We start from the raw sequence: 101,389 nt of genomic DNA, 5'->3' as shown, positions 1-101,389 counted from the left end.
TACATCGACTATTACAACCACCGCCGCATCAAATTGAAACTGAAAGGGCTGAGCCCTGTGCAATACAGGACCCAGCCCTTAAACCTACCCAGCTCAATGAACCGTCCAACTTTATGGGGTCAGTTCAGACGCCCGGGCCTTTCTCTTTTGAGTGTGTGACTTGCGCTCAGATATCCAGATTGGCCACTGACAGGGCGTTGTCCTGGATGAACTCGCGCCGCGGCTCTACCTCGTCGCCCATCAGCCGCGAGAACAGCGAGTCGGCGTCGGTCGCGTCGTTGACCTTGACCTGCAGCAGCGAGCGCACATTCGGGTCCAGCGTGGTTTCCCAAAGCTGCTCGGCATTCATCTCGCCAAGGCCCTTGTAGCGCTGCATGGTAAGGCCCTTGCGGCCGGAAGCGAACACCGCGTTGAGCAGCGCCAGTGGCCCCGAGAGCAGCTCCGAGGTCTCCTTCCGGCGCAGCGCCGGCTGCTCGCCATAGACTTCCGAAAGCCGCGGCGCGTAGCGGTCGAGCTGGCGCGCATCGGCCGAAGCGATCAGCCCGGCATCGAGCTGCACCACATCCTTCACGCCGCGCACCGTGCGTTCGAACACATAGCCGCCCGAACCGTCATTGGAGGTCGACAGCCGGCCGGTCCAGCCGCGCTCGGTCTCCTCGGCGATCATGTCCAGCCGCTGCGCGACGCGCTCGGCCATCGCGTTGGCGCGGCCGAGATCGGCGAGCACGTCGGCATTGAGCGCACCGGCGATCGCCGCCTGCTCGACGACGCTGCGGTTGTAGCGCGTGTGCAGCCCGTTGATCAGCTGGCGCACGGCCAGGGCGTCGTCGACGGAGGCGCGCAGGTCCTGCCCGGTGCGGACCTCGCCGGAGGCCAGCACCAGCGAGGCCTCGTCCAGCCCGGAGCCGATCAGATATTCCTCATAGGCGCTTTCGTCCTTGAGATATTGCGAGCTCTTGCCACGCGTCACTTTGTAGAGTGGCGGCTGGGCGATGTAGAGATGGCCGCGCTCGATAAGCTCCGGCATCTGCCGGAAGAAGAAGGTGAGCAAGAGCGTGCGGATGTGGGCGCCGTCGACGTCGGCGTCGGTCATCAGGATGATCTTGTGATAGCGCAGCTTGTCGGCGTTGAACTCGTCCTTGCCGATCGAGGTGCCGAGCGCGGTGATCAGCGTGCCGATCATCTCGGAGGAGAGCATGCGGTCGAAGCGGGCGCGCTCGACATTGAGGATCTTGCCGCGCAGCGGCAGGATCGCCTGGTTCTGGCGCGAACGGCCGCCCTTGGCCGAGCCGCCTGCCGAGTCACCCTCGACGATGAAGATTTCCGACTTCGCCGGATCGCGCTCCTGGCAGTCGGCGAGCTTTCCGGGCAGCGAGGTGACGCCGAGCGTGCTCTTGCGCGTGATGTCGCGTGCCTTGCGCGCGGCTTCGCGCGCGGCGGCCGCCTGGATCACCTTCTCGACCACCACCCTGCCTTCGCTCGGATGCTCTTCCAGCCAGGTGCCCAGCGCCTCGTTGACCAGGCTTTCCACCACCGGGCGCACCTCGGACGAGACCAGCTTGTCCTTGGTCTGCGAGGAGAATTTCGGGTCCGGCACCTTGACCGAGAGCACTGCCGTCAGACCTTCGCGGCAGTCGTCGCCGGTGAGCGAGACCTTTTCCTTCTTGGTCTGGCCGGAGGACTCGCCATAACCGGTGATCTGCCTGGTCAGCGCCGCGCGGAAGCCGGCCAGATGCGTGCCGCCGTCGCGCTGCGGGATGTTGTTGGTGAAGGCCAGCACATTCTCGTGGTAGCTGTCGTTCCACCACATCGCCACTTCGACGGTGATGCCGTCGCGCTCGGCGCGGATGGCGATCGGCGCCTCGATCAGCGGCTTCTTCACCCGGTCGAGATATTTGACGAACTCTTCCAGGCCGCCGTCATAGTGCAGCTCATGGCGCACGAGATCGGCATGGCGCGCGTCGGTGAGCACGATGCGCACGCCGGAATTGAGGAAGGCGAGCTCGCGCAGCCGGTGTTCCAGCGTGTTGTAGTCGAACTCGACCATGGTGAAGGTCTCGGCCGAGGGGAAGAAGGTGATCTCGCTGCCGCTGCGGCCTTCATAGGTGCCGGGCTGCTTGTCCTGCACGTAGCTGCCGGTCACCTTCAACGGCGCGTCGGCATTGCCATGCGTGAAGCTCATCTCGAAGATCTCGCCGTTGCGGCGGATCTTGAGCTTGAGCCAGGCGGAAAGCGCGTTGACCACCGAGACGCCGACGCCATGCAGACCGCCGGAAACCTTGTAGGAGTTCTGGTCGAATTTGCCGCCGGCATGCAGCTGCGTCATGATTACTTCGGCCGCCGAAACACCCTCCGAGGGGTGGATATCTGTAGGAATCCCGCGGCCATTGTCGACCACGGTGACGGAACCGTCGGGGTTGAGCGTCACCGAGACGAGGTCGGCGTGGCCGGCCAGCGCCTCGTCGATGGCGTTGTCCACCACCTCATAGACCATGTGATGCAGGCCAGAGCCGTCATCGGTGTCGCCGATATACATGCCCGGCCGCTTGCGCACGGCATCCAACCCCTTCAAAACCTTGATGGAATCGGCGCCGTACTCGGCTTCCGCGCCGTTGGCGCTTTCGGTCTGATCGCTCATGAAAACCTGTCTGATTGATGTCGCTGGTCCGGCGCGGAAAAATGGCCGCGAATCGCGCCGTTTTGATGTCCTAGATATAGGCGCAAATGGCGGATTTTCCAAGGTTTGCGGGCATTTTGCCGGCTTGGCGGAAAGGCGTTTCCACGCCTCGCGCTGATACGGTCCCGGGGTTGGGCTGGAAAGGGTCGATGAGACGCAAAAGGCCGCGCCTAAGCGCAGCCTGATATTTGCCTTGCTGGGAAGCTCTCGTGCCTATTCGGCCGCACGCAGCGTCTTCAGCGCCTCGCCCCAGCGGAACAGCTCGTCCAGCATCGCCTTAGCGCCGCCCAGCACCTGCTCGCTCGGATGGTAGGCGCGCTTCTCATCGAGCAGGCTCGCATAGGCGGGCAGCGCAACGCCTTCCGGGATCGGCATGACGCCGACCGAGGTGAGCAGCGGCTTCAGCGACTGCGCGGCGCGCAATCCGCCGGACACGCCGCCATAGCTGAAGATCGCCGCCGGCTTGTAGCGCCATTCATGAAGCAGGTAGTCGATGGCGTTCACGATCGCGGGCGCCACGAAGTAATTGTACTCCGGCGCCACGAACACGAAGGCATCGGCGGCGTCGATCGCCTCCGACCACGCCTTGGTATGGTCGTTCTCGTACTTGCGCAGGCGCGGATGGTGCGGTTCGTCGAGCATCGGCAGGCTGAACGCGGCGATGTCGGTCAGCGCCGGCTCGAACTTGCCGTGCTCGCGCGCGAATCCTTCCAGCCATTCGCCGAAGATCGGGCCGGCGCGTCCTGGCCGTGTGCTGCCGATGATGATGTTCAACCGATGCTTCACGGGAGGGCTCCTTGCTTGCCGGTATCCATTGGTGACTAACGCAGGTTGCCACCGGCAGCAAGCAGCTATCGGCTAATGCTGCTCACATTCCGGCGATGTGGCAGGTCGTGCGCTGCCGTCCGGTCACATGGACGCCGGCCTTGTCGGGCACTACATTCAACGCTGTCAGCGGAGCATGCTTCATGGACACCAAGCCCGCCCCCTTCGTGCCGCCGGCGCCCAAGCCGCGCACTGAGCCGCCCTCGACGCTGGAGATGATGCGCATCGTCTACCGCAACCCGCTCGAATTGTGGGGCGAGCACACCTACAACGAGCCCTGGGTTTCGGCGAATGGTGTCGGCGGACACCTGATCGTCGCCAACGATCCCGGCCTCATCCGCCACGTGCTGATCGACAACGCCAGGAACTACAAGATGGCGACCGTGCGCCAGCTGATCCTGCGGCCGATCCTGCGCGACGGGCTGCTGACCGCCGAGGGCGAGGTCTGGAAGCGTTCGCGCAAGGCGATGGCGCCGGTTTTCACACCGCGCCACATCTTCGGTTTCGCCCCGCCAATGCTGAAGCGCACGCTGGAATTCGTCACCCGCTATGAAGCGGGCGGCAAGACCGATGTCGCGCATGACATGACGCTGCTCACCTATGACATCCTGGCCGAGACGCTGTTTTCCGGCGAGATCGCCGGCGAGCCGGGCAGCTTCGCCAAGGAGATCGACCGCCTGTTCGAGACTATGGGCCGTGTCGACCCGCTTGACCTGTTGCGCGCGCCCGAATGGCTGCCGCGCCTGACCCGCATCCGCGGCCGCAAGACCATGGCCTATTTCCGCAACATCGTCGCCGGCACGGTGAGGATGCGCGAAGAACGGATGAAGCGCGATCCTGACGGCGTGCCGCAGGATTTCCTCACCCTTCTGCTGCGCGCCGAGGGGCCGGACGGGCTGACCCGCGCTGAGGTCGAGGACAACATCATCACCTTCATCGGCGCCGGCCACGAGACAACCGCGAGGGCGCTGGGCTGGACGATCTATTGCCTGGCCGAAGCGCCATGGGAGCGCGAGAAGGTCGAGCAGGAGATCGACGCGGTGCTGGCGCGCGAGCCCGATCCGACGAAATGGCTTGACGCCATGCCGTTCACCCGCGCCGCTTTCGAGGAGGCGCTCAGGCTCTATCCGCCGGCGCCTTCGATCAACCGCGAGCCGATCGAGCCGGAGACCTGGAACGGCCTCTACATTCCGAAATATGCCGCTGTGCTGGTCATGCCCTGGGTCGTGCATCGCCACCGCAAGCTGTGGGACAGGCCGGACGCCTTCATGCCCGAGCGCTTCCATCCGGAAAACCGCGACCGGATCGACCGCTTCCAATACCTGCCCTTCGGCGCCGGCCCGCGCGTCTGCATCGGCGCCAGCTTCGCCATGCAGGAGGCGATCATCGCGCTGGCGATCCTATTGTCGCGCTTCCGCTTCGACGCGACCTCCGACACCAAGCCATGGCCGGTGCAGAAGCTCACCACGCAGCCGCAGGGCGGCCTGCCGATGCAGGTCTCGCGCCGGGGCTGATCAGAGCAATTCCAGGAAAAGTGTGAAGCGGTTTTCCGTCCGGAATTGCGTAAAACAAAGAGACAGGATTACCGGTCGGCGATCGGCCGGCGCTGCTGGAACTGGCCGGCGGCGCGGAAGCGCCAGAGATAGCTGGGCAGGATGGTGGCGATCGCCTGCGGCTGGATGCCCAGGCCGGTCAGCGTCCTGGCGGCCTTGGCGGCTTCGTCCGAAACGACATTGTGCTCGCGCAGCTGCAGCACCTGGTCCTTGGTCAGGAGCGGATTGGGCAGCAGCTGCAGGATCGACGCCTGGATGTTCGCCACCCACCACGGCACCGGCACCAGCAGCCGCCGGCGCTCGATGACCGTCAGCAGCTCTTCCATGCATTCCTTGAAGGTCAGCACCTGCGGGCCGCCGAGCTCATAGATCTGACCGCCCTTGACATCGCCGTCGACCGAGCGCGCCACCGCTTCGGCGACGTCGCCGACATAGACCGGCTGCAGCTTGTTCTGTCCGCCGCCGATCAGCGGCAGCACCGGAGAGTAGCGCGCCATGTTGGCGAAGCGGTTGAAGAAAGAGTCCTCCGGCCCGAAATTGATCGACGGGCGGAAGATGACGGCGTCGGCGATCGTATCGAGCACCGCCTTTTCGCCCAGCGCCTTGGTGCGGGCATAGCTGGACGGCGAATTCAAATCGGCGCCGAGCGCCGAGATGTGTGTGAGGCCGGCGCCGACCGAGCGTGCGGCCTCGGCGACGGCGCGCGCGCCGAAATCGTGCACGGCGCCGAATTTCTGGCGGCCGGTCTCATGCAGGATGGCGACGAGGTTGACCACATGGTCGGCGCCTTGCACGGCGCGGTCGACCGACCAGCGCACGCGCACATTGGCCTGCACCGGCTGGATCTGGCCGACATTGCCGAGCGGCTGGACGTGGCCGGCAAGGTCGGGCCGCCGGCAGGCGACGCGGATGCGGTAGCCGCGCTTGGCAAGGGCGCGGACGACATGGCGACCGACGAAGCCCGAGCCGCCGAAGACGACGACGAGCTTGGGGGTCTGCAGAATTTCGGTCATGACGGGCTCCGCGCGAATGCTTGGCTGAAGCCGTTTCTTAATCCGTTTCTCGCCAAAGGCAAAGAGCGACCGGAAGTCGCCATTGTCCTGTTTTTGAACTTGCCCGGAATGCCGCTCCGCCGCGTTTGAAAGAAAACAGAAAACCCCGCCGAAGCGGGGTTTCCGGGCAGTTCCACGCCGAAACAGGGTCCAACGAGGCGGCCTGACCTGAGACGGTATCAAGGTGGCGTGAAGCAAGCACGCCCGCCCCCGCCCTGAACGCCCGGCGCGGCGCCGCCAACCGCGAGCCGGACGAGGCCAACCAAGGCGGCTCGCGGCGAGGGGTGCCGGATGTGGGTCGCGTCAGGTCGGGAAAAGGTTCAATAGCGTTGGAAAAATCAGGCCGAGTAACGCTCGGCGAATTCCGAAATGCGCTGCACAACCGCCCTGGACGTGGTGATGCCGCTCGCCTTTGCCTTCTCCGCGGCTTCGGCGCGCGAGCGTCCGGGAATATGCACGCCATAACGCCGCCGCAGCCGCTCGAGCTGGTCCTTCATGCGCTGCTCGAAATCCGGATCGAGCAGCTTGGGCTCGATGGCCAGTACGAACAGGCCGGTGCCGGGGCTGTCCGGTCCGCCGGTGAACCAGGGCGCATCAAGCGACCAGTTGGCGCCGGAAATGCCGGCGGCCAGCACCTCGACCATCAAGGCGATGTTGGCGCCGCGCTGGCCGCCGAAGGCGAGCATCGCGCCCTTCATCGCCGCCGCCGGATCGGTGGTCGGATTGCCGCTGGCATCGAGCGCCCAGCCTTCGGGGATTTTCTTGCCGTCCTCGGCCGCCTTGCGGATGTTGACGAAGGCTGTCGCGCTCGACGACTGGTCGATGACCAGCGGCGGCCCGTCGGCGGCGGGCGAGGCGAAGGACATCGGGTTGGTGCAATAGACCGGCTTGACCGAGCCTGAGCCGGCCAGCACCGCCGGCCCGTTCGTGGCGGCGAAGGACACCACCCCCTGTTCGGCCAGCCGCCCGGTGAAATAGCCGAGCGCGCCGCATGTATAGGCGTTCTTCTGCGAGAAGATCGACACGCCGAACAGTTTTGCCGCCTTGACCAGGTCGTCAATCGTGCGGTCGAAGCCGGTATGGGCAAGCCCGCCGCGCGCATCGGAGAGGTAGACGGCGAGCGCCGGCCTTGTGATCACCGGGTCGGCATTGCCGTCGATGCGGCCGGCTTCGAGCGCCTCCAGATAATCGATGAAATGCGACAGGCCGACGGTCGACAGGCCCTCGGCTTCGGCTGCGATGATCGAAGCGGTCAGCGACTGCGCCGCCTCCTCATTGGCGCCCGCGCCGAGCGCCGCCATCCGGCATAGGCCTGTTGCCTGGTCGAGAGTGAGTTGCATCGGAGTTGCCCTGTAGCGAGTAGCGAATAGGGAATAGCGAGTAGGGGGAGATAAAGAAACTACTCGCTATTCGCTACTCACTATTCGCTAACCGATCTTCACCGGAATCCGCGCCTCGATCCGACTGAACACGAAGACCAGGATGCCGGTGATCGTCATATAGATCAGCGCCAGGAGCAGCAAAGGCTCGTAGGTCAGGTAGGTGTCCTGCCGTACCTTGGAAGAGACGGCGAAGATGTCGATGACACTGATGGTCGCCACCAGCGGTGTCGACTTCAACTGCAGCACCGTTTCGCCGGTCAGGGTCGGCAGCGCCCGGTAGAAGGCCTGTGGCAGCCAGATGCGGCGGAAGATTTTCCAGCGGCTCATGCCGAAGGCGCGGGCGGCCTCCAGCTGTCCGCGCGGCACGCCGGCGAAGGCGCCGCGCATCACTTCGCCCTCATAGCCGGCGAAGGAGAAGGTCAGCGCCACCACGGCATAGGGCCAGGCCTGTCTGAGATACGGCCAGAGCCAGGATTCGCGGATCCACGGATATTGCGGAAAGATCGAGCCGAGGCCGTAATAGAGCAGCCAGAGCTGCAGGAGCAGCGGCGTTCCGCGGATGACGGTGCAGAAGATTTTCGCCGGCGCCGAGAACCAGATCGGTCCGCCGGCCTGGGCGAGCCCGAGCGGCACGGCGAGCGCAAAGCCCAGCGCGCAGGTGACGGCGAGGATCCAGAGCGCCCGCCAGATGCCCATCAGGCCCATTTCCCAATATTGCGGCAGCCAGTCCCAGCGCATGAAGAAGGCCGCGCAGAGCACCAGCGCCGAGGCGATCAGGATGAGCACGATGCGGTGCGGCTTGAGCCAGATCGAGGCCCACGCCGCCATGTTGATCGCGGTGGCTTCGGCCGACATCAGCGCCCCTCCTTGACGGAGGGCATGCCGCGCCGCGACCAGGCCTCGACGCGGCCGATGACCAGGTTGGAGAAGAGCGTCACCGCCAGATAAAGCACGCCGGCCGCGAGATAGAAGATCAGATAGGCTTTGGTGACACCGGCTGCCTGGCGCGTCGCCAGTGTCAGCTCGAAGAAGCCGACGACGGCGAGCAGCGCGGTGTCCTTGGTGGCGATCAGCCACAAATTGGCAAGGCCGGGTATGGCGAAAGGCAGCATCGCCGGGACCGTGATGCGTCGCAGCATCAGGCCTGGCGACATCCCGTAGGCGCGGGCGGCCTCGATCTGGCCCTGCGGGATGGCGAGGATGGCGCCGCGGATGACTTCGGTCGAATAGGCGCCCTGGACGAAACCCAGCACGAAAATGCCGGCCGCCAGCCCGCTGATGTCGACACGGCTGTAGCCCATCGCCGCCAGCACCTGGTTGATGAGGTCGGTGCCGGCATAATAGAGCAGCAGGATCAGCACCAGCTCCGGCACCGCGCGCACCACCGTGGTGTAGACGGCGAGCAGATCGCGCGTCACCGGCCCGCCATAGAGCTTGCCGAACGCGCCGGCAGTGCCGATCAGCAGGCCGAGGCAGGTGGCGCCGATGGCGATCTCCAGCGAATGCAGCAACCCGACCAGCAGCGTGGCGCCCCAGCCGGGCGCCACGGGTGACAGGAGTTCGAAAATGCCGGCCGCGGAGGCCGGAAGAAAGGCGTCGATCAGCTTCGCCCCCGGATTGCTGTCAAGAGTGGTTCGCCGTTTCACGGAAACGGCGAACCACTCTATTTCTTTGTTTCACGCAATTCCGGACGGAAAACCGCTCACACTTTTCCTGGAATTGCTCTAGCCGCTGGCGTCGAGGCCCGCGGCAGGCATGCGTGGCAAGGTCGGGCATGGCGCGTACGCCATGCCCTCACTCATTGGTTAGAGGCTCAGTTCGACTGCGGCGCGCCGCCATAGATGTCGAAGTCGAAATACTTCTTCGAGATCTCGTCATATTTGCCGTTGGAGCGGATCGCCTTGATGCCGGCATTGATCTTTTCCTTGAGCGCGGTGTCTTCCTTGCGCACGCCGGCGCCGACGCCCGGTCCAAGCACTTCGTCGTCCGGGGCAACCATGCCCTTCAGGTCGCAGCAGGCCTTGCCCTGGTCGGATTTCAGGAATTCGCCGAGCGCGATGGAATCGGCCTGCACCGCGTCGAGACGGCCGGCGGCCAGATCGTTGTTGGCCTCGTCCTGCGTCTGGTATTCCTTGATTTCCTGCGCGCCGGTGAAGTGCTTCTTGGCGTAGACCGCATGCACCGTGGACACCTGCACGCCGATCACCTTGCCCTTGAGATCGTCCGGCGTGGCGCCGAACTTCTGGTCCTTCGGTCCGATGATCGCGGTCGGGGTGTTGTAATACTTGTCCGAGAAGTCGATCGTCTTCTCGCGTTCGGCGGTGATCGACATCGAGGAGACGATAAGGTCGATCTTCTTGGTGGTCAGCGCCGGAATGATGCCGTCCCAGGCGACCGGGGTGATGACGCAGTCGAGCTTCTCTTCGGCGCAGACGGCGTCGATGAAGTCGATTTCCCAGCCAACCCATTTGCCGCTGGCGTCGGGCGAGGTGAAAGGCGGATAGGGCTCGGCGGCGACGCCGATCTTGACTTGCTCGGCCTTGGCCACGCCGCCCATCGCCGCGACGCCGAGAAGCAGCGCTGCCGCGAATGTTTTGAGAACAGTCTTCATGTCAGGACTCCCAGTTTGTTGTTGTTCCCGGTTTTCGCCCCGCTTGATGCCGGCCCCTAGCCGACATTGCGGAGGAATTGTTTGAGCCTTTCGGATTTGGGCGCGCCGAACAGCTGTTCCGGCGGACCTTCCTCCTCGACCAGCCCGTTGTAGAGGTAGACGACATGCGTCGCGACCTCGCGGGCGAACTTCATTTCATGCGTCACCAGCACCATGGTGCGCCCCTCGCGCGCCAGGTCGCCGATCACCTTCAGCACCTCGCCGACCAGCTCCGGATCGAGCGCGGACGTTGGCTCGTCGAACAGCATGACGCGCGGATTGATCGCCAACGCCCGGGCGATCGCGGCGCGTTGCTGCTGGCCGCCGGACAGGAAGGCCGGATAAACGTCGCGCTTCTCCGCCAGCCCGACGCGGGCGAGCAGCTTCTCGGCCTGGGCGATCGCTTCGTCGCGCTTGACCCCCAGCACATGCACCGGAACCTCAATGACGTTCTCGATCAGCGTCATATGGCTCCACAGGTTGAAATTCTGGAACACCATGCCGAGCCGCGAGCGGATCCGCTCGATCTGCCGGCGGTCGGCCGGAACGGTATGGCCGTGGCTGTCGGCCTTGAGCTTGATCTCCTCGCCATTGACGCGGATGATGCCGCTGGTCGGATTCTCAAGGCAGTTGATGCAGCGCAACAGCGTCGATTTGCCGGAGCCGGAGCCGCCGATGATGGCGACCACCTCGCCGTCGCGCGCCGACAGCGAAACGCCCTTCAGCACATGCAACTGGCCGAATTTCTTGTGCAGGTTCTCGACATGGATGGCTTCGGCGGCGGCGCTTTGCGCCTTGCCGGATTGGACTGGGGCAGCGTCTGCCACGCTCACCGGGCGACCTCTCTATGGTCGAAGGCAGGTCGTCGAACGTCCATCCGGCTAATCAACATACGCTGTACTGCCGCTCCAGATTTCAGCATGGACCCGACAGCGCGAGCCCGTCAATCCCGCTCATTACGGCACTTGCGGCGTTGTTGTGCAAGTGTATAAATAGCCTTTCATGAAATTTTTCCGCTTTTTTTCATCTTAGAAGGGCATCGATGAGCGCTTTCGGATCACAGTCCATGGCGGCGCCGTTGCGGCGCGTGCTGATGCGTTCGGCGGCCAACGCCATGCGCGGCGCCGACAGGGCCGCCTGGCACTATGGCCCGGGTTTCGACCCGGCGAAAGCAGCAATGCAGCATGCGCTCCTTGCCGAGCTGGTGTCGGCTTCCGGCGCCGAAATCGAATGGATCGAGGACAAGGCCGACGGTCTCGCGGATTCGGTGTTCACGCATGACCCGTCGCTGATGACCGACCGCGGCGCGCTGATCCTGTCCATGGGCAAGCCGTTGCGCGCCAAAGAGCCTTCGCTGCATGAGGAAACCTATAGAAGGCTGGGCATTCCGGTCCTTGGCCGCGTCGAGGCGCCCGGCCAGGTCGAGGGTGGCGACTGTGTATGGGTGGATGCCCGCACTCTGGCGATCGGGCGCGGCGTGCGCACCAACCAGCAAGGCATCCAGCAGGTCGCCAACCTGCTGACGCCGCTCGGTATTTCCGTCTACGGCTTCGACCTGCCGCTGTGGCAGGGCGAAGAGGCGTGCCTGCATCTGATGTCGGTGATCAGCCCGCTGGCCGACGACCTCGCGCTGGTCTATTCGCCGCTTCTGCCGGCCCCGTTCTACCAGATGCTGAAGGCGCGCGGCATCCGCCTGGTCGAAGGCGATGCGCAAGAGTTCGCCGCCTCCAACGGCCTCAGCCTGAATGTGCTGCCGACCAGTCCATTGAAGGTCATTGCCGTGGCCGGCTTTCCCAAGACCAAAGCCGCGATGGAAGCCGCCGGCTGCACGGTCGAAATCTTCGAGGCGGATGCGCTCTGCATCGCCTGCGAAGGCGGCCCGACATGCCTGACGCGGCCGATCCTGCGCCAATGAATGCGCGCCGCAAGTTCCGCCGCGAGGGCGAGGAGCGGCGGCGGCAGGACCTGATCGACGCGACCCTGGACAGCGTGGCGGAACATGGCCTCGAGGGCGCCACCGTTCGCACCATCGCCTTGCGCGCCGGCGTCACCGCCGGGCTGATCCGCCACTATTTCCCCGGCAAGGAAGATTTGCTGCAGGAGGCCTATGCGGCGTTGATGGGCCGCATGACAGAGCAGGCGAAAGCGGCATTGCTCATGGAAGACGCCTCGCCGCGCCAGCGACTTGCCGCCTTCGTCACCGCCAATCTCAACGCGCCGATCATCGACCAGCGGGTGTTTTCGCTCTGGGCGACCTTCATCGGCCGTGCCGGCGCCGATCCGACGCTCGCCCGCGCCCACCGCGAAGGCTATCTCGGCTTTCGCAACGAGGTGGAAGCCGTCGTGGCCGAAGTGCTCGCGGCCGAACGGCGCAAGCCGGACGCAAGCGAACTGCGCCACCATGCCATCTCGATCAACGCGATCATCGACGGGCTCTGGATCGAAGGCTGCCTGGCCGGCGAGATGTTCTCGCCTGGCGAATTGGCGGCGATCGGCATCAAAGCCATAGAGGCCGAGCTCGGCCTTGCGCCGGAAAAGGGAGGAGATTGATGACCACCATCGGCGAAGCGCTGATCACCTTGCTCGAAGCGCATGGCGTCGACACCGTCTTCGGCATTCCGGGCGTACATACGGTCGAGCTCTATCGCGGGCTGGCGCGTTCGAAGATCCGCCATGTCACGCCGCGCCACGAGCAGGGCGCCGGCTTCATGGCCGACGGCTATGCGCGCGCCGGCGGCCGGCCTGGCGTCGCCTTCGTCATCACCGGACCGGGGTTGACCAACACCATCACCGCCATGGGCCAGGCGCGCGCCGATTCGGTGCCGATGCTGGTCATCTCCGGCGTCAACGCCACCGATACGCTGGGCAAGGGTTTGGGCTTTCTGCATGAGCTGCCCGACCAGCGCGGCATGATGGAGAAGGTCGCGCTGTTCTCAGAGCGCGTCACCGAGGCTAATCAACTGCCGGGCGCGCTCGCCCGTGCCTTCGCGCTGTTTTCGTCGGCGCGGCCGGGGCCGGTGCATATCGAGATCCCCACCGACGTCATGGTCAAGCCCGCCGACGGCATCGCGGCGGCGCTGAGCAACGCCGCGCCGCCCGCTCCGGCCCCAGCGGCGATTGCGGAAGCGGCAAAGCTCATCAAGGCTGCACGCCGGCCGCTGATCCTTTCGGGCGGCGGCGCCAGGAAGGCCGACGCGGCGCTGCGACGCCTGGCCGAAACGCTCGGCGCTCCGGTTGTCGAGACTGCCAATGCGCGCGGCCTTTTGCATGGCCATCCGCTTTGCGTGCCGGCCAGCCCCAGCCTCAAGGCGGTGCGCGCGCTGATGGCGGACGCCGATCTGGTGGTCGCGGCCGGCACCGAGTTCGGCCCGACCGATTATGACGGCTATGGCGACGGCGGCTTCGTCTTGCCGAACAAGCTGATCCGCATCGACATCGGCGCCGACCAGATCGCGCGCCGGCCGGTCACGGTAGGCATCCAGGCTGATTGCGCCGAAGGGATCGAGGCTTTGCTCGCGGCAATCGGGCCGGGCCATCCCGCGGCCAAGGACGGCGAAGCCCGCGCGGCCGCCGCACGGAAAGCAGCGCTGGCCGAGCTGAGGCCCGAATACCTGGCGCAGGTTCGTGCCGTGGAGACGATCCGCGACGCGCTGCCGGGCGCCATTATCGTCGGCGATTCGACCCAGCCGATCTACGCCGCGAACCTCTATTACGACCACGACCGTCCCGGTGGCTGGTTCAACGCCGCGACCGGCTTCGGCGCGCTGGGCTACGGTCCGCCAGCGGCGATCGGCGCGGCACTCGCCGTTCCGCAAGCGCCCGTGGTGTGCCTCACCGGCGACGGCGGCTTCCAGTTCACCTTGCCGGAAATCGGCGCCGCGCTCGATGCCGAGACGCCGGTGATCTTCGTCGTCTGGAACAATCGCGGTTATCGCGAGATCGAGACCTCGATGCTCGATGTCGGTGTCGAGCCCGTCGGCGTGTCGCCGGCGCCGCCGGATTTCTGCAAGCTCGCCGAGGCCTATGGCATCGCGGCCGAGCGGTTGACCGGGACCGCTGACCTGGCCGGGGCGCTGAAGCGCGCGCGGGCGACCGGCAAGCCGCGCGTCATCGAGATTTCGGTGGATTGATCGTTATGGCACCATCGGGGGACGACGGCCCGGATAGCGCCTTTTTCACCGAACCGCCATTCGACGATCCGCTCAGGCGCCGTCACCTGGCGCCCTTGCGCTGGGCGGCGTCTTCGCCGGACTTGCCGTGGTGGGTGCGCAAGCGCGCCGCCAAAACCCACATGAACCTGGCCCGGCGCAGGGACCAGCGCGCCCGGAACGTCGCTGTCGATCATTCGCAATGGTGCTCGACCAGCATGCCGGAAGGCGGGTTGGGTCCGATCTGGCAATATTGGGCGCAAGGCCCCGACAACGCGCCGCCCTTGGTGAAGGCCTGCATGCGCTCGGTGCAGCGGTATAAGGGCGACCGCGATCTCATCGTCCTCGATGACACCACCGTGACAGACTATGTCGATCTGCCGGACCATATCTGGGACAAGCGCCGGCGTCAGCTGATGAAGAGCCAGCACTTCTCCAACTTCATCCGGCTTAGCCTGCTCCTGCGGCACGGCGGCACCTGGCTCGACGCCACCATTCTGCTCAGGCAGCCCGTGCCGCGACAGATCGAGCGCGAGGATTTCTATATCCTTCGCGAAACCAACCGCGTGCCTCGGCTGGTGGAGACCTGGTTCATCCACGCGCGCAAGGGACATCCTCTGGTCGAGACGGTGCTCCATGGCCTCGCCGACTACTGGCGCGAATATGATCGGCTTCTCCAGTATTTCATGTTCCCGCATCACATCGAGGCTTCTCTGCTGCTGCATGGGAAGCTGAGGCAGGACTTCCTGAAGATGCCGCAGGTTGGCGCGGACAGGCCGCACGAATTGCAATGGCAGCTCTTGAAGCCTTTCGACGAAGTGAGGCATCGCGCCATGTATGACGGCTTCTGGCTGCACAAGCTCAACTACAAGGTACGGCGTCCGCAGACGGACGAGCGTCTGCTTTGGGACGCCATACTGGATGGCTGGCCGCTGGTCTGACGAAAATTGTCCGGGGCGCTGGACACATGCAAAGACGCTGCGCCAGCCATGTCGATATTTCAATTGAGTGACAACGCGAAAGGCGCGACGTTCGAGCCTGGGGCGGCATAACCCGAGATATAATCATAAGAAAATGACAGGAGCGGTCAAAGTATGACGGAAACGCTTAACGGCAGGCATATCGTGATCACGGGCGGCACTGGGGCGCTCGGCGGCGCGGTTGTCGGCAGATTGCTGGAGCAGGGCGCGATCTGCCACGTGCCCAATGCCCACGCGGCGGCCCCGCCGCATTTTCCTTACGCAGCCCACGCCAGCGTGCATCTGGCGCATAATGTCGACCTTTCGGATTCGGCCAAGGTCGAAGCCTTCTACCATCAGGTCCCCGACCTCTGGGCCTCGATCCACCTCGCTGGCGGCTTCACCATGGCGCCGGTCGAAAAGATCGAGTCGGCTTCCTTCGCCGAAATGATGGACACCAACGCCCGCACGACCTTCCTGTGCAGCCGCGCCGCGGTGCGCTCGATGCTGGCGTCCAACACGGCTGGCCGCATCGTCAATGTCACCGCGCGCGCCGGCCTCGATCCGAGGCGCGGCTCCGGCATGGTCGCCTACACCGCGAGCAAGGCGGCGGTCGCGGCAATGACGGTCGCCATGGCCGAGGAGCTGAAGCACAAGGGCATCCTGGTCAATGCGGTGGCGCCCTCGACGCTCGACACGCAGGCCAATCGCGACAGTATGCCGGACGCCGATTTCAGCAAATGGGTCAGCCTCGAGGCCGCGGCCGAAGCGATCGCCTATCTCGCCTCGCCAGCTAACCAGGCCATGAGCGGCACGCTGGTTCCGCTCTACGGCCGGGCCTGAACTCTATCTCTTGTTTTACGCAATTCCGGACGGAAAACCGCTGACTCTTTTCCTGGAATTGCTCTGATATCCCGACAAAAGAAAAACCCCGCCGGATCGCTCCGGCGGGGTTTTTCTTTTGGTGTGGAAGCGAGCTTAGTTGCCCTGCTTCTTCAGCGCCGCGCCCAGGATGTCGCCAAGCGAGGCGCCGGAGTCGGTCGAGCCGTACTGGGCGACCGCTTCCTTCTCCTCGGCGATTTCCAGCGCCTTGATCGAGACCTGCAGCTTGCGGGTCTTCTTGTCGAAGGCGATGACGCGGGCATCGACCTTCTGGCCGACGGTGAAGCGCTCGGGGCGCTGCTCGTCGCGGTCGCGCGAAAGGTCGGAGCGCTTGATGAAGGTCTCGATGCCGCTGTCGACCAGCCGCACGTCCAGACCGCCATCCTTCACGCCGATGACCTCGCAGGTGACGACGGCGTTCTTGCGCAGCTCGCCGCTGCTGGCCGCTTCGCCGACCGTGTCACGGGCCAGCTGCTTGATGCCGAGCGAGATGCGCTCCTTCTCGATGTCGACGTCGAGCACCTGCGCCTTGACCATGTCGCCGCGATTGTACTCTTCGATGACCTGCTCGCCCGGACGGGTCCAGTCGAGGTCGGACAGGTGCACCATGCCGTCCACGTCGCCTTCCAGGCCGATGAACAGGCCGAACTCGGTCTTGTTCTTGACCTCGCCCTCGACCTGGCTGCCGACCGGATGGCTGCGCGCGAAGGCTTCCCATGGGTTCTCCAGCGTCTGCTTGAGACCGAGCGAGATGCGGCGCTTGGCCGGATCGACCTCGAGCACCACCACGTCGACTTCCTGTGTCGTCGACAGGATCTTGCCGGGGTGCACATTCTTCTTCGTCCACGACATTTCCGAAACGTGGATGAGGCCTTCGATGCCCGGCTCCAGCTCGACGAACGCGCCGTAGTCGGTGATGTTGGTGACGGTGCCCTTGATCTTCTTGCCGATCGGGAACTTGGTGCCGATATCCGACCACGGATCCGACTCGAGCTGCTTCATGCCGAGCGAGATGCGGTGGGTTTCCTGGTTGATGCGGATGATCTGCACCTTGACCGTCTGGCCGATGTTGAGGATCTCGGTCGGATGGTTGACGCGGCGCCATGCCATGTCGGTGACATGCAGGAGGCCGTCGATGCCGCCGAGGTCGACGAACGCACCGTAGTCGGTGATGTTCTTGACCACGCCTTCGACCACCTGGCCTTCCTCGAGGTTCTGCACGATTTCCGAACGCTGTTCGGCGCGGCTCTCCTCGAGCACTGTGCGGCGCGACACCACGATGTTGCCGCGGCGGCGATCCATCTTGAGGATCTCGAAGGGCTGCGGGTTGTGCATCAGCGGGGTGACGTCGCGGATCGGGCGGATATCAACCTGGCTGCGCGGCAGGAACGCCACGGCGCCGTCGAGGTCGACGGTGAAGCCGCCCTTGACCTGGTTGAAGATGACGCCTTCGACGCGCTCACCCTTGGTGAACTTCTCTTCGAGACGCACCCAGCTCTCCTCGCGGCGAGCCTTCTCGCGCGACAGCATGGCTTCGCCAAGCGCGTTCTCGATGCGCTCGACATAGACCTCGACGGTGTCGCCGACCTTGAGGGAAGAGTCCTTGCCCTTGGCGCCGAATTCCTTCAGCGGCACGCGGCCTTCGACCTTGAGGCCGACATCGATGATGGCCATGTCCTTTTCGATCGCGGTGATCGTGCCCCGGACAACCTGGCCCTCGCCGGAATGGCCGGCGGTGAATGATTCTTCGAGCATGCTCGCGAAATCGTCGCGAGACGGATTAGCTACTGACATTGTTTCTCCTGGAATGCTCCGCGCGATGGCGGAGCGGGCGCCGTGGGTTAGCGTTGCGTGAGCCTGCCGGCGTTCCGGGCTGAAGAGCCCTTGGCCGCTGTTCGAGCGGCAAGTCCGGCGCATGAAGAATGCTGGCAGGCTGGTTCGTGCCCGATATGGGTATTTTCGCCGCTCAAGGCAACCGAAAAAGCCCGATCAGGCCTTGTTTCTCTTGGCAAGGGCCTCGTCAACGATCGCCATTGCCGCCAGAAACGCGGCCTCTATAGCCATTTCGCTGGTATCAAGCAAGTGCGCGTCCGCCGCCGGCTTCAGCGGCGAGGAGGCTCTGCCCATGTCGCGCTCGTCGCGGCGCTCGATGTCGGCGAGGATGGTGGCGAAGTCGGCGCTGCCGCCCATGCTCTCGATCTCGGCCAGCCGGCGCCGGGCGCGCACCTCGGCGCTCGCCGTGACATAGAGCTTGATGTCGGCGTCGGGACACACCACCGTGCCGATGTCGCGGCCGTCGAGCACCGCGCCCGGCGGCGCCTTGGCGAAGGCCCGCTGCTTCTCGACCAGGATACGCCGCACCGTGGGGATGACTGCGACTTTCGATGCCGCTTCGCCCACCGCATGCGCCGAAAGCACTGTCCGGTCGAGGTTGGAGAGGTCCACCTGCCGCGCCGCGGTTTCGGCCGCCGAGACATTGTCGAGCGGCAGGCCGAGCTCGAGCAGCTTGTGCGCGACCGCGCGATAGGTGAGGCCGGTGTCGAGCAGGTTCAGCCGGTAGTGATCGGCGAGCCGGCGGGCGAGTGTGCCTTTGCCCGCGCCTGCGGGGCCGTCGATGGCGATGGTGAAACCAGCTTCTAGGTCAGCGGTCAGCATGCTAGTGCTTGAAGCCGAGGCGCGGCCTTAAATCAAGGATGAAATTGACCGCTTACGATCAGGCCTTGTCGGTAACTGCTGCACCTTTCCTGCGCTGGCGCTCCGCCGAAAACGCTCTAAACAAGACGTAGGAAAAAACGCCGAATGCCAACATGGCGACGGCATCGGTCCAACCGATGTTCTCGGACTTTAGGTACTTTGCCGGTGGCACCACGATGGAAGCGATGCACATGCAGCCCCAAAACCATTTGCCCACTAGCACATCGAGGTTACTGCTGGAGTTCAAGAGATCAACAAAGAACGCCGAAAGAGGGATGCGGGTAGGTAATGCTGCCTCGTGCGGAGCTGCGTTCAATATCTGCGCAATTCGATTTGTCATCGCGGTAACGACATAAACGCTAAGCGCGACCGCAACCGCACCGACCGTCACGGACGCGAGAAGCGGAAGGTCGTCCTTAGTGAGGATAAAAATGATGACGGCTCCGAGAGCCGGAAGCGCGATACGTATCGCGTTAAGGCGTTGGATCTCTTCGAGTTGCTCTTTGGTCACAATCGCGGCGGGCTTCGTCGGCCCGCGTGAATACGCAAATCGACCGTCGGTTAATTCCTTGACGGTGGTGATTTTCCCATCAGCCAAAAACAATTCGCAATATCCACGGCATACCCTGCCAGTGGGAATAATGCGGGCCGCAGATCAATACTTCCTTTACAGCGAATGATCCGAGCCCGGATCACTCGATCTCCGCGCCCAGCCCCTTCATCAGTCCCATGAACTCCGGAAAGCTCGTCGCGATCATGTTGGCGTCGTCGATGGTCACGGGCTTCTCCGTCGCCAGCCCCATCACCAGGAAACTCATGGCGATGCGGTGGTCGAGATGCGTCTTCACCACCGTATCCTGGCCGTTGGGGTGGGCGCCGAGCCCCTTGCCGCCCGGTCTGCCGCGCACCGCAAGCGAGGCCTCGCCCTCGGTGCAGTCGACGCCGTTGAGCTTGAGCCCGTTGGCGACCGCCGCCAGCCGGTCGGATTCCTTGACGCGCAATTCCTCCAGCCCCTGCATCAGCGTCTCGCCCTCGGCGAAGCTCGCCGCGATCGCCAGCACCGGATACTCGTCGATCATCGACGGCGCTCGCTCCGGCGGCACGACGACGCCCTTGAGGTCGGAGGAACGCACCCGCAAATCCGCGACGTCCTCGCCACCGGCATTGCGCGGGTTGAGGATGTCGATGCGGCCGCCCATTTCCTGCAGGGTCAACAGAAGTCCCGTGCGCGTCGGGTTCATCAGCACGTTCTCGATCACGATATCCGAGCCCGGCACGATGAGCGCGGCCACCAGCGGGAAGCCGGCGGAAGAGGGGTCGCCGGGCACGGCGATCGTCTGTCCGGTGAGCTTGCCCTGGCCCTCGATGAAGATGTGGCGCACGCCGCGTTCGTCGGTCTCGACCGTCAGATTGGCGCCAAAGCCTTTCAGCATCTTTTCGGTATGGTCGCGGGTCATCACCGGCTCGATCACCGTGGTGATGCCGGGCGTGTTCAGGCCGGCAAGCAGCACCGCCGACTTCACCTGGGCCGACGCCATCGGCACGCGATAGGTGATCGGCGCGGCGTGTTTCGGGCCGCGCAATGTGATCGGCATGCGGTCGCCCGGTGCCGCCTTCAGCACCTGCACGCCCATTTGGCGCAGCGGGTCGAGCACGCGGCCCATCGGCCGGCCGGACAGCGAGGCGTCGCCGATGAAGGTCGTCTCCATGTCATAGGTGCCGACAAGGCCCATGGTGAGCCGCGAGCCGGTGCCGGCATTGCCGAAATCGAGCGGCCCTTCCGGCTGCAGCAGCGCGCCGTTGCCGGTGCCGCGGATCACCCATTCGGCGCCGTTCTTCTCGATATGCGCGCCCATCGCCTTCATGGCCGCGCCCGTGCGCATCACGTCCTCTCCTTCGAGCAGGCCGGTGATGCGCGTCTCGCCGGAGGCAAGGCCGCCGAACATGAAGGAACGGTGCGAGATCGACTTGTCGCCCGGCACGCGCGCAGTGCCGGCAAGGGCAGGGGATTTGCGGGCCGTGGCTGGTTTAGCGGCGGCGGAATGAGACATTTTGTCTTCCAAATGAAAGGCCGGCTGGCCGGCCCGGTTCGTCATGATGCGGCGGTCTCGTATCACGGCGCGGGGCAATGGTCATCCCCTTGGCGCAAGCCTTTGAAAAGCGGGTTTCGGGCGCATGTCTTTTGGCTTTGACAGCGCGGAAAACTGCGGTTAAGGGGACCATTCTTTTTTTGACGAGGCCTGACGTGGCAAAAGCTGAACTTGGCACCAAGCGTGTCGACCCCGAAACGGGTCGGAAATTCTACGACCTGAACAAAGACCCGATCGTCTCGCCCTATACCGGCAAGAGCTATCCGCGCTCCTATTTCGAGGAAGGCAAGATCTCCGCCCTCGAGGAGGATGAGGAGGTCGCCGACAAGGAACTGGACGGCGACGAGGAGGAAGGCGCCGAAGTCGTCTCGCTCGAGGAAGCCGATGACGAGGCCAAGGGCGGCGGCGACGATCTTCCCGATCTCGGCGACGACGAGGACGATGTCGATCTCGGCGATGATGAAGACGACACCTTCCTTGCCGACGAAGAGGAAGAGGACGACGACGTCTCCGACATGATCGGCGTCGGCGACGACGAGGACGAGGTCTGATTCTGATCGTTTGCCGGCGATTTTCGCCTGTGACGAAAAAGCGGTCTTTCGAGGCTTGATCTTGACCGAAGGCGGCGCTAGAAGCCGCCAGCACTAAACGACGGCGCGGTTCCCAACCGCGCCGGATCTCTTCGCCGGAAACGGCGCCGGCTGACTGCCGGGAGTGGGGCCATAGCTCAGTTGGGAGAGCGCTTGAATGGCATTCAAGAGGTCGTCGGTTCGATTCCGATTGGCTCCACCAAACAGTCTTTCCTGAGCAGATTTCTTAGCGGCAGAAATCGTCACCGCTGCTCACGCGCGCGGCGCCCGAGCCCGTAGGAGCGGCCTGGACGCAAAGCCATTTTCCGGCTGGTATAGGCTCGACGCAGAATCCTGCCTACAGATCTGCTACCCATCCTGCGGCTAACCGCGCTCCGCGCGGGTTCTGGCTGCCTTGCGCGCCGCCGCTGATCGTCCGGCGGCGCCTTTGGTCTGCGCGGCTTTCCTGGCCGCCGCCGACCGCTCTGCGGCCGTGCGGCCGGATGCGGCGCTCTTGGCCTGCCGCGACAGGGCCTTGCGGGAGGCGGTGCTTTTCGGCTCGCCCTCGAGCACCTTCGACACCGCCTTCGCGACCTTCGGCCGTCGCTTCGGCTTCCGTTCGCCCTGGCCTGCCTCGTAAGCGTATTTGGCGCTCTTGCGCGTGCTCTCCTTCACGTCGCCTTTTTTGGGCGGCGGCAGGTCGACGCCCGCGCGGCGCGCCTCCGAAAGGCCGATGGCGATCGCCTGCTTGGTGGAGCGGGCGCCATGTTCGCCCTGCCGGACCTTGTCGATTTCCGCGTGAACGAACTCGCCGGCCTGTGTGCTTGCCGACTTGCCTTCGCGCTTGTCCTTGCGCGCCTTTTCGATGGTTTTCTTGTCCGGCATTGTCTTTCTCCTTGTTCGAACGGAGGGCATGATCGAACGCCGACAAGCCGCTTCGGATCGCGCGTCAGCGGCTTTCATATGTGCCGACAAGGTCGGCGGTGGCGATCATGTGCGGTCCCGCATGGGCCAGAAGGTCGGCGATTGCCGTTTCTCCGCCGGATTCCAGCGTCTCCACGTCGAGCGCTGAAAGGCGGAAGTGATAGTGGACGCCATGCCCTTTTGGCGGCTGGGGACCGTCATAATGGGCATTGCCGAAGTCGTTCACGCCTTGGCGGAAACTTTCCGGTCCGGCGGCGCCTTCCGGCAGGCTGTCCCGGCCGGCGGGGATGTCATAGACCGCCCAATGGCGAAACATGCCGCGCGGCGCATCGGGATCCTCGACGACAAGCAGGAAGCTTCTGGTCCCGGCCGGAGCGTTCTTCCATTGCAGGGGAGGAGACAAGTTGCCTCCGTTGCGCACATAGCGCTCGGGAATGGCCTGCCCGGTTTCAAAGGCTGGACTCTCAAGCGTGAAAGCCATGGCTGAAACTCCGTGCTCTTATTCTTCTCGAAGGAAATCGACGAACGATCTTTGCTCGAATCGGTGAAGCGCAGTCGCTGCTGGTTTCTTGGGAACGCGGGGCATCGGCGGGAGTTCCGGCATCACGCCACCGACAGCGCCCGATGGATGCGAGCAAGTGGAGCTGTCGTCCCTGGAAAAGCTGCCCGGACGGAAGCGACACAGGTCGTATCCGGCGAAAAGAGCTAGCAGGTCGGCATAAGAGCCGTCGACGCGGAACCGCAGGTCTCGAAGATTTTACCGGCCGCATTTTCGGCATATGAATCGGGAACATGCCGGCGCAACAGGTGACAACATCATGCGCGTTCTGGTCCGGATTGCGGTGATCGTCGCGATATTGTTGGCGTTGCTGTATCTGGGATTGTGGTATTCGACCGGCGAACAGGGCTTTCTGCTGATCCCCGGCGGCGCGCCGGCTCAATAGACGGAGTGTCCGTCTCGCTGGCGCCTTCGATCGCTTCGCGCCACGGCGTCTCGGCGACGATTTGCTAGCCAGGTGGTTCGTGCTGAGCGGAGAGGACCGCGCTCGAGGAAATCCCTATGCCGGCGGCGGCAACTAGGCTAAGGGGCTTCCTGTCAGAGGGATGCTTATGAGAATTCCGGTTTGGGGTGGGAAACTGGCGCAGGGACGGGTTCGATCCGGACTGCTTGCACGATCAAGCAGTCTCTTGCCGATGCTGGGCGTTGTGGCCATGCTTGCCGCCTGCCAGTCGACTCCAGACACGCAACCTGTTGCTGGTTCGCAACCTGTTGCTGGTGCGCAACCTGTTGCTGGTGCGCAACCTGTTGCTGGTGCGCAACCTATTGCTGACCCGCAACCCGCTCCGGCCGGCGCTCCCGCTCCGGCCTTGCCGAATTCGGCTGAACTCGATCAGACGGTCGCGGTCGTTCCGCCCGCCAAGGGCGTTCCGGCGAGATACGCCGCCTTCTCCGGTATATGGGCGGGGCAGCTCAACGGCATGTATGACGGCAAGCTGGCCGTGCTGACCGTGTCCTCGGCCGGACAGGTGACGGTCAGCTACGCATGGGGCGATCTCGCCGACAACAAGCCAGGCGTCGCCGATGGCTCCGGCCGGATCGTCGGGAATACATTGAAGCTCGGGCGCCTGCCAAACGGCGCCGACATTACCGCCACGATGGTGTCGCCGGGAACGCTCAACGTCACCTACGTGCTTGCCGGCCAGACCTATACCGGCTCGTTCGTGCGGGTCAGCCACTAAGCAACGCCAGCTTCCACACGGCAAGTGTCGCCTCGTCCAAGGCATAGACGCCGAGGCCGACGCCGCGCGCGCCTGTGGAAATAGGGCGCCTCGCGCTTGAGGCTGCCGACAGAGACAACACAGGCCCTTCTGTCGGTCTCCTCCGCTGCCGGCGGCTCCTCCGCCCGTACTGGCTTTCCAAAAATTTCGCCGATCGTCGCTTGCAAGGCAATCCCATATGTGAAAATATTATTTACAAAAGAAAACTGACGGGAGGAAAGCGATCATGCATCTCGCCATCCGGCATCGTGCCTGGAACCGCCTTGCAGACCGCGCCGGTAGCCCCCGGAGCGAGGCATGAGCGAATTCTCGCCGACCATCGGTGTTGCTTCGACGCATCCAGCGGATATGCCTGAGGCGCATGCCGACATCCCCGTCTGGAATTCGGAAAACTGGTTCTACGAGGACTGGCAGCCCGGCCACAAAATCCGCTCGCTCCGCCGCACCATCGCCGAGGGCGAAAGCCATATGTTCAATGCGCTGGTGCTGGATATCCACCCTTACGTGCAGGACCAGATGTTCGCCGGAAAGGAAGGCATTTTCGGCAAGCGGCTGGTGGCCGGCGCCTTCGTCTTTTCGGCCGGGCTCGGTCTCGTCGCCACCAACTGCGTCAACGCTTTCTCCTACGGCTACGACAAGCTCCGCTTCATCAAGCCGGTCTTCATCGGCGACACCATCTATTCGATCCGCACCAACCTCGACAAAAAACCGCGCTACCGGAACATGGGCCTGATCCGCGCCAGCTATGAAGTCTTCAAGGGTGAAGGAGAGCTGGTGCTCTACTGCGAGCATCTGCAGACGGTGAAATACAAGAACCCGGCCGATTTCGTCGGCAAGACCGAGAAGTGAATCGTGGCTGCTGACACCGAACTTCCGCTGACCGGCCTCATCGTCATCGACATGAGTCAGTTCCTGTCGGGGCCTTACTGTTCGCTTCGCCTGCTCGACCTTGGCGCGCGCGTCATCAAGATCGAGCGGCCGGACGGTGGCGACCTGTCGCGCCGGCTCTATCTCAGCGACACCGAGATCGGCGGCGACTCCACCATTTTCCACGCCATCAACCGCGGCAAGGAGAGCCTTGCCGTCGACCTCAAGAACGAGACCGACCTCGCCGCGCTGCGCGGCCTGATCGCCAAGGCCGACGTGCTCATCCAGAATTTCCGGCCGGGCGTCATCGAGCGGCTCGGCCTCGACTATGAGCATGTGAGGGCGATCAACCCGCGGCTCGTCTATGCTTCGATCAGCGGCTATGGCGAGGACGGCCCCTGGGTGAAACGCCCGGGGCAGGATTTGCTCGCCCAGGCGCGTTCCGGCGTGATGTGGCTGAACGGCGACGAGGAGCAGGGGCCGGTGCCGTTCGGCCTGGCGATCGCCGACATGCTGGCGGGCGCTGCCTGCGCCCAAGGCATCCTCGCCAAGCTGGTGCGGCGCGGCATCACCGGCGAGGGCGGCCATGTCGAGACCAGCCTGCTCGAGGCGCTGGTCGATTTCCAGTTCGAAGTGCTGACCACGCATCTCAATGACGGCCGCCGCCAGCCGAAGCGCTCGTCCTTCCGCAGCGCCCATGCCTATCTCTCGGCACCTTACGGCGTCTATCCGGCCAAGGACGGCTACCTGGCGATCGCCATGACGCCGATCCCGAAGATTGCCGATCTGCTCGAATTGCCCGAGCTCGACTCCTTCCGCGACAGGCCCGCGACCTGGTTCACCGCCCGCGACGAGATCAAGGCGATCATCGCCAAACGCATCGGGGAAAAAACCATCGACGAATGGCTGGCCATTCTCGAGCCCGCCGACATCTGGTGCGCCAAGGTGCTGACCTGGCCGGAACTGATGGAGAACGACGGCTTCAAGGCGCTCGACATGCTGCAGACCGTGACGCGCGAGGACAATGTCTCGATCCTCACCACGCGTTCGCCTCTGCGCGTCGACGGCGCGCGCGCCAAGGGCGATCGGGCCGCTCCCCGCATCGGCGAGCACAGCGAAAAGATCCGCGCGGAGTTCGGCCTGTGATCCGGCTGAAAGGGATGACCTGGAGCCACCCGCGCGGCTACGACCCGATGGTGGCGTGTTCGGCGCTGTGGAAGGACAAGACCGGCGTTTCGGTCGAATGGGAAAAGCGATCGCTGCAGGATTTCGAGTCCTTCCCGGTGGAAGAGCTCGCCCGCGCCTATGATTTGATCGTCATCGACCATCCGCATGTCGGCCAGATCACTGCCGAGAAATGCCTGGCGCCGCTCGATGTGCCGGGACGCGAGGCGGAGCGCGAGACGCTGGCTAGGGGCAGCGTCGGGAAATCCTACCCGAGCTACACCTGGCAGGGCCGGCAATGGGCTTTTCCGATCGATGCTGCCACCCAGGTGCAGGCCTGGCGCCCCGACCTGATCGAGGCCGCGCCAAGAATCTGGACCGAAGTGCTGGCGCTTGCCGAGCAGGGCCGCGTGCTTTTGCCGCTCAGGCCGCCGCATTCGCTGATGTGCTTTTACACCCTTGCCGCCGAGCTCGGCCGGCCCTGCGCGGTCGACGGGCCGAGCGATCTGGTCGACCAAGAGACCGGCGAAACCGCCTTCGAGATGCTGCGCGAGATCGCGGCGTTGATCGATCCCGCATGCCTGACGATGGATCCGATCGCGGTGTTCGAAAGGATGGCGGAATCAGAATCGCGCATCGGCTGCGCGCCGCTGATCTACGGCTATGTCCCCTATGCGGTCGCCGGCTTCCGGCCGCATCGTCTCGGCTTTGCCGACATGCCGGTCGTCGGCGGCGATGGCCCGGTCGGCTCGGCGCTCGGCGGAACCGGCATCGCCGTCTCCGCCTTTTCGACCGAACGCGAGGCGGCCATCGACTTCGTCTACTGGATCGCCAGCGGCGACGTGCAGCGTGGCCCTTACGCCGCTGCGGGCGGCCAGCCAGGCCATGCCGCCGCCTGGGAGGACGATGCCGTCAACGCCGCGGCCGGCGACTTCTATCGCGACACGCGCGCGACCCTCGAAGGCGCCTGGGTGCGCCCGCGCCACGACGGCTACATGGCGTTCCAGCAGCAGGCCTCCGATCGCATCAATGAAGGTCTTGCCGGCGGGCAGGACGCCGCCCAAGTCGTCGCCGACATCAATCGCCTGTTCCGTGAGAGTTTCGCGCCGGCCGCCGCCGGCTAGACGTGCTGATTGCCACCGCGACGCTCGGCGAGCGTGACGTCTATATCCGCCACAGCCGGCGCGCATTGCCCGAAAGCAGCCGTGTCCGCTCCGACTCGCTCGTCCCGGCCAGCAGAGCATGCGTGGCGGCGATCCAGGTGGTCAGCCCGCCGCCCAGCGTGCAGACCGGCCAGTCGCTGCCCCAGATCACCCGATCCCAGCCGAAGCTGCTGATCGTGTGTTCGACATAGGGTTTGAGCGTATCGACCGTCCAGGTCGCCGGGTCGGCATAGGCGACGACGCCGGAGATCTTGCCGACGACGTTGGGCCGTTTCGCAATGGCCTCCATATGCTCACGCCACGGATGCTCGGCATTGCCCTTGATGTCGGGCACGCCGCAATGGTCGAGGACGAACTGGACGTCGGGCGCGAGATCGGCGAGCGCGATGGCCTTCGGGATCTGATGCGGCAGCACAACGAGGTCGAAGGTCAGGCCGGTGTCGGCCAGCCGGTTGACGTTCCGGCGAAACAGCGCCCCTTCCGAGACATCGTCGGGCACGACATGCAGCACGCGGCGGAAACCCTTGACGAAGGGCTCGGCCTTGACCGTTTCCAGATAGGCCTCGAAGCCGGCCTCCTCGGGCCGGCAAGAGGCGATCGCTCCGCGCAGCAGGCTGCCCGGCTGGCCGGCGAGCGACTTCACATGGGCGGTCTCGGCGGCGATGTCGGCGGGGTCGACATCAACTTCCATATGCAGCACGGCCTCAATGCCGGAACGCAACGCGTCGGTGGCATATTCCTGGTAGGAGAAATCGCGGTTCAGCGCCGGCACGCCGGCCAGCCACGGGTAGCGCAGGGCGGCCTGGTCGATGAGGTGCAGATGCGTGTCGATGATCATGGCGGCGTCTCCTCCCGTTGTGCCAGACAATATCCCGCCTAAAAAGCCATTATTCAAATAAGAAATTACGACGATTGCGGCACATCCGACCCGGCAAGCTGCGACAGCCTTGCGGCGGCGTCCTGCAGGTGCCGAATCGTCAGCGTGATGTCCGGCGCCGAGGGAGCGTTGACGAGGGTGATATAGGGGATGGTGAGCGCCGCGATGGCTCTGCCGTCAGGCCCGAGCACCGGCGTTGAGAGATTGTAGACGCCGGCGGTCTGCAGCGAGGCCATCATCTCGTAGCCGCGGTCGCGCACCTGGTCGAGGCGGGCGAAGAACTCCGGCGTCAGATTGAGCTGTTCGGTGCTCTGCAGATGCTCGGCGATCATCATCTTGCGCTCCTCCGGCGAGCGGAAGGCAAGCAGCACATGGCCGGAGCCGGTATCGAACAGGCTGATATGCGAGCCGACGCGGATCGAGATGCCCCAGTAGCGCGGCGCTTCCTGCTGCGCGATGACCACAGCGGCACCGCGGTCGAACACCACCAGTTGATTGGCCTGCCATGAGGTTTCGGCGAGATCGCGCATGATCGGCGTCGCGTAGGACACCAGCCGCCGCACCGGCGCGTGTAGCTGCGCCAGCCCGAAGAGCTTGAGCGTCAGCGAATAGCGGTCGCCGTCGATCTTGGTGACATAGCCGCGTCGCACCAGGCGGTCGAGCATGCGGTAGAACTCGTTCGGGCTGCGGTCGAGCCGCTTGGCGATCTCGGCTTGCGTCAGCCCGCCGTCGACGCCCGACAGCAATTCGAGAATGTCCAGCCCCTTGTCCAGCGCCGGCGCGCGGTAGCGGTCCCCGTCTTCTTCCTCTGCCACCTGCCCCTCCAGTGAATTTCGATCTGCATATATGCATGAACTTCGTGTCAGCGGAAGCACAATCGGCTTGACCCGGGAATGAAAATGCTATTTGCATATGAATGAAGCTTGAGCGATCGGCCGCGCATCCGGCCGGCCATCGCCGCGAGCTCGTGGGAGGAGAGAACATGACGAGACTGCTTCTAGGCATTTCCGCCGGCCTGGCCGGTTTGCTGCTGAGCGGCACGGCGTTTTCAGCCGATCTGCCCGGCAAATTTCCGGGTGCGACGATCGACGCCAAGCTGATCGGCGGCCAGCAATATGAGAAGCTCTACGAGCGCATTCCCGAATGGGAGAAGTTGACCGGCGCCAAGGTCAACATCCTGTCGAAGAAGAACCACTTCGACCTCGACAAGGAGATCAAGTCGGACATCGCCTCCAACTCGATCACCTGGTGCGTCGGCTCCAACCACACATCGTTCGCGCCGCAATATCCGGGCATCTACACCGATCTTGCCAAGCTGCTGCCGAAGGAAGAGATCGACGCCTTCGTGCCGGCCAACATCGCCGCCGGAACGCTGGACGGCAAATTGGTCATGCTGCCGCGCGCCCAGTTCGACGTCTCGGCGCTCTACTACCAGAAAAGCCTCTACCAGGACGAAGCCAAGAAGAAGGCCTACAAGGACAAATATGGCGAGGAGCTCGCCCCGCCGGACACGTTCGACGAGATGGCGCAGCAGGCCGAATTCTTCGCCAGCCCGCCTGACTTCTACGGCACGCAATATGCCGGCAAGGAAGAGGCGATCAACGGCCGCTTCTATGAGATGGTGATCGCCGATGGCGGCGAATATCTCGACAAGGACGGCAAGCCCGCCTTCAACTCCGAGGCCGGCGTCAAGGCGCTCGACTGGTTCGTCAACCTCTACAAGGCCAAGGCCGTGCCGGCGGGCACCACCAATTATCTGTGGGACGATCTCGGACAGGGCTTCGCCTCCGGCACCGTGGCGATCAACCTCGACTGGCCGGGCTGGGCCGGCTTCTTCAACGACCCCAAGTCGTCCAAGGTTGCCGGCAATGTCGGCGTCAAGGTTCAGCCCAAGGGCTCGTCCGGCAAGCGTTCCGGCTGGTCCGGCGCGCATGGCTTCTCCGTGACCGAAAACTGCGCCAACAAGGAAGCCGCCGCTTCGCTGGTCTGGTGGCTGACCAATGAGGACAGCCAGAAGCTGGAAGCCGCTGCCGGCCCGCTGCCTACACGCACCAAGGTTTGGGAGTGGGATCTCGAGCAGGCGAAGTCCGATCCCTACAAGACCGAAGTGCTGCAGGCCTTCCAGGAGGCGGCCAAGAACGCCTTCCCGGTGCCGCAGACGCCGGAATGGATCGAGATCTCCAACGCCGTCTATCCCGAGCTGCAGGCCGCCATCCTCGGCGACAAGACGTCGAAGCAGGCGCTCGACGACGCTGCCGCCAAGGCAACGCAGATCCTCCAGGACGCGGGAAAACTTTAGGCGCTCCGCATCCCGCAACCGCCTCCCTGTCAACCGGGGAGGCGGCCGCGTAGCCTTGCCATCCTCGGTTACGACCGGGATTGGATCGCTTCACCTCGCTGACAGGATCCCCATGAAGGGCTTCAAGCCATCCGAGCCGATTCTCCTGCTGCTGCCGGCCTTCGTCGTGCTGGCGGCGGTGGTGCTCGTGCCGCTGCTTCTGTCGCTCTATTCCAGCTTCACGCCCTTCCGCCTGACCCGGCCCGAGACTTTCTTCGTGCTGATCGGCTTCCGGAACTACATCTCGATCCTGAGCAATCCGGACTTCTGGTGGGCCTTCGGTCGCACCGTTCTGTTGCTCACCGTCGCGCTCAACCTAGAAATGCTGCTCGGCCTCGGCCTGGCCATGCTGGTCGAGAAGGCGACGCGCGGCCAGCGCATCCTGCGCACGCTGATGATGTTCCCGATGATGTTCTCGCCGATCCTGGTCGGCTTCCAGTTCAAATTCATGTTCAACGACAATATCGGCCTGGTGAACAACGCGCTGCAGTCGCTGGGCCTCACTGAGGACGCCATCCCGTGGCTGATCGAAAGCCACCTCGCCTTCACCGCCATCACCATCGCCGAAGTCTGGTCGTCGACCTCGATCTTCGCCATCCTGATCCTGGCCGGCCTGCTTGCCATGCCCAAGGAGCCGATCGAGGCGGCGCGCGTCGACGGCTGCACGCCGTGGCAGACCTTCCGCTATGTGACCTGGCCGTTCGTCATGCCCTTCGCTTACATCGCCATGACGATCCGTTCGCTCGACGTCGCGCGCGCCTATGACATCGTCAAGATCATGACCGATGGCGGTCCGGCCGGCCGCACCGAGCTGTTGTGGACGCTGGTTGGGCGCACCGCTTACAGCGACGCGCGCATGGGTCTCGCCAACGCGATGGCCTATTTCTCGATCCTGCTGTCGATCGCCTTCACCGTCTATTTCTACAACAAGCTCGCCGCGGCGCGCACGCAGATCGGCGCGGAGTGGTGAGAATGGACGAGAACGCCTCCGCCCGCCTGATGCGCCGCGCGCTGACCGTCGCGCACCGCGTCGGCCTGTTCCTGGCCATGCTCCTGATCTGCCTGCCGGGCATCTGGATCGTGCTGTCCTCGCTGAGGCCAACCGTCGAGATCATGGCCAAGCCGCCGGTCTGGATCCCCCAGCAGCTCTCCTTCGATGCCTACATCGCCATGTTCAGCGGCATCGGCAAAGGCGGCATTCCGGTGCTCGATTATTTCCGCAACTCGCTGATCATCTCGGTCACCTCGACGGTGATCGCCGTGGCCATCGGCATGGCCGGCGGCTATGCCTTCGCCCGCTACAGGTTTCGCGGCAAGTCAGGCATGTTCCTCGGATTGATGCTGACCCGCACCGTGCCAGGCATCGCCATGTCGCTGCCGCTCTTCTTCGTCTATGCGCGGCTCGGCATCATCGACACGCATTTCGGTATGATCCTCGCCTATGTGGCGCTGAACATCCCCTTCACCATCTGGCTGATCGACGGCTTTTTCCGTCAGGTGCCGAAGGACCTCGCTGAAGCCGCGCAGATCGACGGCTGCACCCGCTGGCAGGCCTTCTGGCAGGTCGAATTCCCGCTAGCGCGTCCCGGCATCGCCTCAGCTGCGATCTTCGCTTTCCTCACCTGCTGGAACGAGTTCGCGCTGGCCTCGCAGCTGACCCGTTCCGTCAACTCCAAGACGCTGCCCGTCGGGCTTCTCGACTACACGGCCGAGTTCACCATCGACTGGCGCGGCATGTGCGCGCTGGCCGTGGTGATGATCATCCCGGCGCTGACCCTCACCTACATCGTCCAGAAACACCTCGTCGGCGGCCTCACCTCCGGCGCGGTGAAAGGTTGAACTCCATGGCAACGGTTTCGCTGAAAAAGCTCACCAAGCGCTACGGCAATATGGAGATCGTGCACGGCATCGATCTCGACATCGCCGACCGCGAATTCATCGCGCTGGTCGGCCCGTCGGGCTGCGGCAAGTCGACGACCTTGCGCATGATCGCCGGCCTCGAGGATATCAGCGGCGGCAACATCGACATTGGCGGCCGCGTGGTTAACGACCTGCCGCCGCGCTCGCGCAACATCTCCATGGTGTTCCAGTCCTACGCGCTCTATCCGCATATGACGGTGCGCGAGAATCTCGGCTTCTCGCTGAAGATCGCGGGTGCCGCCAAGGACGACATGGACCGGCGGGTCGCCGAAGCCTCCGCCATCCTCGGCCTCGACGAACTGCTCGAACGCCGGCCCTCGCAGCTCTCCGGCGGTCAGCGCCAGCGCGTCGCCATGGGCCGCGCCATCGTGCGCGATCCGGATGTCTTCCTGTTCGACGAGCCGTTGTCCAACCTCGACGCCAAGCTCAGGACGCAGATGCGCACCGAGATCAAGAAGCTGCATGCCAAGGTGAAGTCGACCGTCATCTATGTCACCCACGACCAGGTCGAGGCGATGACGCTTGCCGACCGCATCGTCATCATGCGCTCCGGTTACATCGAGCAGGTCGGCACGCCGGACGAGGTGTTCAGCCGCCCCGCCACCCGCTTCGTCGCCGGCTTCATCGGCTCGCCGCCGATGAATTTGCACGAGGCGACGGTGAGCGACGGCAGGCTGGTTTTCAGCCGCGGCGACAGCCTCCCGCTGCCTGGACAGTTCAAGTCGAAGACAGCGGCCGGCGACAAGGTCGTGTTCGGCATCCGCCCGGATGATTTCTACCCGACCGGCCACGGCCTGAGCTCGGGCGGCGAAACCGAAGTCCATCGCGTCGAGCTGCCGGTGAGCATCACCGAGCCGCTCGGCAACGAAACGCTGGTGTTCGCCGAGTTCAACGGCGTCGACTGGGTCTCGCGCATGCTCAATCCCAAGCCGCTGAAAGCCGGCGACAGGATCGGCATGAGCTTCGACCTGAGCCGTGCGCATCTGTTTTCCGCCGAAACCGGCAAGTCGCTGAGGAACTGACATGGCGAAGATCGAGAAAATCGAACTGCGCATGGTCGACCTCGTGCCGAAGGTGAAGCGCACGGACGCCATCCAGAGCTTCGTCAGCCAGGAAACGCCGATCGTCACCATCACTGATGCCGACGGTGCAACAGGCACCGGCTACAGCTACACGATCGGCACCGGCGGCTCCTCGGTGATGCGGCTTCTCGCCGACCATCTCGCGCCGCGCCTGATCGGCCGCGACGCCGACCAGATCGAGGCGATCTGGCACGATCTCGAATTCGCCACCCACGCCACCACCATCGGCGCCATCACAGCGATCGCGCTGGCCGCGATCGACACGGCGCTTTGGGACCTGCGGGCAAGAAAACAGAACCTGCCGCTCTGGAAGCTCGCCGGCGGCGCCAAGGACCGCTGTCCGCTCTACACCACCGAAGGCGGCTGGCTGCATATCGAGACGCATGCTCTGGTCGACGATGCGCTGGAAGCGAAGGCCAAGGGCTTCACCGGCTCGAAGGTCAAGATCGGCAAACCGCACGGCTCGGAGGACTTTTCGCGGCTATCGGCGGTGCGCAAGGCGGTCGGCGACGGATACGAGATCATGACCGACTGCAACCAGGGCTTTTCCGTCGACGAGGCGATCCGCCGCGCCGAGCGGCTGCGCGAGCTCGACCTCGCCTGGATCGAGGAGCCGCTGCCGGCCGACGACATAGACGGCCATGTGCGGCTGTCGAATTCGACGGCGACGCCGATCGCCGTCGGCGAGTCGCTCTATTCGATCAGGCATTTCCGCGAGTACATGCAGAAAGGCGGCGCCAACATCATCCAGGTCGATGTCGGCCGCATCGGCGGCATCACGCCATGGCTGAAAGTGGCCCATGCGGCGGAAGCCTTCGACATGCCGGTCTGCCCGCATTTCCTGATGGAACTGCATGTCAGCCTCACCTGCGCCATCCAGAACGGCAAATATGTCGAATATATTCCCCAGCTCGACGATTTGACGGGTAAGAAGATGCGCATTGAGGATGGCCATGCGCTGGCGCCCGGCGAGCCGGGCATCGGCATCGATTGGGACTGGGACGCGGTCAAAGCAAGAAGCATCGCCGAATTCACCACGGCGATCGTGAAATAGGGAGGCGGATATGCAGCGCATGGGCATGGTGCTTGGGTTGAAACCCGAGAAGGTCGAGGAATATGTCCGGCTCCATGCCGCGGTCTGGCCGGATGTGCTGACCATGATCTCGGCCTGCAACATCAAGAACTATTCGATCTACCTGAAGCGGCCGGAGAACCTGCTGTTCTCCTATTTCGAATACCACGGTACTGACTACGCCGCCGACATGGCCAAGATGGCGGCCGATCCCAAGACCCAGGAATGGTGGTCGGTGTGCATGCCTTGCCAGGAGCCGCTGGAAACGCGCAAGGAAGGCGAGTGGTGGGCGTCGATGGACGAGGTCTTCCATCATGACTGATGCCTTCGACCCGGCATCGCTGACGCAGTCCTGGCCGAAGCCTTCGAAACCGCGCCCGATCGTCACCTTCGGCGCCGGCTCGATCGTCGGCGACGCCCATTTCCCTGCCTATCGCAAGGGCGGCTTCCCGATTTCCGGCCTCTACGATCCGGATCAGGCAAAAGCGCAGAAGCTCGCCGAGACCTGGGGCGTGACGGCGTTTCGTTCAGTCGAGGAGGCCGCGGCCGTGAAGGATGCGATCTTCGACCTCGCGACGCCGCCGGGCCGGCACGCCGAGGTGCTTAAGGCGCTGCCCGACGGCGCGGTGGCGCTGATCCAGAAGCCGATGGGCAACTATCTCGGCGAGGCCACCGAAATCCTCGAAATCTGCCGCGCCAAGAACCTCAAGGCCGCGGTCAATTTCCAGCTCCGCTTCGCGCCGATGATGCTGGCGCTGAAGGACGCCATCGCCAAGGGCTGGCTGGGCGAGGTCGTCGATTTCGATGCGCTGCTCGCCCTCGACACGCCCTGGCAGCTCTGGGAATTCCTGCTCAAGGCGCCGCGCGTCGAGATCGCCATGCATTCGATCCACTATCTCGACCTGATCCGCCAGCTTCTCGGCAATCCGCTCGGCGTGCATGCCAAGACGCTTGGCCATCCCAACCACAAGGTCGCGCAGACCCGCACCAGCGCCATCCTCGATTATGGCGATACGGTGCGCTGCGGGCTCTCGATCAACCACGACCACAAATTCGGCCGCCGCTACCAGGCGTGCGAGTTCCGCATCTGCGGCACGGAGGGCGCGGCCTATGTCAAGCTCGGCCTCAACCTCGACTATCCGCGCGGCGAGCCGGACATTCTGGAAATCCATCCCAAGGGCGGCTCGGAGTGGGTCACCGTCCCGCTTGCCGGCGAATGGTTCCCCGATGCCTTTGTCGGCCGCATGGCCAATGTCCAGCGCTTCGCGTCCGGCGAGGACGCCGAGCTGGTCAGCTCGGTCGAGGATGCCTGGCACACCATGGCGCTGGTCGAAGCCGCCTATAAATCGAGCGCCGCGCCGGCGACGCCGCTGGCCGCAAAGCCGTAAGGCCGGACATGGAACAGACCACCTATTTCGAGGATTACGAGATCGGTTCGTCGCGCCTCACTAGCGGCCGCACCATCACCGAGACCGATTTCATCGTCCATGCCGGCCACACCGGCGATTTCTTCCCGCACCACATGGATGCCGAGTTCATGAAGGCCACGCCCTTCGGCCAGCGCATCGCGCATGGCACGTTGGTCTTCTCGGTCGGTGTCGGGCTGACGGCGAGCGTCATCAACCCGGTCGCCTTCTCCTATGGTTACGACCGCCTGCGTTTCATCAAGCCGGTTTTCATCGGCGACACCATCCGCACGCGCACCACCATCGCGGCCAAGGAAGACGACCCGAAACGGCCAAACGCCGGACGCGTCATCGAACGCGTCGAAGTTTTGAACCAGCGCGACGAGGTCGTGCTGGCCGCGGACCACATCTACATCGTCGAGCGACGGCCCAGCTGAAAGACGGAGACAGAAGAATGGCTGACATCACAGGCAAGGTCGTGGTCGTCACGGCGGCCGCGCAGGGCATCGGACGGGCAAGCGCGCTGGCCTTCGCCAAGGCCGGCGCCATCGTCCACGCCACCGACATCAACGAGGCGGCCCTGGCCGAACTCGCGAAGACGTCCGGCGTCAGGACGCGCAAGCTCGACGTGCTGAACGATGACGCGGTAAAGGCCGCCTTCGCCGAGATCGGCCGCGTCGACGTGCTGTTCAACTGCGCCGGCTTCGTCCATGCCGGTTCGATCCTCGAGATGAAGGACGAGGATCTCGACTTCGCCTTCAACCTCAATGTGCGCGCCATGATCCGCACCATCCGCGCCGTGCTGCCCGGCATGCTGGAGCGCGGCGACGGAGCGATCATCAACATGTCCTCGGTTGCCGGCGCGCCCAAGGGCGTGCCGAACCGCTTTGCTTACGGCGTGACCAAGGCCGCCGTTATCGGCCTGACCAAGTCGATTGCCGCCGACTATGTCGCCAAGGGCGTCCGCTGCAACGCCATCTGCCCGGGCACGGTGGAGAGCCCCTCGCTTCAGGGCCGCATGCAGGCGCAGGGCGACTACGAGGCGGCGCGCGCGGCCTTCATCGCCCGCCAGCCGATGGGCAGGATCGGCACGCCGGAAGAGATCGCCGACCTCGCCGTCTACCTGGCCGGCGCCACCTACACGACCGGGCAGGCCTACAACATCGATGGCGGCTGGTCGATCTGAGGCCGTTCCGGCAGGGCGGGCGGCAATTCAGTCACGAGGCTAGCAATGACGAAAATCACGGACCTCAGAAACTTCGACCTCCGCTTCCCGACATCGCAAAGCCTCGACGGCTCGGACGCGATGAATCCGGACCCGGATTACTCGGCCGCCTATGTCATCCTTGACACCGATGTGCCGTCGCTGAAAGGCCATGGCCTCACCTTCACCATCGGCCGTGGCAACGAGATCTGCTGCGCGGCGATCGAGGCGCTGCGCCATCTCGTCGTCGGGCTCGACCTCGACTGGGTGAAGCAGGATCCCGGCCGCTTCTGGCATCGCGTGACCGGCGACAGCCAATTACGCTGGATCGGCCCGGACAAGGGCGCCATGCATCTCGCGGTCGGCGCGGTTGTCAACGCCGTCTGGGACCTCTGGGCCAATGAAGCCGGCAAGCCGGTCTGGCGTCTGGTCGCCGAGATGAGCCCGGAGGAGATCGTCAGGATCGTCGACTTCCGTTATCTCACCGACGCCATCACGCCGGCCGAGGCGCTGGCAATTCTGAAGAAGGCCGAACCCGGCAAGGCCGGGCGCATCGCCACGCTCGAGCACGAAGGCTATGCCTGCTACACCACCTCGGCCGGCTGGCTGGGCTATCCCGACGACAAGCTGCGGCGCCTTTGCCAGGAAGCGGTCGACGAGGGTTTCAACCATATCAAGCTCAAGGTCGGCCGCGACCGCGCCGACGACATCCGGCGCTTGCGGATCGCCCGCGAGGTGATCGGTCCGGATCGTTACCTGATGATCGACGCCAACCAGGTCTGGGAGGTCGACCAAGCGATCGACTGGCTGAAGGACCTCGCCTTCGCCAAGCCCTTCTTCATCGAGGAGCCGACCAGTCCCGACGACGTCGCCGGCCACGCCAAGATTCGCAAGGCTGTCGCGCCGATCAAGGTCGCGACCGGCGAGATGTGCCAGAACCGCATCATGTTCAAGCAGTTCATCGCCGGCGGCGCGATCGACGTGGTGCAGATCGATTCCTGCCGCATGGGCGGGCTGAACGAAGTGCTGGCGGTGCTTTTGATCGCCGCCAAGTTCGGCCTGCCGGTCTGGCCGCATGCCGGCGGCGTCGGCCTATGCGAATATGTCCAGCATCTGTCGATGATCGACTATGTTGCGGTGTCCGGCAGCAAGGACGGGCGGGTCATCGAATATGTCGACCACCTGCACGAGCATTTCCTGGAGCCCTGCGTCATCCGCGATGCCGCCTATATGCCGCCCCTGGCGCCCGGTTTCTCGATCGAGATGAAGGCGCGGTCGATCGAGGATTACCTGCATCGCGCCTGAGACATCGGGCGGCCCGTGACCGCAATGGTGCCGCTGGGCCGACCAGCCGCGAATCGGCTATGCCTGTCGCATGCAGGAGACTTCCCTCTACGAGCCGGTGAAGCGGTTCCTCGAGAGCATGGATTTCGCCGTCAAGGGCGAGGTCGGCGGCTGCGACCTGGTCGGCGTGCGCGCCGGCGAGCCGCCGGTCGTCGTCATCTGCGAGCTCAAGCTGCAATTCAACCTCGAGCTGGTACTGCAAGCCGTCGACCGTGCAGCGGCCTGTGATGAGGTGTGGCTCGCCGCCTTGATGTCGGCGCGCGGCAAGGGCCGGGAACACGACCGCCGCTTCCGTGCGCTTTGTCGTCGCCTCGGCTTCGGCCTGCTCGGCGTCAGCGCCAAGGGTGAGGTGGAGTTGATCCTCAGCCCGGCCGCCTTGCCGCCGCGACGCGATCCACGGCGGCGCTCGCGCCTGGTCGAGGAGCACCACCGCCGCAAGGGCGATCCGTCCATCGGCGGCAGCACGCGCAAGAAACCGATCATGACCGCCTATCGGCAGGAGGCGCTTGCCTGCGCCGCCGCCATGGCCGACGGCCCGAAACGGCCGCGCGATCTGAAGGCGCTTTCGCCACGTGCGGCCAGCATCCTTCTACATAACTACTATGGCTGGTTCGCCAGGGCCGAGCGCGGCGTCTACGCGCTGACGGAAGCCGGCCTTGCGGCGATTGGGCCTTTTCCGGCCGCGTTATAAGCTTTCGCGCTCGGAATCTTCGCCGGCTTACCACTCCGCAAATGAGCCGTCCTTGTGGCGCCACACCGGGTTGCGCCAGCGGTGTCCTTCCTTGGCGCGCTCCTTCACATAATCCTCGTCGATCTCGACGCCCAGGCCGGGTCCATCCGGGATCGCGACATAGCCATCCTCGTAGCGGAACACGTCCTTGTTGGCGGCATAGTCGAGCAGGTCGTTGCCGGCATTGTAGTGGATGCCCAGGCTCTGCTCCTGGATGAAGCAATTGTAGCTTACGGCGTCGAGCTGCAGGCACGCGGCAAGCGCGATGGGGCCGAGCGGACAGTGCGGCGCCACCGCCACGTCATAGGCCTCTGCCATCGCGGCGATCTTGCGGCATTCGGTGATCCCCCCGGCATGCGACAGGTCGGGCTGGATGATGTCGACGACCGCCTCCTCGAACACCGACTTGAAGTCCCAGCGGCTGTAGAGCCGTTCGCCGAGCGCGATCGGCGTCGAGCCGAGTTTCGCGATTTCCTTCAGCGCCTCGCGGCTTTCGCTCAGCACCGGCTCCTCGATGAACATCAGCCGATATGGCTCCAACTCCTTGACCAGGATGCGCGCCATCGGCCGGTGCACGCGGCCGTGAAAATCGACGGCGATGCCGATATTGGGGCCGACCGCCTCGCGTACCATGGCGACCCGCTCGACCGCGGCATCGATCCTGTCGTGGCTGTCGACGATCTGCAACTCCTCGGTGCCGTTCATCTTGAGCGCCCGGAAGCCGCGCGCCACCACGTCCTTGGCGCCAGCCGCCACCTCAGCCGGCCGGTCGCCGCCGATCCAGGAATAGACCTTGATCGTCTCGCGCAGCTTGCCGCCGAGCAGCTCATGCACCGGCACGCCGAGCGCTTTGCCCTTGATGTCCCACAGCGCCTGGTCGATGCCGGCGATCGCGCTCATCAGGATCGGCCCGCCGCGATAGAAGCCGCCGCGATGCATGACCGTCCAATGATCCTCGATCAAGCGAGGGTCCTTGCCGATGAGGTAATCGGCGAGTTCCTTGACCGCCGCCTCGACCGTCAGTGCCTTGCCTTCGACCACCGGCTCGCCCCAGCCGCTGATGCCGGCATCGGTCTCGATCTTGAGGAAGAGCCAGCGCGGCGGAACGATGTAGGTGGTTAAAGCGGTGATTTTCATGCGGGCGGTCAGTCTCAGTTGTTTTTCAGTTTCTTGGCGCTGGTCAGGTCGCGCGCGGCCAGATCGAGTATCTTGTTGGCTGCATTGCGCGCGGCGACGGCATCGCGCATGCGCAGCGCCTCGACCACCTCGCCATGCGCGACGGCCGCTTCCATGCGCCTGACAGGAGAAATCGTCGCCGTGGCTTCCAGCGAAAACAGCAGCGCCGTATCGATCAGCTTGCCGATCTGGCGGAAGATCGGATTGTGGCTGGCGCCGTAGACGATCTGGTGGAAAGCGATGTCCGAGCGAGAGAACTGCGTCAGATCCTCGCCGGCGCCGGCCATGCCTTGCCAGGCCATCTCGAGATCGGCAATCTCCCGCAAAGTGGCCCGCGTCGCCGCGAGCTCCGCGACCAGCGGCTCGATAGCGCGGCGGGTTTCGAGGATCGCGTCGAACAGCTTGTCGTCCAGCGCATGCGGCGCATGCCAGGCCAGCACCTGCGGGTCGATGATGTTCCAATTGTCCTGGTCGCAGACCACGGTCCCGACGCGCGGCCGGGACAGCACCAGCCCCTTCGCCGCCAGCACTTTCAGCGCTTCGCGGATCACGGTGCGGCTGACGCCGTATTCGATGCCGAGATCGTTCTCGGTCGGCAGCGACGATCCGGCCGGATAGCGTCCGGAAAAAATGTCGGAGGCGATCGCCTTGGTCACGTCGGGCATGACGCGCGGGCGACGCGCCGTCTCGCGCATTTCCTTGTCTTCGTCAGCCTTCTTCGGTGTTTCGTTCACCTCAGCCCCTCCTCCAAGGCAGCGAACCCTTCGGTTTGCGCGCAATTGGTCCGGCCTTAGCGGATGCGAGTGATTTGCGCCAGCGACTACGTGTCGGACTATCTATCTCATTTATCATACCAGATCAATTGACGGGTATGATAAAATTGACTACACACGATCAATCCGGGCCCGGCGCCCGGCCGTTCACTGGGAGGTAAACATGCGACTTTTGAAAACCGCGCTCGTCGCGAGCGCTCTCGCTGTCTTGTCGGTCACGACGATCGCGTCCGCCTATGCGCGACACCAAGATCGGCTTCGTTGTCAAACAGCCCGAGGAACCTTGGTTCCAGGATGAATGGAAGTTCGCCGACCAGGCTGCCAAGGAGAAGGGTTTCACCCTGGTCAAGATCGGCGCCGAGGACGGTGAGAAGCTGATGTCGGCGATCGACAATCTCGGCGCGCAGGGGGCGCAGGGCTTTGTCGTCTGCACGCCGGACGTGAAGCTTGGCCCGGGCATCGTCGCCAAGGCCGCCGCCAACAATCTGAAGCTGATGACGGTGGACGACCGCCTGGTCGGCGCCGACGGCAAGCCGCTGGAAGACGTGCCGCACATGGGCATCTCCGCCACCAAGATCGGCGAGGCCGTCGGCCAGGCCATCGTCGATGAGATGAAGGCTCGCGGCTGGAAGATGGACGAGGTCGGCGCGATCCGCGTTTCCTACGACCAGCTGCCGACCGCCGTCGATCGTGTCGAAGGCGCGATTTCGGTGCTGAAGGCCGCCGGCTTCAAGGCTGGAAACATCTTCGACGCTCCCCAGGCCAAGACCGATACCGAAGCCGCGCTCAACGCAGCGACGGTTGTGCTCAACGCCCATGCCGACATCAAGAAGTGGATCGCCTTCGGCCTCAATGACGAGGCAGTTCTGGGCGCCGTGCGTGCGTCCGAAAGCGTCGGCATTCCGGCCGACGGCATGATCGGCGTCGGCATCGGCGGCGCGGAATCGGCGATCAACGAGTTCAAGAAGCCCACCGCAACCGGCTTCGTCGGCACGGTGATCATCTCGCCCAAGCGCCACGGCTACGAGACGGCGCTCGACATGTATGACTGGATCGCCAACAACAAGGAGCCGGCTAAGCTGACGTTGACCGCCGGCGCGCTGGCCAAGCGCGACGACTACCAGAAGGTGCGCAAGGACCTCGGCATCGAATAGTCCTCCCTGTACAAACGGGCGGCGGCTTGATGCCGCCGCCCGTTTGGCATGCTCAAGAAGGATCGAGGCTCGTGTCCTTTCTCGAATTCTCCAACATCACCAAGACCTATCCGGGCGTCAAAGCCTTGTCGGATGTGTCGTTCGGCGTCGAAAAGGGCGCCGTGCACGGGCTGATGGGCGAGAACGGCGCCGGCAAATCGACGCTCATCAAAATCCTGTCCGGCGACCAGCATGCCGATGCCGGGGAGATACGCATCGACGGCGAGCTCCAGGCCTATGCCTCGACCAGGAACGCCTTCGACAATGGCGTGATCGTCATCCACCAGGAACTGCAGCTGGTGCCCGAACTGACCGTCGCCGAGAATCTCAGCCTCGGCCGGTTTCCGGCGAGTGGAGGCGTGATCGCCCGCCGCCGCATGCTCGATGATGTCGGCACCAAGCTGAAATCGGCCGGCATCGACATCGACATGCGCCGCAAGGTCAAGACACTGTCGATCGGCGAGCGCCAGATGGTCGAGATCGCTAAGTCGGTGATGCTTGACGCCCGCGTGATTGCGCTCGACGAGCCGACCTCGTCGCTGTCCTCGCGCGAAAGCGAGATCCTGTTTAAGCTGATCGACCGGCTGCGCGGCGAGGGCAAGGTCATCATCTATGTCTCGCACCGCCTCGACGAAGTGTTCCGGCTCTGCGACAGCTTGACGGTGCTGCGCGACGGCAAACTCGCCGCGCATCACGCTTCGCTCAAACATGTGACGCGCGACCAGGTCGTGGCCGAGATGGTCGGCCGCGAGATTTCCGACATCTGGGGTTTTCGCCCCCGTAAGGCCGGCGAGGTTCGCCTCAAGGTCGATGGCTTTAGCGGCGCCCGGCTGCGCACGCCGGCAAGCTTCGAAGCCCGCGCCGGCGAGATCGTCGGTTTCTTCGGCCTGATCGGCGCCGGACGCTCGGAACTTATGCGGCTGGTCTTCGGCGCCGACCCGCGCTCGGGCGGCACGATCACGGTCGATGGCAAGACAATTGCCGCTGCCAGCCCGCATGACGCGATCCGGGGCGGCATCGTGCTCTGCTCGGAAGACCGCAAGCATGACGGCATCATCCAGGGCCGATCGATCGAGGAGAACATCAACATCTCGTCCAGGCGCCATCACACGCGCTTCGGCGTGCTGAGCCGCGCCAGCGAGATCGAGACCGCCGAAACCTTCGTCAAGAAGCTCAAGGTACGCACGCCGTCGCGCAAGCAGGACATCGTCAACCTCTCCGGCGGCAACCAGCAGAAGGTCATCCTCGGCCGCTGGCTGTCCGAGCAGGACATACGCGTTTTGATCGTCGACGAGCCGACGCGCGGCATCGATGTCGGCGCCAAGTCGGAAATCTACGAGCTGCTCTACCAGCTCGCCGAGGACGGCATGGCGATCGTCGTCGTCTCCTCCGAGCTGCCGGAAGTAATGGGCATCTGCGATCGCATCCTGGTGATGTGCGGCGGGCGCATCAGCGCCGAGCTCCCGCGCGGCCAGTTCGCCGAAAAGGCGATCCTGGCCGCAGCTCTGCCCGACAAGAAAACCCCCGGCGCGATCGCATCCTAAGGATTTGTAATGACCGACCGGTTGAAAAAAATCCTGCTCGGCGAACAGGGCCTCGTCGTCATCTTCGTTGCCGCCTTCGCGCTGGTGTCGCTCCTGGTGCCGAACTTCCTTACCGACCGCAACATGCTTGGCCTGCTGCAATCGGTGGTCACCGTAGGCATCGTCGCCTGCACCATGATGTTCTGCCTCGCCGCGCGCGACTTCGACCTGTCGGTCGGCTCCATCGTCGCCTTTGCCGGCATGGTTGCGGTGATGGCGTCGAACACCACGGGCTCGATCCTGCTCGGCCTTATCGCGGCGGTCGCCTGCGGCGCCGTCGTCGGCTGGGTCAACGGCGTGGTCATCGCCAAATTCCGCATCAATGCCTTGATCACCACCTTGGCCACCATGCAGATCGTGCGCGGCATGGCGCTGATCTCGTCCGACGGCCGGGCTGTTGGCATCAACAGCCCCGATTTCTACCAACTCGCACTGTCGAAGTTGCTCGGTATCCCGACCCCGATCTGGGTGCTGGCGGTGCTCTTCGCCATTTTCGGCTTCGTGCTCAACAGCACCGTCTTTGGCAAGAACACGCTGGCCATCGGCGGCAATCCGGAAGCTTCGCGCCTCGCCGGCGTCAATGTCGACAGGACGCGCATCTGGATCTTCACGCTGCAGGGCGTGGTCTGCGGCATTGCCGGCATCCTGCTCGCATCGCGCATCACATCGGGTCAGCCAAACGCAGCGGTCGGGCTCGAGCTGTCGGTGATCTCGGCCTGCGTGCTCGGCGGTGTCTCGCTTGCCGGCGGCAGGGCGACGATGTCGGGCGTCATCGTCGGCGTGCTGATCATGGGCATCGCCGAGAATGCGATGAACCTGCTCAACATTCCGGCGTTCTACCAATACATCGTGCGCGGCGTGATCCTGCTCCTGGCCGTGCTGCTCGACAATCTTCGTTCTTCGGCATTGGGGCGGCGCTGATGGCAAGGCTCAAGGGAAAATGCATCTTCCTCACCGGCGCCGCGCAAGGCATCGGCTACGCCATCGCCGAGGCCTGCCTGCGCGAGAAGGCCGAGCTGTTCCTGGTCGACTGCGACGCGAGCCTTCTCGCCGAAAGTGCTGCCCGTTTGGGCAAGGTCGCGCATGCGGCCGTCGACATCGCCGACGCCGCGGCGATCGACGCCGCGATGCAGGCGGCGACGAAGGCCATCGGTCCAGTCAACACCGTCATCAACAATGCCGGCATGAACGTCTTTTCGACCCCGCTCGAGGCCACCGACAACGAGTGGACCCGCAATCTCGACGTCAATGTCAAAGGCGCATGGCACTGCGCTAAGGCGGCGCTGCCCGGCATGATCGGGCAGGGCGGTGGTGTCATACTGAACATCGCCTCGACGCATGCCTTCACCATCATCCCGCACACCTTCCCCTATCCCGTCGCCAAGCATGCGTTGCTCGGCCTGACCAAATCGTTGGCGATCGAATATGCCAGCAACAATATCCGCGTGAATGCGCTGGCGCCCGGCTATGTCGCCACGCAGAAGGTCATCGACTACTGGAACAGTTTCGACGATCCGCAGGCCGCCCGCCGCAAGACACTCGCCTTGCATCCGGGCGGGCGGATCGCCACCCCGGAAGAGATCGCCATGGCAGCGGTCTTCCTGGTCTCTGACGAATGCCCCTTCATCAACGCCGCCTGCCTCGTCGCGGATGGCGGCCTGAGCGTGCTTCATCACCCCTGACACAAAGCCATTGATCGGAGGAAACGATGGCAAACGATGTCTTCGCAAAGTCCCTGCCGACGCCTCGCCAAGCGCTGGCGCTTGGTTGCGGAAAGCTCGCGCGATAACCTTGGTGCCGGCGACGCCTTTCGCCCGTTGAGGTCACGCCTGGCCGTGGCCAGACTGCCATAAGCGGGGCTGTCAATCGCGCTCAGAAGCGCTCGCGGTAGTCGCGCGGGTTGGTGCCGAGGACGCGTAGGAAGCCACGCCGCATCGTTTCCTCGGAACCGAAGCCGCAGCGCCGGGCCGTCTGGCCGACCGTCTGTCCCCGCTCCAGCATCCGCCGCGCCGCTTCGATGCGGATTTCCTCGACGGCACGCGCGGGTGTCCGCCCGGTCGCCTCCTGGTAGCGTCGCGAGAAACTGCGCCGGCTCATATTGGCGCGGTCGGCCAATTGCTCCAGCGAAAGGTCAGCGCTGAGATTGTCCAGGATCCAGCCATGCAGCCGGTCGAAGCGCCCGTCGCCTTCCTGCAGCTTGAGGGTCTGGCTGAACTGCGCCTGGCCGCCGGGACGTTTCAGGAAGACGACCAGCTCGCGCGCCACCGCCAGCGCCATGCGCCGGCCAAGGTCGGCTTCGACGAAGGAAAGCGCGAGATCAATGCCCGACGTCACGCCGGCCGATGTCCACACATTGCCGTCGCGGATGAAGATCGGGTCTGGGTCGAGCCGAACCATTGGAAAGCGCTTGGAGAACTCCGCGCAGCGGCCCCAATGGGTGACCGCGCGGCGGCCGTCGAGCAGGCCGGCCTCAGCCAGCAGCATGGCGCCGCTGCAGACGGAGGCGGTTCGCGTCGCATCGCGCGAGCGGCCGATGATCCACTGCACCAGCTCGGCCTCCTCGCAGGCCGCGTTGACGCCCCAGCCGCCAGGCACGATCACCGTGTCGATCTCGGTCCCGTGCGCCGGCAGCGCTGCTGCCTCCAATACCAGGCCGGACGATGTCCTGATTCGCGGCGAAGCGCCGACGACGACGGCGTCGTAGGCGGCCGCTTCGCCGGCCTGCGTCCTGAAGTCGTTGGCGCTGGCGAAAACCTGAAGCGGTCCGCTGACATCGAGGAGCTGGATATCGGGATAGGCGAGGATTTCGATGCGGCGCATGGCTTTGGCCTGAAACGAGGGATGATTGGCGATCGGGCCAAAGCATGATGCCGTAGATTGCCTGAAGTCAACCTGCCCCAAGTCAACCTGCTCAAGTCAAACTGTGGAGATTTCCATGAGCCTTCGTTTCGGCATTCTCGTCTTCCCCAATGTCCAGCAGCTCGACCTCACCGGGCCTTACGAAGTCCTGGCAACGGCCAAGGGCGCCGAGGTGGAACTGATCTGGAAGGATCGCAATCCGGTGATGTCGTCGACGCGTCTCTCCCTGACTCCCACAGCGACCTTCGACGACTGCCCGCCGCTCGACGTGCTGTGCATTCCGGGCGGTGGCGGCGTCAACGCGCTGCTCGAGGACAAGGCAGTTCTCGATTTCGTCTGGGAGCGCTCCGCACAGGCGCGCTACATCACCTCGGTGTGCAGCGGCGCCCTGGTGCTTGGCGCGGCCGGACTGCTCAAGGGCAAGCGGGCCACCACGCATTGGTATGCCCATGATTTCCTTGAAGAGTTCGGCGCAATCCCTGTCGATGCGCGGATCGTCGAGGACGGCAAGCTGATCACCGCCGGTGGCGTCACATCGGGCATCGATTTCGGCTTGGCGCTGGTCGCAAGACTGCTCGGCCAGGCGGAAGCTGAGATCGTCCAGCTCTCGCTCGAATATGCGCCGGCGCCGCCCTTCCGCTCCGGCACGCCGGCCGAGGCTTCGCCTTCTGTCCTGGGGGAGGCCAAGGAGCGGCTTTCGGGTTCGCGGCGGGTCCGCGAGGAGATGTTCGCGCGCTGGCGCCAGGAGCGCAGGGCTGCCGAGCCCAAGCGCATCCGCGCCTGAACCGACCGGTCGGATGGCGGATATCTCGCCATTCGGCCGCTGCCCATTTCGACTGTTGACTCGTCTTTCCGCTTATGCACAAATTGGTTGGACCATTGAACCACTTTAGGCGCAGTCGGATTGACCGATCTTTTGCCCCCGATCCAGACGACGGCCCGCGATGACGCGGTGCTGAAGGCGTTGGCGGGGTTCGTGCGGCAGGAGGCTCTGGGCCCGGGCGAAAAACTGCCGACCGAGCGCATCCTCGCCGAACGCCTCAAGGTCAGCCGCAACACGGTGCGCGAGGCCCTCACCCGCTGGGAGGGATTGGGCCTCGTCGAACGGCGCCAGGGCTCTGGCACCTATCTCAAGGCCGCCGTCTCGCCCGACATGCTGCACATGCCGCTGACGCTGGCCGGCGGCAATGATTTCGCCGGCCTGATGGCGACGCTGGAGATCCGCCGCGCGCTGGAGGCGGAGGCGGCCGCGCTTTGCGCCATTCGTGCCGGCAAGGCCGAGCTCGCCGAGATCGAGCGCAAGCTCGACCTCATGGAGGAGGCCTTCCAGACTCGCGACGGCATGTCCTCGGAGGAGGATTGGGAATTCCACCAGGCGGTCTTCCGCGCCTCCGGCAACCCGCTCTTCGAGCAGATCATCGCCGCCATGTACGAGATGTTCCACCGCTTCTGGGAACATCCGCTCGGCGTGCGCGATTTCGGCCATGCCAGCTTTCCTTATCACCGCACCATCTTCAATTGCATCGCCGCGCATGACCCCGAAGGCGCCCGCGCCGAAGCGCTGAAGCTTATCGCCACCGTCGAGGACGATCTGAAGCGCGGCGCAGCCAACCTCAAACTTTCGGACCGCAGATGAACGAGCAGCCCAACACTTTCGACCCGGCCTCCCTGGCCAGCGACTATCTCGGCGAGGCGGCGACGCTGCTCGCGCATGACGATCCGTTTCCCGGCGGCGCGGTGGTGCCGCCGATCTACCAGACCTCGCTCTTCACCTTCGCCAATTACGCCGACATGGCCGACACCTTCGCCGGCAGGAGGAAGCAGCCGATCTATTCGCGCGGCGACAATCCCACGGTCATGGAGTTCGAGGCGCGCGTGGCGGCGCTCGAAGGCGCCGAAGCCGCGCGCGGCTTCTCCAGCGGCATGGCGGCGATCAGCGCGACCGTGCTCGCCTTCGTCGGCGCCGGCGAGCGCATGGTTGTGGTGCGCAATTGCTATGGCGATGCCTACCGGCTGTTCGAGCGGCTGTTCCCGCGCCTTCACATCAAGGTCGACTATGTCGACGGTTCCGATCCCGATGCGGTCGCCGCGGCACTTCCCGGCGCCAAGCTGCTCTACCTCGAAAGCCCGACCTCGATGATGTTCGAGCTGCAGGATATCGGGCATCTTGCCCGGCTGGCGAAGGAACAGGGCATCGTCACCACCATCGACAATTCCTGGGCCTCGCCAGTATTCCAGAAGCCGATCACGCATGGCGTCGATCTCGTGCTGCATTCGGCCTCGAAATATCTGAGCGGCCACAGCGACACAGTCGCCGGCGTGGTGGCGGGCTCGGCCGCCCACATCAAGCACATCAACGAGCAGACCTATTCCCAGCTCGGCGGCAAGCTGTCGCCCTTCGAAGGCTGGCTCTTGCTGCGCGGCCTGCGCACGCTGCCGCTGCGCCTGCCGCATCACATGAAGAGCGGGCTCATCCTCGCCGAGCGGCTGAAGGCGTACGGCAAGGTCGAGCGCGTCAATCATCCAGCCTACTCCAATCATCCCGGGAAGAAGACATTAGCCGGCTACGCTGGCCTGTTCTCTTTCGAGGTCACCGAGGATGTCGACATCCCGGCCTTCGTCGATGCGCTGAAATTCTTCCGCATCGGCGTCAGCTGGGGCGGCCATGAAAGCCTGGTCGTGCCGGCAAAGGCCTCGCTCGAGCAGACGCCGGGCATCAATTCGATGGCGCGCTTCGGCGTCAGCCCCCGAACCATCCGCTTCAATGTCGGATTGGAAAATGTCGAGGACCTCTGGGCCGACATCGCCCAGGCCTTTGACAAGTCAAAAAAATAACGAGTGTTCAAAATGGGAGTCCTGAACATGAAAAGACTGACCTTCATGCTTGCCGCCGTCGCCGGCCTGGCGATCTCCACCAGCGGCGCGCTGGCCGACACCACCATCAAGCTGGTCGAGGTGATCACCAGCCCGCCGCGCACCGAATTCCTGAAGAAGCAGATCGCCGAATTCGAGAGCGCCAATCCGGGCATCAAGGTGGAGGTGGTCTCGCTGCCCTGGGGCCAGGCCTTCGAAAAATTCCTCACCATGGTGCAGGCCGGCGACACGCCGGACGTCGTCGAAATGCCGGAACGCTGGATGGGTCTTTATGCCAATAACGGCCAGCTCGAGGACCTCGGCCCCTATATGGCCAAATGGGACGACGCCAAGACGCTGGGCGACCGCGCCAAGCAGTTCGGCTCGACCGTCAACAACACCCAGTTCATGATCCCCTACGGCTATTATGTGAACGCGCTGTTCTGGAACAAGAAGCTGTTCAAGGAAGCCGGCCTCGACCGTCCGCCCGCAACGCTGGACGAGTTCGTCGACTTCTCCAAGAAGATCTCCGCCATCCCCGGCAAATATGGCTACTGCCTGCGCGGCGGCCCCGGCGCCTTCAACGGCATGCACATGTTCATGAACATCGCCGACGGCAAGGGCGGCTACTTCACCGATGACGGTGTGTCGACCATCAATGACGAGGGTTCGGTCAAGGGCCTGCAGATGCTGGCCGACATGTACAAGAACGGCCTGGCGCCGAAGGACGCCGTGAGCTGGGGCTTCAACGAGACGGTCACCGGCTTCTATTCCGGCACCTGCGCCATGCTCAACCAGGATCCCGACGCGCTGCTCGGCATCGCCGACAAGATGAGCGCCGACGACTTCGCCGTGGCGCCGCTCCCCGTGGGCCCGAGCGGCAAGTCCTATCCGACGCTGGGCTATGCCGGCTGGGCGATGTTCGCCAACTCGCAGCACAAGGACGAGACCTGGAAGCTGATGGCGACGCTGCTTTCGCCGAAGGATAATCTGGAATGGGCCAAGGAAGTCGGCGTCATCCCGATTCACAACGGCGCCGACCAGGACGCCCATTTCAAGACCGAGCAGTTCAAGGGCTGGTTCACCGAGCTCAGCGACAGCTCCAAATATGAGATGGTGACGCCGCCGACGCATCTGGAAAACCTCGGCAACTTCGTCGACCAGGTGGCCATCAAGAACTTCCAGGAAGTGCTGCTCGGCCAGAAGCCGGCCAAGCAGGTGGCTGACGAATGGGCCGCGTTCCTCACCAAGGAACAGAAGGACTGGCTGGCCAAGAACAAGAAGTAAGCGCAGGCCTCTTCCTTCTCCCCGTTTCACGGGGAGAAGGTGTCCGAAGGACCGGATGAGGGGCCAGCGCCAGCATTTCTAGGTTTGCGCCTCTTTTTCCTTCTCCCCGTTCTACGGGGAGAAGGTGGTCCGAAGGACCGGATGAGGGGCAGCGCCGAATTCTGAGAAGCTGGCGCCGCCCCTCATCTGCCTGCCGGCATCTTCTCCCCGTGAACGGGGAGAAGGGCGCTGTCGCCAACGCCGGCACCACCCCACCCACCACCGCGAGCACCGTATGACCTACGCAGTGTCCGAAATCCGATCCGCCGCCCGGCCGCGCAAGCAGCGGCTGAGCAAGGCCGCGATCGAGCCGTGGCTCTATCTTTCGCCGGCTATCGTGCTCTTGGTCCTGGTGCTGTTGGTGCCGCTGATCATCGGCATCAGCTATTCCCTCCGCAAATTCTCGGCCTTCAAGTCGCAATATGTTGGCCTTGCGCAATACCAGGCGATGCTCTCCGACCAGGTTCTCGGCCAGGCGCTGATCAACACGCTGTGGTGGACGGTCGCCAGCCTGTTCTTCCAGTTCTTCCTGGGGCTGGGCCTTGCGCTGCTGCTCGACAAGCCGTTCTACGGCCGCAAGGTCGTGCAGGCCGTTGTCTTCCTGCCCTGGGCGGTGCCGTCCTTCCTTTCGGGCCTCACCTGGGCCTGGCTGTTCAACCCGATCATCGGGCCGCTGCCGCACTGGCTGTTCGCGCTGGGCTTAAAAGCCGAGCCAACCAATGTGCTGTCCGATCCGGCCACCGCCATGTGGGGGCCGATCGTCGCCAACATCTGGTTCGGCATCCCGTTCTTCGCCATCACGCTCTTGGCGGCGTTGAAGTCGATCCCGTCCGAACTGCATGAGGCAGCGGCCATCGACGGCGCATCGCCCTGGCAGCGCTTCACCAAGGTGACGCTGCCCTTCCTGGCGCCGACCATCGTCATCACCGTCATGCTGCGCACCATCTGGATCGCCACCTTCGCCGACCTCATCTTCGTCATGACCGAGGGCGGGCCGGCGGGCTCCACCAGCACGGTGCCGGTCTACATCTATGTCAGCGCCTTCAAGTCGCTCGACAAAGGCTATGCCTCGGCCGTCGCGGTGCTGCTTCTGGTGCTGCTGATCGCCTATGCGATCGGACTGATCGCTATCCGCCGCACGCTGGTGAGGCACGTCTGATGATCGCCGGTCGCTCCACCTCCTCGCGCATCTTCGGCGGCATCGGCCTCTATGCCGCCATCACGACTTATGTGATCTTCGCGCTGTTTCCGATCTTCTGGACGCTGAAGATCTCGGTGACGCCCGAGCGTCTGCTCTATTCCGAGGGCATCACCTTCTGGCCGTCTGAGACGACGCTCAAGAACTTCGCCACCGTGCTCGAAGCCTCCGACTTCCCGCGCTATTTCCTCAACAGCGTCATCGTCTCGGTGTCGACGGCCGCGTTTGTCACGGTCATCGCCACGCTTGCCGGCTACGCTATGTCGCGCTTCACATTCCGCGGCAAGGCGACGCTGGCAATCCTGTTGCTTCTCACCCAGACCTTCCCGCTGGTCATGGTCATCCCGCCGATCTATCGCATCATGGGCGATCTCGGCCTGACCAACAGCCTGATCGGTCTGATCATCATCTACACCGCCTTCAACACCGCCTTCGCCACCTTCCTGATGCAGTCCTTCTTCGACGGCATCCCGAAGGACCTGGAGGAGGCCGCGATGATCGACGGCTGCACCCGAGCTCAGGCGATGCGGCGAGTCATCGTGCCGCTGACTTTGCCTGGCATGGGGGCGACGCTGGGCTTCGTCTTCACCGCCGCCTGGAGCGAATTGCTGTTTGCGCTGATGCTGATCTCCAGCGACGAGCAGAAGACCTTCGCCGTCGGCCTGCTCACCTTCATCGGCAAGTTCGCCGTCGACTGGGGGCAGATGATGGCGGCCTCAATCCTGGCGCTGATCCCGGTCTGTGTCTTCTTCGCCTTCCTGCAACGCTATCTCGTCACCGGCCTCACCGCCGGCGCGGTCAAAGGATAAAAGATGGCTTCCGTCACGCTGCAAAACGTCGAGAAGGATTACGGCTCGTTGCGCATCCTGCACGGCGTCGATCTCGACATCGCCGATGGCGAGTTCGTCGTGCTGGTCGGCCCGTCCGGCTGCGGCAAGTCCACGCTTCTGCGCATGATCGCCGGGCTGGAGGAAGTCACCGGCGGCGAGATCCGCATCGGCGAGCGTCTGGTCAACGACGTCGCGCCCAAGGACCGCGACATCGCCATGGTGTTCCAGTCCTATGCGCTCTACCCGCATATGGATGTGTCTTCGAACATGGGCTTCAGCCTGATGCTGAAGAAGGCCGAGAAGACGACGATCGACGGCAGGGTCGGCGCTGCCGCCAAGCGGCTTGGCCTCGACGCCTATCTCGGCCGCTTGCCGCGCCAGCTTTCCGGCGGCCAGCGTCAGCGCGTCGCCATGGGCCGCGCCATCGTGCGCGACCCAAAGGTGTTCCTGTTCGACGAGCCGCTGTCGAACCTCGACGCCAAATTGCGCGTCCATATGCGCGCCGAGATCAAAGCGCTGCATCAGCAGCTCAAGACCACTTCGGTCTATGTCACCCACGACCAGGTCGAGGCGATGACCATGGCCGACCGCATCGTCGTCATGCATGACGGCTATGTCCAGCAGGTCGGCCGTCCGCTCGAGCTTTACGATCGTCCGGCCAACACTTTCGTCGCCGGCTTCATCGGCTCGCCGGGCATGAATTTTTTGCCGGCAAAGGTCGCCAAGGACGGCAAGGTCGATGCCGTGCTCGCCGACGGCCAGAAGTTGCAGCTGCCCGATGGCCTGCCGCTCAAGGACGGCGATGCGCTCACCATTGGCCTGCGGCCCGAACACATCAAGCTGGTTGACGACGGCGCGCTGAAAGCCGAGGTCGAGGTAGTCGAGCCGCTCGGCCTGTCGACGCAGTTCTATGTCAGGCTGGCCAATCAACAGATCTGCGTCTTCGTCATGGGTCGCAGCGACGTGAGACCGGGCGACATCATCCGGCTCGCGGCCGATCCGGCGGCTCTGCATCTCTTCGATCCGGCGAGCGGAAACAGGATCGGCTAGCCGGCCAGCAGCGCATCCGTTCGCCAGCAGGCGATCAGATGGCCGTCGCCCGCATCGGTGGCGGGTGGCTCCGCTTCCCGGCAACCGGGCTGCGTCAACGGACAACGTCCGGCGAATGCGCACCCGCTGTTCGAAATTATCTCGGCCGCGATCTCCGCCTGGACGGAGACCATAGGCGACTCATCTGAAGACGCCGCCAAAAGCAGCTTGGTGTAGGGGTGGTTGGGTCCGCGGAAGACCTGTTCCGACGTGCCGGTCTCGACCAGCCGGCCGCGATAGAGCACGCCGATCCTGTCGGCCATGTAGCGCACGACCCTGAGGTCGTGGCTGATGAACAGATAGGTCGTGTCCCTGTCGCGCTGCAGATCGTTGAGCAGGTTGAGCACCGTTGCCTGCACCGAAACGTCGAGCGCCGAGGTCGGCTCGTCCAGCACCACCACTTTCGGCGCGCCGGCGAAGGCCCGCGCGATCGCCGCCCTCTGCCGCTGGCCGCCGGAAAGCGAGCGCGGCTTCTGCTCGGCGCTCGTGTCGGCTAGCCGGACGGAGCGGAGAAGCTCGGCGACACGGTTCCTTGCATAGCTGCGGTCAAGCCCGGCAAGCCGCCGCAATGGCCGGCTGATGATCCGCCCGATCCGGTGGCGCGGATTGAGCGTGCGGTCCGGCGACTGGAAAACCATCTGCACGTCGCGCCGCTCGCCTGGCGCCCGCTTCTCGGCGCGTGGCGCCACCGTCCTGCCGAACAACTCGACCGATCCTTGGCTGGGCGTCTGCAGCCCGGTGACGATCCTTGCCAGCGTCGATTTGCCGGAGCCGGATTCACCGATCAGGCCGAAGGTCTCGCCTTGGCCGATACTGAGGTCGACCTTGTGCAGCACCGCCTGGTCGCCGAAGGAATGGCTGATCCCCTTGCAGGCGATGACGACCTGCTTGCCTCGTGGCTCGGCAGGAGCGGCAATCGCCCCGGTACGATCACGAACGCTCGTGCCGGTCTCGGCCAGCCGGCCGTCGCGCTTGGTGAAATTGAGCGCCGGGATCGAGGCGATCAGCGTCTTGGTATAGGCATGGGCCGGGTTCTCGAACACGTCCTCGGCATCGCCGCTCTCGACCACGGCGCCCGACTGCATCACCGCGACGCGGTCGCAGGAGCGGCGGATCAGGTTGATGTCGTGGCTGATCAGAAGGATGCTGGTTTTGTGGTCGCGGCGCAGATCGTCGAGGATGGCGATGACCTCCGACTGCACGCTGGCGTCGAGCGCGGTCGTCGGCTCGTCCAGTACCAGCAGCGCCGGGTCGAGCGCGATGGCGATGGCGATGTTGGCGCGCTGCTGCATGCCACCGGAGAGCTCATGCGGATAAAGATCGAGCACCCGCTCCGGGTTGGCGACGCGCACGCGCTTCAGCAATTCGGCCGAGCGCCAGCGCGCTTCCTCGTGGCGCACCGGGCGATGGCGCATGATCGTCTCGCCGATCTGCCTTCCGATCGTCATGGCCGGACTGAGCGCGGCGCCTGGGTGCTGGTAGACGGCGGCGATCCGGTCGCCGCGCAGGCCGCGCAACTCTTCGCCGGACAGGCCGCGGATTTCCCGGCCCTGGAACTCGATCGCCGCGGCCGCCAGTCGTGCATTGCCAGGCAGGTAGCGCAGGATCGCCATGGCCACCGAGCTCTTGCCCGAACCGGATTCGCCGACCAGCCCCAATGCTTCGCCCTGGCCTATTGCGAGCGACACGCCATTGACGGCGGATTGCCATCCTCTTTTCCCGCCATAGGCGATGGAAAGTTTCTCCACATTCAGCACCGAAGGGGACATCAAGACCTCGAAATCGCTTTCTGCCGGTGCCCTAATCGAGGGCAATCGCTTCCGCTTCCATAGTATATTATCTCTATAAAATTACTCGAATTATAGCTGAGCGCAATCTAGCCTTTTGCAAATTGGAGATTTCGGTCACGCCGGACAACGCGGCGCCTGTGTCTCCCCAGCAATTTGCAAGGAGGCCGGCATGGCGCGAAATCAACTGATCCTCAGCGCGTTCTTCTTCAACCCGCAGCGCGACCATCGCATGTCGTGGCGTCATCCGCGCGCGCCCGGCCGGGAGGTGCTTGGCTTCGACTACTATCGCGAGCTAGTCCAGGCCGCCGAACGCGCCAGGATCGACACCATCTTCGTCGCCGATCACGTGTCGATCTGGGATTCGGTGAAGAGCGGCGTCGCGCACTACGCCAATGCCCGCCTCGAGCCGCTGACGCTTTTATCGGCGCTGGCCGGCGTGACGAAACATATCGGTCTCATCACCACCGCTTCGAGCTCCTACAGCGAGCCCTACAATGTGGCGCGCCTGTTCGCCTCGCTCGACCACATCAGCCAGGGCAGGGCGTCGTGGAATGTCGTCACTTCAGCGATGGACGAGGAGGCGCGCAATTTCGGCCGCGACGGCAATATCGAGCATGCCTTCCGTTACCAGCGCGCCGCCGAATTCCTCGATATCGTCAAGGGGTTGTGGGACAGCTGGGAAGACGAAGCCCTGCTGTTCGACAAGGAAACCGGTTATTTCGCCGATCCGGACAAGGTCCATGTGCTCGACCATCGCGGCGCGCATTTCAAGGTGCGCGGTCCGCTTAACGTCTCGCGGCCGCCGCAGGGCCACCCGCTGATCGTCCAGGCCGGTTCATCCGAGGACGGCAAGAATTTCGCCACCGCCCACGCCGATGCCCATTTCGCCATCTACAGCACCAGGGAAGACGGCATCCGGTACCGCGAGGACATCAACGAGCGCCTCGCCCGTCACGGCCGGCGGCCCGAAAGCTTCAAGATCCTGCCCGGCATCCTGCCGATCGTCGCCGCTTCCGAGGCAGAGGCGCGCGACAGGCAGGAATACCTCCAGACGCTGCTGCCGGATCGCGTCGGCATCGATCTCCTGTCGAGCTGGAGCGGCATTGATCTCTCCGCCTATCCGCCGGACGGTCCGCTGCCGCAGCTTCCGGACGAAAGCACCTTCAATGGCGGGCGCACCTCCCTCAACCGCGTCAGGCAGTGGGCGACGCAGAACCTGACGCTGCGCGAAATCGCCCGCAAGCTGGCGAACAGCGGCTCTGTGCCGACCGTCACCGGCACGCCGAAGCAGATCGCCGACCAGTTGCAGGACTGGTTCGAGGCGGGCGCCGCCGACGGCTTCAACCTGATGTTCCCGCTGCTGCCGGAGGACTGGATCAATTTCGCCGAGCAGGTCGTGCCCGAGTTGCAGCGTCGTGGCGTCTTCCCGACCGAATACGCGCCCGGCACGCTGCGCGACCGCTTCGGCCTTGCCCGTCCCGCCAACCGCTTCGCCGAGCAGCGCGCCAACCAGCGCGCCGTATCCTGAAGGAGAGCCGTCATGACCGCCGCGCCGAGATTGCAGCCGCGTGAAGCGACAGCGCCGCAACTGATCAATGTCCTGCACAGCCCCAAGCGCATCCGTGTCAAGTTCGGCGGCCGCGTCATCGCCGACAGCCGCAACGTGCTGGTGCTGCGCTCCAATCATTTCCTGCCGATCTATTTCTTCCCGCTGGCGGCCGTCGATCAGTCGGTGCTGAAGCCGTCGAAGCACGGGCAGCAGCATCCCGTCGGCGGCGAGACCAAATACTGGGATATCGAAACCGGCGACCGGCGCGCCGCCGATGCCGCCTGGTCGTTCACGGCGCCGCCCGATGAAAACCTGGCGCCGCTCGCCGGCCGCGTCGCTTTCACCTGGAACCTCGTCGACCAATGGTTCGAGGAGGAGGAAGAAGTCTTCGTCCATGCCCGCGATCCCTACGCGCGCATCGACGTGCTGCAGAGTTCCAGCCATGTCGAGATCTGGTTCGACGGTGAGCCGATCGCCGACAGCCGGCGCCCCGTGCTCTTGTTCGAAACGCACCTGCCGACGCGGTTTTATCTGCCGCCGGAGGATGTCCGGCTCGACCGGCTGAGGGCCTCGCTGACCAGGACCCGATGTCCCTACAAGGGCATCGCCTCCTACTGGTCCGGCGTGCGCAAGGACGGCTCGCTCAGCGAAGACATCGCCTGGGCCTACCGCGATCCGATCGCCGAGATGCCGAAGATCAAAGGGCTGATCGCCTTCTATCCGCAAGCAGTCGACCGCATCCATCTCGACGGCCAGCCGGTCTGACCCGGTCCCGTCGTCTCCACTTCATTTCAAAACCACGATTTTCACAGAGGCAAAAATGACCAAACGCAATGAAATCGACGCTGTTCGCAACCTCTCCGGCGACATCTGGAACGTCGCCGTCGATGAATACGCCAAGGGCTATCTCAAGCGCCGCGACCTGTTGAAATATGCGGCCTTGATCGGCCTGACCGGCTTCGCCGCTTCGCAAGGCCTCGGTTTCTCCCGGGCCCGCGCGGCTGCCGCCGGCGGCACCGTCCGCGTCGGACTTGGCCAGCCCACCAAGGCGATCGATCCGGTCACGGTGACCGATCCGGCCAGCATCGGCGTGCTCAGCCAGGTCGGCGAATATCTGATCCTCGACGATCCCAAGGACGGGCTGCAGCCGAAGCTCGCTCTGTCCTGGGAAGCCGATGAGACGGCCAGGCGCTGGACCTTCAAATTGCGGCCCGGCGTGAAATTCCATGACGGCCGCAGCGTCACTGCCAAGGACGTGGTGGCAAGCTTCGAGCGTCTGGTCGATCCGAACAGCGGCTCCTCGGCGCTCTCGGCCTACAAGGGCATCCTCTCCAAGGGTGGCGCCAAGATCGTCGACGACGAGACGGTCGCCTTCGATCTCGACAAATCGAACTCGAATTTCCCCTTCTATGTCTCCTCGGACGTCTACAACGCCGTGATCCTGCCGGCCGACTATGCCGGCGATTTCGAGAAGAATTTCAACGGCACCGGCCCGTTCAAGCTCGAATCCTTCCGGCCCAAGCAGGGCGCCAGCTTCGTGCGCAATCCCGATTATTGGGGCGACAAGGCGCTGCCCGATCGCGTCGAGATCAAATTCTTCGATGACGAGCAGGCGCAGGTCGTGGCGCTGCAGGCCGGCCAGCTCGACGTCATCCCGAGCACCACGCGTCTGGAACTGGCGATCGAGGGCAATCCCAACTTCAAGCTTTTGAGCGTGCAGGCGAGCTCGCATGACGTCGTGCACCTCAGGACCGACCAGGCGCCGTTCACCGACAAGCGCGTCCGCCGCGCGCTGGCGCTCACCCTCGACCGCGAAGCCATCGTCAAGGGCCTGCTCAAGGGTCGCGCCATCGTCGGCAACGACACGCCATTCGCGCCGATCTTCCCCTCGGCCGGTCCGTCGGCGCCGCAGCGCAAGCAGGACATCGCCGAGGCCAAGCGTCTGCTCGCCGAGGCCGGCGTGCCCAACGGCTTCGAGGTGACGCTGACCACCGAACGCGCCTACGACATCCCCGACTACGCCGTGATTATCCAGAACTTCGCCAAGAAGGCCGGCATCGACATCAAGCTCAACGTGCTGCCGCAGGATGCCTATTACGGTTCCGCGACCTTCGGCAGCTCGCCATGGCTCGATTCCAATCTCGGCATCACCGATTTCGGCCATCGCGGCACGCCCGACATCTTCCTCAACGCGACGCTGAAGAGCGACGGTGCGTGGAACGCCGCGCATTTCAAGAATGCGGACTATGACGCATTGCTGGTCGAATACGGCAAGGCCCGCGACCTGCAGACGCAGCGCATCGCGGCTGGCAAGATCCAGACCCTGCTGCTCGACGAGACGCCGGAGATCATCAGCTACTTCTCACAATATAGCCGGATCGCCAGCGCGAAGGTGGAGGGCGTGCGCTTCACGGCGATCTCGCATCTGCTGCTCGATCGCGTTTCCTTCGTCCAGGCATGATGCGGAAAGGTCAAACCGGCTGGGGCACCGGATGCTGACCGGCCGCGCCTTGTCGGCACGCGTGGCCTCGCTGCTCCTCACTCTATGGCTGGTCAGCGCGCTGGTCTTCCTCGCCGGGCAGGTCCTGCCCGGCGATGTCGCGCGCGTCATGCTGGGTCCTTTCGCGGATGCGCAGGCCGTCGCGGCGCTCAGCAGACAACTCGGCGCCGACCAGCCCGTCCTTGTCCAATACTGGCGCTGGTTCAGCGCTGCGCTCTGCGGCGACTTCGGCACGTCGCTGTCGATGCGCGCGCCGGTCGCGCCATTCGTGCTGGCAAGCCTCGGCCGCTCGGCGGCGCTTGCCGGGATCATCTTTTTGCTTCTCGTGCCGCTGGGCGTCGGCGCTGGCATCGTTGCCGGCCTCAACCAAGGTCGGCTCGCCGATCGCTTGATCGTGCTCGCCGGCGTCTCCTTCGGCGTCGTGCCGGATTTCGTCTCTGGCCTGCTCCTGCTGTTGGTCTTCGGCCTGTGGCTGAACTGGCTGCCGATCACGGGCGCTGCACCGGATGGCGCGGGCTTCTGGACGAGCGGCTACTATCTCATCCTGCCGGCGCTACCGCTCGTGCTCAATCTCGCCGGCTATCTGGCGCGCATGACGCGGGCCGGCGTCATCGAGGCGCTGGCCGCCGAGTATACGCGCACCGCCATCCTGAAAGGTCTCGATCGCCGGCAGGTCATTATCCGCCACGTGCTCCCCAACGCGCTGACGCCGACCATCGCGGTGCTGGCGACGCAGAGCGGCTACATGCTCGGCGGGCTGGTGGTCATCGAGGCCCTGTTCGGCATCCAGGGCCTCGGCAATCTTGTGCTGAATGCCGCCAGGTCACGCGATTTCCCGATGCTCGAGGCAGGCGTGCTGGTCATGGCGACAATCTTCGTCCTGTCCGCCGCGATGGGCGACCTTGTCCAGGCGCTGCTCGACCCGCGGCAGCGGCGGCGATCATCGTTATGATGGATCTCCTGGAGTTCCCGGCACCGTCGCACGCGCCCGTATTCCTGCGGGTCGCCGGCAGGCTGGCCCGGGCCGTTCGCGGCCTTCCTGTGTCCGTCATCATTGGATCGCTCATCCTCGCCTTCTGGATCGCCTGTGCTTTGTGCGGCGACCGGCTGGTGCCTTACGATCCCTATGCCGAGGATTTCCTCGCCACGCTGACGCCGCCGGATGCCACGCATTGGTTCGGCACCGATCATCTCGGCCGTGACGTGTTGTCCCGCATCATCGTCGGATCACGCGATATCTTGCTGGTGGCGCCGCTCGCCACGCTTGGCGGCGTCGCCGCCGGCACCATCATCGGCCTGGTGCTCGGCTATTTCGACGGGCTGGTCGACGCGGTCGGCGCGCGGCTGCTCGACACGCTGATGGCCTTCCCCTTCATCGTGCTCGTCACCATGACGCTGGTGGCGCTCGGGCCATCGAACCTCACCGTCATCCTGGTGATCGCCATTGCCTATGCGCCGCTGGTGGCAAGGACCGTGCGCGCCGCGGTGCGCGAGCAGAAGGAACGCGAATATGTCAGCGCCGCCCGTCTCGGCGGCGAGAATGCCTTCGCCATCATAGTGTTGGAAATCCTGCCCAACATTCGTGAGGCGATCCTCATCGAGCTCGTCACGAGGCTGGGTTACGCCTTTTTCTCGATCGCGACGCTGAGCTTTCTCGGCCTCGGCATCCAGCCGCCTTCAGCCGACTGGGGTCTGGCGGTCGCCGAAGGCTATGGTTTCCTGACCGGCGGCAAATGGTGGGTCGTGGTCTTCAACTCGGGCGCGATCGTCTCACTGGTCATGGCCACCAATCTGATCGCTCAAGGGGTAGGCGCCTTCGAGAATGTCGAGCGGTGAATTGCGGCTTCTGAGGCTTGGGCTCTGCTAAACTCCTGTTGATTCGTCTCGACAGGAAAAGGCATGAGCAAGGCCCTCGGCACATTCGCACTGATCACGGTTTTGAGCGCCTTGCTGATGGCGCTGTCATTGGCCGTGGCGAGGCACGGCTATCCCTATGGCGCCTATGGCGTGAAGCGTCTCGACGGCGTTGCCGACGCTGGTTCCTTCCTGGCCATCGCGGCCATCTATTTCTTCGGCGCCATGCTGATGATGGTCCTGCCGATCCGCGCCGCAGGCATCGTGTTGACCCATGCCGCCGACGCGATCTTCTGGGCGACGATTATGCTGTTCGCGACCATCGTCGGCTCGCTGATCGCCAGATGGGCCTTCGGCCAGCATGAGGTGCTTTGGGCGCTTTTCAACTGGCGTTTCCTGTTTGTCGCGGCGATTGTGGCGGCGCATCTCACCATGAACGAGCTTCGCCGCAACATCCTGCTCAGAAGCCTGTTCTTCGTCATCTTCGGCGCGGTCACGCTCGCCTGCCTGTTCTGGTCGTTCTCGACCTGACGCGAACCTGCTCTAGGTTTAAGATCGCGGGTAGACCTCCTCCCGGACAATGACTATATCATTTGTCTGACAATTGACCGGCCGATGGCCGCCGCGACCCAAAACCCAAGGAAACAAGATGACTGTGCTGCGCAAGAACCTTATCGACGGCGAGTGGCTTGGCGAGGCCGGCTCGCGCAACATCAACCCGTCGAACACCAACGATGTCGTCGGCGAATACGCTTCGGCCGGTCCGGAAGAAGCCAAGCAGGCCATCGCCGCCGCCAAGGCGGCCTTTCCGGCCTGGTCGCGCTCGGGCCCGCTGGCCCGCCACGCCGTGCTGAAGAAAACCTCCGACGAGATCATGGCGCGCAAGGATGAGATCGGCCGCTCGCTTGCCCGCGAGGAAGGCAAGACGCTGGCCGAGGGCGTCGGCGAGACGATCCGCGCCGCGCAGATCTTCGACTTCTTTGCCGGCGAGACGCTGCGCCTGTCGGGCGAGATGGTGCCGAGCGTGCGGCCCGGCGTCGGCGTCGAGATGACCCGCGAGGGCGTCGGCGTCGTCGGCATCATCACACCGTGGAATTTCCCGATCGCCATTCCAGCCTGGAAGATCGCCCCGGCGCTGGCCTACGGCAACACGATCGTGTTCAAGCCGGCCGAGTTGGTACCCGAAAGCGCCTGGACCATCGTCGATATCCTGCACCGCGTCGGCCTGCCCAAGGGCGTGCTCAACCTCGTCATGGGCAAGGGCTCGGTGGTCGGCCAGGCGATGCTCGACAGCCCCGACGTCAACGCCATCTCCTTCACCGGCTCGGTCGGTACGGGCAAGCGCGTCGCCGCGGCAGGTGTCGAGCATATGCGCAAGTTCCAGCTCGAGATGGGCGGCAAGAACCCGCTCGTCGTGCTCGACGACGCCGACCTCGCGGTCGCCGTCGACTGCGCCGTCAACGGCGCCTATTTCTCCACTGGCCAGCGCTGCACCGCGTCCTCGCGCCTGATCGTCACAGACGGCATCCACGACCGTTTCGTCGACGCCGTGAAGGAGCGGCTGGACAAGCTCGTCATCGGCGATGCGCTGGATGCCAAGACCCAGATCGGTCCGGTCGTCGACCAGACCCAGCTGAAGCAGGATGAGGACTATATCGCCATCGGTGTCAGGGAAGGCGCAACGCTCGCCTTCGGCGGCGAGCGGCTGGAGCGCGGCACGCCGGGCTTCTATCTGAAGCCGGCGCTGTTTGTCGGCTCCAACAATGCCATGCGCATCTCGCGCGAGGAGATCTTTGGCCCGGTCGCCAATGTCATCCGCGTCAAGGATTATGACGAGGCGCTGGCTGTCGCCAACGACACGCCGTTCGGCCTGACCTCCGGCATCTGCACGACCAGCCTGAAGCATGCGACGCATTTCAAGCGCAATTCCGAAGCCGGCATGGTGATGGTCAACCTGCCGACTGCGGGCGTCGACTTCCACGTGCCGTTCGGCGGCCGCAAGGGCTCGAGCTACGGTCCGCGCGAGCAGGGCCGCTACGCCATGGAGTTCTACACCACGGTGAAGACAGCCTATACATTCGCCGGCTGATCCAAACCGGGAGGAGATCGATGAGCGTGGCCGAGATGACATGGCTGAACCCGCCGCCGCGCCACGTGTTGGGCGACGGCACGCTCACCGTCCGCACCGGCAAGGACACAGATTTCTGGCGCGAGACTTTTTACGGCTTCTGGCGCGACAACGGGCATTTCCTCTACCGACCCGTCGAGGGTGACTTCAGCGCCGAGGTCACCGTCAAGGGCGACTACAAGGTGCTCTACGATCAGGCGGGGCTGATGCTGCGCCTGAGCGAAACGCACTGGCTCAAGGCCGGCATCGAATACACCGACGGCCTGGCCTATTTCTCGGTCGTCGTCACCAACGACACCTCCGACTGGTCGCTGGTCGCCATCGCCGCCGGCAAGGACGGCGTCAGGATCCGCCTGACCCGTCACGCCGAGGCGATCCGCATCCAATATCTGGATGCCGCCGACGACCGTTGGAAGCCGGTGCGGCTGGCCTATTTCCCGGTCTCGAAATCGGTCGATGTCGGCATGATGTGCTGCTCGCCGCAGCGCGAAGGATTCGAGGTGACGTTTTCCGATTTCGCCATCGGGCCGGCGATTTCGCGGGACCTGCACGACTGAGCCCCCGGCAAAGGCAGCTGTGCTTTCCCAACAGTCGGGAAAGTCGTAAGACGGTGCGTCGTCTGACCCGAAGAGCCTGATGCCGTCAAATGCCCCGCTGATCCTCTTCTGGACGCGCTACTTCAACAAACCCGTCGACGTCGCGGCCATACCGCGATGCTCCGTGCCCGTCGAATGGACCAACGACCGGCGGCGGCTTGCTGAGGCCGAGGCCGTGGTCTTCCATCTGCCGAATTTTCGCGAAGCCGGCGATGCCCACAAATATCCTGGCCAGCTCTGGGTTGCATGGTCGATGGAGAGCGTCGTCAATTATCCCGTCATGGCCGATGCGGCCGTCACGCGGCACTTCGACGTCGCCATGACCTATGAAACCGGCGCGGACGTCTGGAGGCCTTATCTGCCGCAAGCAAGCTGGTGGGAAGCCGCTCGCCACGTGCCGATACCGCCTAAGACCGAATGCGCCCCGGCGGTGCATTTCCAGTCATCGAGCTTCAACAAGAGCGGGCGTGATACATTCATCGCCGAGCTGTCCCGGCACATCGCGGTCGATTGCTACGGTCGCTACCGGCCCAACCGCGAGATCATAGGCCCTGATCTCGGCCGGCAGACCAAGCTCGAGACCATTGGCCGCTATCGCTTCTGCCTGGCGCTGGAGAATTCGATCGCGCCGGACTACGTCACCGAGAAGATGTTCGATCCGTTGGAGGCCGGCACGGTGCCGGTCTATCTCGGCGCGCCCAATGCCGCCGACTTCGCCCCCGACAATTCCTTTATCGATGCCGCCTCCTTCAGCACACCGGCGGAACTCGCGGCCTATCTCCGCCATCTCATCGAGACACCCCAGGCCTATGCAGCCTATCTTGCCTGGCGATCGAACCCGCTGCCCGAGAAACTGGCAGCCCAGATTGCCAGCCTTGACACGCCTCCGCTCTGTCGGCTCGCTCGGCTCGTCACTCAGCGCCTGACGCAGCACGGCGCGCCCCAGCCGCCTGGCAAACCCTCGCTGCCGTTTGGTCGCAAGGCGTTTCTGCGTACCAGGTGGCGCCGTTGGCTGGCTGCCCGCCGCGGCAGGCCGATGTAACATGGGCGTTCACCACGGCACGTGCAGGATTTCGAGCTTGGGCAGGCCCACCGGCCGGATACCAAGGTCGTTGGCCAGCACGCCAAAGGCCTCCGTCTCGATCAGGTCGCGATAGGGGATTTCCGGAAAGCGAAGCCCGCCGCGATGCAAGGCCGCGTCGACCAAAAGCATCGTCCCGCCGACCCCGTCGAGGCCGATGCTGTCGAGATGTCTGACGTCGCTGAGATGAAGGCGGGAATAGGAGTGCACGGCGGGCTGGTAGATGCCGCCGCGTATCTGGCGATAGTAGCGATAATCCTTCTCTTTGCGCACGCTGACGAAGCTGTTGAGGTCGAAACTGTCGCCGCCGGCTATCTTGACGCAGTTTGGGACCACGATGCGATTCCCGCTTTCGATAAGCCGGCTCAAGATATCGCGGGGAAATCGCCACACGTCGATATCGACCCACAACGCCCAGTCGTCGCTCGTGTCGAGGCCGCGGTCGATCAGGTGGTTTCGCACCTTCGCGATGGCGCCGCGCCTCACGCGCTGCAGGCCTCGCTTGGCGCGCTCCGTCCGGTCGAGCCGGACGCCTGTCTGCATCTGCAGCAGAATCACGTCCCGATAGGCGCCGGCCAGCGGCGCCACGGCCTGCTGCAACCGCTCCCAGCTTCCGTCCACGCTGTCGCCCTCGCAAAAGACCAGCTTGATCCTGTCCTTCGGGTAGTCGAGCGCGCCGACGGCATCGAGGAAGGGCTGGATATGATCGGCCGCGTCGCGCAGCGGCACCAGGATGGCGACATTGCCACCCGACGGGATCGGCGCCGCGAGGGCCGCCTGGCTCACGCCCTGCCTGGCGGCTGCTTCGCTTAGATGGGCACCGCGTGTCAGATGGTGCCAGGACCTGTAGGCATGCGTGCGGATCTTGTCTCGCCAGCCCGGCGCCGGAGCGCGTGTCCACCATGTGCCGGCCCAATGGTGGATGGAAAGGGTCGGCGTCCCATCGTCGCCCCTGCGCCCAGCCGAGTCGACCGGCGCGAACAGCGCCGAAGGATGGATGGCGAAGGCGGATTGATCGCCATAGCTGAGCTGCGCCGAAGTCATCACGCAGGGGCCCGTCGCGTCGATGGCTTCCTTGGCTTGGGCGAGCCCCGGCAGGAAGGACAGGAGGTGAAGCCAGAAGGGATGGCCGGGCGGGCTGGCGATCGTGCCGTTGAACAGAAGATAGGGCAGCCGGCGGAAATCGGCCTGCACACGTGCATGCGTATCCGGCTCCTTGCAGAAAACGATCCGGTCCTCGCTGGCCAGCGGATCGAACGGCGCCACGCATTCGCAATCGATATCGGCGTAGACCCCGCCGAAGTGATGCAGAAGCAGGTACCGTCCGGCATCCGCCCTCAGCACGCCGCTCTCGTAACTGCAAAAGGTCGGCAGGAAGTCAGGATAATGCCGCGCGACGAACTCGAGCAGCTCGCGATCGTTCCAGAACATCATCGTCCAGTCTGGATGGTGCCGCTTCCAGCTCTCGATATAAGCCTGGAATCGGGTCGGGATCTGGTCAGTCTTCCAGGTCTGGTGCAGGATCTTGGGGATCATGTAAGGCTCGTTGTGCGGCGGTTCATCGGCTGGTTCCGTCCAGTCCCAGGCCGTGGCGAACGGCTTCGCGGATTGCCTGAGGTCCGAAGCGGGACCATGCGGTATCATGGGCGCGGGCACGCAATCTGGCCATGCGGGCCGGGTCGGAACAGAGTGCGACCGCGAGGTCGGCCAGTCCTTCGTCGGTGTCGGACAGGAGCAGGTCTTCACCGCCGGCGAGGTCGAGCCCTTCGGCCGCCAGTGGCGTCGCGATCACCGGAACACCCGAGGCCATCGCCTCCAGGATCTTGATGCGCGTGCCGCCGCCGATCCTGAGCGGGACGATGCAAAGATGCGCAGCAGACAGCAGGGGACCCACATCATCAGGGTTCTCGATCAGGACGACGCCATCGAGTTTGGACAGGCCGCGAACAGCCGGAACGGGCGAACGACCGGCAAGGACGAGCCGCGCGGCTGGCAAGGCCTGCCGGACCCGCGGCAGGATGATACCGGCCAGGCGTTCCGCCGCATCGATGTTGGGGTGGTAGCCGAGGTGGCCTGCAAAAAGGATCACCGGAAATCCGTCTGAGGTGCCGGGCGATGCAGGCAGCAATTCGGACGCCCCTTTGGCGCGCGGGATCCCGTTCGGCACGATATCGACCGGCGTTTCATGCGCGGTTATCGCCTTGAGCCGCTCGCGGTCCAGCTTCGAACAGACCCAGATGCGGTCGACGATCGCCGCCGCCCTTCGCTCCAGCTGCCTTATCCCGGGCGACACGGCCGACGGGGCATTGCCGGGCGTCTGGGCGGCGAGATCGGACTCGACATTGTGCATGTCGAGAATGAGCCGCCTGGTCAGCGGCCGCAGAGGCTGCAGCAGCTTGAACAGCGGTACGCTTTCGACGACGATCGTGTCCGGACGGAACTCGCGCGCCAGGGCTTTGAGCCGGGCGAGCGCCGGACGCGGAATCCGGTTCTCGCCCTTGATCCGTCGCCAGCCGAGCGAATGCGATCGCTTGTCGGCTTCCGTGGTCAATGAGACCACGCGGATGTCGAGGCCGGATGGCTGCAGCAAGCCGGCAGGTCTCACCGAGGCAAGGCGCACGGGCCCGATTTCGGCGGCCGCGACGGCATTGCCGAAGGTCCTGAGATCGGCGCCGGAGGCGGGCGGGTAGGCAGGATCGAAGCTGACGAACAGCGTGCGTCGGGGCGCCGCCGGATCGACAGATATATGCGGCCTGTTCCCGGCCAGCCGCCCGAACCGGATCCTGGCCAGGTATTGGGCCGCCTTCCAGCTTTGGCCGAGCTCCTTGTGCGCCAGGACCGCGCGCATCATGCCGGCGGCGTCCGCCAACATCCCGTGCTTGATGAGCTGGCGGGCGATGCGCTGCGCTATCCAGGCCTTTCGCCATTGCAGAGGCTCCTGCTCGACCCCGGCGGCCGTAAGGCCGTCGAGTTCGCGCGCTATGGCGAGGAACGTCTTGCGCGGCGCGGTGATGAAGCGGCGCGCCATCCGCTCCTCATTGTGGTGATAGAGGAGCACCGGCGTCTCGATCGCGACAATGTCGGCGCGCGCCAGCAGCGCCGCCCAGTAGCAGGTGTCCTCGTCGAGGCCGATGGCTTCCGGAAAGCGGATGCCGGCTGTGGCCCAACCGGCAACCAGCGCGCTTCCCATCGCGATCGGCCATAATTCGTTGCGCAGGTATCGGCGCGTGTTCTGCCGCCTGTCGGGACCATAGCCATGTGGCGTCTTGAGCTTGTCCGGCCGGCCCTTCGCGCGCCGTATGCTGGCCCCGACGGCAAGGCCGGCGCGAGGCTGGCCTGCCAGCGCCGAGCCCAGCAGCGACAGGCCGCCGGGCATCACCTCGTCGTCGGCGTCGAGGAAGAAGATGGATGTGCCGCCTGCCCGCTCGATGCCGACATTGCGCGCGGCGCCCGCGCTGCCCAGGCGAACGCTCACCACATCCAGCGGCAGGCCAAGGCGGCGTGCGCTTTCCATCGCCACCTCGGCCGTGCGGTCATCCGAGCCGTCGTCTATCACCAGGATCTGGCGGATAACCGGCTTGTCGGACAGAAGGCTGCTCAGCGCCGCCTCGATCGTTGCGGCCGCGTTTCTTGCCGGAATAACGACGCTGATCTCAGCCGTCATGCGCTGGGCCGTTCATTGCCGTTCGAAGAAGCCGCGCTTGAGCAGGCGGTCATAATGGTGCTTGAGCATCGATACCGGGCGCAGCGAAAGACTGCCAAGACCATCGACGACCTGCGGCTCGATATCGAATGGCGACTGGCCTTTGACCCAGCTGTAGCAGGAACCGTCCCTGAGCACAGAAGGGGGCCCGACCACATAGCCGCCGAGCGCCTTGACGTGACCGACCCGGCGCAAGCCGAAATGCAGGCTGGAGGAGACCGTCGGCTCGCGCGTCCTCAGATAGACATGAAACCCGCCCGGCGATCTTGCCATCGGCGTAGCGCTCACGATCGCCTTGTGATCAGCCAGCCAGGCTCGGTAGCCGGCGTCGTCGTCGAAATCGAGGATCATCAGGTTGGAAAACCCTCCCAGGATGCCGACATTGCCGGCAAAGCCGCGAAACCAGCGCGCGATGTCGCCGCTGCCTGGCGGCCTCTGTGCCAGTTGGAAGGTAGTGGAGGTGAAGGCCAGTTCCTTCAAATCCTTGCGCAACGTCCGCAGATGCAGCGGATCATACTCCATGGCCGCGAGGTCGAGATGCTTGCCGCCGGCACGCAGCGGCAGGCATATATAGCCGCGCTCCCGCAGCCTTGCGGCGTATTCGCTCAACTCCCCGGGCTGCATTCACCTGTATCTCCCATGGAATTTTCGGCTCGATCTTTTTTAGCCTGCGGCATCCTCGTCAAGCACCGGATGAGGAGCCGTGCCGGTTCTTCATCACGTTGCTGCGATCCATGCACGCAGAAACAGCGCCCCGATTACATAATCGAAACACCACTGCCGGCTACACCTCCATCCGGTGCTGGAAGAACTGCAGGAACAATTCGCGCTCCGTCGTGATGTCGAGCTTTTCATAGATGCGGCGGCGGTGGTTCTTCACCGTGCCGACGGTGATGCCGAGCCGCTCGGCGATGTTGGCGGTCGGATGGCCGGCCAGGATCAGCTGCACCAATTCGCGCTCGCGCAGCGACAGCTCGGGCCACAGGCTGTCCGGAATGCTCGGCGTCTGCTGCGGCGAGGCGCCTGGGCCGCTCGGCGCCGAGGTGCGTGAAAAGTCTGAACCGCGCGCCTTGATGTCCAGCGCATGCAGCGCCTCGAACACCGGCAGCCGCTCCGCGAGCAGCGCGATCTCTGCGTCCTTGAACGACACGGTCGAGCGGTCGAGGAAGATGCCGAGGCACCAGTCGCCGCCGTCGGCCAGCATGATGCCGACCTCGTCGCAGATCTCCGACTGCGCCAGGAAGCCGGCTATGTACTGGCCGCGCTTGGCTTCCTCGTCGGCCAGTCCCTTGAGCGGCATGATGCCGAGCCGGCGGTGGCTGCGCCACGAAGCGTAGAAGGGGTCGAAGACGTAGTAGTTGTCGAGATAGCGCCGCACCATCTCGTCCGAGAAGCGCCTGTGCTTGACGAATTCCGGCGTTCTGGTCGCCGAATAGCGCGTCACTGTCACCAGGTCATGCGCGATGTCGGCGCCGATCAGGTCGATCAGGCAGTCGACATGCCGGTCGGTGCCGGTGGCGGCGATCGCCCTGGCCAGCGGCGCCCAGATAGTGCCCATGCGCATGCCCTTTTCTCGGCGAACCGCGCCGCCCGGTCATTGTGCCTTTAGGCATATGGCGCGATCCGGCCAAACGAATCTAGCCTGCGGTCACTCTCGGCAAGGGAAAGCGACCCGTGGACCAGATCACCACCAACCCAATCGTCATCGGTATCGACGCCGGCGGCACCATGACCGATACGATCCTTGTCGATCAGGACGGTCACTTCAAGATCGGCAAGTCGGCGACGACGCCGAAGAACGAGGCCGAGGGCTTCCTGGCTTCGGCGGAGGACGCGGCGGACGCCTGGGGCATCTCGCTGCAGGACCTGTTCTCCGGCGTCAACGTCGTGCTCTATTCCGGCACCGGCATGCTCAACACGTTGCTGTCGCGCACCGGCCGCAAGCTCGGGCTGATCACCACCAAGGGCCTCGAGGACATGATCCTGATGGGCCGCGGCCTGCAGGCCTGGGCCGATTATTCCTATGCCGACCGCCTGCATGCCGTCACCCATCACCATCCCGATCCGCTGGTGCCGCGCCGCCGCACCCACGGCGTCACCGAGCGTATCGACCAGTTCGGCGACATCATCCTGCCGCTCTACGAGCACGAGGTGCATGCGGCAGCCAGGAAGCTGATCGCCGACAAGGTCGAGGCGATCTGCATCATGACCGTCTTCTCCCACGTCAATCCGGTGCATGAGAAGCGCATCGCCGAGATCTGCCGCGAGGAGATCGCCGCCGCCGACGCCGACATCCTCGTCTACACCAGCCATGAGGTGCGTCCGGTTATCCGCGAGCAGTCGCGACTGAACTCGGTGCTGATCGAGGCCTACGCCACTTCGCGCGGCCGCAAGCAGTTGAAGGGCATCGAGGACGTTTCGAAGAAATACGGCTTCAAATATGGCGTGCAGACGCTGCTTTCCTTCGGCGGCCTGACCTCGATCAACCATCCGCGCCTGCACGAGACGATGATCTCCGGCCCGATCGGCGGCATCCTGGGAGCCGCGTATGTCGGCAAGCTGATCGGCAACGACTCGCTGATCTGCTCGGATATGGGCGGCACGTCCTTCGACATGGGCGTCATCACACGCGGCCAGACGCGGATCGAGAACGAACCGCTGATGGACCGCTTCAAGCTCAACGTACCGACGCTGCATCTCGACACGATCGGCGCCGGCGCCGGCATGATCCTCAAGGTCGATCCGCTGACCAAAAAGGTCTCGCTCGGGCCGGAAAGCGCCGGTTCCGATCCCGGCCCGATCTGCTTCGCCAAAGGCGGAACGGAGCCGACCATCGCCGACTGCGATGCCATCCTCGGCCGGCTGAACCCGCATTACTTCCTTGGCGGCAAGGTCGTGCTGCAGGTCGAGAAAGCGCGCAAAGCCTTCGAGGAGAAATGCGCCCGCGTGCTCGGCGTCGGCGTCGAGGAAGCCGCCGAAGGCATGATCGACATGCTGGAGGCTGACGCCAACAACGCGCTGCGCCGCGTCATCTCCGGCCAGGGAATCCATCCGTCGGAGTTCACGCTGTTGTCCTATGGCGGCTCCGGCCCGCTGCATCTCGCCGGCTGCTCACGCGGCATCGGCTTCAAGGACATCATCACCTTCCAGTTCGCCGCCGCCTTCTCGGCCTTCGGCTGCACCACCGCCGATTTCATGCGCCGCCATTCGGTGTCGACGCAGATCGACATCGGCGCCCGCGCTGGCGACGACGAGCTTCAGGCCTTCGGCGAAAGGGTCACCTCTGTCTGGGACGACCTGACCAAAGCCGCGGTCGACGAAATGATCGCCGACGGCCACGCGCTCTCCAAGATCAAGACCGTGCCGTTCCTGATGATGCGCTACACCGGCCAGCTCGAGGACGTCGAGGTCATGGCTCCGCTCTCTGCGGTTCGTTCGGCCGACGACATGCGTAAGGTCATCGCCGAGTTCGAGGCGGTCTATGCCAAGGTCAATCATCGCGTCTCGCGCTATGGCGAGGCCGGTTTCTCGATCACCGAGCTGGGCCTGATCGCCACCGCCGACAAGGTCAAGCCGATGCTGATCAAGCGTCCGCTCGGCAAATCCGATCCGGCATCGGCCCATAAGGGCGTGCGCGAGGCCTATATCGGCGGCCGCTGGCACAAGGCCAATCTCTACGAGATGGATTTGCTGCAGCCTGGCCACGAGGTCATCGGCCCGGCCATCATCGAACACCCGGCGACCACGCTCGTCGTCCACCCGCAGGATCGCGTCCATGTCGATGAATGGACGCTGCTCCACTACACCCACGCTTGAGAAGGGCGAACGCCATGCTGGACAAACCCGCCTCTGCGCTCCGCATCCGCGAAAGGCTGCTCGAATCCGAGCGGCTGATGGACGAGACCGGCTGCTATGACGGCATCACCGAGCTTCACCTGCGCAACCAGGACCCGCTGAAGTTCGAGACGCTGCACACCAAATTGCGCGCCTATTGCGTGTCGGCGCGCGAGATGGCGCGGCGTATCTCTGCCTCGCCCGGCGTGCGCGAGGTCGGCGAGATGGTCGTCGCCATCTACACGCCGGAAGGCGATGCAATCGCGCTCTCCAACGGCATCATGGTGCATGTGCACACGATGAGCCGCTTCATCAAATGGATGATCCGCAACGGCTACGAGGAAAACCCGCAGATCCGCGACGGCGACATTTTTGCCAACAACGACGCCTTCATCGGCACCGTCCAGGTGCCGGATGTGATGGACGTGGTGCCGATCTTCCATTCCCGCAAGCTGGTCGGCTGGGCGGGCGCCGTCTGCCACGAGTTGGAGGCCGGTGGCATCACGCCCGGCGGCGACGTGGCGCTGGCCCAGGAGCGCTTCACCGAAGGCCTGTTCGTCTGCGCCGAGAAGGTCGGCGAGAATGACGAGCTTCGGCGCGACTATGTCATCCGCTGCGAGCGTAATCTACGCATGCCGATCTACTGGGTGCTGGACGAGAAGGCAAAGGTGGCGTCGTGCATCGACATGCGCGAGAGCGTTAAGGCGCTGATCGACGAGATCGGCCTCGATTACTGGATGCAGGTATCGAAGGAATTTATCGAGGAAGGCCGCCGCGCCCAGCTCGCCCGCACGCGCCAGCTCACCGTGCCCGGCATCTATCGCGGCCATACCTTCTACGGCCATGTCACCGCCGGCAAGCCGGGCTACCAGCCGCTCGGCGATCCCGACTGGCTCTACAACATCCCGATCGAGATGGAGATCACCTCGGATGGCAAGATCATCATGGACTTCGAGGGCACGCAGCCCTGGGGCTACCATTCGATGAACTGCACGCCGGCCGGCATGGATGGCGGCATGTTCGTGACGCTGACCCAGCACATGAATTTCGAGGGCCTGGTCAACGACGGTGCCTGGATGGCCACCGAGCTGAAGCTGCCGCACGGCACCTGGACCAACCCGGACAACGAGATGGTGGCGACGGCCACCTCCTGGGCGCTGCTACTTCCGGCCTACGGCGTCTTCCAGCGGCTCTTGTCGCGCTCCTTCATAGCGCGCGGCTTCGTCGAGGAAGCCTTTGTCGGCCAGGTCAACAGCCCGATGATCGAGATGGGGGGCACCAGCCAATACGGCACGCCCTTCGGCATGGCGCATTTCGAATGCGCCGCCGCCGGCTCCGGCGCCTTGGCCATCAAGGATGGTTTGGACACCGCCTATGTCGGCTGGAACCCGGAATCCGACATGGGCAATATCGAGATCTGGGAGCAGAACATGCCGATGCTCTATATCGGCAGGTCGATCGTTCCCAATTCCGGCGGTGCCGGCAAATATCGCGGCGGCTGCTCCTTCCTGTCGACCTGGCTGGTTTCCAAGACCGATCATCTCAGGCTGGTCACCTCCGAGCACTCCTCGCGGGTGTTCGACAATGGCGGGCTATGCGGCGGCTATCCGGCGCCGACCTGCCAGAAGCATCGCGCCGTGCGCGATTCGAACATCTTCGAACTGGCCGAGAACGGTGCGCCGCTGGCCCACCACACGGGCACCAACCCGTATCGTTCGGAACTGGAAGTGCGCCTCGAAGGCGAGCATGTGACGATGGAAGGGCCCTATATCACCGCGCCGCATAAGACCGGCGATGTCTTCACCCATTCCTACAATGGTGGCGGCGGCTACGGCGACGTGCTGGAGCGTGATCCGGTCAAGACCGCTTGGGATGTCGAGAACGGTTTTCTGACCAAGGAAGCCGCCGAAGGCATCTTCGGCATCGTCCTCGACGAGGATGAGCAGGGTTTTCCGGTCGCCAACCTGGAAGCCACCAAACGCCATCGCGCCGAAATGCGTGCAAAGCGCCTGGCGCGCGCGAAACCGGTTTCGGAGTGGATCGCCAAGGAGCGTGAACGGGTGAAGGCGGCCGATTTCGCGCCCGAGGTGAAGAAGATGTATGCCAGCGCGATCAAGCTTTCGCCGCGCTTCGCAAAAGACTTTTCGACCTTCTGGGATGTCGACGCCAAATCGACCTTCGGCGCGGAGTAAGACCATGGCCTCATACAGCAAGGAAGTCATTGCCGATCTGGTCGCCGGCACGCTGCCCTGGCCGCAGACGCGCCGCATCATGAGCGCCTACAAGGACGATGATCGCTTCTTCAAATATGTCGCGGTGCTGCAGGACCGCGTCGGCTGGAAGGATCCGATCCTGCTGCCAGTTGGCGACCACCTCTTCATCTGCCAGAGCGGCAACGAGCGCGTGACGAAATGCGAATGCGGCCACTCCTTCGGCGACTATCGCAAGAACTGGAAACTGAAGGCCGCGATCATCGTGCGCGACAGCGAGGAGACGCTGCGCGAAATCTATCCCAACAGCGACCTGCCGGATCCGGACTGGATGGAAATCCGCGAATTCATCTGCCCCGAATGCGGCACGCTGCACGAGGTCGAAGCGGCGGCGCCTGGTTATCCGATCGTGCATGATTTCGAGCCCGATCTGGAAGGGTTCTACCGCGATTGGCTTGGCAAGCCGCTGGAGCCGTTGAACAAGGGAGACTGATGCCGCAATGGGCCGCGTCGCAGGCAAGGTGGCGCTCGTTACCGGGGCCGGTCTCGGCCTCGGACGGGCGTCGTCGCTCTTGCTGGCATCGGAAGGCGCCAGGCTGGTCGTCAGCGACATCGACGAGAGCCGCGCCGGCAATACGGCGGCGGAGATCGTCAAGGCGGGCGGCGAGGCATTGGCGCTACGCCACGATGTCTCGAAGCCCGAGGATTGGTCGTCCGTCATGGCGGCGATCGAGCAGCGCTTCGGGCGGCTCGATGTGCTGGTCAACAATGCCGGCATTGCGATTGCCAAAAACGTCGAGGACACGACTTTAGCCGAATGGCGGCGCACCATGGCGGTCAATCTCGACGGCGTCTTCCTCGGCTGCCAGGCAGGCATCAAATTGATGAAGAAATCCGGCGGCGGATCGATCATCAATCTCTCCTCCATAGACGGCATCATCGGCGAGGCGGAGCTTGCCGCCTACTGCGCCTCCAAGGGCGGCGTGCGCACCTTGACCAAGGCGGTCGCGGTGCATTGCGCCGAGCAGCGCTACGGCATCCGCTGCAATTCCATCCATCCAGGCTATATCTGGACGCCGCAGACCGAGAATTATCTGCGCGATCTCGGCACGCTCGAGCAGGAGAAGACGAAGGCGTTGTCCCGCCATCCGCTTGGCTTCCTCGGCGAGCCCAACGACATCGCCTACATGGTTCTCTATCTCGCCTCGGATGAATCGAATTTCGTCACCGGCTCCGAAATGGTCGTCGATGGAGGCTATCTTGCTGTGTGAACATCGAGCGCGTTTGCGATGACCAATCTGACCGGCCGCAGCGCCATCGTCACCGGTGGCTTTTCGGGGATGGGCTTTGCGATAGCAACAGCGCTCGCTAAGGCTGGCGCCAATGTCGCCGTCGGCTCCTATGTGGCGCCGCCGCAGGCGGGCAGGGCGGACGCCGCCTACTATCCCGGCGCCGACGAGATCGAGCGCGTGAAGTCGTCGCTCGCCGCGCACGGCACCAAGGTGCATGCCGCGCATCTCGACGTACGCGACAGCGCGCTCACCAACCTCTTCTTCGCCGAAGCCCGGGCGGCGATCGGCCCGGCCGACATCCTCGTCAACGCTGCCGGCACCACCGCCGAGCAGCCGGTCTGCGGCCATTCTGACGAGCTGTGGGACAAGATCGTCGACACCAACCTCACCGGGGCGTTCCGTACGACCCGCGCGGTCCTGCCCGGCATGATCGAACGCGGCTGGGGCCGCATCGTCAACATCGGCTCGACCGCAGCTTCCGTCGGCTGGAAGGACAATCCGGCCTACTGCGCCTCCAAGGCCGGTCTGCTCGGCCTGACACGCTGCGTGGCGCTCGAAGGCGCGGCACACGGCGTCACCTGCGTCATGATCAGCCCGACCTGGGTAGAGACGGAGCTGATGCGCCGCAACGTCGCGCAAGTGGTCGAGCGCGAGGGCAAGGGCCGCAGCGCCGAGGAGCTGATGGACGAATTCAGGAAAGGCAACCCCCAGGGGCGCATGATGCAGCCGGAAGAGATCGCGGCGCTCGCGGTCTTCCTTTGCTCGGATGTCGCCAAGGGGATCACCATGGAAAACATCCAGATCACCGGCGGAGCTTTATGGTGAAACCCGCGCCGGCATGGAGCGCTTGCAACCGCTCGCAGCCGGCGACGCATCCTGAAACGTCACGCCGCCTGCAACTGAAGCCTTTTCAGCTTCGACACCACGGCCGCGCCAAGCATCTTTTCCGAATATTCGACAAGCAGCGCCCGCGCCTCCAGATGCGAGATGGCATCGTCGGAATGGCCGCGCCGCAGCCAGAAGCCGTCGAGCATCGCGGCGAAGCCGCGCACGAAATGGTCGATTTCCTCTCTCGACCACAGCGGCGAAAGCGCCGAGCCGATATTCGACCGCAGGCGTTTGTAGAACAGCTCCTGCAGCCGCGCGTAGCGTGGATTGTGCGCGGCTTCCGCATAGAAGGACACCCAGGCATTGGCCGTGTTGCGCTCGAACTTTTCTTCCGGGAAATTGCCGTCGACGATCGCCGTCAGGCGATCCCATCGGGTCTCGGCCTGGCGCAGATTAACCACCACCGCGTCCATCAGGACACGGTTGGCGTAGCGCACCATCTCGAACAGCACCTGATCCTTGTCCTTGAAATAATAGGTCAGGATGCCCTGCGACATGCCGGCCTCATGGCAGATACGGGTCGTCGTCAGGCCCTTCAGCCCGTCACGCAAGAAGATGCGGTGCGCCGCCTCGATCAGCTCGACCCGCCTGATGTCCTCGATGCGGGTGCGTTGTTTCTTCGTCCTGGTCGCCATGGGTTTCGTATATCCGACGAAAATTTTGTACGCTCTAACAAATTTTTGTATTGTCATATGATTTTGGCAGGCCTACGCTGCGAAGGCAAGCAGATGCCGAACGGACTATTGATGACGTCGCACACACAAATGATGCGGGCCGCGGTCCTGGGCAGATACGGCGAGCCGCTCGACGTCACCACCGTGCCGCGTCCCGTCGCCGGCCCCGGTCAGATATTGGTGCGGCTGCAGGCTTGCGGCGTCTGCCATACCGACGTGCATATCTGGCGTGGCGAAAGCGTTCCGCCGCACGCGCCTTCACCCTTCGTCATAGGTCATGAGGGCATCGGTCGCGTCGAGGCGATCGGCGAGGGCGTCGGCGGCTGGTCGCTCGGCGACCGGGCCGGCGTGCCTTGGATCCACGACACCTGCCGCCGGTGCGACGAATGCCTGGATGGCTACGAATCCTTTTGCCAGCACCATCGCGCGCATGGCTTGAACGTACCCGGCGCCTTTGCCGAATATGTCGTCTGCGACGCGGGCTTCGCGGTGGCGCTTCCCGAAGCCATCGATCCGGTGACCACCGCGCCGGTGATGTGCGCCGGCATCACCGCCTATGGCGCGGTGAAGCGGGCCGGCTTGAAAGCCGGCGAAAAATGCATCGTCTTCGGCTGCGGCGGCCTCGGCCTTTATGCGGTGCAGATCGCCAGCCGGCTCGGCGTCAGCGTGCTCGCGGTCGATCGCGATCCGGCGAAGCTGGAGATCGCCCGCCGCTACGGTGCGGCGGAAACCGAAATCGCCGACTCGGACTTGCCCTCGCGGCTGGCGGCGACGGGCGAAAAATACCACGCCTGCATCAATTTCGCCCCGACCACCGCCACCTGGGACGCGATGGTCGCGGGCATCCGGCCGCGCGGCAGGATCATCGCCGCGGCCATGGTCTTCCAGCCGGTGCCGCTCGTCCAGGAATGGCTGACGGCCACCGGCGTCGTCATCACCGGCACCAGCGTCGGCACAAGGCAGGAGATGCGCGAGCTGGTCGCCATGCACGCGGATAAGCCGCTTGAAACGACGGTCGAGGTCATCGGGCTGGAAGACGTGTCGGCAGCACTTGTCGCTCTCGAACGGGGCCAGTCGAAAGGGAGGTACGTCATCAGCTTTGGGCGGTAATGGAATTTTCCGGCGGCCAGGGGAGTGGCGCGCGGAACGCAGGAGAGGCTAGCGGCAGCCTCGCCATCACGGATGAAACCTGAACCATAACATCCAGACAGGGGAACCATCATGCCGAAGACGATCAACAGAGTAAGAAATGCAGGCATTGGCCTGGCGTTGATGCTTGCCGCCAGCGCGCCGGTCGCCGCCGCCGATCTCGGCGCCAAGGACGAGCCGATCAAGCTTGCGATGCTGGAATGGACCGGCGCGCATGTCTCCACCCACATCGCCGGACAGCTTCTCGAAAAGCTCGGCTACAAGGTCGAGTATGTGACCGCCGGGAACTTCCCGCAGTTCTCTGGTCTCGCCGACGGCTCGCTCAGCGCCTCGGTCGAGGTTTGGATGAACAATGTCGGCGACATCTATCCGAAGACGCTCGCCGCCAAGCAGATCGAGGATATCGGCAAGCTCGACCTGAAGACGCGTGAGGGCTGGATCTACCCGAAATTTATGGAGACGGTCTGTCCCGGCCTGCCCGACTGGACAGCGCTCAACAAGCAGGAATGCGTGCAGGCATTGGCGACACCCGAGACGGCGCCCAAGGGCCGCTTCCTCGACTATCCGGCCGACTGGGGCTCGCGGGCCGCCACGATCCTTGCCGACAACAATATGCCTTACACCGCCGTTCCCTCCGGTTCCGAGGGCGCGCTCGTGGCCGAGCTCGAAGCCGCCGAGGCTGCCAAGACACCGCTGGTGATGATGTTCTGGGGGCCGCATTATGCGCTTGCCGAAAACGACGTCGGCTGGGTCACCATGCCGCCCTGCAAGGAGCAGACCAACGAGCACTGCATCACCCCGCCGGATGTCGACAAGATCGTCTGGTCGGGCTTCGGCGCCAAATGGCCGGCGGCTTACGCCTTCCTCAAGGCCTTCAAGATGGACGCCGGCGAGCAGGAGAAGATGATGCTTGCCGTCGACAAGAAGGGCGAGGACCTCGACGCAGTGGTCAAGGCCTGGATCGACAAGAACGAGGCGGTGTGGAAGCCCTGGGTCGACGGCGCCAAGGGATAAATTCGCCGATGTGCCTGGCAAAGGCTAAGGGCGATAAAGGCCCGGCTTCCGCAATGCGCGGAGCCGGGCGACCAATCGGCAGGGGTCGATCGGAATGAACACTGCAGCGCGTCCGATAAAGCTTGCCTGCCGCAATGTCTGGAAGGTCTACGGCCGACGCCCGGACTATTATTTCGACTCGCGCGGCTATGTCATCGACCCAGATGCGCTGGCAGAGCGTCTGCGTGCGGAAGCGCATCTGCCGGCGGTGGTCGATGCCAGCTTCGAGGTGGCGACCGGCGAGATCTTCGTCATCATGGGCCTGTCGGGCTCCGGCAAGTCGACCCTGGTGCGCTGCCTGTCGCGCCTGGTCGAGCCGAGCGCCGGCGAGATCCTGCTTGACGGCAGGAACCTGCTCGCCGCCAGCGGCAAGGAGCTCATCGAGCTGCGCCGTCACGCCATGGGCATGGTGTTCCAGAATTTCGGCCTGCTGCCGCATCTGAGCGTGTTGGACAATGTCGCCTTCCCGCTGAAGATCCAGGGCAAGCCGGCGAAGGAGCGTGAGGCCCGCGCCCGCGAGATGATCGCGCTGGTCGGGCTCGAAGGCCGCGAGGCGTCCTTCCCGCACCAGCTCTCCGGCGGTCAGCAGCAGCGCGTCGGCATCGCACGTTCGCTGGCGGTGGGCCCGGAACTGTGGTTCCTCGACGAGCCGTTCTCGGCGCTCGATCCGCTGATCCGCAAGCAGATGCAGGACGAGTTCCTGCGCCTTCAGCGCATGCTGAAGAAGACTATCATCTTCATCACCCACGATATCGCCGAGGCCTTTCGCCTGGCCGACCGGCTGGCGATCATGCGGGCGGGCAAGATCGTGCAGATCGGCCGCCCGGCCGACATCGTGCTCAATCCGACCGACGACTATGTCGCGCAGTTCACCGAGGAAATGCCGCTGCTGCGCGTCATCACCGCCGGCGACATCGCCACGCCGTCCAATGGCGCGGCGCTGCCGGAGCGCAGCGTCGCCGCCGATACCAGCCTTGAGGCGCTTATCCCGCAGCTCGCCTCCGGCGTGGGCGCTTTCGCCGTTCCCGGTGCGGGTGACGGTCCGCCGGCGGTGCTCAGCGCCGGCGCGGTGCTTGCGGTGCTGGAGCGCGAGCAGGCGAGGCGCAAAAGCTCATGACGGCGCCGGCCGCGATCGCACCATCCGCGCAAAGGCTCGCCATCGCGCCGGCCCTTGTTCCCTGGTGCGCGCTGGCCGTGCTGACGGCGCTTTGCCTGCTTCTGAAAACCGAGCTTCCCTGGCTGGTCAATTTCCCCAAGGAATGGACGCTGCCGCTGGCCTCCTACATCAACGCCGTGAACGACGTGGTCGTCGCCGTCATCCAGCCGGGGTTTCGGGCGCTCTCCGCCTTGCTCGATGCGCCGATGCGCGGCGCGCGGCTGGCGCTTGCCTGGCTGCCCTGGCCGGCCGTGATGCTGGCCGTCGCCGCCCTTGCGCTGAAGTCGAGCGGCGAAAGGCTGGCGATCTTCGCGCTGGCCACGCTCGCCTATATCCTGCTCGCCGGCTACTGGCCGCAGAGCATGAACACGCTGGCGCTCGTGCTCCTGGCGGTGCCGATCTCGATCGTGCTCGGCTTCGTCCTCGGCGTCCTTGGCTATGCCCGTCCGCGCGTGCGCCCGGTGCTCGTCGGCGCGCTCGACCTGATGCAGACCGTACCGGCCTTCGCCTATCTCATTCCACTGCTTTTGCTGTTCGGCTTCGGACCGGTGGTCGGGCTAATTTCTTCAGCGATCTATTCGACGCCGCCGATGGTGCGCAACACCATGCTCGGATTGGACCGTGTGCCAGCGGCGATCAGCGAGGCCGGCTTGATGAGCGGCTGCACGCGCCGCCAGCAGTTCTGGCAGGTCGAGGTGCCGACGGCGCTGCCGCAGCTTCTCGTCGGCTTCAACCAGACGACCATGGCGGCGCTGTCGATGGTGATTGTCGCCGCCATCATCGGCGGCTTCGAGGATATTGGCTGGGAAGTGCTGTCCTCGATGCGCAAGGCCGAGTTCGGCCAGAGCATCCTGTCCGGCCTGGTCATCGCGCTGCTCGCCATCCTCATCGACCGCCTCACCATCGGCTTCGCCAAGGCGTCCGAGACCGGACCGACGCGCGCCATGCGCTGGATGACGCCTCGCCGGCTGGCCCTGTCGCTGGCGATCGCGCTGGCTCTCGCCGTCTTCATCCGGCTCGCCGCGCCCGATGCGGCGCTTCTGCCGGAAACCGGGCTGCGCATGCAGATGGGCGCCGTCAACCAATGGCTTCTGGGGCTGGTGCGTGACTATGCCTGGTTCTTCAACGGCGTGCGCAACGCGATGCTCTACTGCCTGCTTCTGCCGATGCGCGTCGGCATTTCCGGTGCGGCGACGCCGGCGATGTGGGGCTTCTCGCTGCCGCCATCGGCGCTGGCCGTCTATGTGGGTTTGGTTGCGGCCTTGGCCGCGTTGGCCCTGCGCCGCTTCGGTTGGCGGGCGGCGGTCGCCGTCCTGGCCGCCGGCCTCGTTCTCTACACCGGCTTTCTGGATCTGCCCTGGCCCGTCTTCATCCTTGCCGTCGCCCTGCTTGCCGGCCAGGTGGGCGGGCCGCGGCTCGGCCTCTTCGCGGTGGCGGGCTTCGGGTTGATCCTGGTCAACGGCCTTTGGCCGCAGCTGGTGCAGTCGCTCTATCTCTGCACGCTGGCCGTCCTGCTTTGCCTTCTGGTCGGCGGCGCGCTCGGTGTTTGGGCGGCGCATAGCGATCGCGTCTCGCATATCCTTAAGCCGATCTGCGACGCGCTGCAGACCATGCCGCAATTCGTCTTCCTCATCCCGGCGCTGATGTTCTTCAAGGTCGGCGAGTTCACGGCGCTGATCGCCATCACGCTCTACGCCATCGTGCCGCCGATCCGCTATGTCGAGCATGGCTTGAGGCATGTTCGCGCCGACGTCGTCGAGGCGGTCGAGCAGATGGGCGCGACGCCGCTGCAGACGCTGCTGCAGGCCAAGCTGCCGCTCGCTTTGCCGGTCGTCATGCTCGGCCTCAACCAGACCATCATGGCGGCGCTCTCGATGCTGGCCATCGCCGCCCTTGTCGGCACGCGCGATCTTGGCCAGGCGGTCTATGTCGCGCTCGGCAAGGCCGATGCCGGCATGGGCCTGATCGCCGGCCTGTCGATCGCCTTCCTGGCGATCCTGACTGACCGGCTCATCCAGGCCGCCGTCGCGCGCTCCGCGGCTGCCTCCCGCTGATCAGACCGGCGCCGGGACGCGGCCATTGGCAGGCCTCTCGTCCTCGGCCGGAACGGCCACCCTGCGGCGCCGGTAAGCCGGCAACGGGGTCAGCCTGAACAGGCCGTAATAGACGATGAAGGACGCCATGAAGTAAGGGCCGAGCATCTCGACCTCGAAGAAGGAGCGGATCAGCATCAGTCCGATCGCGCCGGCAAGCACCACCGAATCGGCGCTCCAGTCGCCGAACACCACTTTCGACACATGGCCATAGAAGGCGCGCAGGATGACAAGCGCCAGCAGGGTGACACCGATGAAGCCGATTTCCACCAGCGTCTCGATATAGGTGTTGTGGAAGTGGAAGCCCGAGCGGGTCGAGATATAGAATTCCGCCCACAGCCGCTCCGGATCGGCAAAACCCTGCACCCAGTAGGCGGCGTAGCCATAGCCGAGCAGCGGATGCTGCTGCGCCGCCTCCCAGCCCTGCTCCCACAGATAGGTGCGGCCGGTGAGTGTCGAATCCTTGCCGAAGATGCCGAGCACGACATCCAGCAGGCCCATGTTGAGCGCTGCCACGACGGACATCACCAGCGCGCCGGCGCCGATAACGAACAGCACGCGGCGGTACCGTAGCGCCAGCACCTTGCTCATGGTTAGCAGCGACACGACGCCGATCACGGCCGGCAGCGAGGCCACGGACGTCGCCGAATGGGCGATTGCCAGCATGTAGACCGACAAAAGCATGATTGGCGCGGTCCAGGCGAAGCCCAGCCAATTGCGCCGATAGAAGGCCAGGAAGGCAAGGCAAAAGAAGATGCCCAGCGAGGCGAAAAAGCCGACCTGGTTCTTGGAACCAAAGGCGCCGACGAAATTGACTGTGCCGTCCATGATGTCGAGCGCATAACCGCCGACTTTCATTGAATAGAGCAGAACGACGAAGATACCGATCAGTGAGCCCACCACCAGCGTGCGCACGCTGATGGTGCGCGCCGCGACATAGGCGCAGGCGATATGCGAGGAATATTGCACCGCGGCGCGCGCGCTGGTGCCCGCCGCCTGGGACCAGAACACCGAGAGGCAGACATAGGCCGCAAGCGTGATGGGCAGCCAGGCGGTGGAAAGCCTCCACGTGAAGCGCCGGTAGTCGACGAACAGCAGCGGCAGCCAGACGGCATAGTAGGCGAGGATCAGGATCTGGCCGAAATTGGGTGAATAGGCGAAGGCGATCACGGAAACCACGACCGCGAAGGCGCCATAGGTCTCGTTGCGATCGGGATCGATCAGAATGGATTTCGGAATCTTCATACCGGATTTTGTCCGTTGAGTCCTTCTTGAGTGAGCCGCGCTAAGCCACGGCTCGCGCGCGCTGCATCTGCCGCTGCAGGAAACGCCGCACCGGCTCGTCATAGACGCGCGTGGCAATGTCCGCGATGACGACGACGGAGACCGCCATAACGATACCGAACCAGGGATGATGCGCGAACGGATCGATCGAGAAGGCCTTGCCGGCTCCGGCGATGATCATCAGCATCGGCGTGTGGATGATGTAGATCGGGTAGGAGATCCGCCCGAGCCAGCCATAGAAGCCGGACAGAAGCGGCGCGGTCGGTGCCACCGCGCCGGTCGCCACCATGATCGGAAAGACGATGACGATTGCGGCAAGATCGTAGACGACGCGCGCGCCGCCGGCTGGTGCGATGGCGAAGACGGCAAGTGTGAGCAGGATCGCGCCCTCGACCCACAAGCCGCGCCGCAGGAAGCCGAGGCTGCCTTGCCAGCGCGCCATGGAGCGGCAAAGCAGCACGCCGAGGAAGAACGAGAAGGTGACGCGCGGCAGCCCGCTGACGATGGTCTTGCCGGTCATGCCGAAATCCAGCGTGCCGGCGAAAACCGAGGCGACAACCAGCAAGACAAGGCTGACGACAACGATTCCCGTCAGCACGCGCCGCGACAAAAGGACGAACACCGCGACATAGGCGATGTTGACGATCAGCTCGAAGAACAGCGACCACGAAGCGGGGTTGAGCGGGAAGATCGTGTGATAGGCGTCGCTCACCAGCGGGATGAAGAGCATGCCTGTCGTCAGTTGCAGGCCGATCTCGGACAGCGGCATGTACTCGGCCGGCATCAGCCTGTTCTTGACCAGCAGGTAGAAGAAGCCGAGCAGCGTGCCGGCGAGATAAAGCGGATAAAGCCGGATCAGGCGGATCGCCACGAACGAGCCGAAGCCCATGCCGTTCTCGATCTTGCGGTCATAGGCATGCGCGATGACGAAGCCGCTGAGCAGGAAGAACAGATCGACCGCGAGATAGCTCGACGGCAGCACCTTGCCGTCGGCCAGGAACGGCGAGAAGTGGTAGAGCATGACGCTGATCGCCGCCACGCCGCGGATGGCGTCGAGGTTCAGATACACGTGACGCGGGGCTGCGGGCTGCATGTTATGCCTTCAAGCGGTCCAAAACAGATCGCCCGCTCGCGTTCGTGCGCGAACGAGCCTGATGTGTTCCTCCCGCCTCCGTTCCTCGATTCGCTTCGCGCAAGCCCGGGCCGGCGACGCTACTGGCTGGCCGTCGGCGCGAGCTTCACCTTGATCACGTCGCCCGGCAGCACAGGCGTGTCTTCCTTGGCTTCGATCTCGCTCGTCTTGCCGTCTGCAACCCGCACCAGCGAATAGAGCAGGGGCGGTTCTTGATTGCCGGTGAGGGCGGCAGTCGTTGCCGGATCCGACGCCTGGGCGATCAAGCCCTTCTGCATGCCGACCCTCAAGCCTGCCTCGTTCAGGTTTGCCTCCGTTTGCTGCCGGTCGGCAGTGAGGCTCGAACTCAGTGTGTTACGGGCATCGATGGCGTCCTGCTCTGCCTTGCTGATTGACTGCTTGGCGGTGAGGATGGCCGTCTCATAGTCCAGGATCTTACCTTGCAGGTCGGTGACCGTCTGCTGCGAGGACAGCAATCGCGCATTGGCAATCAGGCCTTTCTGCGCCAGCGGGCCGATGCTGTTTGCCTGCTGCTCCGCCAGGTCGACCTGCTTCTGCTGGTTGGCGATCTTCTTTTGCAGCGATTCGATTTCCGACTGCAGAACACCCTTCAACTGGTCGAGCGCATCAAGCTTCAGCTTCAGCGACTTCTGGTCGGAAACGAGGATCGCCGTTTCGTCGGCGACGATGGTCGGCAATCTCGAATCACCCTGGATTTCCTGAGGTACCTCGAAGGTCGTTTTCCCGGCCAGGTCGGCGTCGATGCGGGCTCGCTTGACCATCAACCGCAAGCGCTGGTCGTCATAGATGTCATAGCTGCCCTTGGCGGTGATCAGATCCTTTTCGATCTGAGGACCATAGTCGGCATTGCGCCTTATGCCGCCGGCGATGCTGACCGCCTTGAGCACCGTCAGATCGGGCACGAAGGGAAACTGGCCGGGATTCTGGACTTCGCCTGAAATGTAGAATGGCCGGAACTGCGCCATCTCGACCGAGGCTTCCGGCTTGTCGGGCAGCGCTAGCTTACGCTGCAGCGCAAGCCCGATCGCCGAAGCGATCTCCGCAGTCGTCTTGCCGGCGGCCTGCATGTCGCCGACGAACGGCACCGAGAGCGTTCCCGCCGGGCCGACCGAATACTCGCCATTGATGGCCGACCAGTCGCGGAACGTGCCGTCGACCGTCTGCCATTCGGCGACGCGGATGTTGAGCTTGTCCTGCGGGCCGAGCTGATAGTCGCCGGCGACAGCCAGTTGCGGCATGGCAAGCGAGGCTGCAACAAGCAAAGCGCCCGCTAAGCGGGCTGGTGTCCTTGGCATGAGACTGCAGGCGAAAGACAGTCCGAAGAGGTCTTTTGTCAAATGAACGTTTCCGATCCGCTTTGGCCCCATCCGCCCGAATGAGATCACTGCCGGATGCCTGCCCCAGTTGCCGCGGGCCAGGCCTGTTGGTCGATAGTTCCGGTCAATAGCTGCCGCGCGACATCCACACGGCGGGAACTGTCTTGAAGATGATGCGAATGTCCTCGAACAACGACCAGTTCTCGACATAGTGGCGATCGAAGGCGACCCGCGTGTCATAGGATACGTCGTTGCGGCCGCTCACCTGCCACAGGCCGGTGAGACCCGGACGAGACTTGAGGTAATAGACGGCTGCGCTGCCATAGATTTCCAGCTCGTCGCGCACGACCGGGCGCGGGCCGACAAGGCTCATGTCGCCTTGCAGGATGTTGAGGATCTGCGGCAGCTCGTCGAGGCTGAGCTTGCGAAGCACCGCGCCGACGCGGGTGACGCGCGGATCGTTCTTCAGCTTGCGCGTCGCGATCCATTCGGCGTTGGCTTCCGGATTGGCCGCCAGATAGGCGGCAAGCACCCGCTCGCCGTCCGGCACCATGGTGCGGAATTTGAGGCAGGAGAAAATCCTGCCGCCACGCCCGATTCGCTTGTGGCCATAGAAGATCGGACCGTTGTCCGAAAGCTTGACCAGCAAGGCGACCATCAGGAAAAGCGGGCTGAGCAGAACCAGCCCGGATAGGGAACCGACGATATCGAAGCTGCGTTTGAGCAGACCGCCGATGGGGGGTGGAAAATCAACGCCGACCTGCGCAAAACCCGCATTAGCCGACTTGGCGACATCCCTCATGCAGAAGCTCCATACGTTGAACGGATGGTTTACGCCAAGATATCAAAAAAATGCTGCAGCGCAACACACAATTTCCCATCGCGCTGAAATGTTCACGTCATGAATTGACTAAATAATAAACCTTCCCTGCCCAAATTTTCGCCTTTGTGGCACGTTTGTGACAAGGTGAGAGAAAACCAGGAAAATGTAGTCCGCCTTTTGGGCCTTTTTTGGACAGTGCGTTCTTTGCTGCAGCAGAAACGCGGTTGCATGCCGCCGGAAGCACTCGCGATGGTAAGTTATTCGGGTAAAATACTATTCAAAGGCCTGGGTTTTACTGCAGCGAGAAGAGCGGCATTGAATAGCCGGCCAAGCCGCAGTGTGCGACGCAGCATGGCAGAGTCGATCTCATAAAATCCTTGGAAACCATACCTGCCGGGCCTTGCTCCGGTCAGCCCGCCTTAATAGAGTCGCAAATTGTTCCTGTCATAGTCTGCATGGGTAAGGAAGGCCGGAAGCAACCGGCCGGATTGGGCAGCCAGAAAGAGCTCTTTGGCGCAACGGGGAGTTACGCGGGTGGGTAAGTCGCAGCTTCTGCATGCTCGTCTCGGTTGAGAGGCCGGCGAACATGTCTCTGCCAAAATTCATCATAGGCATGATGTTCGCGCTGGCGATCGTCATCAGCTGGTCTTATGTCGACGGCGCATCGCCGGGCACCATCGTCCTTCGCGCCGTCATCTGTGCCGTCATCATCCAGGCGGGTTATTTCCTTCTGGTATTTGCCATGATCGGCAAGGCAACGCCGACTTCGGCCGACAGGATCCGCGAAGCCGACCGCGGGGCAATCCTGAACAAGGTCGCCGACGGCGAAAAGCTAAGCGCCAGACGCAGCCTCCACTGATCGCTCGATTGGGGCTGGGACCAGTTCCGGCTCGGCCGATGGGGAGGCTTCGCGCTCGGCCTGCTCGCCCGACAGCATTCTGGCAAGGCGGCTGCCGGCTTTTGCCTTCAGACGCCGATATTGCCCGACCTCGACGATGCGCCCGTTCTCGATGGCCACGACCCAGTCGGCGAAGGCGATCATCGACGGCCGGTGCGCGATGGTCAAAATCGTCATCCGGCCGCGCAGCGCCTCGATCGATTGCGCGATCAGCGACTGGTTCTGCCAGTCGAGCGCGCTTGTCGCCTCGTCGAGGATGAGCAGCGACGGCTTGCGCAGCAGCGCCCGCGCCAGCGCGATGCGCTGCCGCTCGCCGCCGGAAAGCCGGACGCCGCGATCGCCCACCACCGTATCGAGCCGCGATGCCAGCCGTTCCACGAAATCGGCCGCATGGGCGTTGCGCAACGCCGCCCATAGCTCCTCGTCGCTGGCCCCAGCCGCGGCAAGACGAAGATTGGCGGCGATCGTGTCATGCAGCAGGAACACGTCCTGCGGCACATAGGCGACCTGATCGCGCCACGCCCTGCGATTCTGCGCGGTGATCTCCACGCCGTCGGCCAGGATCCGGCCGCTAGTGGGTTCGAGCAGCCCGAGCAGCACATCGGCGATCGTGCTCTTGCCGGAACCGGAAGGGCCGATCAGCGCCGTCACCTTGCCGGCAGGCAGGCCGAAGGTGATATCGCTGACCACCGGTCTTGCGTCACCCTCGCCATAGGCGAACGATACCTCGCGGATGTTGAGGCCGGTCTCGAGCGACAGTCTCGCGCCTCGTTCGGCCATGCTTTGGGTCGGCTCGCGCTCGGCGTCGAAGCGGGCCTGAAGGGCTTGCATCGAAGCGTAGGCCGGCAGGTTGATCAGCACCTGCTGGGTTTGAAGCTGCATGTCCATGAAGCGCGGCGCGACCCGCATGAAGACCAGGAGCAGCACGACGATCTCCGCCAACGACAGGTGGAAGCGGACCAGCGCGATGTAGATGAAGAGGCTGAGCCCAATCACGCTCGCCATCTGGAACAGGGCGGTGCCGAGCGAGGAGTTGCGGACGAAGGCGATGTTGTCGGCGTTCATCCTGTCCAGCGTCGCGCCGAGTTCGGCGAAATAGCTCGCCTCGACATTGAGGCTCTTGGCGACCTTGATGCCGCCGAGGAACTCGGAGACCGTGCGATACTGGTCCTGGCGATTGCCGGTCAGCGTGCGGCCATAGGCGCTGGCGCGTGCCCGGAACGGCTGCAGCGCAACCAGCAGCACCAGGCCGATGAGGATGGCAAAAGACGTCATCACCGGCGAGATGAACAGCGAGACCACGAGATAGCCGGTGAGAAGCAATGTGGCCTGGGTGAGCATCAGCAGCGAGAAGGCAGCCACCTGCACCCGGTCGACGTCGCCGTTCAGCGCATGGTCGAGGTCGGAGCTGCGGATGCGGGTGAAAACGCCCCAGCGCGCCCGGCCGATGCTTTCGAACAGGTTCATGCGCACGCGGTTGACGAAATCATAGAGCAGCCGCGCCATATAGACCGACTTGAAGCGGTTGAAAATCGCCTGCAGCGCCACCAGCGCGACAAGCATTGAGAGCACCGTCGCCAGCGACAGCGTTCCGCCGGGCACCAGCCAATGCAAGGCTTCCGGCACCCGCACCGCATAATCCTGATCGGCCTTGCCGATCAGACGCAGCAGCGGCACGAGCAGCAGGATCGAAATGCCTTCGGTGAGGCTTCCCAGGATCAGGAAGACAAGCGCCGTCGCCGTGCGGCGCCCGCCGACATGCGCCATCATGGCGCCAAAGCTGGCGACATCTCGGAAAAGCGACAGGCGAAGCTTCGAGGACCATCCCATGTCCCGGCTCACCTTGTCCCGTACGCCAGGTCGGTTTCGATCGCGGCGACCGCTTCGTCGATCCGGTCTAGTCCGGCCGGCACTTCCAGCCGGCTTACGCCGATCCGCCCGGCGATCTGCGCGCTTTGGCGCAGGTGCAGGGCGGCGAAATCGCCCGGCAGCGCCTGCCGGCCAAACCGCGTGATATAAGAGAATTTGATGATCGCCGGCAGCGCGGCCGCGCCGGACATCGGGGAGGTCGCCGCCCGCACGCCCCGCTCGAGCACATAGATGCGCGATACCGGAACCGCTCCGGGCGCAAATCCGTCACGCAGCCGATGCTGCGCCTTGTCGATCTGCGGATGCACCTGCGGGCGCACCTCCGCCCGTTCGAGGCGAATGGCGCCGGCCGCGTCCGCCGCAAGCTTGAGCTGCGGGAACCCGGGCAGGATGATCGGCCGGCCCGGGTCGGACAAATCCAGCGCCACGACATCGTCGGTGAGCAGCCGATGGCCGGCGCGGATCATCGCCCCCGCCGTCGTTGATTTGCCGGCGCCCTTGTCGCCCATGAAGATCACGCTTTTGCCGTCGACTTCAATGGCGCTGGCATGCAGGACGAGCAGCCCGCGCTGATGCAGGGCGAGCGCCATCACCGGCCCGAGTAGCGGAAAGGCGAGCAGCGGATCGTCGACCCCTGGCGCCGGATCGACATCGATGCGGTTGGCGCTGCTGATCATGAACGTGCCGACCGCCTGCCAGGAAAGATACTGGCGCGTCGGTTCGAAACGGAAGGCGGTGGCGTCCTGGGATGCCCGGCCGGGAAAATCGACCGGCCTGACCGCGATCTCCAGATCCGGCGTCGCCGGAGCCGTCGGCTCCAGCTCCGGCAAGGCCACTTCGGAACCGATCACCAGCCCGTAGGCCTTGTAGAAACGGCGGACACGCTTGCTTGCCGCCGCCGTTTGCGGCTCGGGCCGCGCAAGGGAAGCGGCCGGAAGGTTCATGCGGGGCTTCCCTGAACTTGCTGCAGCCACAGCGACAGCGAAACGGCGCGCCAGACATGCTGGACGTCCGGCAGGGTCGCCCGCTCGGGCTGGCGCAGCATCCGGTCATAGACCGCGGCCACTGCGGGCAGGTTGACATAGGGCGCGATCCGCTCGCTGTCCGATATCAGCAGCCTGTCCAGAAGCTCGCGGTGGTTGCCGAGCATGCCGTTGACCAGGTTGGGGTGAAATCGATCTTGTCGCGCCGCCATTGCACCGCCGGCGGCAGAATGCCTTGCATGGCCCGGCGCAGCACATGGCGGCCAAAACCGTCCTTGAGCTTTTCCTCGCCGGGCAACGCCAGGCAGAATTCGACGAGGGGCTTGTCCCAGAACGGATAGCGTGGCTCGACGCCGAAATTGGCGGCGGCCTTGTCGAGCACTTCGAAAGCGTGCGGCACCAGCCCTGTCGACAGAAGCCAGCGATGCGTCAGCGCTTCGCTGGCACTGACGGCGGCGGGCATATAGCCGCTGCGATGAAAGCGTTCGGCAAGATCGGTGCGCCCGGCAAGATCCGGATTGACCAGACCCGCCCAGGCGGCGCGTGGCGCCTGCGCTGGTCCGCGCCGCACCTTGCGGACAAGGCGTTTGGCCGCCGCCTTCATCCTGGCGATCCGCCAGGCCGGCCCATAGATGGTCAGGAATTTGAAATAGAGGGGAAGCATGCCCTCGCCATAGGTGTTGGCCGCGCTGCGCAACTCGCGCCAAAGCTCCAGCCACCTGCCGGCATTGGCGAGTTCGTGAAGGTGTCCGTGGCCCTGCGAGACGACCTCGTCGCCGCCATGCCCGTCGAGAAGCACCTTGACGCCCTTTGCGCCCGCCGTTCGGTAAAGGTCGCGCGTCAAGGACAGGCCTGGTGCCAGGAACGTGCCTTCCTGCTCCTCCAGTATGCGCTCGAACTCGGCGAAGGGCGCGTAATTGCCGACGGCGATCAGCGTGGCGTCGAGCGGATTGCCGTCGAGCACCGCATCGATGAACGGTTTCTCGTCCATGGACGAGCCCTTGTCGAAGACCAGCGAGAAAGTCTTGAGCTTCGGGTTGCGTGTCGCCGCTGCCCTGAGGCTTGCAAGGCAGGTGATCGAGGATGAATCGAGGCCGCCGCTCAGCATGGCGCCGACAGCCGGCGTGCCACGCATCCGGTTCTCCACCGATTGCGCGAAGAGATGCCTGAATTCCTCGGCCGCGTCAGGGCGCGGCGGCCGCTGTGACGGCTCGATCTGCCAGTAGCGTCGCAACACGATCCCGTGGCCCGCCACCATCATGCTGTGCCGCGCCGGCAAGCGGAAGATTTCGGCGTAAGGCGTGGCCTGCGGATCAACCGGCAGGCCGGCGAGAAAACCGGAAATCTGGTGCTCGCTGAGGCGCCTGCCGACACCGTCCAGCGCCAGGATCGGCCCGATCTCCGAGGCGAAAGCAAAGCGCCTTCCGGTCGAATGATAGTAGAAGGGTTTGACGCCGAAGTGATCGCGCGCGCAAAACAGCGCCTGACGCTCGCGGTCCCATATCGCGAAGGCGAAGTCGCCTTGCAGGTAGGTTGGGCAGGCCTCGCCCCATTTCAGGTAGGCGCGCATGATGAGCATCGCGTCGGCAATTGACCGGTCGCGCAGGCCCAGTCGCGCCAGAAGCTCGTCGCGGTTGTCCAGCCGGCAATCGGCGGTGATGGCGAGCTTGCCGCCGGCCATCGCCAGCGGACCGGGCCCGTCCTCGCCGGTCGTGTCGAGCCAGGCATGGCCGAGCGCCACGCTGCCCTCCGTCCGCCATGAGCTGCCGTCGCGGGCACGATGGCGCATGCGCGAAAGCATCTGCTGGATATCGCTGGCCGCGACGGGCCTGCCGTTGTCGATATGCATGATGCCGGCCACGCCGCTCATCTCTCACGACCCATGGTCGACAAGGTGGGTGAATCCGTTGATCGAGCCCCCGAGCACGATGTGGTTGCCGCTCATCAACCAGGCATGCGCCCTGAGCTCGCTGCCCGTCCCCTTTTCGATGCCGATGCTGATCTTCGAGGCGTTGCCTTGGCGTGCGAGCAGATATTGCCCCGCCAGTGCCTGGGTGAGGCAACTGGCGCCCGGCACCAGCCGCGCGGCGGCGGCAACGCCCCAGGCAACGCGCCGCAGGTCGGCGATGCCGGCGTCGCGCCTCGCATCAAGCCGCGTGACCAGGCTGCGGACGCGGTTGTAGGAGGAAAGCGTCAGCGCGAGCCGCACCACGCTCACCACCGCCAGGCAGCGCGCCAGAAACAGCATCTCCCGGCCGCTCAGCGAGCGGAACCTAGACCAGTTCCTCACTGTGGAGCCTCGCAAGCCCTGCTTCGGTCAGCCCCTTCAGCAAGCCCTCGACATCGGCCTTGCAGCGCTCGGCATCGACATTGTAGCGCGCAAGCACGGCGCCGCGGATATCGAGGATGGATCGCGGCTCCTGGATCTGCTCCCAGATGAAGGCGCCGACGCTGTTCAGGCTGTAATAGACATTGGATTTGAGGTGGAGCAGCGCCAATCCGGCACCAAATTCACAAGCCACCGCTTCGCCGGTCGCGACCACGCGGTCATGGTCCGAAGGGTTCCAGTGCATGCTAAAACCTCGTTGCTGGCCCGCCGCGCCCGTTGGACCTTGGCCAGGGATCGGTTGCCTGCGATCCTCGGCGGGAAGCCGGGGGACAAAAGCCCCCCGGCTCACCTATTGTATCCGGAGCCCCAACTAGACGCCCGGATGCCTGTAGGCTTATGAGAAAGTCAGCTCGCCGACCGGCGTGTGTGCGGGAAAGCTCACGTCGAGCGCCGTCGTGCCAGCGCCACCCTGCGTGATGGTTTCAATCGAACCATGAACCGTCAAACTGGGGGTTTCGTACTCATGCTCCTCAACATTCTGTTCCATTTTACTCTCCAATTAAGGACTGGAAGCGGCCGCAGAACGCCGCCAGCATATCGCTATGCTGCAATGCGATTGCTGCATGGCAACATTCATGAGTCAAGCGTAATTCACCAAGCATTAATCAATTCTTGGTTGCGCTTGCCTTCCTTGATGATTAGTCCATGAGCATCGTTATCGTAATCCTCAATCGCTCAGGAATTCAACCGAGCGTCCTCATCGATGGAATAAGTAATTGATTTATTTATTATAATTTTTTGAGCGACAAATCCGTTTCACGGGTGTGAAGAAATTGCTCCAAAAGCCACTGCTTTTCGGCTCGCAGCGTCGTCCCGGCGGCATGTCTTCAAAAGTGATTGAATGTGTGGGATTTTAAACGCTTAGGTTGCGGAGTTGAAGCGGCTTTGGCCGCCTCTTGGGCGGTCGTGTTAATTTTCCCAGTGTTTTTCTTCGCAAGTGCGGTATAGATCACTCGGGCGGCTTTTTTGCGGAGAGCGACATCGGGCATGACAATGCAGGATGGCTCGTATGAAAGGCTGCGTGCCGCCGGCTGTGCCGATGAAGTCGCCTATGTGCAGGCCTGTCTGAGGCTGTTTTTCGCACCCGGCGCCGACGCCGCCGACGGCCAGGCCGATATGCCCGCGCCGGCAATCTCGGCGGCTCACGTCGCCGACATCGCAAGACTGAACAAGGTCGCCGTATTCATGCTCAAGGCGCTCGCGCGTGCCCCCGCCGGCGCGGCGCCTCCCGGTTTGCCTGGCTGGCTCGACGGCTATCGGCGGCGCACCATGTCGATGAACGCCGCCTGCATCGGCGATTCGCTGGCCATCGATCGCGTGCTTCGCGACCGGCGGGTCGATTTCGTCTTCCTCAAGGGGCCGCTCCAGCAGCATAGGCTCTATGGCGATCACTTCATGAAGCCTTCCGGCGATGTCGACATACTGGTTTCCCCGGCGAGCTTTGCCGAGGCGCGCGCGGCGCTGCGGACCATCGGCTACGAGGTTGCCGGCAAGTCGCGCTCGGTCTGGTGGGTGCGCTTCCTCGGCGAGCAGCACATGGTTCGCGAGGACGGCACGAGAGCGTCGACGGTCGACCTCCACCATCGGCTGCAGCAGCCGGGTTCGCCAAGCCCGCGCGACATAGACGGCTTCCTGCGCCGCAAGCGTGTAGTCGAGGTGGCCGGCGCGGCCATGCCGATCATCTCGGCAGCAGACACCTTGCTTTTGTCGTCGATCAGCGTCGCCAAGGCCTTTTTCAACCGCGAGCCTTGCGCCGGCTATGTCTGCGATGTCCGGGCCAGCGCCAACCGGCTGAGCGAGGCCGAGCAGCAGACGGTGCTCGATCATGCCGCCGAGCAGGGTCTTGCGGACACGCTGCTTCTGGGGTTGCGCGCCGCCGACGTGCTGCTTGGCGCCACCGGCACGCTGCTTTCGGATCGCGCCGCCCGCATCCTGGCGCGTATCGGCAACGCCGACCTCTTCCACATGGTGATCGCGCCCTGGCTCGCGTCGCTGCGCTGGCCGCAGCGTCGCCATGTGCTGTGGGAACTGTGCGGCCACGAGCCCGTCCGCTACCTGGCGGAGGCCGGCTGGGCGGCCTCCGCCGACCTCAGCCGGCGCATCTTCGAGCGACCGGCCGCCGTCGCGCCGGCGCCGGACGGCGCGATCAAGATCGCGGGCGGGACAGCCACTCATACAAGCGAAAGGTGAACCCATGCCCATGACGACGCCTGTGACGAGCCCGGCGGTTTGCGTCATCATTGCCGCACGCAATGCGGCGCGGACGATTCCCGTCGCCATCGCCTCGGCGCTGCGCGAGACGGAAGTCGCCGAAGTCGTCGTGGTCGACGACGCTTCCACCGACAACACCCGCGATGTGGCTTTGGCCGCCGACGACGGCAGCGGCCGGCTTGCCGTCATCCGTCTCGACGTCAATCGCGGTCCTTCCTCCGCGCGCAACGTCGCCATCCAGGCCTCCAGATCGCCCTTCATCAGCATCCTTGACGCCGACGATTTCTTCCTCGAAGGCCGCTTTCGCCGGCTTTTCGCCGCCGCCGACTGGGATTTCGCCGCCGACAACATCATGCTGATCCGCGACGATGCCGCGACCGACCTCTCCAGGGTCGCCGCACCGCCTTTCGCCGCCGATCCGGAATTTCTCGATTTCGAGCGCTTCATCGAGGGCAACATCTCGCGCCGCCGCGTCCTGCGCGGCGAGCTCGGCTTCCTCAAGCCAGTGATCAGCCGGGCTTTCCTCGAACGGCATGGGCTGACTTACGATGAAAACCTGCGTCTTGGCGAAGACTACGAGCTCTATGCGCGCGCTGTCGCCAGCGGGGCGCGGTTCAAGATCATCAAGTGCTGCGGCTATGGCGCTATCGTGCGCGCCGATTCGCTGAGCGGCCGCCACAGGACTCAAGATCTGAAGCGCCTTGCCGATGCCGATCTGGCGTTGCTTCAGATCGACAACCTTCCCGAACGCTCGAAAGCGGCGTTGCGGCGCCACGAGCGTCATGTCCGCGACAAATACCGGCTGCGCAACTTCCTCGACGTGAAGGCCGAGCGCGGCCTGGCGTCGGCCGCGGCTTACGCCTTCGCCAGCCAGTCGAATCTGATCCCGATCGTTCGCGGCGTCGCCAACGACAAGCTCGACGCGCTGTTCCGCCGCACCGGCATTGCCGCAAGGCAGCAAGTGCCGCCGATGCGCTTCCTGATGGCGGCAAGCAGCGCCGCAAACGAGTGATCCCGTATCGTCCCGGAAGCCGCCGGCCCTCAAAAAATCCGCATTCTGAAAACTATGATGTTGCCTAGCCGCCGCAGGGGTGGCAGTCTATGCTGCAATGCAGCAATTTCGAAAGGCCGGCAGGATGGCTTCGATTTTTGGCTTCAGATCCCGGAATCCGGCTCGCGACCGGCAGACCGATCTCCAGCGTTTCGACCGGTTGGCGAAGCTGTTCGACCAGATCGCGGCCGAGATCGAGACGGAGAAAACGGGACTGGAGAATCGCTACAGGTCGACGGCAGCCAACGCGGCCTTTCTGGTCGAGGCGATGGAGAATGGTTCGGCATCGGCTAGCAGGGGATCGGATGTCAGCGTGATGACCAACTCGATCCTGAACTGCGAGCGGCGCATTGCGGAGCTCGCTCGGCAGAAAGGCTTGGTGAAGGAACTGCGCCGTTCGCTCGACGCGATTGTAGAGGATGGCGCCGATCGGTCTGCTTCGCAGTCCACGGCAAGAGGCTGACGGCGCCCACGGGCGCCGTCATCGGTACGAGGCACTGAAGCAATTCCAGGAAAAGTGTGAGCGGTTTTCCGTTCGGAATTGCGAAAAAACAAGGAATGAGAGGAGTTCAAAAGGGCGCAGGATCAGAGGCGGCTCGCTCGCTCGAGCCAAGAATGACTTTGGGTTGGGGCGGAACAACACAAGGTGAGTTTGTTATGAATGTAGATCCCGACAACACCTCCACCGTGGCGGCTTGCGCGATGTCGCATGCGCCGGGGAGTGGATTAGCCAGCCTGCGGCTCGGCGCGGCCGCCGTCCTGTTTGCAATCGCCGCGACCCTGCATCCCGCGCATGCGCAAGGGACCCAACCAGAGCTGAAAAGCGCGCCGTCCTTCGTCGACAATTTCTCCAATTTCAACCAGTCCCGCTGGTTCGTCTCGGACGGCTGGACCAATGGCGCCCATCAGAACTGCACCTGGTCGAAGGATCTCGTGCGGCTTTCCGACGGCGTGCTGTCGCTAAGCTTCGAAAAGCGCAAGCTCAAGGACCGGGAGTTCGCCTGCGCCGAGATCCAGACCAAGCAGCGTTACGGCTACGGCGTCTATGAGGCGCGGATGAAGACCGGCACCGGCTCCGGCCTCAACGCCGCTTTCTTCTCCTATATCGGCCCGCAGGACAAACAGCCCTGGGATGAGATCGACTTCGAGGTCCTCACCAAGGACCCGTCGAAAGTCCAGGTCAACAGCTACATCCAGGGCAAGCCGAAGAACGGCAAGCTGGTCGACGTCGAGGGCGGCGCCGACAAGGGCTTCAACGATTACGGCTTCGTCTGGGAGAAGGACCGGCTGCGCTGGTACGTCAACGGCAAGCTTGTCCATGAGGTGACCAACCCCGACGAATTGCCGACGCACTCGCAGAAAATCTTCTTCAGCCTCTGGGGCAGCGACAAGCTGACCAACTGGATGGGCGCTTTCACAGATCCCGGCAGCAAGGTCACCATGCAGGTCAAGCGGGTCGCTTTCACCGCTTTGGGCCAGCCGTGCCAGTTTCCGGAATCGCTGGCATGCAGCATAAGTAACAGCAACTGAGCATGATCCCCGAAAGCGGGACCCGGTTTCGGGATAAGATCATGCGGAACTAACGAGGCATGATCCCCAAAAGTGGAACCGGTTTTGGGGTAAGATCATGCCGAACCAGCCAGGCCGTTGGGCCTGGGGACATCTGAACCGGCCGGGCCGCTTTGTGACCCGGCCTTTGACAGGAATAGAACCAAATGAATTTGACGGTGTTTGGGATTGGCTATGTCGGTCTCGTCCAGGCCGCTGTGCTGGCCGAGGTCGGCCACGAGGTGGTGTGCGTCGATGTCGACGAGAAGAAGGTGGAGCGCCTGAACCAGGGCTTGATCCCGATTTTCGAACCGGGCCTCGAAAGCCTCGTCAAGGAAAACCACGCGGCCGGTCGCATCCGCTTCACCACCGATGCGGCAGCGGCGGTCAGGCATGGCCAGATCCAGATGATCGCGGTCGGCACGCCGCCCGGCGAGGATGGCTCGGCCGATCTGAAATATGTGCTTGCCGTCGCCGAGACCATCGGTCGTGAGATGGATGCCCCCAAGATTGTCGTCGGCAAGTCGACCGTGCCGGTCGGCACGTGCGAAAAGGTGAAGGCCAGGATCGCCGAAACGCTGAAGAAGCGCGGCCGCGAGGACCTCGCCTTCGACGTCGCCTCTAACCCCGAATTCCTCAAGGAGGGCTCGGCCGTCGCCGATTGCATGAAGCCGGACCGCATCATCGTCGGCACCTCCAGCGAGGATACCGAGATGGTGATGCGCGAGCTCTACGCGCCGTTCAACCGCAACCACGAGAAGATGATCGTGATGGATGTGCGCAGCGCCGAATTCACCAAATACGCCGCCAACTGCATGCTGGCGACCAAGATCAGCTTCATGAACGAGATGGCCAATCTCGCCGAACAGCTGGGCGCCGACATCGAGGAGGTGCGCAAGGGCATTGGCTCCGATCCTCGCATCGGCTACCACTTCATTTATCCCGGCCTCGGCTATGGCGGCTCGTGCTTCCCGAAGGACGTGCGCGCGCTGATCAAGACCGCCGAGGGCGTCAAGTTCGACGCCAAGCTGCTGCGCGCCGTCGAGGAGCGCAACAATGCGCAAAAGTCGGTGCTGTTCGACAAGGTCAACCACTATTTCAAGGGCGCGCTCAGGGGCAAGACGTTCGCCGTCTGGGGGCTGGCCTTCAAGCCCAACACCGACGACATGCGCGAGGCGCCGTCACGCACGCTGATGGAAGCGCTCTGGGCGGCCGGTGCCAAGGTGCAGGCCTATGATCCCGAGGCGATGCAGGAATGCCAGGCCATCTATGGCCTGCGCGACGATCTGCTCTTGTGCGGCACCAAGGAGGCGGCGCTCCGCGGCGCCGACGCGCTTTTGATCTGCACCGAATGGAAGAGCTTCCGCGCGCCGTCCTTCGACGCGCTCAAGGATGCGCTGACGACGCCGGTCATCTTCGACGGCCGCAACCTCTACGATCCCAAGGTGATCGCGCGCTACGGCATCGAATATTTCTCGATCGGCAGGATGGCGGCATGACGGCTGATCGCATCAAGGGCAATGGCCGCCGCCATGGCTGCGGAACCGCGCCGGCGAACGGCGCATCGGCAACAGTATGAGGTCACCAATGGCTGCCCGGCAGAAACCGACGGTCACCGTCATCGTCCCCACCTTCAATCGCGAAAAATTCCTGCCCGAAGCCATCGACAGCCTGCTCCGGCAGACCGTGGCTCCGGACCAGATCCTGATCGTGGACGACGGCTCGACGGACGGCACCAGCAAGGTGGCGAGCTCCTTTCCAGTGCCGGTGGAATATTACCGCAAGGAGAATGGCGGCAAGTCTACCGCGCTGAACTTCGCCCTCAAGCACTGCACGGGGGATTTCGTCTGGATATTCGACGACGACGATGTCGCGCATCCGACGGCGCTTGAGCGGTTTCTCGCTGCCTTCGAGCGGGAGCCGGAGGCCGATTTCGCTTTCGGCGAATATGCGCGTTTCCAGCAGTCAGCTCAGATCGAAGAGCAGAACTACGAGATCGTCGCCTTCGGCCATGTCAGCCAGGACAATTTCTTCCCGTCCCATCTCGAATATTGCCACGTCCATCAGCCGGGTCTCCTGGTGC

Annotated in this window: 92 protein-coding genes, 1 tRNA gene and 3 pseudogenes (1 of these 96 cut by a window edge); 61 read left to right on the top strand and 35 right to left on the bottom strand. The window is 64.2% G+C overall.

Going from position 1 to position 101,389, the window contains the following annotated elements; genetic code table 11:
* Positions 1 to 81: pseudogene (locus EN852_RS18830) on the top strand (IS3 family transposase); the annotation flags it as partial.
* An 85-nt stretch (positions 82 to 166) separates the two neighbouring features.
* Here the strand turns inward: EN852_RS18830 and gyrB are convergent.
* Together gyrB and EN852_RS18820 are read right to left on the bottom strand one after the other, a co-directional pair.
* The gene (gene gyrB / locus EN852_RS18825; RefSeq protein WP_127876400.1) at positions 167 to 2,638 is read right to left on the bottom strand and encodes a DNA topoisomerase (ATP-hydrolyzing) subunit B; all 2,472 of its coding nucleotides are present in this window, start codon (positions 2,636 to 2,638) and stop codon (positions 167 to 169) included.
* 252 nt (positions 2,639 to 2,890) lie between these two features.
* Positions 2,891 to 3,463: an NADPH-dependent FMN reductase gene (locus EN852_RS18820; RefSeq protein WP_127876399.1), complete on the bottom strand. Its 573-nt coding sequence runs from the start codon at positions 3,461 to 3,463 to the stop codon at positions 2,891 to 2,893.
* Positions 3,464 to 3,645: 182 nt separating this feature from the next.
* Here EN852_RS18820 and EN852_RS18815 point away from each other — a divergent pair, with 182 nt between their 5' ends.
* Positions 3,646 to 5,016, top strand: a complete 1,371-nt coding sequence (locus EN852_RS18815; RefSeq protein ID WP_127876398.1) for a cytochrome P450 — start codon at positions 3,646 to 3,648, stop codon at positions 5,014 to 5,016.
* A 68-nt stretch (positions 5,017 to 5,084) separates the two neighbouring features.
* Here the strand turns inward: EN852_RS18815 and EN852_RS18810 are convergent, their stop codons facing one another.
* The 6 genes from EN852_RS18810 to EN852_RS18785 all read right to left on the bottom strand — a co-directional run bounded on the left by EN852_RS18810 (position 5,085) and on the right by EN852_RS18785 (position 10,972).
* A complete protein-coding gene (locus EN852_RS18810; protein WP_127876397.1) occupies positions 5,085 to 6,068 on the bottom strand; it encodes a complex I NDUFA9 subunit family protein in 984 nt (327 codons plus the stop codon).
* 377 nt (positions 6,069 to 6,445) lie between these two features.
* Complete coding sequence (locus EN852_RS18805) at positions 6,446 to 7,447, bottom strand: Ldh family oxidoreductase (RefSeq protein ID WP_127876396.1); 1,002 nt, start codon at positions 7,445 to 7,447, stop codon at positions 6,446 to 6,448.
* Between the two features lie 87 nt (positions 7,448 to 7,534).
* The gene (locus EN852_RS18800) at positions 7,535 to 8,344 is read right to left on the bottom strand and encodes an ABC transporter permease (protein ID WP_127876395.1); all 810 of its coding nucleotides are present in this window, start codon (positions 8,342 to 8,344) and stop codon (positions 7,535 to 7,537) included.
* Positions 8,344 to 9,009: an ABC transporter permease gene (locus tag EN852_RS18795; RefSeq protein WP_189546047.1), complete on the bottom strand. Its 666-nt coding sequence runs from the start codon at positions 9,007 to 9,009 to the stop codon at positions 8,344 to 8,346. Before EN852_RS18795 ends, EN852_RS18800 begins: the two co-directional genes overlap by 1 nt.
* Positions 9,010 to 9,302: 293 nt before the next feature.
* Complete coding sequence (locus EN852_RS18790; RefSeq protein WP_127876393.1) at positions 9,303 to 10,100, bottom strand: transporter substrate-binding domain-containing protein; 798 nt, start codon at positions 10,098 to 10,100, stop codon at positions 9,303 to 9,305.
* A 56-nt stretch (positions 10,101 to 10,156) separates the two neighbouring features.
* A complete protein-coding gene (locus EN852_RS18785) occupies positions 10,157 to 10,972 on the bottom strand; it encodes an ABC transporter ATP-binding protein (protein ID WP_112128289.1) in 816 nt (271 codons plus the stop codon).
* A 209-nt stretch (positions 10,973 to 11,181) separates the two neighbouring features.
* Here EN852_RS18785 and EN852_RS18780 point away from each other — a divergent pair, with 209 nt between their 5' ends.
* From EN852_RS18780 to EN852_RS18760, 5 genes are all read left to right on the top strand, one after another.
* A complete protein-coding gene (locus EN852_RS18780) occupies positions 11,182 to 12,054 on the top strand; it encodes a dimethylarginine dimethylaminohydrolase family protein (protein ID WP_127876392.1) in 873 nt (290 codons plus the stop codon).
* Positions 12,024 to 12,689: a TetR family transcriptional regulator C-terminal domain-containing protein gene (locus EN852_RS18775; RefSeq protein WP_127876391.1), complete on the top strand. Its 666-nt coding sequence runs from the start codon at positions 12,024 to 12,026 to the stop codon at positions 12,687 to 12,689. The genes EN852_RS18780 and EN852_RS18775 overlap by 31 nt, the downstream gene beginning before the upstream one ends.
* Positions 12,689 to 14,269, top strand: a complete 1,581-nt coding sequence (locus tag EN852_RS18770) for a 5-guanidino-2-oxopentanoate decarboxylase (RefSeq protein ID WP_127876390.1) — start codon at positions 12,689 to 12,691, stop codon at positions 14,267 to 14,269. Before EN852_RS18775 ends, EN852_RS18770 begins: the two co-directional genes overlap by 1 nt.
* A gap of 5 nt (positions 14,270 to 14,274) precedes the next feature.
* On the top strand, positions 14,275 to 15,228 hold the full coding sequence (locus EN852_RS18765) for a capsular polysaccharide synthesis protein (RefSeq protein WP_127876389.1): 954 nt from the start codon (positions 14,275 to 14,277) through the stop codon (positions 15,226 to 15,228).
* 153 nt (positions 15,229 to 15,381) lie between these two features.
* The gene (locus EN852_RS18760) at positions 15,382 to 16,089 is read left to right on the top strand and encodes an SDR family NAD(P)-dependent oxidoreductase (RefSeq protein ID WP_127876388.1); all 708 of its coding nucleotides are present in this window, start codon (positions 15,382 to 15,384) and stop codon (positions 16,087 to 16,089) included.
* Between the two features lie 135 nt (positions 16,090 to 16,224).
* On the opposite strand, the gene rpsA is transcribed toward EN852_RS18760, so the two are convergent.
* The 4 genes from rpsA to aroA form a co-directional block, all read right to left on the bottom strand.
* A complete protein-coding gene (rpsA, locus tag EN852_RS18755) occupies positions 16,225 to 17,922 on the bottom strand; it encodes a 30S ribosomal protein S1 (RefSeq protein ID WP_127876387.1) in 1,698 nt (565 codons plus the stop codon).
* Between the two features lie 195 nt (positions 17,923 to 18,117).
* Positions 18,118 to 18,783, bottom strand: coding sequence for a (d)CMP kinase (cmk, locus tag EN852_RS18750; RefSeq protein WP_127876386.1), 666 nt, complete (start codon positions 18,781 to 18,783; stop codon positions 18,118 to 18,120).
* Positions 18,784 to 18,841: 58 nt separating this feature from the next.
* Entirely contained in the window at positions 18,842 to 19,426 is a 585-nt protein-coding gene (locus tag EN852_RS18745) for a hypothetical protein (protein WP_127876385.1), read from the bottom strand.
* Between the two features lie 88 nt (positions 19,427 to 19,514).
* The gene (aroA, locus tag EN852_RS18740) at positions 19,515 to 20,873 is read right to left on the bottom strand and encodes a 3-phosphoshikimate 1-carboxyvinyltransferase (protein WP_127876384.1); all 1,359 of its coding nucleotides are present in this window, start codon (positions 20,871 to 20,873) and stop codon (positions 19,515 to 19,517) included.
* 194 nt (positions 20,874 to 21,067) lie between these two features.
* Here aroA and EN852_RS18735 point away from each other — a divergent pair, with 194 nt between their 5' ends.
* Together EN852_RS18735 and EN852_RS18730 are read left to right on the top strand one after the other, a co-directional pair.
* A complete protein-coding gene (locus EN852_RS18735; RefSeq protein ID WP_127866571.1) occupies positions 21,068 to 21,463 on the top strand; it encodes a TIGR02300 family protein in 396 nt (131 codons plus the stop codon).
* Positions 21,464 to 21,628: 165 nt separating this feature from the next.
* A tRNA-Ala gene (locus EN852_RS18730) sits at positions 21,629 to 21,704 on the top strand.
* Positions 21,705 to 21,865: 161 nt separating this feature from the next.
* Here the strand turns inward: EN852_RS18730 and EN852_RS18725 are convergent.
* Together EN852_RS18725 and EN852_RS18720 are read right to left on the bottom strand one after the other, a co-directional pair.
* Positions 21,866 to 22,366 carry a DUF6496 domain-containing protein gene (locus EN852_RS18725; RefSeq protein ID WP_127876383.1) on the bottom strand — a complete coding sequence of 167 codons (501 nt, stop codon included), beginning with the start codon at positions 22,364 to 22,366 and terminating at the stop codon, positions 21,866 to 21,868.
* Positions 22,367 to 22,430: 64 nt separating this feature from the next.
* The gene (locus EN852_RS18720; RefSeq protein WP_127876382.1) at positions 22,431 to 22,886 is read right to left on the bottom strand and encodes a YbhB/YbcL family Raf kinase inhibitor-like protein; all 456 of its coding nucleotides are present in this window, start codon (positions 22,884 to 22,886) and stop codon (positions 22,431 to 22,433) included.
* Positions 22,887 to 23,223: 337 nt separating this feature from the next.
* On the opposite strand from EN852_RS18720, the gene EN852_RS43190 reads away from it, so the two are divergent.
* From EN852_RS43190 to EN852_RS18700, 5 genes are all read left to right on the top strand, one after another.
* Positions 23,224 to 23,349 carry a hypothetical protein gene (locus EN852_RS43190; protein WP_281407796.1) on the top strand — a complete coding sequence of 42 codons (126 nt, stop codon included), beginning with the start codon at positions 23,224 to 23,226 and terminating at the stop codon, positions 23,347 to 23,349.
* Positions 23,350 to 23,773: 424 nt separating this feature from the next.
* Complete coding sequence (locus EN852_RS18715; RefSeq protein WP_246694323.1) at positions 23,774 to 24,145, top strand: hypothetical protein; 372 nt, start codon at positions 23,774 to 23,776, stop codon at positions 24,143 to 24,145.
* A 336-nt stretch (positions 24,146 to 24,481) separates the two neighbouring features.
* Positions 24,482 to 25,033 (top strand): MaoC family dehydratase, encoded by a 552-nt coding sequence (locus tag EN852_RS18710; RefSeq protein WP_127876381.1) that lies wholly within the window; start codon positions 24,482 to 24,484, stop codon positions 25,031 to 25,033.
* Between the two features lie 3 nt (positions 25,034 to 25,036).
* The gene (locus tag EN852_RS18705) at positions 25,037 to 26,197 is read left to right on the top strand and encodes a CaiB/BaiF CoA-transferase family protein (protein ID WP_127876380.1); all 1,161 of its coding nucleotides are present in this window, start codon (positions 25,037 to 25,039) and stop codon (positions 26,195 to 26,197) included.
* Between the two features lie 14 nt (positions 26,198 to 26,211).
* A complete protein-coding gene (locus EN852_RS18700; RefSeq protein WP_127876413.1) occupies positions 26,212 to 27,339 on the top strand; it encodes an extracellular solute-binding protein in 1,128 nt (375 codons plus the stop codon).
* A gap of 40 nt (positions 27,340 to 27,379) precedes the next feature.
* Here the strand turns inward: EN852_RS18700 and EN852_RS18695 are convergent, their stop codons facing one another.
* Both EN852_RS18695 and EN852_RS18690 read right to left on the bottom strand, forming a co-directional pair.
* Positions 27,380 to 28,216 carry an amidohydrolase gene (locus EN852_RS18695; RefSeq protein WP_127876379.1) on the bottom strand — a complete coding sequence of 279 codons (837 nt, stop codon included), beginning with the start codon at positions 28,214 to 28,216 and terminating at the stop codon, positions 27,380 to 27,382.
* Positions 28,217 to 28,281: 65 nt separating this feature from the next.
* The gene (locus tag EN852_RS18690; protein ID WP_127876378.1) at positions 28,282 to 29,070 is read right to left on the bottom strand and encodes an IclR family transcriptional regulator; all 789 of its coding nucleotides are present in this window, start codon (positions 29,068 to 29,070) and stop codon (positions 28,282 to 28,284) included.
* Positions 29,071 to 29,237: 167 nt separating this feature from the next.
* On the opposite strand from EN852_RS18690, the gene EN852_RS18685 reads away from it, so the two are divergent.
* The 11 genes from EN852_RS18685 to EN852_RS18635 all read left to right on the top strand — a co-directional run bounded on the left by EN852_RS18685 (position 29,238) and on the right by EN852_RS18635 (position 39,312).
* On the top strand, positions 29,238 to 30,554 hold the full coding sequence (locus EN852_RS18685; protein ID WP_127876377.1) for a sugar ABC transporter substrate-binding protein: 1,317 nt from the start codon (positions 29,238 to 29,240) through the stop codon (positions 30,552 to 30,554).
* A 112-nt stretch (positions 30,555 to 30,666) separates the two neighbouring features.
* Positions 30,667 to 31,563 carry a sugar ABC transporter permease gene (locus EN852_RS18680; protein WP_127876376.1) on the top strand — a complete coding sequence of 299 codons (897 nt, stop codon included), beginning with the start codon at positions 30,667 to 30,669 and terminating at the stop codon, positions 31,561 to 31,563.
* Positions 31,564 to 31,565: 2 nt separating this feature from the next.
* Entirely contained in the window at positions 31,566 to 32,432 is an 867-nt protein-coding gene (locus EN852_RS18675) for a carbohydrate ABC transporter permease (RefSeq protein ID WP_127876375.1), read from the top strand.
* A gap of 5 nt (positions 32,433 to 32,437) precedes the next feature.
* Positions 32,438 to 33,535 (top strand): sn-glycerol-3-phosphate ABC transporter ATP-binding protein UgpC, encoded by a 1,098-nt coding sequence (ugpC, locus tag EN852_RS18670; protein WP_127876374.1) that lies wholly within the window; start codon positions 32,438 to 32,440, stop codon positions 33,533 to 33,535.
* A 1-nt stretch (position 33,536) separates the two neighbouring features.
* Positions 33,537 to 34,649, top strand: coding sequence for a mandelate racemase/muconate lactonizing enzyme family protein (locus EN852_RS18665; RefSeq protein ID WP_127876373.1), 1,113 nt, complete (start codon positions 33,537 to 33,539; stop codon positions 34,647 to 34,649).
* 10 nt (positions 34,650 to 34,659) lie between these two features.
* Positions 34,660 to 34,989: an L-rhamnose mutarotase gene (locus tag EN852_RS18660; protein ID WP_095817634.1), complete on the top strand. Its 330-nt coding sequence runs from the start codon at positions 34,660 to 34,662 to the stop codon at positions 34,987 to 34,989.
* Entirely contained in the window at positions 34,982 to 36,055 is a 1,074-nt protein-coding gene (locus tag EN852_RS18655; RefSeq protein WP_127876372.1) for a Gfo/Idh/MocA family oxidoreductase, read from the top strand. The genes EN852_RS18660 and EN852_RS18655 overlap by 8 nt, the downstream gene beginning before the upstream one ends.
* An 8-nt stretch (positions 36,056 to 36,063) precedes the next feature.
* Positions 36,064 to 36,510: a MaoC/PaaZ C-terminal domain-containing protein gene (locus EN852_RS18650; protein ID WP_127876371.1), complete on the top strand. Its 447-nt coding sequence runs from the start codon at positions 36,064 to 36,066 to the stop codon at positions 36,508 to 36,510.
* A gap of 17 nt (positions 36,511 to 36,527) precedes the next feature.
* Positions 36,528 to 37,259 (top strand): SDR family oxidoreductase, encoded by a 732-nt coding sequence (locus EN852_RS18645; protein WP_127876370.1) that lies wholly within the window; start codon positions 36,528 to 36,530, stop codon positions 37,257 to 37,259.
* 45 nt (positions 37,260 to 37,304) lie between these two features.
* Positions 37,305 to 38,582 (top strand): L-fuconate dehydratase, encoded by a 1,278-nt coding sequence (locus EN852_RS18640; RefSeq protein WP_127876369.1) that lies wholly within the window; start codon positions 37,305 to 37,307, stop codon positions 38,580 to 38,582.
* Positions 38,583 to 38,652: 70 nt separating this feature from the next.
* Positions 38,653 to 39,312 carry a DUF2161 family putative PD-(D/E)XK-type phosphodiesterase gene (locus tag EN852_RS18635; RefSeq protein ID WP_127876368.1) on the top strand — a complete coding sequence of 220 codons (660 nt, stop codon included), beginning with the start codon at positions 38,653 to 38,655 and terminating at the stop codon, positions 39,310 to 39,312.
* A 27-nt stretch (positions 39,313 to 39,339) separates the two neighbouring features.
* Here EN852_RS18635 and dgoD read toward each other — a convergent pair whose 3' ends face one another.
* Positions 39,340 to 40,488: a galactonate dehydratase gene (gene dgoD, locus EN852_RS18630; RefSeq protein ID WP_127876367.1), complete on the bottom strand. Its 1,149-nt coding sequence runs from the start codon at positions 40,486 to 40,488 to the stop codon at positions 39,340 to 39,342.
* 14 nt (positions 40,489 to 40,502) lie between these two features.
* Positions 40,503 to 41,222 carry a FadR/GntR family transcriptional regulator gene (locus EN852_RS18625; protein ID WP_127876412.1) on the bottom strand — a complete coding sequence of 240 codons (720 nt, stop codon included), beginning with the start codon at positions 41,220 to 41,222 and terminating at the stop codon, positions 40,503 to 40,505.
* A 241-nt stretch (positions 41,223 to 41,463) separates the two neighbouring features.
* On the opposite strand from EN852_RS18625, the pseudogene EN852_RS18620 reads away from it, so the two are divergent.
* From EN852_RS18620 to EN852_RS18605, 4 genes and pseudogenes are all read left to right on the top strand, one after another.
* Positions 41,464 to 42,454 (top strand): annotated as a pseudogene (locus EN852_RS18620) (arabinose ABC transporter substrate-binding protein).
* Positions 42,455 to 42,525: 71 nt separating this feature from the next.
* Positions 42,526 to 44,037 (top strand): L-arabinose ABC transporter ATP-binding protein AraG, encoded by a 1,512-nt coding sequence (gene araG, locus EN852_RS18615; protein WP_127876366.1) that lies wholly within the window; start codon positions 42,526 to 42,528, stop codon positions 44,035 to 44,037.
* A gap of 9 nt (positions 44,038 to 44,046) precedes the next feature.
* Positions 44,047 to 44,997 carry an L-arabinose ABC transporter permease AraH gene (gene araH, locus EN852_RS18610; protein ID WP_127876365.1) on the top strand — a complete coding sequence of 317 codons (951 nt, stop codon included), beginning with the start codon at positions 44,047 to 44,049 and terminating at the stop codon, positions 44,995 to 44,997.
* A complete protein-coding gene (locus tag EN852_RS18605) occupies positions 44,994 to 45,758 on the top strand; it encodes an SDR family oxidoreductase (protein WP_127876411.1) in 765 nt (254 codons plus the stop codon). Before araH ends, EN852_RS18605 begins: the two co-directional genes overlap by 4 nt.
* A gap of 190 nt (positions 45,759 to 45,948) precedes the next feature.
* Here EN852_RS18605 and EN852_RS18600 read toward each other — a convergent pair whose 3' ends face one another.
* The gene (locus EN852_RS18600; RefSeq protein ID WP_127876364.1) at positions 45,949 to 46,896 is read right to left on the bottom strand and encodes a GlxA family transcriptional regulator; all 948 of its coding nucleotides are present in this window, start codon (positions 46,894 to 46,896) and stop codon (positions 45,949 to 45,951) included.
* Between the two features lie 115 nt (positions 46,897 to 47,011).
* On the opposite strand from EN852_RS18600, the gene EN852_RS18595 reads away from it, so the two are divergent.
* The 7 genes from EN852_RS18595 (at position 47,012) to ugpC (EN852_RS18560) (ending at position 54,192) form a co-directional block, all read left to right on the top strand.
* Positions 47,012 to 47,719 (top strand): DJ-1/PfpI family protein, encoded by a 708-nt coding sequence (locus EN852_RS18595; RefSeq protein WP_127876363.1) that lies wholly within the window; start codon positions 47,012 to 47,014, stop codon positions 47,717 to 47,719.
* A 120-nt stretch (positions 47,720 to 47,839) separates the two neighbouring features.
* The gene (locus EN852_RS18590; RefSeq protein ID WP_112128255.1) at positions 47,840 to 48,571 is read left to right on the top strand and encodes a FadR/GntR family transcriptional regulator; all 732 of its coding nucleotides are present in this window, start codon (positions 47,840 to 47,842) and stop codon (positions 48,569 to 48,571) included.
* A complete protein-coding gene (locus EN852_RS18585; RefSeq protein ID WP_127876362.1) occupies positions 48,568 to 49,770 on the top strand; it encodes a PLP-dependent transferase in 1,203 nt (400 codons plus the stop codon). Before EN852_RS18590 ends, EN852_RS18585 begins: the two co-directional genes overlap by 4 nt.
* 27 nt (positions 49,771 to 49,797) lie before the next feature.
* The gene (locus EN852_RS18580) at positions 49,798 to 51,075 is read left to right on the top strand and encodes a sugar ABC transporter substrate-binding protein (protein ID WP_127876361.1); all 1,278 of its coding nucleotides are present in this window, start codon (positions 49,798 to 49,800) and stop codon (positions 51,073 to 51,075) included.
* Positions 51,076 to 51,349: 274 nt separating this feature from the next.
* Positions 51,350 to 52,273, top strand: a complete 924-nt coding sequence (locus EN852_RS18570) for a sugar ABC transporter permease (RefSeq protein ID WP_127876359.1) — start codon at positions 51,350 to 51,352, stop codon at positions 52,271 to 52,273.
* Complete coding sequence (locus tag EN852_RS18565; RefSeq protein WP_127866545.1) at positions 52,273 to 53,121, top strand: carbohydrate ABC transporter permease; 849 nt, start codon at positions 52,273 to 52,275, stop codon at positions 53,119 to 53,121. The genes EN852_RS18570 and EN852_RS18565 overlap by 1 nt, the downstream gene beginning before the upstream one ends.
* A 3-nt stretch (positions 53,122 to 53,124) precedes the next feature.
* The gene (ugpC, locus tag EN852_RS18560) at positions 53,125 to 54,192 is read left to right on the top strand and encodes a sn-glycerol-3-phosphate ABC transporter ATP-binding protein UgpC (RefSeq protein ID WP_127876358.1); all 1,068 of its coding nucleotides are present in this window, start codon (positions 53,125 to 53,127) and stop codon (positions 54,190 to 54,192) included.
* Here the strand turns inward: ugpC (EN852_RS18560) and EN852_RS18555 are convergent.
* Complete coding sequence (locus EN852_RS18555) at positions 54,189 to 56,000, bottom strand: ABC transporter ATP-binding protein (RefSeq protein ID WP_127876357.1); 1,812 nt, start codon at positions 55,998 to 56,000, stop codon at positions 54,189 to 54,191. The genes ugpC (EN852_RS18560) and EN852_RS18555 overlap by 4 nt on opposite strands.
* Before the next feature lie 190 nt (positions 56,001 to 56,190).
* On the opposite strand from EN852_RS18555, the gene EN852_RS18550 reads away from it, so the two are divergent.
* From EN852_RS18550 to EN852_RS18510, 9 genes are all read left to right on the top strand, one after another.
* Positions 56,191 to 57,549 (top strand): LLM class flavin-dependent oxidoreductase, encoded by a 1,359-nt coding sequence (locus EN852_RS18550; protein WP_127876356.1) that lies wholly within the window; start codon positions 56,191 to 56,193, stop codon positions 57,547 to 57,549.
* 12 nt (positions 57,550 to 57,561) lie between these two features.
* Positions 57,562 to 58,335 (top strand): DUF427 domain-containing protein, encoded by a 774-nt coding sequence (locus tag EN852_RS18545; protein WP_127876355.1) that lies wholly within the window; start codon positions 57,562 to 57,564, stop codon positions 58,333 to 58,335.
* Between the two features lie 55 nt (positions 58,336 to 58,390).
* On the top strand, positions 58,391 to 60,031 hold the full coding sequence (locus tag EN852_RS18540; RefSeq protein ID WP_127876354.1) for an ABC transporter substrate-binding protein: 1,641 nt from the start codon (positions 58,391 to 58,393) through the stop codon (positions 60,029 to 60,031).
* A gap of 31 nt (positions 60,032 to 60,062) precedes the next feature.
* Positions 60,063 to 61,022, top strand: coding sequence for an ABC transporter permease (locus EN852_RS18535; protein ID WP_127876353.1), 960 nt, complete (start codon positions 60,063 to 60,065; stop codon positions 61,020 to 61,022).
* Positions 61,019 to 61,906 carry an ABC transporter permease gene (locus tag EN852_RS18530; protein ID WP_127876352.1) on the top strand — a complete coding sequence of 296 codons (888 nt, stop codon included), beginning with the start codon at positions 61,019 to 61,021 and terminating at the stop codon, positions 61,904 to 61,906. The genes EN852_RS18535 and EN852_RS18530 overlap by 4 nt, the downstream gene beginning before the upstream one ends.
* 63 nt (positions 61,907 to 61,969) lie before the next feature.
* Positions 61,970 to 62,455: a hypothetical protein gene (locus EN852_RS18525; RefSeq protein ID WP_127876351.1), complete on the top strand. Its 486-nt coding sequence runs from the start codon at positions 61,970 to 61,972 to the stop codon at positions 62,453 to 62,455.
* A 118-nt stretch (positions 62,456 to 62,573) separates the two neighbouring features.
* A complete protein-coding gene (locus EN852_RS18520; protein WP_127876350.1) occupies positions 62,574 to 64,013 on the top strand; it encodes an aldehyde dehydrogenase family protein in 1,440 nt (479 codons plus the stop codon).
* A 20-nt stretch (positions 64,014 to 64,033) separates the two neighbouring features.
* Positions 64,034 to 64,609, top strand: coding sequence for a DUF1349 domain-containing protein (locus EN852_RS18515; RefSeq protein ID WP_127876349.1), 576 nt, complete (start codon positions 64,034 to 64,036; stop codon positions 64,607 to 64,609).
* Between the two features lie 79 nt (positions 64,610 to 64,688).
* Positions 64,689 to 65,690, top strand: a complete 1,002-nt coding sequence (locus EN852_RS18510; RefSeq protein ID WP_127876348.1) for a glycosyltransferase family 10 fucosyltransferase — start codon at positions 64,689 to 64,691, stop codon at positions 65,688 to 65,690.
* Between the two features lie 9 nt (positions 65,691 to 65,699).
* Here the strand turns inward: EN852_RS18510 and EN852_RS18505 are convergent, their stop codons facing one another.
* The 4 genes from EN852_RS18505 to EN852_RS18490 all read right to left on the bottom strand — a co-directional run bounded on the left by EN852_RS18505 (position 65,700) and on the right by EN852_RS18490 (position 70,996).
* Positions 65,700 to 67,265 carry a glycosyltransferase gene (locus EN852_RS18505; RefSeq protein WP_127876347.1) on the bottom strand — a complete coding sequence of 522 codons (1,566 nt, stop codon included), beginning with the start codon at positions 67,263 to 67,265 and terminating at the stop codon, positions 65,700 to 65,702.
* Between the two features lie 22 nt (positions 67,266 to 67,287).
* A complete protein-coding gene (locus tag EN852_RS18500; protein ID WP_127876346.1) occupies positions 67,288 to 69,393 on the bottom strand; it encodes a glycosyltransferase in 2,106 nt (701 codons plus the stop codon).
* A 12-nt stretch (positions 69,394 to 69,405) separates the two neighbouring features.
* A complete protein-coding gene (locus EN852_RS18495) occupies positions 69,406 to 70,056 on the bottom strand; it encodes a bifunctional DNA primase/polymerase (protein ID WP_127866532.1) in 651 nt (216 codons plus the stop codon).
* Between the two features lie 160 nt (positions 70,057 to 70,216).
* The gene (locus tag EN852_RS18490; RefSeq protein WP_127876345.1) at positions 70,217 to 70,996 is read right to left on the bottom strand and encodes a LuxR C-terminal-related transcriptional regulator; all 780 of its coding nucleotides are present in this window, start codon (positions 70,994 to 70,996) and stop codon (positions 70,217 to 70,219) included.
* Positions 70,997 to 71,106: 110 nt separating this feature from the next.
* Between EN852_RS18490 and EN852_RS18485 the strand changes: the two genes are divergently transcribed.
* The 5 genes from EN852_RS18485 to EN852_RS18465 are packed head-to-tail and all read left to right on the top strand — an operon-like array spanning position 71,107 to position 77,593.
* Positions 71,107 to 73,248 (top strand): hydantoinase/oxoprolinase family protein, encoded by a 2,142-nt coding sequence (locus EN852_RS18485; protein WP_127876344.1) that lies wholly within the window; start codon positions 71,107 to 71,109, stop codon positions 73,246 to 73,248.
* A gap of 14 nt (positions 73,249 to 73,262) precedes the next feature.
* Positions 73,263 to 75,458 carry a hydantoinase B/oxoprolinase family protein gene (locus EN852_RS18480; RefSeq protein ID WP_127876343.1) on the top strand — a complete coding sequence of 732 codons (2,196 nt, stop codon included), beginning with the start codon at positions 73,263 to 73,265 and terminating at the stop codon, positions 75,456 to 75,458.
* Positions 75,459 to 75,462: 4 nt separating this feature from the next.
* The gene (locus tag EN852_RS18475; protein WP_127866528.1) at positions 75,463 to 75,969 is read left to right on the top strand and encodes an acetone carboxylase subunit gamma; all 507 of its coding nucleotides are present in this window, start codon (positions 75,463 to 75,465) and stop codon (positions 75,967 to 75,969) included.
* 7 nt (positions 75,970 to 75,976) lie between these two features.
* Positions 75,977 to 76,747, top strand: coding sequence for a glucose 1-dehydrogenase (locus EN852_RS18470; RefSeq protein WP_127876342.1), 771 nt, complete (start codon positions 75,977 to 75,979; stop codon positions 76,745 to 76,747).
* 18 nt (positions 76,748 to 76,765) lie between these two features.
* Entirely contained in the window at positions 76,766 to 77,593 is an 828-nt protein-coding gene (locus EN852_RS18465) for an SDR family NAD(P)-dependent oxidoreductase (RefSeq protein WP_127876341.1), read from the top strand.
* A gap of 59 nt (positions 77,594 to 77,652) precedes the next feature.
* Here the strand turns inward: EN852_RS18465 and betI are convergent, their stop codons facing one another.
* The gene (gene betI / locus EN852_RS18460; RefSeq protein ID WP_189401396.1) at positions 77,653 to 78,291 is read right to left on the bottom strand and encodes a transcriptional regulator BetI; all 639 of its coding nucleotides are present in this window, start codon (positions 78,289 to 78,291) and stop codon (positions 77,653 to 77,655) included.
* A gap of 111 nt (positions 78,292 to 78,402) precedes the next feature.
* On the opposite strand from betI, the gene EN852_RS18455 reads away from it, so the two are divergent.
* From EN852_RS18455 to EN852_RS18440, 4 genes are all read left to right on the top strand, one after another.
* A complete protein-coding gene (locus EN852_RS18455) occupies positions 78,403 to 79,440 on the top strand; it encodes an alcohol dehydrogenase catalytic domain-containing protein (protein ID WP_127876339.1) in 1,038 nt (345 codons plus the stop codon).
* 111 nt (positions 79,441 to 79,551) lie between these two features.
* Positions 79,552 to 80,493 (top strand): ABC transporter substrate-binding protein, encoded by a 942-nt coding sequence (locus tag EN852_RS18450; RefSeq protein ID WP_127876338.1) that lies wholly within the window; start codon positions 79,552 to 79,554, stop codon positions 80,491 to 80,493.
* Between the two features lie 94 nt (positions 80,494 to 80,587).
* Positions 80,588 to 81,649 (top strand): betaine/proline/choline family ABC transporter ATP-binding protein, encoded by a 1,062-nt coding sequence (locus EN852_RS18445; protein ID WP_127876337.1) that lies wholly within the window; start codon positions 80,588 to 80,590, stop codon positions 81,647 to 81,649.
* Positions 81,646 to 83,742, top strand: coding sequence for an ABC transporter permease subunit (locus EN852_RS18440; RefSeq protein WP_127876336.1), 2,097 nt, complete (start codon positions 81,646 to 81,648; stop codon positions 83,740 to 83,742). The genes EN852_RS18445 and EN852_RS18440 overlap by 4 nt, the downstream gene beginning before the upstream one ends.
* Here the strand turns inward: EN852_RS18440 and EN852_RS18435 are convergent, their stop codons facing one another.
* The 4 genes from EN852_RS18435 to EN852_RS18420 form a co-directional block, all read right to left on the bottom strand.
* Positions 83,743 to 85,026: an O-antigen ligase gene (locus EN852_RS18435; protein ID WP_127876335.1), complete on the bottom strand. Its 1,284-nt coding sequence runs from the start codon at positions 85,024 to 85,026 to the stop codon at positions 83,743 to 83,745.
* Between the two features lie 40 nt (positions 85,027 to 85,066).
* Positions 85,067 to 86,158, bottom strand: coding sequence for an acyltransferase (locus EN852_RS18430; RefSeq protein ID WP_127876334.1), 1,092 nt, complete (start codon positions 86,156 to 86,158; stop codon positions 85,067 to 85,069).
* 119 nt (positions 86,159 to 86,277) lie between these two features.
* Positions 86,278 to 87,456, bottom strand: a complete 1,179-nt coding sequence (locus EN852_RS18425; protein ID WP_246694322.1) for a polysaccharide biosynthesis/export family protein — start codon at positions 87,454 to 87,456, stop codon at positions 86,278 to 86,280.
* 202 nt (positions 87,457 to 87,658) lie between these two features.
* Positions 87,659 to 88,336: a sugar transferase gene (locus tag EN852_RS18420; protein ID WP_042645112.1), complete on the bottom strand. Its 678-nt coding sequence runs from the start codon at positions 88,334 to 88,336 to the stop codon at positions 87,659 to 87,661.
* Between the two features lie 607 nt (positions 88,337 to 88,943).
* On the opposite strand from EN852_RS18420, the gene EN852_RS18415 reads away from it, so the two are divergent.
* Positions 88,944 to 89,216, top strand: a complete 273-nt coding sequence (locus EN852_RS18415) for an exopolysaccharide production repressor exox (protein ID WP_127876333.1) — start codon at positions 88,944 to 88,946, stop codon at positions 89,214 to 89,216.
* On the opposite strand, the gene EN852_RS18410 is transcribed toward EN852_RS18415, so the two are convergent.
* The 6 genes and pseudogenes from EN852_RS18410 to EN852_RS18385 form a co-directional block, all read right to left on the bottom strand.
* Entirely contained in the window at positions 89,190 to 91,085 is a 1,896-nt protein-coding gene (locus tag EN852_RS18410) for an ABC transporter ATP-binding protein (protein ID WP_127876332.1), read from the bottom strand. The two genes, EN852_RS18415 and EN852_RS18410, sit on opposite strands and share 27 nt — an antisense overlap.
* Before the next feature lie 8 nt (positions 91,086 to 91,093).
* The gene (locus EN852_RS18405; protein WP_127876331.1) at positions 91,094 to 92,068 is read right to left on the bottom strand and encodes a serine kinase; all 975 of its coding nucleotides are present in this window, start codon (positions 92,066 to 92,068) and stop codon (positions 91,094 to 91,096) included.
* Positions 92,065 to 93,977, bottom strand: a pseudogene (locus tag EN852_RS18400) (lasso peptide isopeptide bond-forming cyclase). The gene EN852_RS18405 and the pseudogene EN852_RS18400 overlap by 4 nt, the downstream one beginning before the upstream one ends.
* A 3-nt stretch (positions 93,978 to 93,980) precedes the next feature.
* A complete protein-coding gene (locus EN852_RS18395; protein ID WP_246694321.1) occupies positions 93,981 to 94,397 on the bottom strand; it encodes a lasso peptide biosynthesis B2 protein in 417 nt (138 codons plus the stop codon).
* Positions 94,381 to 94,680: a PqqD family protein gene (locus EN852_RS18390; RefSeq protein WP_127876330.1), complete on the bottom strand. Its 300-nt coding sequence runs from the start codon at positions 94,678 to 94,680 to the stop codon at positions 94,381 to 94,383. Before EN852_RS18390 ends, EN852_RS18395 begins: the two co-directional genes overlap by 17 nt.
* A 150-nt stretch (positions 94,681 to 94,830) precedes the next feature.
* A complete protein-coding gene (locus EN852_RS18385; RefSeq protein WP_127876329.1) occupies positions 94,831 to 94,983 on the bottom strand; it encodes a lasso RiPP family leader peptide-containing protein in 153 nt (50 codons plus the stop codon).
* A gap of 500 nt (positions 94,984 to 95,483) precedes the next feature.
* On the opposite strand from EN852_RS18385, the gene EN852_RS18380 reads away from it, so the two are divergent.
* The 6 genes from EN852_RS18380 to EN852_RS18355 form a co-directional block, all read left to right on the top strand.
* Positions 95,484 to 96,686, top strand: a complete 1,203-nt coding sequence (locus tag EN852_RS18380; RefSeq protein WP_127876328.1) for a nucleotidyltransferase family protein — start codon at positions 95,484 to 95,486, stop codon at positions 96,684 to 96,686.
* Between the two features lie 10 nt (positions 96,687 to 96,696).
* Positions 96,697 to 97,719 carry a glycosyltransferase family 2 protein gene (locus tag EN852_RS18375; protein WP_127876327.1) on the top strand — a complete coding sequence of 341 codons (1,023 nt, stop codon included), beginning with the start codon at positions 96,697 to 96,699 and terminating at the stop codon, positions 97,717 to 97,719.
* A gap of 124 nt (positions 97,720 to 97,843) precedes the next feature.
* Positions 97,844 to 98,221, top strand: coding sequence for a hypothetical protein (locus EN852_RS18370; RefSeq protein WP_127876326.1), 378 nt, complete (start codon positions 97,844 to 97,846; stop codon positions 98,219 to 98,221).
* A gap of 194 nt (positions 98,222 to 98,415) precedes the next feature.
* A complete protein-coding gene (locus EN852_RS18365) occupies positions 98,416 to 99,288 on the top strand; it encodes a glycoside hydrolase family 16 protein (protein ID WP_127876325.1) in 873 nt (290 codons plus the stop codon).
* Between the two features lie 185 nt (positions 99,289 to 99,473).
* The gene (locus tag EN852_RS18360; RefSeq protein ID WP_127866509.1) at positions 99,474 to 100,805 is read left to right on the top strand and encodes a UDP-glucose/GDP-mannose dehydrogenase family protein; all 1,332 of its coding nucleotides are present in this window, start codon (positions 99,474 to 99,476) and stop codon (positions 100,803 to 100,805) included.
* A gap of 88 nt (positions 100,806 to 100,893) precedes the next feature.
* Positions 100,894 to 101,389, top strand: the 5' portion of a protein-coding gene (locus EN852_RS18355; protein ID WP_189546031.1) for a glycosyltransferase family A protein. Its footprint extends 725 nt past the window's final position; the window shows 496 of its 1,221 coding nt (coding positions 1-496); it begins with the start codon at positions 100,894 to 100,896; its stop codon lies beyond the right edge, outside the window.

The sequence above is a fragment of the Mesorhizobium sp. M2E.F.Ca.ET.209.01.1.1 genome, from assembly GCF_004010375.2.
Classification (GTDB): domain Bacteria; phylum Pseudomonadota; class Alphaproteobacteria; order Rhizobiales; family Rhizobiaceae; genus Mesorhizobium.
Note: the sequence above shows the minus strand (reverse complement) of the source record. Positions and strands in the feature narration are given on the sequence as shown.

Excerpts from the sequence above, each read along its gene's own strand:
- EN852_RS18725 (WP_127876383.1), bottom strand. The coding sequence starts at position 22,366 with ATGCCGGACAAGAAAACCATCGAAAAGGCGCGCAAGGACAAGCGCGAA.
- EN852_RS18390 (WP_127876330.1), bottom strand. The coding sequence starts at position 94,680 with ATGCACTGGAACCCTTCGGACCATGACCGCGTGGTCGCGACCGGCGAA.
- EN852_RS18365 (WP_127876325.1), top strand. The coding sequence starts at position 98,416 with ATGAATGTAGATCCCGACAACACCTCCACCGTGGCGGCTTGCGCGATG.
- EN852_RS18580 (WP_127876361.1), top strand. The coding sequence starts at position 49,798 with ATGAAAAGACTGACCTTCATGCTTGCCGCCGTCGCCGGCCTGGCGATC.
- EN852_RS18685 (WP_127876377.1), top strand. The coding sequence starts at position 29,238 with ATGACGAGACTGCTTCTAGGCATTTCCGCCGGCCTGGCCGGTTTGCTG.
- EN852_RS18550 (WP_127876356.1), top strand. The coding sequence starts at position 56,191 with ATGGCGCGAAATCAACTGATCCTCAGCGCGTTCTTCTTCAACCCGCAG.
- EN852_RS18540 (WP_127876354.1), top strand. The coding sequence starts at position 58,391 with ATGACCAAACGCAATGAAATCGACGCTGTTCGCAACCTCTCCGGCGAC.
- EN852_RS18410 (WP_127876332.1), bottom strand. The coding sequence starts at position 91,085 with ATGGGATGGTCCTCGAAGCTTCGCCTGTCGCTTTTCCGAGATGTCGCC.
- EN852_RS18425 (WP_246694322.1), bottom strand. The coding sequence starts at position 87,456 with ATGCCGCAACTGGCTGTCGCCGGCGACTATCAGCTCGGCCCGCAGGAC.
- EN852_RS18660 (WP_095817634.1), top strand. The coding sequence starts at position 34,660 with ATGCAGCGCATGGGCATGGTGCTTGGGTTGAAACCCGAGAAGGTCGAG.
- cmk (WP_127876386.1), bottom strand. The coding sequence starts at position 18,783 with ATGCTGACCGCTGACCTAGAAGCTGGTTTCACCATCGCCATCGACGGC.
- EN852_RS18555 (WP_127876357.1), bottom strand. The coding sequence starts at position 56,000 with ATGTCCCCTTCGGTGCTGAATGTGGAGAAACTTTCCATCGCCTATGGC.
- EN852_RS18475 (WP_127866528.1), top strand. The coding sequence starts at position 75,463 with ATGGCCTCATACAGCAAGGAAGTCATTGCCGATCTGGTCGCCGGCACG.
- EN852_RS18760 (WP_127876388.1), top strand. The coding sequence starts at position 15,382 with ATGACGGAAACGCTTAACGGCAGGCATATCGTGATCACGGGCGGCACT.
- EN852_RS18790 (WP_127876393.1), bottom strand. The coding sequence starts at position 10,100 with ATGAAGACTGTTCTCAAAACATTCGCGGCAGCGCTGCTTCTCGGCGTC.
- EN852_RS18430 (WP_127876334.1), bottom strand. The coding sequence starts at position 86,158 with ATGCAGCCCGCAGCCCCGCGTCACGTGTATCTGAACCTCGACGCCATC.
- EN852_RS18595 (WP_127876363.1), top strand. The coding sequence starts at position 47,012 with ATGAGCCTTCGTTTCGGCATTCTCGTCTTCCCCAATGTCCAGCAGCTC.
- EN852_RS18515 (WP_127876349.1), top strand. The coding sequence starts at position 64,034 with ATGAGCGTGGCCGAGATGACATGGCTGAACCCGCCGCCGCGCCACGTG.
- EN852_RS18500 (WP_127876346.1), bottom strand. The coding sequence starts at position 69,393 with ATGACGGCTGAGATCAGCGTCGTTATTCCGGCAAGAAACGCGGCCGCA.
- EN852_RS18465 (WP_127876341.1), top strand. The coding sequence starts at position 76,766 with ATGACCAATCTGACCGGCCGCAGCGCCATCGTCACCGGTGGCTTTTCG.
- EN852_RS18585 (WP_127876362.1), top strand. The coding sequence starts at position 48,568 with ATGAACGAGCAGCCCAACACTTTCGACCCGGCCTCCCTGGCCAGCGAC.
- EN852_RS18445 (WP_127876337.1), top strand. The coding sequence starts at position 80,588 with ATGAACACTGCAGCGCGTCCGATAAAGCTTGCCTGCCGCAATGTCTGG.
- EN852_RS18640 (WP_127876369.1), top strand. The coding sequence starts at position 37,305 with ATGACGAAAATCACGGACCTCAGAAACTTCGACCTCCGCTTCCCGACA.
- EN852_RS18650 (WP_127876371.1), top strand. The coding sequence starts at position 36,064 with ATGGAACAGACCACCTATTTCGAGGATTACGAGATCGGTTCGTCGCGC.
- EN852_RS18765 (WP_127876389.1), top strand. The coding sequence starts at position 14,275 with ATGGCACCATCGGGGGACGACGGCCCGGATAGCGCCTTTTTCACCGAA.
- EN852_RS18695 (WP_127876379.1), bottom strand. The coding sequence starts at position 28,216 with ATGATCATCGACACGCATCTGCACCTCATCGACCAGGCCGCCCTGCGC.
- EN852_RS18805 (WP_127876396.1), bottom strand. The coding sequence starts at position 7,447 with ATGCAACTCACTCTCGACCAGGCAACAGGCCTATGCCGGATGGCGGCG.
- EN852_RS18565 (WP_127866545.1), top strand. The coding sequence starts at position 52,273 with ATGATCGCCGGTCGCTCCACCTCCTCGCGCATCTTCGGCGGCATCGGC.
- EN852_RS18810 (WP_127876397.1), bottom strand. The coding sequence starts at position 6,068 with ATGACCGAAATTCTGCAGACCCCCAAGCTCGTCGTCGTCTTCGGCGGC.
- ugpC (WP_127876374.1), top strand. The coding sequence starts at position 32,438 with ATGGCAACGGTTTCGCTGAAAAAGCTCACCAAGCGCTACGGCAATATG.
- EN852_RS18520 (WP_127876350.1), top strand. The coding sequence starts at position 62,574 with ATGACTGTGCTGCGCAAGAACCTTATCGACGGCGAGTGGCTTGGCGAG.
- EN852_RS18435 (WP_127876335.1), bottom strand. The coding sequence starts at position 85,026 with ATGAAGATTCCGAAATCCATTCTGATCGATCCCGATCGCAACGAGACC.
- araH (WP_127876365.1), top strand. The coding sequence starts at position 44,047 with ATGACCGACCGGTTGAAAAAAATCCTGCTCGGCGAACAGGGCCTCGTC.
- EN852_RS18470 (WP_127876342.1), top strand. The coding sequence starts at position 75,977 with ATGGGCCGCGTCGCAGGCAAGGTGGCGCTCGTTACCGGGGCCGGTCTC.
- EN852_RS43190 (WP_281407796.1), top strand. The coding sequence starts at position 23,224 with ATGCGCGTTCTGGTCCGGATTGCGGTGATCGTCGCGATATTGTTGGCG.
- EN852_RS18375 (WP_127876327.1), top strand. The coding sequence starts at position 96,697 with ATGACGACGCCTGTGACGAGCCCGGCGGTTTGCGTCATCATTGCCGCA.
- EN852_RS18415 (WP_127876333.1), top strand. The coding sequence starts at position 88,944 with ATGTCTCTGCCAAAATTCATCATAGGCATGATGTTCGCGCTGGCGATC.
- EN852_RS18570 (WP_127876359.1), top strand. The coding sequence starts at position 51,350 with ATGACCTACGCAGTGTCCGAAATCCGATCCGCCGCCCGGCCGCGCAAG.
- EN852_RS18635 (WP_127876368.1), top strand. The coding sequence starts at position 38,653 with ATGCAGGAGACTTCCCTCTACGAGCCGGTGAAGCGGTTCCTCGAGAGC.
- EN852_RS18780 (WP_127876392.1), top strand. The coding sequence starts at position 11,182 with ATGAGCGCTTTCGGATCACAGTCCATGGCGGCGCCGTTGCGGCGCGTG.
- EN852_RS18480 (WP_127876343.1), top strand. The coding sequence starts at position 73,263 with ATGCTGGACAAACCCGCCTCTGCGCTCCGCATCCGCGAAAGGCTGCTC.
- rpsA (WP_127876387.1), bottom strand. The coding sequence starts at position 17,922 with ATGTCAGTAGCTAATCCGTCTCGCGACGATTTCGCGAGCATGCTCGAA.
- EN852_RS18625 (WP_127876412.1), bottom strand. The coding sequence starts at position 41,222 with ATGCGCGAGACGGCGCGTCGCCCGCGCGTCATGCCCGACGTGACCAAG.
- EN852_RS18385 (WP_127876329.1), bottom strand. The coding sequence starts at position 94,983 with ATGGAACAGAATGTTGAGGAGCATGAGTACGAAACCCCCAGTTTGACG.
- EN852_RS18770 (WP_127876390.1), top strand. The coding sequence starts at position 12,689 with ATGACCACCATCGGCGAAGCGCTGATCACCTTGCTCGAAGCGCATGGC.
- aroA (WP_127876384.1), bottom strand. The coding sequence starts at position 20,873 with ATGTCTCATTCCGCCGCCGCTAAACCAGCCACGGCCCGCAAATCCCCT.
- EN852_RS18450 (WP_127876338.1), top strand. The coding sequence starts at position 79,552 with ATGCCGAAGACGATCAACAGAGTAAGAAATGCAGGCATTGGCCTGGCG.
- EN852_RS18360 (WP_127866509.1), top strand. The coding sequence starts at position 99,474 with ATGAATTTGACGGTGTTTGGGATTGGCTATGTCGGTCTCGTCCAGGCC.
- EN852_RS18600 (WP_127876364.1), bottom strand. The coding sequence starts at position 46,896 with ATGCGCCGCATCGAAATCCTCGCCTATCCCGATATCCAGCTCCTCGAT.
- EN852_RS18645 (WP_127876370.1), top strand. The coding sequence starts at position 36,528 with ATGGCTGACATCACAGGCAAGGTCGTGGTCGTCACGGCGGCCGCGCAG.
- EN852_RS18530 (WP_127876352.1), top strand. The coding sequence starts at position 61,019 with ATGATGGATCTCCTGGAGTTCCCGGCACCGTCGCACGCGCCCGTATTC.
- EN852_RS18505 (WP_127876347.1), bottom strand. The coding sequence starts at position 67,265 with ATGATCCCCAAGATCCTGCACCAGACCTGGAAGACTGACCAGATCCCG.
- EN852_RS18440 (WP_127876336.1), top strand. The coding sequence starts at position 81,646 with ATGACGGCGCCGGCCGCGATCGCACCATCCGCGCAAAGGCTCGCCATC.
- EN852_RS18700 (WP_127876413.1), top strand. The coding sequence starts at position 26,212 with ATGACCTGGAGCCACCCGCGCGGCTACGACCCGATGGTGGCGTGTTCG.
- EN852_RS18370 (WP_127876326.1), top strand. The coding sequence starts at position 97,844 with ATGGCTTCGATTTTTGGCTTCAGATCCCGGAATCCGGCTCGCGACCGG.
- EN852_RS18510 (WP_127876348.1), top strand. The coding sequence starts at position 64,689 with ATGCCGTCAAATGCCCCGCTGATCCTCTTCTGGACGCGCTACTTCAAC.
- gyrB (WP_127876400.1), bottom strand. The coding sequence starts at position 2,638 with ATGAGCGATCAGACCGAAAGCGCCAACGGCGCGGAAGCCGAGTACGGC.
- EN852_RS18420 (WP_042645112.1), bottom strand. The coding sequence starts at position 88,336 with ATGAGGGATGTCGCCAAGTCGGCTAATGCGGGTTTTGCGCAGGTCGGC.
- EN852_RS18655 (WP_127876372.1), top strand. The coding sequence starts at position 34,982 with ATGACTGATGCCTTCGACCCGGCATCGCTGACGCAGTCCTGGCCGAAG.
- betI (WP_189401396.1), bottom strand. The coding sequence starts at position 78,291 with ATGGCGACCAGGACGAAGAAACAACGCACCCGCATCGAGGACATCAGG.
- EN852_RS18455 (WP_127876339.1), top strand. The coding sequence starts at position 78,403 with ATGACGTCGCACACACAAATGATGCGGGCCGCGGTCCTGGGCAGATAC.
- EN852_RS18535 (WP_127876353.1), top strand. The coding sequence starts at position 60,063 with ATGCTGACCGGCCGCGCCTTGTCGGCACGCGTGGCCTCGCTGCTCCTC.
- EN852_RS18665 (WP_127876373.1), top strand. The coding sequence starts at position 33,537 with ATGGCGAAGATCGAGAAAATCGAACTGCGCATGGTCGACCTCGTGCCG.
- EN852_RS18675 (WP_127876375.1), top strand. The coding sequence starts at position 31,566 with ATGGACGAGAACGCCTCCGCCCGCCTGATGCGCCGCGCGCTGACCGTC.
- EN852_RS18800 (WP_127876395.1), bottom strand. The coding sequence starts at position 8,344 with ATGTCGGCCGAAGCCACCGCGATCAACATGGCGGCGTGGGCCTCGATC.
- ugpC (WP_127876358.1), top strand. The coding sequence starts at position 53,125 with ATGGCTTCCGTCACGCTGCAAAACGTCGAGAAGGATTACGGCTCGTTG.
- dgoD (WP_127876367.1), bottom strand. The coding sequence starts at position 40,488 with ATGAAAATCACCGCTTTAACCACCTACATCGTTCCGCCGCGCTGGCTC.
- EN852_RS18710 (WP_127876381.1), top strand. The coding sequence starts at position 24,482 with ATGAGCGAATTCTCGCCGACCATCGGTGTTGCTTCGACGCATCCAGCG.
- EN852_RS18680 (WP_127876376.1), top strand. The coding sequence starts at position 30,667 with ATGAAGGGCTTCAAGCCATCCGAGCCGATTCTCCTGCTGCTGCCGGCC.
- EN852_RS18525 (WP_127876351.1), top strand. The coding sequence starts at position 61,970 with ATGAGCAAGGCCCTCGGCACATTCGCACTGATCACGGTTTTGAGCGCC.
- EN852_RS18815 (WP_127876398.1), top strand. The coding sequence starts at position 3,646 with ATGGACACCAAGCCCGCCCCCTTCGTGCCGCCGGCGCCCAAGCCGCGC.
- EN852_RS18495 (WP_127866532.1), bottom strand. The coding sequence starts at position 70,056 with ATGCAGCCCGGGGAGTTGAGCGAATACGCCGCAAGGCTGCGGGAGCGC.
- EN852_RS18380 (WP_127876328.1), top strand. The coding sequence starts at position 95,484 with ATGACAATGCAGGATGGCTCGTATGAAAGGCTGCGTGCCGCCGGCTGT.
- EN852_RS18720 (WP_127876382.1), bottom strand. The coding sequence starts at position 22,886 with ATGGCTTTCACGCTTGAGAGTCCAGCCTTTGAAACCGGGCAGGCCATT.
- EN852_RS18775 (WP_127876391.1), top strand. The coding sequence starts at position 12,024 with ATGCCTGACGCGGCCGATCCTGCGCCAATGAATGCGCGCCGCAAGTTC.
- EN852_RS18545 (WP_127876355.1), top strand. The coding sequence starts at position 57,562 with ATGACCGCCGCGCCGAGATTGCAGCCGCGTGAAGCGACAGCGCCGCAA.
- EN852_RS18490 (WP_127876345.1), bottom strand. The coding sequence starts at position 70,996 with ATGCGCATGGGCACTATCTGGGCGCCGCTGGCCAGGGCGATCGCCGCC.
- EN852_RS18405 (WP_127876331.1), bottom strand. The coding sequence starts at position 92,068 with ATGAACCTTCCGGCCGCTTCCCTTGCGCGGCCCGAGCCGCAAACGGCG.